The following is a 110,075-nucleotide window of genomic DNA, read 5'->3' on the forward strand; positions in this document are numbered from 1 at the left end:
TCCACGGCTGGTGGGTACTGACGAAAATGTTGCCGGGGTGCATGTCGGCGTGGAAGAAGCTGTCGCGAAACACCTGGGTGAAGAAAATCTCCACGCCGCGCTCGGCGAGCTGGCGCATGTCGGTGTTCTGCCGCGCCAGTGCAGCCATATCAGTCACCGGTATGCCGTAGATGCGCTCCATCACCAGCACCTGCGGGCGACAGTAATCCCAGTAGATCTGCGGTACGTAGAGCAGCGGCGAACCTTCGAAGTTGCGCCGCAACTGGCTGGCGTTGGCCGCCTCGCGCAGCAGATCGAGCTCGTCGTAGATGGTCTTGGCATAGTCCTCGACTACTTCCACCAGATGCAGGCGGCGAGCGTCGATGGACGCGCGTTCGGCAGTCTTGGCCAGAATGAACAGCCACGCCAGATCCTGACTGATCACCGGCCGCAGGTTCGGCCGTACCACCTTCACTACCACTTCCTCACCGCTGCGCAGTTTGGCGGCGTGCACCTGCGCCACCGAGGCGGAGGCCAGCGGCTTGCTGTCGAAACGGGCGAACAGGCTGGCGACGCTGGCGCCCAGCTGTTGCTCGATCAGCTCGATGGCGTGGTCGGAGTCGAATGGCGGGACGCGATCCTGCAGCATCGCCAGTTCGTCGGCGATATCCGGTGGCAGCAGATCGCGGCGGGTGGACAACAGCTGGCCGAACTTGATGAAGATCGGTCCGAGGCCTTCCAGCGCCAGACGCAGGCGGGCGCCGCGGGAAAGCTCGCTACGGCGCCGCGGAATCCAGCGCCATGGCAGCAGATAGCTGGTCGCACGCAGCCACCAGGGCATCGGCAGATCGAGGAGGATGTCATCCAGGCGGTAACGGATCACCACCAGCAGGATGCGGAACAGGCGGGCGGCGGCGGCGAACAGCTTCATTCGGCTTGGTCTGGTTTCAGGTGGAGAGCGAGGCGCTCGACGCGCGCCTCGAGTCGGTCAAGGGCCAGCTTCATCATGTCCAGTTCGGCGAAGCGCGCTTGCGCTTCGGCCTGACCGACCAGCGCGCGGCTTTCCTCGTTGAGGTAGTCGGCCAGGTCCTGGCGTAGCGTGTCGGCGCTGTCGTGGGCCCAGCGCAGCGGGCCGCGTACGCCGGAACTGAGCAGCTGGGCGCCGACCGGGCCGAGCCAGCGGGAGATCTCATATTCCCAGTCCAGCTCGAGATCCTGCAGCACTTCGGCCAGGCTCATCAGTACGCCGCTGTCGCCGTCGATCTCGACGTCCGGGCCATGCAAAACGGCCGTCTTGTTGCGGCTCATCGCGAGCCGGAGCAGGCTGGTCGCCGGGGCGCGCAGGCGGCAATCGGCGTCCGCGGCCCAGTTCGAAGCCAGGCGCAGGCCCTCGTCATCGGCCAGGATGAACAGGCGCCAGGCCGGCGCACTGCAATCGATCTCGATGATTCGACCGCTGAGCCGGGACAGGCGCCGCAGTGCGGTCGGGTCCAGGCGCAGGATGCCGTTGAGGCCGCGCTCGGCGCTGGCCAGCAGGGCTGCGCGCAGCATCAGGGCTTGATGCCCCGGTGCAGGGCGACGATGCCGCCGGTCATGTTGTGGTAGCTGACGCGCTCGAAACCGGCGGTCTCCATCATGCCTTTAAGCGTTTCCTGATCCGGATGCATGCGGATCGATTCGGCCAAATAGCGATAGCTGTCGGCGTCATTGGTGATCAGCTTGCCCATCAGCGGCAGCAGGCTGAACGAATAGGCATCGTAGGCCTTGGAAAACAGCGCGTTGGTTGGCTTGGAGAATTCCAGCACCAACAGGCGGCCGCCGGGCTTGAGCACGCGCAGCATCGAGCGGATGGCGTCGTCCTTGTGCGTGACGTTGCGCAGACCGAAGGCGATGGTCACCACGTCGAAGTGATTGTCCGGAAACGGCAGCTTCTCGGCATCGGCCTGGACGAACTTGACGTTGCCGGCCACGCCCTTGTCCAGCAACTTGTCGCGACCGACCTTGAGCATCGACGCGTTGATATCGGCCAGCACCACTTCGCCGGTGGGGCCGACGATACGCGAGAACTGCCGGGTCAGGTCACCTGTGCCGCCAGCGATGTCGAGGATGCGGTTGCCCTGGCGGGCGCCGGACAATTCGATGGTGAAGCGTTTCCACAGCCGGTGCACGCCACCGGACATGAGGTCGTTCATCAGGTCGTACTTGGCGGCCACGGAGTGGAAAACCTCGGCCACTTTCTCGGCCTTCTGGCTCTCCGGCACGCTCTTGTAGCCGAAGTGGGTCGTCGGTTCTGCGTCACGCTCTTTGCGGGGATCGGTCATGTCACTGTCACCGGAAAAATGTGCTGGGCATTCTAAACCTAAAAAGCCGGGCGATAGGCGTCGAGCTGCCGACCGCCGGCGAAACTCGGCGCGACGGCATGTCGCAGGGAGGGGAAGGGTGACAGTGCCTGCGGCGACGAGCGCATAGCGTCTGGAACTGGCGCCGCGTGCGTTTGCCGATCGGCGGTTTGCTATAGTGCGCGCCTTTTTCGGGCGCCGTCAGGAGTCGTCATGGCCCAGATCATCGTTGAACGTTCCCACAATCTCGGCCGCGCGGTGGCCCGCGAAAAGGCCGACGAGCTGGCGGCGCGCCTGGCCCGCGAGTTCGGCGTGAGCTGTCAGTGGCAGGGCGATGTGCTGGCGGTCAAACGCAGCGGCGCGGACGGCCGTATCGAGGTGCGCGAGGACAGCGTCAAGGTGCTGCTCAACCTCGGCCTGCTGCTCTCGGCCATGGGCGGCAGCATTCAGGGCCAGATCGAACGGGCGTTGGATAAGGCGCTGGCCTGAGCTGGCGGCCAGCCTAACGGGCGTGTCGATAAGGTTCCGGGGACGTAGGGTGGATGTCGTTTTTACATCCACCGCCGCGCCACCCGGTGGATCGGTGAAGCGTGATCCACCCTACGGGTTTCCTTTCAGAGCATCAGCTTGACGACCGATTCATCCGGATCGCGGGATTTGCCGGCGGCGGCCAGGGCTTGCAGGTAGTCATCCCACAGCGCCTGCTGATTCAGCGCCAGGCGCTCCAGATAGTCCCAGGTGAACAGGCCGCTGTCGTGGCCGTCGCTGAAGGTCAGCTTCAGCGCGTACTGGCCAGCCGGCTCGATCTGCTCCAGTCCGACATTCAGCTTGCCAGTCTGCAGTACCGGGTTGCCGTGGCCTTGCACTTCCGCCGAGGGTGAATGCACGCGCAGGAACTCGGCGCTGAGCACATAGCGCTCGTCGCTGCCGTACTCCAGCTCCAGCGTTTTCGAGGCCTTGTGCAGCTTGATTGCGGTGGGAATGCGCATGCAACGCTCCGGAAAAAACGGCCGAGGCAATCGCCTCGGCCGCGACGGTTAGAGGATGTAGCGCGACAGGTCTTCGTCCTGCGCCAGCTCGCCAAGGTGTTCGTTGACGTAGGCCGCATCGATGCGAATCGGCTCGCCGTGCTGCTTGACCGCGAGATCCGCGGCGCTGAAGGAAACCTCTTCCAGCAGGCGCTCGAGCAGCGTGTGCAGGCGACGCGCACCGATGTTCTCGGTCTTTTCGTTGACCTGCCAGGCGATCTCGGCGATGCGCTTGATGCCGTCCTCGAGGAATTCGACGTGCAGCCCCTCGGTCTTCAGCAGCTCGCGGTACTGCTCGGTGAGCGCCGCGTGCGGCTCGGTGAGGATGCGCTCGAAGTCTTCCGGCGACAGTGCCTTGAGCTCGACGCGAATCGGCAGACGGCCCTGCAGCTCCGGCACCAGATCGCTGGGCTTGGACAGGTGGAAGGCGCCGGAGGCGATGAACAGGATATGGTCGGTCTTGACCATGCCCAGCTTGGTGTTGACCGTGCTGCCTTCGATCAGTGGCAGCAGATCACGCTGCACGCCCTCGCGGGAAACGTCGGCGCCGCCGGTATTGCCGCGCTTGGCGACCTTGTCGATCTCGTCGATGAAGACGATGCCGTTCTGCTCCACCGCTTCCAGGGCGCGAGCCTTGAGGTCTTCTTCGTTGACCAGGCGCGCGGCTTCCTCGTCGCGGATCAACTTGAAAGCCTCCTTGATCTTCAGCTTGCGGCTCTTCTTCTTGCCCTTGCCCATGTTGGCGAAGAGGTTCTGCAGCTGGCTGGTCATCTCCTCCATGCCGGGCGGGGCCATGATCTCCACCCCGGCCGGGCTTTCGGCGACCTCGATGTCGATTTCCTTGTCGTCCAGCTGGCCTTCGCGCAGGCGCTTGCGGAACAGCTGGCGGGTGTTGGAATCACCGCTCTGCACCGGCTCCTCGGAGAAGCCCACCGGGCGTGCCGGCGGTAGCAGGGCGTCGAGGATGCGTTCCTCGGCGGCGTCCTCGGCGCGGTGGCGCATCTTGTGCACCTCCTGCTCGCGCAGCATCTTCAACGCGGCGTCGGCCAGGTCGCGGATGATCGACTCGACGTCACGGCCGACATAGCCGACCTCGGTGAACTTGGTCGCCTCGACCTTGAGGAACGGCGCATTGGCCAGCTTGGCCAGGCGACGGGCGATCTCGGTCTTGCCGACGCCGGTGGGGCCGATCATCAGGATGTTCTTCGGCGTGACTTCCTGGCGCAGCTCGGCCGGCAGCTGCATGCGCCGCCAGCGGTTGCGCAGGGCGATGGCCACGGCGCGCTTGGCGTCGTCCTGGCCGATGATGTGGCGGTTGAGTTCGTGGACGATCTCGCGGGGCGTCATGGACATGCGATTACTCCGGCGGGACGGCTCAGACAGCCGAGTCCAGCTCTTCGATGGTCAGGTTCTGGTTGGTGAACACGCAGATGCTGCCGGCGATGTTCAGCGCCGTCTCGGCGATTTCCTGGGCCGACATGTCGTCGCCGGCCTTGAGCAGCAGCGCCTTGGCCGCGGCCTGGGCAAAGCCGCCGCCGGAGCCCATGGCGATCAGGTCGTCTTCCGGCTGCACCACGTCGCCGTTGCCGGTGATGATCAGCGAGGCGTCCTTGTTGGCCACCGCAAGCATGGCTTCCAGGCGGCTCAGCGAGCGGTCGGTGCGCCAGTCCTTGGCCAGCTCGACGGCGGCGCGCACCAGATGCCCCTGGTGTTTCTCCAGCTGCCCTTCGAAGCGTTCGAAGAGGGTGAAGGCGTCGGCGGTGGCGCCGGCGAAGCCGGCCAGAACCTGGCCGTGATAGAGCCGGCGAACCTTCTTGGCATTGCCTTTCATGACGGTATTGCCGAGGGAAACCTGGCCGTCGCCGCCCATGACGACTTTGCCATTGCGGCGCACTGAAACGATGGTGGTCAAGGGGGAAATCTCCACGCAGCGGGGCTATGAATGCCCGAATGCGGTTGATATGGGGTACCCCTTGCGGCTTTTCAACGCCGCTCGACCATCGGCTTACGAGCAGCGCTGTCGCAGGCTGGTCAATCCATCGCGAAGCCGAGTTGGCGCCAGGCTTCGTAAACGGCCACCGCCACGGTATTGGACAGGTTCAGGCTACGACTGTCGGGCCGCATCGGCAGGCGCAGGCGCTGCTCGGCAGGTAGCGCATCGCGAATCTCGGCGGGCAGGCCGCGACTTTCCGGGCCGAAGAGAAAGGCGTCGCCGGGCCGGTAGCGCACTTCATGAAATGGTTGCGAGCCCTTGGTGGTGAAGGCGAACAGCCGCGGCCCCTGTGGATCGGCAGCCGAACCGAGCGGCGCGATGCCGATGCGCTGCAGGCAGCTGTCGAGGTCGGCGTGGCGTTCGAGCGTGGCGTACTCGTGATAATCCAGGCCGGCGCGGCGCAGGCGCTTGTCGTCCAGCTCGTAGCCCAGCGGTTCGATCAGGTGCAGATGGCAGCCGGTGTTGGCGCAGAGCCTGATAATGTTGCCGGTATTGGGTGGAATCTCCGGCTGGAAAAGGATCACATGGAACATGGGCGGTACCGAGGCGGAAAACGAGCGACATTCTACTGTGCCGGATGATCCCCGGCCGCGCCTGCGCCGGCGCTTTTTCGCCTCACTGGTGCTGATCGGCCTGCTGGTGGGAATGATGATCGGCCGCCTTGTCACGCCTGAGCCGGTCCGGCTGCTGCGGGTCGAGCCGCAGGCGCAAGGCCTGGACCTATGGTTCGATCGCCAGCCGGAGCTATACGAGGAGCACCTGGACGGCGCCTTTGCGTTGCTGCTGCAGGCAAAGGGCGAGGCGGCGGCCGGACAGTTGGCTACGGCCGATGGGAGGGTCGCCTGGCGCGTGCAGCGCAGCGAGCAGGGCCTGCTGGTGCATTTCGTGGCGACCCGGCCGTTGCGCGGCGAGTGGAGCGGCGAGGAGCGCGACGGAGCCTGGCGTCTCGCCGTGCGGCTGAGCGTGCGCTAGCCGCGATGCTTGCTCCTGCGCCAGGCGGCGTGGCGGACCGGTGCCGCTTAGCTGTCGTCTCCTTCGTCGTCGTCGTGAGCGTCGACACGCATGCCTAGCTCCTTGATCTTGCGCGTCAGGGTGTTGCGTCCCCAGCCGAGCAGCAGGGCCGCATCGCGCCGTCGGCCGGCGGTGTGCTTGAGGGCGGTCTCGATCATGATCCGCTCGAACGTCGGTACGGCCTCTTCGAGGAGATTCGACTGGCCGCGAGCCAGGGCCTGGTCGGCCCAGTTGCGCAACGCCTGTTCCCAGTTGTGCGCCGGCTGCGCTTCGGCCTGCTGGCAGAGCAGCTCGGGCGGCAGGTCGTCGATGTGCACTTCTCGGCCGGAGGCCATCACGGTGATCCAGCGACAGGTGTTCTCCAGCTGGCGCACGTTGCCGGGCCAGGGCAGGTGCTGCAGGTATTCCTCGGTTTCATTCTTGAGAATCTTGGTTTCGACGGCCAGTTCCTGGGCGGCCGAGGCGAGGAAGTGCCGCGCCAGCGCCGGAATGTCCTCGCGGCGGTCGGCCAGCCGTGGAATGTGGATGCGGATTACGTTCAGGCGGTGGAACAGGTCCTCGCGGAACTTGCCGGCGTGCACCAGCGCTTCGAGATCCTGGTGAGTGGCGGCGATGATGCGCACGTCCACCTTGACCGGGGTGTGCCCGCCGACCCGGTAGAACTCGCCGTCGGCCAGCACGCGCAGCAGGCGGGTCTGGGTGTCGGCCGGCATGTCGCCGATCTCGTCGAGGAACAGGGTGCCGCCGTCGGCCTGCTCGAAACGCCCGCGGCGCTGGTTGGCCGCGCCGGTGAAGGCGCCTTTCTCATGGCCGAACAGCTCGGACTCCATCAGGTCCTTTGGGATCGCGGCCATATTCAGTGCGATGAACGGCGAGGCGGCGCGAGGGCTGTGACGATGCAGTGCGTGGGCGACCAGCTCCTTGCCGGTGCCCGATTCGCCGTTGATCAGCACCGTGATGTTGGAGTGGCTGAGGCGGCCGATGGCGCGGAACACCTCCTGCATCGCCGGCGCCTCGCCGATGATTTCCGGCGTGTGATGCTGATTGACCGGAGCCTGCAGACTCTGCTGCTCCTGGGCGTGCTGGTTGGCGCGCTTGACCAGCGAAACCGCCTCGTCGACGTCGAACGGCTTGGGCAGGTATTCGAACGCGCCACCCTGGTAAGAGGCCACCGCGCTGTCCAGGTCGGAATGGGCGGTCATGATGATTACCGGCAGGCGCGGGTGCTGCTCGCGGATCTGCGCCAGCAGATCGAGGCCACTGACGCCGGGCATGCGGATGTCGGAGATGATCACGTCCGGCTGCTGCCGGGCCAGGCGGCTGAGCACGCTGTCGGCAGTGTCGAAGCTCTGCGTGGCGATGCCTTCCTGCTGCAGCGCTTTTTCCAGGACCCAGCGGATGGAGCGGTCGTCGTCGACGATCCAGACGGTTTCGCTTCGGCTCATGCTGATGGGGCTCCTTGTTCCAGCGGCAGGAAGATCGAGAAGGCGGTGTGCCCGGGATGGCTCTCGCACTCGATCAGACCCTGGTGCTGACTGATGATGTTCTGGGTGATGGCCAGGCCCAGTCCGGTTCCGTCCGGACGCCCGCTGACCATGGGGTAGAAAAGCGTGTTCTGCAGCTCGGCCGGAATGCCCGGACCGTTGTCGATGATCTCGATCCGCGCGACCAGCCGGTGACGGATGTGGCCGATGGTGAACTGGCGTACGGTGCGGGTACGCAGGGTCAGGCGGCCCAGGCCCAGCTCAGTCTGGCCCGCCATCGCCTGCATGGCGTTGCGCATGATATTGAGCACCGCCTGGATCATCTGCTCACGGTCCATGAGGATCTCGGGGATGCTCGGGTCATAATCGCGCACCAAAATGATGCTGCCCTGGCACTCGGCCTCGATCAGGCTGGCAACGTGCTCCAGTACCTCGTGGACGTTGGTCATCTCCAGCAGCGGAAGCTTGTTGGAACCGAGCATGCGGTCGACCAGATTACGCAGGCGGTCGGCCTCCTCGATGATCACCTCGGTGTAATCCTTCAGATGCTCTTCGGGCAGTTCGCGGGCCAGCAGCTGCGCGGCGCCACGGATGCCGCCCAGCGGATTCTTGATCTCGTGGGCCAGGCCGCGCACCAGCATCTTGGTGGTCTCCTGCTTGGACAGCTGCGCTTCTTCCTTGGTGATGCGCAGCAGCCGGTCGCGTGGCAATACCTCCAGCAGCAGCATGGTCTCCTGATTGTTGAGGATTGGCGTCACTGCGTAGTCGACGGTCAGCGTCTGTCCGGTCGCCGAAGTCAACGTGGCCTCCCGCTTGGTGAAGGGATGCGCTTCGGCCACCGCTTGCCGCAAGGCCGCCAGGGCTTCCGGGGACTCGGTAAAAAGCTCGCTGATGAACTGTCCGTGGCTGCGCTGGCCGCTCACCGCCAGCAGCATCTCGGCGGCCGGGTTCATGTATTCCAGGCGCAACCGCGCGTTGAGCAGCAGCGTCGCGGTGGTGAGGTTCTCGATCAGGAGGCGTTGCAGGGCTTCGGTGATCATGGCTGGTCTGCATCCGTTAGGTAGGCCAGGAAATGCAAGAAGCAAACCAAACGCGCCATTCGGGCGCGGATCGGCGTGCTGGCAGCGTTTCACGGCGTGGCTGCGTGAACCAAAATGGTGAGTGGCGGAATTGTTATCAAATTAGCGCACCAAATGGGTGCGCTTAATTGATCATAGGAAGGGCACGAAGGGGATGTCGCGCTTTTCTGCGGGTTTGTCTTTCAGTGGGCATTCCGGGCGCACGCCGTAATCGGCTTTCTGACATGGCTTGACCATGCGGCGCTGGGCCAAAGAGGTGCGTATCAGATGGAAAGTCTGCGTGGGGCTGCGGGCCAGCTCGCTGCCGCGGGCATCGACGACCAGCAGATGCAGTTGGTGCGTGCCGCGATCGATGTTGCGCAGTACGAACTGACGGTCCGGCCCAGCCTCACCGAGCGGTTCGCCGTCCAGCAGCAGCTGATAGGCATGGCCGGGTAGCAACAGCGGCGAGCTGTTGCCTACTACGGTGAGATCGCCGGCGTTGTTGCGAATCGTCTCGTCCGCAGCTGGGGCGAGGATCTGCAGTCGGTAGTGGGCCGCTGGGGCTTCGGCCTTGGCGGCGGCAGGTATCGTCGTGGGCGTTGGTGGAGCTGGCATGCCATTGGCTGGTCTGAGCTCGATCCGCTCGGCAGCTTGCCCCGCCGGACGGTCGGTGAACACCCGGTTGCCGTCGGCGTCGATGTAGCTGTAGATCTCGGCGCCAGCTGGCAGCGCCAGCGCCATCAGCAGCATGACCAGCCAGCGGCATGCTGCCGTCATGGTGCGGCTCGCTGGCGCAGGGCCGGGCTGGAGGTATGCACACGCTGCACGGTAAAGCGCTCAGGCTCGCTGCGCTGGATCACCCGGCCGTTGCTGAGTACCTCAATCTGCAGGCGATGCTCCCCGCGTTCGACGTTGTTCAGTTGCAACGAGGTGGCACTGCCGGCGGCCGCCTGGGGGATGCCGTCGAGAACGAAGCGCAGCAGGTGGCCGCGCTGCAGCGGCGGATCCAGCTCGGCGCTGACGACGAAGGTGCCGTTGTTGGCACGCAGCGCCGCTTCGTCAGGAATGCCGGTGATCGTCAAGCTCTGATAGGGCGCTTGCCCAGCTTGCTCACGCTCGGGTAGTGGCGGCGGTGCCGGCGGGGTCTGGATGTTGACGGTATTCGCCGGAGGCAGTTCGACGCGGTCGACGCTGATGCCTTCCGGTGGCTGGTTGGTGAAGACCGTGTTGCCCTGGGCGTCGGTGTACTTGTAAATCTCGGCGATGGCCGGGGCGCTGATAATCAGCAGCAGGCCGAACAGTGCGTGGCGCATGGGAAGCTCCGCGTGAGGGATTGCGAGAGCGTTGCACCGCCGGCGGCGGCAGGCAAGCCTGATCGCCTGGATTTGCGAGCCGCCACAAGCTGCGCAGGCCCGGCGGCGAGGCGGGAAGCGCTTGAGTAGAAATGAAAGAGGCCGCCCGAAGGCGGCCTCTTTGGCACCGGTGTACAGCTGTTTTAGACGCTGTAGTACAGGTCGTATTCCAGCGGATGCACGAAGGTGCGCACCTTGATTTCCTCGGCGGCTTTCAGTTCGGTGAAAGCTTCCAGGAAGTCCTTGGTGAACACGCCACCCTTGAGCAGGAAGTCGTGGTCGGCTTCGAGGGCCTCCAGCGCTTCCTTCAGGCTGCCGCACACCTGCGGGATCAACTTGGACTCTTCCGGCGGCAGGTCATAGAGGTTCTTGTCCGCGGCATCGCCAGGGTGGATCTTGTTCTGGATACCATCCAGACCAGCCATCAGCAGGGCGGCGAAGGCCAGGTACGGGTTGGCAGCCGGATCCGGGAAGCGTGCCTCGATGCGGCGGCCGCGAGCGCTGGCCACATACGGGATGCGGATCGACGCGGAACGGTTGCGGGCCGAGTAGGCCAGCATGACCGGAGCTTCGAACCCCGGGACCAGACGCTTGTAGGAGTTGGTCGACGGGTTGGTCAGGGCGTTCAGCGCCTTGCCGTGCTTGATGATGCCGCCGATGAAGTACAGGGCGGTATCGGACAGGCCGGCATAGCCTTCGCCAGCGAAAGTGTTCTTGCCGTCTTTGGCGATCGACATGTGCACGTGCATGCCCGAGCCGTTGTCGCCATACAGCGGCTTCGGCATGAAGGTTGCGGTCTTGCCGTACGCTTCGGCGACGTTATGCACGACGTACTTGAGGGTCTGCACCTCGTCGGCCTTGGCGACCAGGGTGTTGAACTTCACGCCGATCTCGTTCTGGCCGGCAGCCACTTCGTGGTGGTGCACCTCGACGACCTGGCCCATTTCTTCCAGGGCGTTGCACATGGCGGTACGGATTTCGTGATCCGGATCGCTCGGCGGGGTCGGCAGGTAGCCGCCTTTGACGGCGATGCGGTGGCCGTTGTTGCCCTGGCCGCCCGGTACGTCGGCGTCGCTGTTCCAGGATGCCTGTTCGGAGAAGATCTTGAACATCGCCCCGGACATGTCCGACTTGAACTTCACGGAGTCGAAGATGAAGAACTCCGGCTCCGGACCGACGAACACGGTGTCGCCGATCCCGGTCGACTTCAGGTATTCCTCGGCGCGTTTGGCGATGGCACGTGGGTCGCGCTCGTAGCCTTGCATGGTGGACGGCTCGATTACGTCGCAAACCAGGATCAGGGTCGGCTCTTCGGTGAACGGATCCAGCACGGCGCTGCTGTCGTCCGGCAGCAGGATCATGTCGGAGGCTTCGATGCCCTTCCAGCCGTCGATGGAGGAGCCGTCGAACATCTTGCCGACTTCGAAGAAGTCGTCATCGGCGTCGCGAGCCGGCATGCTGATGTGGTGTTGGCGACCCTTTGGGTCGGTGAAGCGCAGATCAATCCACTTCACATCGTAATCTTTGATCAGTTGAAGCGACTTCGACATGGTGTTCTCCAAGTGGTGGAAGCTGACTGTTCGCTTCCGAATCAAGGGTGAAGCCGGGCGGCGATGTTCCGCCAAGGCGACCTGCCTCACAAGAGAGCAAATTGCATGCCAGTGCTCCTTGTTGGGTCCGCGAACGCCAGATGGCGCGGCAGCGAGTTTCTGTATCGATCAAAGCGCGCGGCGGTCTGTTTTGGTGCGCCCCAATGGTGCGTATCACGAGGTTCCTGCATCGTTTTGGTGCGAAATCGTTGCGAGGCAGAAAATCGACTAAAAGTTAAGCAGTTTCCGCTATACTCCGCGCCCCTCTTTTCTGCCGTATCGGCGCACGCGCTGTTTCCCATGAAGCTGATCGTCAAGGTTTTCCCCGAAATCACCATCAAGAGCCCGCCGGTGCGCAAGGGCTTCATTCGCCAGTTGGCGAAGAACATCCGCACCGTGCTGCGCGAGTTCGACCCCGAGCTGCGGGTCGAGGGCGTGTGGGACAACATCGAGGTGGAAACGACCGTCAGCGAGCCGAAGCTGCTGCGCGAGATGATCGAGCGCCTGCGCTGCACCCCTGGCATTGCCCACTGCCTGGAAGTGCATGAGTACCCGCTGGGCGATCTCGACGACATCGTCGCCAAGTGCAAAGCGCACTACGCCGAGCGCCTGCCGGGCAAGATTTTCGCCGTACGCTGCAAGCGTGCCGGCAAGCATCCGTTCACCTCCATGGACGTCGAGCGCCATGTCGGCAGCCAGCTGCGCCAGCAGTGCGGCGCCGCCGGTATCTCGTTGAAGGCGCCGGAAGTTGAAGTGCGCATGGAAATCCGCGATCAGCGCCTGTTCGTCGTGCACGAGCAGCATGACGGCATCGGCGGCTACCCGCTGGGCGCGCTGGAGCAGACATTAGTGTTGATGTCCGGTGGGTTCGACTCCACCGTCGCCGCCTATCAGATGATGCGTCGCGGGCTGATGACGCATTTCTGCTTCTTCAATCTCGGCGGTCGCGCCCATGAGCTGGGGGTGATGGAAGTCGCCCATTACCTGTGGAAGAAGTACGGAAGCTCGCACCGTGTGCTGTTCATCAGCGTACCGTTCGAGGAAGTGGTCGGCGAAATCCTGCAGAAGGTCGACAACAGCCAGATGGGCGTGGTGTTGAAGCGCATGATGCTGCGCGCCTCGACGCAGATCGCCGAGCGCCTGCACATCGACGCGCTGGTCACCGGCGAGGCGATCTCGCAGGTCTCCAGCCAGACCCTGCCCAACCTCTCGGTGATCGACTCGGCCACCGACATGCTGGTGCTGCGCCCGCTGATCGCCAGCCACAAGCAGGACATCATCGACACCGCGTTCGAGATCGGCACCGCCGAGTTCGCCAAGAACATGCCCGAGTACTGCGGCGTGATCTCGAAGAACCCGACCACCAAGGCCAAGCGTTATCGCGTCGAGCACGAAGAGAAGCAGTTCGACATGGCCATTCTCGAACGCGCCCTGGCCAATGCGCGCCAGGTGCCGATCGACCGGGTGATCGACGAGCTGGGCGAGGACATCAAGGTCGAGGAAGTCAGCGAGGCGACGGCCGGCCAGGTCATCCTCGACATTCGTCACCCCGATGCCGCCGAGGACGAACCGCTCGAACTGGCGGGCATCGAAGTACAGACGCTGCCGTTCTATGCGCTGAACAACCGTTTCAAGGAACTGGATGAAAACCGCCAGTACCTGCTGTATTGCGACAAAGGTGTCATGAGCCGCCTGCATGCTCACCATCTGCTGAGCGAGGGGCATGTGAATGTTCGCGTCTATCGTCCGGCCTGACGCCTCGGTGAAGCAGCCGGGACTGCTGGGCGGCAGTATCCGCCACCGCCCTCCCGACCTGCACTGATCGCAATGCAGTGCCGTTACAACCTCGGACAGCCAGCCTTCGTCCGGACTACTTCAAGCTTCCAGCCTCAGCTCGAAGCTCTCTACAGAGAAACGAATCAGTGATCGAGAATCTACGCAACATCGCCATCATCGCCCACGTCGACCACGGCAAAACCACCCTCGTCGACAAGCTGCTGCGCCTGTCCGGCACCCTGGACCGCAAGGAAGCGGAAAACGAGCGCGTGATGGACTCCAACGACCAGGAAAAGGAACGCGGCATCACCATCCTGGCCAAGAACACCGCGCTGAAGTGGAACGGCTACAACATCAACATCGTCGATACCCCCGGCCACGCCGATTTCGGCGGTGAAGTCGAGCGCGTGATGAGCATGGTCGACTCCGTGCTGCTGGTGGTCGACGCCCAGGACGGCCCGATGCCGCAGACCCGCTTCGTGACCCAGAAGGCGTTCAAGGCCGGCCTGCGTCCGATCGTGGTGGTCAACAAGATCGACCGTCCGGGCGCGCGTCCGGACTGGGTTGTCGACCAGATCTTCGACCTGTTCGACAACCTCGGCGCCACCGACGAACAGCTCGACTTCCCGATCGTCTACGCTAGCGCCCTGAACGGCATCGCCGGTCTGGACCACGAGAATCTGGAAGACAACATGGACCCGCTGTTCCAGGCCATCATCGACCACGTCCCGGCGCCCAAGGTCGATGTCGACGGCCCGTTCCAGATGCAGATCTCGCAGCTGGACTACAACAGCTTCCTCGGCGTGATCGGCATCGGCCGCATCGCCCGCGGCACCATCAAGGCCAACAGCCCGGTCACCGCCATTGGCGCCGACGGCAAGAAGCGTAACGGCCGCATCCTGAAGATCATGGGTCACTCCGGCCTGCAGCGCGTCGAAGTGCCGGAAGCCACTGCCGGCGACATCGTCTGCGTTTCCGGCATGGAAGAGCTGTACATCTCCGACACCCTGTGCGACCAGAGCGCCGTCGAGGCGCTGCCGCCGCTGACCGTCGACCAGCCGACCGTGAGCATGACCTTCCAGGTCAACGACTCGCCGTTCGCCGGCAAGGAAGGCAAGTTCGTCACCAGCCGCAACATCAAGGATCGTCTGGAGAAGGAGCTGCTGCACAACGTCGCCCTGCGCGTCGAGCCGGGCGACAGCCCGGAGAAATTCAAGGTCTCCGGCCGTGGCGAGCTGCACCTGTCGGTGCTGATCGAAACCATGCGTCGTGAAGGCTTCGAGCTGGCCGTGGGCCGTCCGGAAGTGGTGATCATCGAGAACGAAGCCGGCGAGAAGCAGGAACCGTACGAGAACGTCACCATCGACATCGAGGAACAGCATCAGGGGCCGGTGATGGAGCAGATGGGCCTGCGCAAGGGCGATCTGACCAACATGATCCCCGACGGCAAGGGCCGCGTGCGCCTGGAATACACCATCCCGGCGCGCGGCCTGATCGGCTTCCGCAACAACTTCCTGACCCTGACTTCGGGTACCGGCATCCTGACCTCGACCTTCAGCCACTATGGTCCGATCAAGGCCGGTGAAGTGACCAACCGCCAGAACGGCGTGCTGGTGTCGATGGCCACCGGTACCGCGCTGACCTACTCGCTGGAAACCCTGCAGGCGCGCGGCAAGCTGTTCCTGGCGCCGGGCGACGAGATCTACGAAGGCCAGCTGTGCGGCATCAACAGCCGTGACAACGACCTGGTGCTCAACCCCACCAAGGGCAAGAAGCTCGACAACATGCGCGCTTCCGGCAAGGACGAAGTCATCGCCCTGGTGCCGCCGATCAAGTTCACCCTCGAGCAGGCGCTGGAATTCATCGCCGACGACGAGTTGGTGGAAGTGACGCCGAAGTCGATCCGTCTGCGCAAGAAGTACCTCAACGAGAACGACCGCAAGCGCTACGAGCGCAGCAAGGTGTAAATCTCCTTGTGGTAAGACAAAGGCGCCTGCGGGCGCCTTTGTCGTTTTCTGGGGGCGTGGAACGAAGCACCTCGCGTGGCATTCCAACTTCCAATGCCTCTCGGAAACTCCCTCAATGACCTTTTCGATCATCGCCCGTTGCCCGCGCACGGGCCAATTCGGGGTGGCGGCGGCCACGGCAATGCCGGCGGTGGGCAAGTTGCTCACCCACGCGGCGGCGCGCGTTGGCGCGTTGGCGACGCAGGCGCAGATCAATCCGTACCTGGGCATCGACGGCCTGCGGTTCCTGCGCGAGGGTTGCGGTGCCACAGAGGTGATCGAGCGGCTCAAGGAAACCGACCCGTGCATGGAGCTGCGCCAGTGCGCAGTGGTCGACGGGCGGGGCAATGTGGCCTGCTGGACTGGGTCGAAATGCCCGCCCTGGGCCGGCTCGATTGCCGGCGAGCAGTTCTGCGTGCAAGGCAATCGACTGGCCGGGGCGGCGGTGCTGGAAGCAGTGGCACAAGCCTATCGGCATGCCTGCGCGCGACCGCTGGTGGAGCGGCTGATCGAGGCCCTGGCCGCGGGCGATGTGAGCGGCGGCGATCGCTGCGGCGAGTCGTCGGCGACCGTCTACGTGGTGGACCAGGAGGAGTATCCGCTCTGGGATATCCGCGTCGATCATCACCGTGCTCCGCTGGCGGAGCTGAGGCGACTGCATCACGTGTTCGCTCGCGACGTGGTGCCGGAAATCCTTGCCATGCCGACGCGGGCGAACCCGGCGGGCAAGGCTGCCGAAGAACCAATCTGATTCGACCTCTCACCATCTGCGCCGCGGCGCTCGCCGGCGCGGACGCGACGGTGCACACTGCAGCGAATCATTGCCGCGGAAACCTTGCATGCTCAACAACGACGTCCTGCGCAGCCTGCGCTACATCCTCAACACCAGCGACGCGCAGATGGCCGAGATCGCTGCGCTCGGCGGTTGCGCGCTGGGTGAAGGCGAGATGCGCGCCTGGCTGATGCGCGAAGAGGAAACTGGCTATCGGGAGTGCCCAGACGAGGCGATGGCGGCCTTTCTCGATGGTCTGGTGTACCTCAAGCGCGGCAAGGACGACAGCCGCCCGACACCGCCACTGGAACTCCCGGTAAGCAACAACCTGATCTTGAAGAAGCTGCGCGTGGCCTTCGAGTTGCGCGACGACGATCTGCTGGCAATCCTGCGGACGGTGGATTTCCCATTGTCCAAGTCCGAGCTGAATGCGCTGTTCCGCAAGCCCGGCCATAGCAATTACCGCGTCTGCGGCGACCAGCTACTGCGCAATTTCCTCAAGGGTCTGGCACAGCGCCAGGCCTGATCCACGCCGCACGACGCGTTGCAATGACGGACCTGCCGCTACGCCGACGCTCGCTGCTAGTCGCAGTCCGGCATACGTGGATACGCTTTGGCGCATAGTGCTTGGGCGACGGGCACATCGCGGCATCCCCGCCCTGGCTTCGGTGTCAGGCAAAGCGTGGAATTTGTCGTTGTGGCGGGCTTGGATGAGGCGATCGACGCGTTCACCGTGCGGTTGGGTAGCCTATGCTGTGCGTTGACGATTTCTGAGGCATTGCCATGCAGACCATCGCGAGTATCTGCACCTTCTGCGGCGTTGGCTGCGGCATCGGCCTGCGCGTCGAGGACGGGCGGGTGGTCGGCGTCGAGCCGCAGCCTGGGCATCCAGTCAGCTCCGGGCAGCTCTGCGCCAAGGGCTGGGCCAGCGGTTTCGCCATCGACGTCGGCAATCGGCTGCGCACGCCGCTGATCAAGGAGCACGGGCGCTTCCGTGAGGCTGGCTGGGACGAGGCGCTGGCGCTGGTGGCCAGCGAGTTCCGTGCTGCGCTGGAGGCTTCCGGACCGCAGGGTGTCGGCGTGATCAGCTGCGCCCACGCGACCAATGAGGATAACTACGCCGCCCAGAAGTTCGCCCGCGCGGTGCTCGGCACGCCGAATATCGATCATTGCGCGCGCATCTGCCACAGCCCGTCGGTAGCCGGCCTCAGCCGTAGCTTGGGATCGGGGGCGATGACCAATTCCATCGCCGATATCGACGAGGCTGACTTGATCCTGGTGATCGGCGCCGACGTCAGCGAGAACCACGCGATGATCGGCGCGCGCATGTTGCGGGCCCAGGCGCGTGGCGCTCGGCTGATCGTCGTCGACCCGCGGCGCACCCGGCTGGCGCGCCTCGCCGATCAGCACGTGCAGCTGCGCGTGGGCAGCAACATCGCGTTGCTCAACGGGTTGCTGCACATCATCTTCGCCAACGGCTGGGAGGACCGCGACTTCCTCGCCTGCCGCTGCGACAACGAACAGGCCCTGCGCGCGCATGTGCGCGACCTGACACCGGAGATCACCAGCGCGCAGACCGAGGTACCGGTGCTGGCGCTGATCGAGTTGGCGCGCGCCTACAGTCAGGCGCAGCGCGCCTTCATTGCCTACGGCATGGGCATCACCCAGTTCCAGAGCGGTACCCACAACGTCATTGCGGTGGCCAACTTGGCGCTGGTCTGTGGCCAGATCGGTCGGCCGGGCACCGGCATCAATCCGCTACGGGGGCAGAACAATGTGCAGGGTGCCTGCGACATGGGCTGCCTACCGGATGTCTATCCCGGCTATCAAAAGGTTGCCGATGCTGCGGTGCGCGAGAAATTCGCCCGTGCCTGGGGCGTGGCACAGCCGCCGGCGCCGGGGCTGACCTCGCTGGGCATGAGCGAGGCGGCGCTGCGCGGCGAGTTCCGTGCACTGATGGTGCTCGGCGAAGAGTTGGTCGTCACCGATCCCGATCAGCACAAGCTGGCCCGCGCACTGCAGGCGCTGGACTTTCTCGTGGTGGTCGAGCTGACCCTGTCGGAAACCGCGCGCTACGCCGACGTGGTGCTGCCGGCGGCTTCTTTCGCCGAGAAGGACGGCACCTTCAGCAACTGCGAGCGGCGCATGCAGCTGTTGCGCAAGGCGGTCGAGCCGCCGGGGCAGGCCAAGGCTGACTGGCATATCCTCGCCGCGCTGGCCGAGCGAATGGGCTACGCCGGCATGCGCTGGGCGGATGCCGAGGCGGTGTTCGCCGAAATGGCAGCGTTGTCGCCGCCGTTCAGCGCCATCAGCCACGCGCGCCTGGCGCAATGCGGCGGGCTGCAGTGGCCGTGTAACGCCGAGCATCCCGAGGGCTCGGCGATCCTGCATGCGCACAGCTTCCCGCGGGGGCGTGCGCAGCTGTTGCCGGTGTCGCAGGTCGAGCCGGACGAGTGCCCGGATGCCGAGTATCCGTTCTGCTTCACCACCCAGCGCCTGCATTTCCACTACGGCGGCGGCGCGATGACGCGCAAGTCGCCGCTGCTGGAACGGGAGATCCCGGCTGGCCTGCTGTTCATCAACCCGGAGGATGCCGCCCGACTGGGGCTGCGCGAGTCCCAGGGTGTGCGTGTGGCGTCCCGGCGCGGCGCGCTGGAGACGCGCGCGCACCTGACCGACGACGTACCGGTAGGTACGGTCGCCATGCCCTATCACTTCCGTGAGGCGCCCTGTAACCGCCTGACCAACAGTGCGCAGGATCCCATCAGCCACATGCCGGAACTCAAGGCTTGCGCGGTGGCGCTGGAGCCTTTGCCACCCGGCCAGGTGCCCCTGATCGAACTCGAACGCCCCTCGGAGCACCGCCATGCAGGCGTATGAACTGGACAGTCCCGAGCACCTTCGCGCGCATCTGGCCGAGGGGCGGCTGCTCTATCAGCCGCTACCGGACGCCCAGGGCGCACTGCACTGGCAGGCTCTGGGACGTGACGAGGCGCCGCCGTTCGTGGCGCCGCGCGAACCACCTGCGTTCTCCGCCAAGGCGTTCTTCTTCGCCGAGCGCGAGGCACTGTTCCGCTACGAGCGCGGGCAGTTCATCCCGCTGCTGCCGGAGGTTCGTCCGCAGGTGCTGTTCGGCCTGCAGGCCTGCGACCTCACTGCGGTGGCCTATCAGGATCGCTTCTTCGCCGAGGATCCCCACTACCAGGCGCGCCGCGCGGCTACCCTGCTGGTGGGGATCGATTGTCAGCAGAGTTGCCTGCACGGTTTCTGCGCGACGATGGACAGCGGGCCGGACGTGCGCCCGCCGACTGCCGACCTGATCCTCTGCCCGCTGGAGCGCAACTGGCTGCTGCTGGTTACCTCGGTCCGCGGCGAGCAGGCGTTGCACGGGTTGCAGCTGCCGGCGGCAGCGCAGGGCTGGGAGCACCGGCGGGCGGCGACGGCGCTGCGGATCGCCGCGGCGCAGGGCGAGCAGGCCGAGATCGCCGCCGGCCGTGCTGTGCTGAATGCCGGCGCCTTGGCCGGCGAGACCTGGGAGGCGCTGGGGCTGCGCTGTCTGGGCTGCTCTGGCTGCACTTCGGTATGCCCGACCTGTTCTTGCTTCGCGCCGCTTGCGCAGACAGAGCCCAACGGCGTCGTGGTGCAGGAGCGTGTCTGGGATTCCTGCCTGTACCAGGGCTTCCAGAAGGAGGCCAGCGGTCACAACCCCAGCGCCACGCCGGGCCAGCGCGTGCAACGCTTCTGGTATCACAAGTTCGGCGAGGACTTCCGCCAGCGCTTCGGCCGCGACGGTTGCGTCGGCTGCGGGCGCTGCGATGCGGTGTGCCCTGGCGGCATCGGCGTGCACCAGGTGATGAAGAGGATTGCGCGGCCATGATCAGCCTGACACCGCGACCGTTGCGGTTGCTCGAGGTCTATGTCGATGGCGAGGCGGCCCGCCACTTCACCTTCGCCATCGACAATGTGACCGCCGCCGAGCCGGTGGCGCAGCCCGGTCAGTTCTTCATGCTGAGTCTGCCCGGGCTTGGTGAGGCGGCCTTCACTTATGTCAGTCCGCCGGATCGCACCGGCCAGTTCAGCGCGCTGATCCGCCAGACCGGCACACTCACCGCGGCGCTGTTCGACCTCGCGCCCGGCGCAGTGCTGGGCTATCGCGGACCGTTCGGTCGCGGCTGGCCGCAGCCGAATGCGGGCGAGCGGCTGCTGGCAGTCGCCGGTGGTTGCGGCCTGGCACCCCTGGCTGGGCTCATCGATGCGGCGCCGGACGGGTTGCAGGTGATCTATGCGGCGCGCAATCGTGCCTATCAGGTGCTCGCTCGCGAGCGGGCCCGCTGGCGCACCCGACTGCCGTTGATCGAGACGCTGGACCAAGGCGATGACGGCCAGCCTGCGGGAAGTCCGCTTGCTGCATTGCAACAGGTGCTGGGCGGCGGCGAGGTGCCGTCTGGCGTGCTCTGCTGCGGTCCGGAACCGCTGATGCTCGCCACCGCGCAGGCCTGTGTCGAGCATGGCCTGGCGGCGAGCCGGGTGTGGCTGTCGCTGGAGCGGCGTATGCATTGTGGTGTCGGCCTGTGCGGGCACTGTTACATCGGCAGTAGCTATGCGTGCATCGACGGGCCGACCTATCGCTATGACGAGTACCTGCGACTGCTGGTTGCCAGCGGCCAGGCCGCGGCAACCAGCATGCCACCGCAGCCATGTTGAAGGGATTCTGAAGAGGGGCGGGGCAAGTGCTGTCACGCCCGGGAGCGGCGCGGCTCAGTCGCGCTGCCAGTGCACGTCGACGTAATACTCCTCGTTGTTGTAGTGGATCTTCAGGTCGCCGTCGTAGGCCGCCTCCAGCGCGTGGCCGATGCGTTGGGCCAGGTGCAGGCCGGTGGTGGTGACGGTCAAGCCATCGGCATCGTCGCTGATGGCCATCAGGCGCTCGAGCGGGTGTTGGCTTTTTTCCATTTCCTCGGTGTTGCGGATCAGCCCGCAAAGCTCGTCGCTGTGCTGTTTGACGAAATCGCCGCGCAGACTGATGGTGCCGGCCGGAACATCTTCGGCGATGCGCTGGCAGGCCGGGCAGACCGCTTCTTCTGCGGTGGCGGCATTGATCAGCCCTTGCCAGGTCCAGCGTCCGGCCTGGTACGCCGCGCCGCATTGCGGGCAGAGTGTGTCGCTACGTTGATGCCACGCCTTGAGGTAGGGATCGTGGTGCTCGGGCTGAATGAGTTTGTCGCTGATGCTCTGACGATGCTTGTCCATTTCGGTGCCTCAAGGAGAAAAGGGTGGCTTCTCCAGCGTAGTTCACCGACACCATCTTGTATGGCGGTGCGGTGCGCTGACCGACGGCTGCGATGATTTGGCGCAGGAGGCCCTACGCCGGCGAATTATTGGGCCAGACTCAGAAGATCGATGGTCAGCGCGAGGAGGCCGCCATGTCCGTCACCATTCCCTTTCCCGACCGGGTCCAGGCTGGTCGGGCGCTGGCCGAGCGGCTGGCGCAGGAGGGTGCCTGGAACGATGCGCTGGTTCTGGCGCTGCCCCGTGGCGGCGTGCCGGTGGGCTATGAAGTGGCACAACGCTTGGGGCTTGAGCTGGACATTCTGGTGGTGCGAAAGCTTGGCACGCCGGGCAATCGCGAGCTGGCCATGGGTGCCATCGCCAGCGGTGGCGTGCGGGTCATGAACGAGGACATCGTCCGTTACATCCATGTAACCAGGGCCGAGATCGACGGCACCATCGCCCAGGAGACTCACGAGCTGCAGCGCCGCGAGCAGGCCTACCGTGGCGAGCGCCCGCGGCCGGTGGTCGAGGGGCGCGCGGTGATCCTGGTGGATGACGGCCTGGCCACCGGAGCGACGATGCGAGCCGCGGTGCAGGCGGTGCGCAAGCTGGGCGCCGGCAGCATCACGGTGGCCGTGCCGGTGGCGGCGCCGGAGAGCGTCGCGCAGCTGGAGCGCATGGCCGAGCGCGTCGTCTGCCTGCACATGCCCCACGACCTCTACGCAATCGGTCGCTGGTATGTGAATTTCGATCAGACATCCGATCAGCAAGTGGTCGAGCTGCTGCAGCGAGCGTGGACACGAAAAGGACAGCCGGTATGAACCAGATCGAGTCGACGCCGATGCGCTTCACCCTTGGCAAGGCGCGCCTGCATGGCGACCTGTGCGTGCCGCGGAGCGCCACCGGGCTGGTAGTGTTCGTGCATGGTAGCGGCAGCAGCCGCCACAGTCCGCGCAACCAGAGCGTGGCGCGCTATTTCAATGGCTTGGGCCTGGGAACCCTGCTGTTCGATCTGCTCACCGCGGACGAGCAGCCGATCGACGAGATCACCCGCCAGCTGCGCTTCGACATACCGCTGCTCAGCCAGCGTCTGAGTGGCGTGGTGGACCAGCTGCGTGCCGACGGCGATTTGCGCGAGCTGCGCATCGGCCTGTTCGGTGCCAGCACTGGTGCGGCAGCGGCGCTGATCACCGCGGCGTCGCGGCCCGCCGATGTCAGTGCGGTAGTGTCGCGCGGTGGTCGCGTCGACCTGGCTGAAGCCTCGCTGGAGCAGGTGCGCGCGCCCTCGCTGTTCATTGTCGGTGCCCGGGATGACGTCGTGCTGCAGCTCAACGAGCAGGCAGCGCTGCGCTTGCGTTGCCCGCACCAGCTGGCCGTGGTCGCGCGGGCGACGCATCTGTTCGAGGAAGTCGGCACGCTCGAGGAAGTCGCCAAGCTGGCGGGGGCTTGGTTCGTCAGGCATCTGACGGACGTGCCGCCGCCTGCCGATTGAGCCGACCGCGACGCTTCAGGCGACCACTTCGTTCGGGCCGGGAGGCGTGGCCGGGGGCTCCGGCGGATCCTTGGCGTCGCCAGCCGGCCAGACCCGCTGCAGCACCGGTTGCTCGACATCATCGACCCACCAGTGCAGCTCCGCATTGAGCTGGCTATCCGCGGTTACGCCGACGCGATTTACCAGCGGGCACTGCTGGGTCGTACCGGCAACCAGCGCGCCGCCCTGCCCACTCTGCGCGGTGCCCGCGCGGCCGCGTGATTGCACCTTCAGGCGATAACGTACGCGTTGGCCGCTGCCCTGAAAGCACAACCGCAGTTCCACGCGCTGGTTGTCTACGGGCTGCAGCACGAGGCTGGCATTCACTGGAGGCGGTGCTGCGGCTAATAGCCAGTTGGCGAGAATCATGTTGAGCATCCTGTCTGCCTCCCCTTGGGGGGCGGCGTGCCGCTGGCAAGAGCGCACGCTGCGTGTCCTTTGATGTACCTGGCCTTGTGCGCTGACTGCTGCTGGCCAGATGGCCGGTGCTGCTCTACCGGGTGGTGACGACATGGAGTGTAGCTGTCGGGCTGCCCGACCGAGGCGGCGGCCTATCGCTATACGGTTGGGCTGCGGAGCGGGGCGCCCGATCCGCTGTGCTAGCCAGCGGATGAGTCGAGATTCTTCATGGCCGGGCGTGTCTCGGGTATCCGTCGAAGGGTGTAAACGCGCACCGGCGTTGCCGAGCTTCGCGACATCCCTCAGGCGCGATACTCGCCCCAGTCGAGACGGCTTCGCAGCAGGTAGGCGGCTTCGGCACGGTTGGATGCACCGATCTTGCGCAGCAGGTTGTGGATATGGCTCTTGATGGTGTGCGGACTGAGGCCCAGCTGGTCGGCGATCTCCGCATTCGACAGACCCTTGCCGGCAAGCGTGAGAATCTCCCGCTCGCGCAGGGTCAATGTGGCTTTGCTTTCGGCCAGGTGGCGCATCCGCCGCAGCTGGCCGAGCAGGCGCTCCATCAGCATGCGCGGTAGCCAGTCGCCGCCGGCGAGTAGCGTGCAGATGCCCTTGAGCAGATGCTCGCGGGTGGCGTTGCTGTAGAACACGCCACGAATGCCGGGATGTTTTTCGAGCAGTTGTTCGGCCTGCTCCGGAACGATGTTCACCAGCGCCAGCGGCGTCTGCTCGTCGAACTGGTCGATCAGGTCGGAAAGCTCTTCGGTCTGCGCATGGCCGGCATCTACCAGGATCAGGTCCGAGTGGCTGATGCCGCGCTGGTGGAAGTTGGCAAGCGCAACCTCCAGGTGGGCCTGCTCGCCGAGGAAGTGACGAAAGAACAGTCCTAGCAGTTCGTTCCCGGTCAGCAGGGTGACAGTGGGCGAGGGGGCGTCCCGCGTGAGATCCGCATCCATGTTCGGTACCTGGTCAGTCGGGCGAGATTGATGAAAATGATTGGTGAAAAAGTTACTAAACGACCAGTACTTGGCGGTGAAGTTCATGCCTCGATAAGCGAAACGGCAAGAATTAGAAACTAATCGGTCGTTAGGTGGAGCTGGTTCGAGCGAGCGGTTTAAGCCGCTTCGACGGTCACGTAGCCAGCGCGGTGTCGCGCATCCGCACGTTTCCAGTCAGCAACTTGCGACGGACGGTGGGTCTGCCAGCCGCTCTAGTCCGGGTCACCGTTGCGCTGAGTCGTCGTGAGGGTGGGGTGGATGAAACCTTGTGCGTCGCCTGCTGCCCGATCTAGGGAATCCTTCGACAAAGGTGAACGGTCATGAAACTGATCCCTATGGCTTTGCTGACATTCGCGGCGTTACTTGCCTCGGGCGCGCATGCGGCTGGTGAAACTGCCAACAGCCGCTCGGAGAACGGCAAGGAGGCGATGGAGGAAAGCGCCCACGGTGGCGACTACAGCGGTAAGGGCTTCGGCAGTGCTGCGCAGGAATCGGCCACCGGCAAAGGCGGCAGTACCGATACCAGCGGCACGGGGAATGACGGCTCCCAGGCCGGTGAGGTCGACCAGGGCGCCGATGGCGAGGTGCACGGTGAGCAGGGTACTACCGGTACGGCTGGCGAGGGCGGCGCGCGCGGCGCCTATTGAGCGGCTGCCGAGTCGCCAGGGCAGTGGCCGGCGCGGAGGTCCGGGCGAGTCCGACGGCAATGTAAAAAGGGAGGCCGAAGCCTCCCTTTTTATTCACAACACTGTCGGATCAGAACAGTACGCGGCTGCGGATGGTGCCGTTGACGTGCTGCAGCTTCTCCAGCGCCAGGTCGGAGTACTCCTTGTCCACGTCGATGACGACGTAGCCGACCTTCTCGTTGGTCTGCAGGAACTGGCCGCAGATGTTGATGCCATTGTCGGCGAAGACCTTGTTGATCTCGCTCATCACACCCGGAATGTTCTGGTGGATGTGCAGCAGACGGTGCTTGCCCGGGTGCGACGGCAGCGCCACTTCCGGGAAGTTGACCGAGGACACCGAGGTGCCGTTGTCGCTGTACTTGACCAGCTTCTCGGCGACTTCCAGGCCGATGTTGGCCTGCGCTTCGGCGGTGGAACCACCGATGTGCGGGGTCAGGATCACGCGATCCAGGCCACGCAGCGGGCTTTCGAATTCCTCGTCGTTGGACTTGGGCTCGACCGGGAACACGTCGATGGCGGCGCCGATCAGGTGCTCGTCCTTGATCGCGGCGGCTAGGTGATCCAGCTCGACCACGGTGCCGCGGGCAGCGTTGATCAGGATGGCGCCTTTTTTCATCGCGCGGATTTCCTTCTCGCCAATCATCCACTGGGTGGACGGCAGCTCGGGAACGTGCAGGGAGACGATGTCGCACATGCCCAGCAGCTCGTACAGCGAGCCGATCTGGGTAGCGTTGCCCAGCGGCAGCTTGGTCACCACGTCGTAGAAGTAGACCTGCATGCCCAGCGCTTCGGCCAGTACGGAGAGCTGGGTGCCGATGGAGCCGTAGCCGATGATGCCGAGCTTCTTGCCGCGGATCTCGAAGGAGTTGGCCGCCGACTTGATCCAGCCGCCGCGATGGCAGGAGGCGTTCTTCTCCGGAATGCCGCGCAGCAACAGGATGGCTTCGGCGAGCACCAGCTCGGCCACCGAACGGGTGTTGGAATAAGGCGCGTTGAACACTGCGATGCCGCGCTCGCGGGCGGCATTCAGGTTGACCTGGTTGGTGCCGATGCAGAAGCAGCCGACGGCGATCAGCTTTTTCGCGGCGTCGAAGACTTCCTCGGTGAGCTGAGTACGCGAACGGATGCCGACGAAGTGGGCGTCGGCGATCTTGGCCTTCAGCTCGTCGCCGGACAGCGCGGTCTTGAGGTATTCGATATTCGAGTAACCGGCGGCCTTGAGGGTGTCGACGGCGTTCTGGTGCACGCCTTCGAGAAGAAGAAACTTGATCTTGCTCTTGTCGAGAGAGGTCTGGCTCATCTGCGTTTAAACCTTTAAGGCCGGAGGATATGACTGGGAGTGTCCAGCGAAGGCTGGCCGACCCGGTAATGCCGGTGTCGGGAGTCTGCCGAGGCACGTTTCAAAGGGGGGCGTATGCTAGCATACGAGCCCCCTGAAACACCCATCCCCGAGCTGAAGCGTGCTCAGGGTGACCATGAATCGTATGAGAGTTCCCGTGATGACCGACCCCGCCCTGATCGATGAGCTGAAAACCCTGGTCGAGCCCGGCAAAGTGCTGACCGACGCCGATTCGCTGAACGCCTACGGCAAGGACTGGACCAAGCATTTCGCCCCGGCGCCCTCGGCCATCGTGTTTCCCAAGAGCATCGAGCAGGTGCAGGCCATCGTGCGCTGGGCCAACGCCCACAAGGTCGCGCTGGTGCCCTCGGGCGGACGTACCGGACTCTCCGCAGCCGCTGTCGCCGCCAATGGCGAGGTGGTGGTGTCGTTCGATTACATGAACCAGATTCTCGATTTCAACGAGACGGATCGCACCGCCGTCTGCCAGCCCGGCGTGGTCACCGCGCAGCTGCAGCAGTTCGCCGAGGACAAGGGCCTGTACTACCCGGTGGACTTCGCCTCCGCCGGCTCCAGCCAGATCGGCGGCAACATCGGCACCAACGCCGGCGGCATCAAGGTGATCCGCTACGGCATGACGCGCAACTGGGTCGCCGGGATGAAGGTCGTGACCGGCAAGGGCGACGTGCTCGAGCTGAACAAGGACCTGATCAAGAACGCCACCGGCTATGACCTGCGCCAGCTGTTCATCGGCGCCGAAGGCACGCTGGGCTTCGTCGTCGAAGCGACCATGCGCCTGGAGCGCCAGCCGACCAACCTCACCGCGCTGGTGCTGGGCACCCCGGATTTCGATTCGATCATGCCGGTGCTGCACGCCTTCCAGGACAAGCTGGACCTGACCGCCTTCGAGTTCTTCTCCGACAAGGCGCTGGCCAAAGTGCTCGGCCGCGGTGACGTACCGGCGCCGTTCGAAACCGACTGCCCGTTCTATGCGCTGCTGGAATTCGAGGCGACCACCGACGAGCGTGCCGACCAGGCGCTGGCCACCTTCGAGCATTGCGTCGAGCAGGGCTGGGTGCTCGATGGCGTGATGAGCCAGAGCGAGCAGCAGCTGCAGAACCTGTGGAAGCTGCGCGAGTACATCTCCGAGACCATCAGTCACTGGACGCCGTACAAGAACGACATCTCGGTGACCATCGCCAAGGTGCCGGCCTTCCTCAAGGAGATCGACGCCATCGTCGGTGAGCACTACCCGGACTTCGAGATCGTCTGGTTCGGCCACATCGGCGACGGCAACCTGCACTTGAACATCCTCAAGCCCGATGCGATGGACAAGGACGAGTTCTTCGGCAAGTGCGCGACGGTGAACAAGTGGGTGTTCGAAACCGTGCAGAAGTACAACGGCTCGATCTCCGCCGAACATGGCGTGGGCATGACCAAGCGCGACTACCTCGAGTACAGCCGCTCACCGGTGGAAATCGAGTACATGAAGGCAGTCAAGGCAGTGTTCGACCCGAACGGCATCATGAACCCCGGCAAGATCTTCGCGGCCTGAGTGGCCCACCGACCCAAGGAGTCATCGATGAGCTACCAGCACCACTACACCGACGGCACGCCGATCCACTATCCGCTGGGCAAGGTCGTCTGCATCGGTCGCAACTACGCCGAGCACGCCAAGGAGCTGAACAACCCGGTGCCGACCGAGCCGCTGCTGTTCATCAAGGCCGGCAGCTGCACCGTGCCGCTGGACGATGGTTTCAGCATCCCCAGCGATCGCGGTGCGGTGCACTACGAGGCGGAAATTGCCGTGCTGATCGGCAAGCCGCTGTCGCGCAAGCCCAACGACGAAGAGGTGCGCGATGCCATTTCCGGCTTCGCCCCGGCACTGGACCTTACCTTGCGCGACGTGCAGGCCAAGCTCAAGGAGAAGGGGCATCCCTGGGAAATCGCCAAGAGCTTCGATGGAGCCTGCGTACTGGCGCCCTTCGTGCCGGCTAGCGCAGTAGAAGACCTGGGTGATATCGGCATTCGCTTGAGCATCAACGGCGAGGTGCGGCAGGACGGTAACAGCAGTCAGATGCTCAATGCCATCCTGCCGCTGCTGCAACACATCGCCGGGCACTTCAGCCTGCAACCGGGCGATGTGGTGCTGACCGGTACGCCGGCCGGCGTCGGCCCGCTCAAGCAGGGCGATCAGCTGGTGCTGGAGTTGGTCGGCCTGTCGCGCTTCGAAAGCCGCGTGCTGTGACCTCTACGCGGCGGGGCAAGCCCGCCGCGTATGCTGCTTCTTTGTCAACCGCTCTCGTGTTGTAATCCGGCATCCTTCGCCGGAATGCATCCCATGCCCGTTCGAATTTTCCGCTGGCGCTTGATCGTCGCTGCCGTTCTGCTGCTGTTGCTCACGGCATTGCTTGTGGCTGGCCGCCTGCTGCACTGGGACGATCAGCTGCGCTTGTACTGGAGCGAACGGTCGGTGAGTGCCGAGCAGCGCGCCGCCGGTATCTGGCTGCCGGACTATGAGCTGGTGCTGGAAACCACGCTCGCCGGGTTGGAAAAGGACGAGACCTCCGGGCTGACCTGGAATCCACTGACCGGCACGCTTTTTACCGTCACCGGCAAGCATCCCCAGTTAATCGAGTTCACCCCGGCCGGCGTCGTCCTGCGCCGCGTCACGCTGACTGGCTTCGCCGATCCCGAGGCGGTGGAAGCGCTGGGGGATGGCCGCCTGGCGATCGTCGACGAGCGTCGTCGGCTGGTGGCCGTATTTCGCCTCGAGCCTGACGTGGAAAGCCTCGACCTGGAGGACCTGGCCAGTTACGACTTGGGTTTCGCCGATGCCGGCAACAAGGGCTTTGAGGGCCTGGCCTGGAATCCGCGTACGCAGCGCCTGTTGCTGGCCAAGGAGCGTGATCCGCAGGGGTTGTTCGAACTGCCGTTTCCCGGCGAGGACGGCGCAGCCGGTACGCTGCACGCCGTGCCTGGGCAGAGGTTGCTGGTGCGCGACATTTCCTCCGTCGCCATCGACCCGCGCAGTGGCCACACGCTGATGCTCTCCGACGAGTCGCGACTGCTGGTGGAGCTGGATCTGCAAGGCCAGCCGCGCAGTTTCATCAGTCTGTTCGGAGGGGTGAACGGCCTGGTGCAGGGCATCGAGCAGGCCGAGGGCGTGGCGATGGACGGTGAAGGCAATATCTATGTGGTCGGTGAGCCCAATCGTTTCTACGTGTTCAGTCGCAAGCGCTGAGTCGCTGCGCCGGTTAAGTTTGGTGTAAGCCGGGCGCGACACAATCGCAACTCCCGAACTAGAACGAAGTGGGTGTCATGCGTGCGTCGAAATTCCTTCTGGCTGCGCTGCTCGGCGTCGTCGTGTTGCTGGCCATCGCGGCCGGCATTCATTACCGCCTGTTCGAACGTGGCTGGTTCCATCTCGGTCAGTGGCATCAGGCCGAGCAGCGCCAGGCGAGCTCATTGTGGCTACCCGATTATCGGGCAACGATCCAGGGGAAGGTCGTCCGTGGCATAGACGACGATCTCTCGGCGCTGACCTTCGATCCGGATCGCAACAGCCTGATCGCCGTTACCAACGGCAACCCGCACTGGCTGGAGCTCAGCCTGGAAGGCGACCTGCTGCGCGCCATTCCGCTGGTCGGCTTTGGCGACCCGGAAGCGATCGAATACATTTCCGAAGGCGTGTACGTGATCAGCGACGAGCGTCTGCAGCGGCTGCTACGGATCCAAGTTGACGAACAGACAACGGTCATTGATGCGGCGCACGCGTCACAGCTCTCGCTGGGCATCGACCGCAACGGCAACAAGGGCTTCGAGGGCCTGGCCTACGATACGGCCGGCAAGCGCCTGTTCGTCGCAAAGGAACGTAATCCGGTGCGAATCTACGAGATCTCCGGCTTCCCCTACGCCGAGCCGACGCTGTCGGTGCAGATCAGTGAGCACGAGGCCCGACTGTTTGTGCGCGACCTGTCCAGTCTGCAGTTCGATGAGCGGAGCGGGCACCTGCTGGCGCTGTCGGACGAGTCGCGGTTGGTGGTCGAGCTGGATACCAGCGGCCGACCGCTCAGCAGCCTATTGCTGAAGCGGGGCCAACATGGGCTCGAGGCCGACGTACCGCAGCCCGAAGGCCTCGCCATGGCGATGGACGGCACGTTGTACCTGGTCAGCGAGCCGAACCTGTTCTACGTGTTCCGCAAGTGAGTGGACCGGCTCAGCCGGTCGCCGCGGCGCTTTCGTCCTGCAACATCGCTTGCGGCGCGTGGTTCTGCACCGATTCGCAGCCGTGCTCGGCGCTGCTCAGGCTCGCATACATCTGGCTCTGGCCGATGATCTGACCGTTGCTTGCCTTGAGTACGAAGTAGTATTTGCCGTTGCTCGCTTCCTTGACCTCGAAGGCCCCTTCGCGTGTCGCGTTCTTGCGTACCGAATCGATGCCGTTCAACGCGGAAGCATGAGCTTTGTACTGTTCGCTGGACAGCACGACCTGCCCGTTGCTGGCCAACAGGTTGAAATGGAACTGGCCGTTGCTGGATTTCTTCAACTGGAACTTGCCAGACATGGCGACACCTCCTGTGATGGGCTGCGCCGTTTTCGACGCAGCGTCATCCAAGCGTAGTCGCTACCGGCACATCGTGCCGCTGCGCTTCAGCGTCCGCCCTTCAGCGCTTGAGCGTCTGCACGCCGCTGTCGGTGCCGAGCAACAGGAGATCGGCCGAGCGCATGGCGAACAGGCCGTTGGTGACCACGCCGACGATGTTGTTGATCTTGTCTTCCAGCTCGGGCGCGAAACCGATCATCAGGTTGTGTACGTCGAGAATGACGTTGCCGTTGTCGGTCACCACGCCGTCGCGGTAGACCGGATCGCCGCCGAGCTTCACCAGTTCGCGCGCCACATGGCTGCGTGCCATCGGGATGACTTCCACCGGCAGCGGATAAGCGCCCAGCCGCTCGACCAGCTTGCTGGCATCGGCAATGCAGATGAAGGTTTTGGCGACTGCCGCGACGATCTTCTCGCGGGTCAGGGCTGCGCCACCGCCCTTGATCAGCTCGAGGTGCTTGTTGGCCTCGTCGGCGCCGTCGACGTAGAACTCCAGTTCGCTCACCGAGTTCAGGTCGTAGACCGGGATGCCGTGCTGTTTCAGGCGCTCGGCGGTGGCCTCGGAGCTGGCCACCGCACCATCGAAGAAGCCCTTGTGCTTGGCCAGCAGGTCGATGAAGAAGTTGGCAGTGGAACCGGTACCGACGCCGACGATGCTGCGATCGTTGAGCTTGGGCACGATGTAGTCGACGGCGGCCTGGGCGACGGCCTGCTTGAGCTGATCCTGGGTCATGGATGAATCCGGGCGGGTAAGACAAGGCGCCGATTATAGCCCCCTGCCGGCGGCCGGTCTCGTTTGCCGCGCCGTCGAGGGTTGCGCGGATTGCCGGTGGTCGCCGGGGCGTTCGCGGGGGTAGACTCGGCGTTCCCCGCAAGCCCCGCCAAGATAGCCAGAATGCTCGAACATTACGTCAAGAAGATCCTCACCTCGCGCGTCTACGACGTCGCCATCGAAACCCCGCTGCAACCTGCCCGCCAGCTGTCCGAGCGTATCGGCAACCAGATTCTGCTCAAGCGTGAGGATCTGCAGCCAGTGTTCTCCTTCAAGGTACGCGGCGCCTACAACAAGCTGGCGCAGTTGTCGGCCGAGGAGTTGGCGCGTGGCGTGGTGACCGCTTCGGCGGGCAATCACGCGCAGGGCGTTGCACTGGCAGCCAAGCATCTGGGCATCAAGGCGACGATCGTCATGCCGCGCACCACGCCGGAGTTGAAGGTGCAGGGCGTGCGCGCCCGCGGCGGCAAGGTAGTGCTGCATGGAGATGCGTTTCCGGAAGCGCTGGCCTACTCGCTGAAACTGGTCGAGGAAAAGGGGCTCGTGTACATCCATCCCTACGACGATCCTGACGTGATTGCCGGCCAGGGCACCGTGGCGATGGAGATCCTGCGCCAGCATCAGGGACCGATCAATGCGATCTTCGTCCCGGTCGGCGGTGGCGGGCTGGTCGCCGGGATTGCGGCCTACGTGAAGTACCTGTACCCGCAGACGCGGGTGATCGGCGTCGAACCGGACGACTCCAACTGCCTGCAGGCGGCCATGGCCGCGGGCGAGCGCGTGGTGCTCGAGCAGGTTGGATTGTTCGCCGATGGCGTCGCGGTAGCGCAGATCGGCGAGCACACGTTCAATGTCTGCAAGCACTACGTCGATGAAGTCATCACGGTTAGCACCGACGAGATCTGCGCGGCGATCAAGGACATCTACGACGATACCCGCTCGATCACTGAACCCGCTGGTGCGCTGGGCGTGGCCGGGATCAAGAAGTATGTCGAGCGCGAAGGTGTAAGCGGTCAGGTGCTGGTGGCGATCGATTCGGGCGCCAACGTCAATTTCGACCGTCTGCGCCATGTCGCCGAACGCGCCGAACTGGGCGAGAAGCGCGAGGCGATCATCGCCGTGACCATTCCGGAACAGCCAGGCAGCTTCAAAGCGTTCTGCGAGGCGATCGGTAAGCGCCAGATCACCGAATTCAACTACCGCTACCACACCAATCGCGAGGCGCACATCTTTGTCGGCGTGCAGACCCATCCGGAAAACGATCCGCGCGCAGCGCTGGTGGAGGGGTTGCGCGACAAGGGCTTCCCGGTGCTCGATCTGACCGACAACGAGCTGGCCAAGCTGCACATCCGCCATATGGTTGGCGGCCACGCGGCCGCGGTCAGTGACGAGATGGTGCTGCGTTTCGAATTTCCCGAACGTCCCGGCGCGCTGTTCAACTTTCTCAACAAGCTCGGCGGGCGCTGGAACATCTCGATGTTCCACTACCGTAACCACGGCGCCGCCGACGGCCGCGTGGTCGCCGGACTGCAGGTGCCCGCTGACGAGCGGCATCTGGTCCCGGCGGCATTGGACAAGATCGGCTATCGCTACTGGGATGAAAGCGAGAACCCGGCCTACCGGCTGTTTCTCGGCTGAACGAACCGGCCGTCAGGAGAGCAAATGGACCATTATCTGCTGCTGCGAATCGTCCACGGCGGGTCGGCGATACTGCTGATGCTCGGGCTGGTTGCCCACTGGCTGATGCTATGGAAGGCTTCGCGTCGCGGCGACCCTGCGGTGCTGCAGCGCAAGCTGCGACGCACCCGGTTGATCTCGTTGCCGCTGCTCGCGCTACTGGGCTTGTCATTGCCGCTGAGCGGCTGGTGGCTGGTGCATCTGGCCGGTTGGCCGTTGGGCCAGATGTGGCTGCTCGGTAGCTCTGCGCTGTTCGTCGTGCTGTTGCCGCTGGGGCTGTTGCTCGCCGGTCGCCTGCGCGCCTGGGCGGCGCTGGGCGAGGTGCCGGCACCGGTGCGGTTACTGCGTTTCTGCGCAGCCTATGCCGGTCTGATCCTGCTGATATTGCTGGCCATCAGCGGCCTGATGGGCGCCAAGCCGGTCTGACGCCTCGATCGCTGTGTCCGGCTCGGTGAACGCTTTGCTGGCTCAGCGTAGCGAGATGATGCGCCAGCCCCGCTGTTCGGCGATCTGGCGCAGGGTTGGATCCGGGTCGACGGCGACCGGGTGCGTAACCCGTTCCAGCAACGGCAGGTCGTTGCGCGAATCGCTGTAAAAGTAGCTGTCTTCCAGCGTCTGCTCGGTTTCCGCCAGCCAGCGCTCGATGCGCGCAACCTTGCCTTCCTGGAAACAAGGGATGTCGGTGAGACGCCCGGTGTAACGGCCGTCGCGCATCTCGCATTCGGTGGCCAGCAGCGTGTCGACTCCGAGGCGCGCGGCGATCGGGCCAGTGATGAAGCGATTGGTGGCGGTGATGATCACCACACGGTCGCCTGCCTCGAGATGCTGGCGCAGCAACGCCTCGCCCTTGCTCAGCACGATCGGCTCGATGTGCTCGCGCATGAACTCCTCATGCCAGATCTGCAGCTGCGCCATGTCGCTGCGGCCGAGCAACTCCTGGCAGAAGTTCTGGTAAGCGTGCACGTCGAGGTTACCGTTGAGGTAGTCCTGATAGAAGGCGTCGTTGCGGGCCCGATAGCTGTCGGCGTCGACAATGCCGCGCTGGCAAAGGTATTCGCCCCAGGCATGGTCACTGTCACCGGCCAGCAGGGTGTTGTCGAGATCGAATAGAGCCAGGCGCACGGAAGAATTCCTCGGAAGTTTGATGGCCGCGCAAGCATAACGGAATGCATCCCCGGCGCCACGCGTCGCCCGCCTTTCCCATGGTCGGCCAGGCGCGAACTGGCCACTTTCCGCGCTTTCGGCTCGTTGTCATTTTGTGGAACAATGCGGCGACATGCGTTTGCGAGGTTGCTAGCCGTGATCGATTCCGATGGTTTTCGCCCGAATGTCGGCATCATCCTGACCAATGATGTCGGGCAGGTGCTGTGGGCGCGACGGATCAACCAGGATGCGTGGCAGTTTCCGCAGGGTGGCATCAATTCGCGCGAGACTCCCGAGGAAGCGCTGTATCGCGAGCTCAACGAAGAAGTCGGGCTGGAAGAGCAGGATGTGAACATCCTCGCCTGCACCCGGGGCTGGTTGCGTTATCGTCTACCGCAGCGTCTGGTACGCACCCATAGCCAGCCGCTGTGCATCGGTCAGAAGCAGAAGTGGTTCCTGCTGCGCCTGACCGCGTCCGAGGAACGGGTGCGCATGGACCTGACCGGCAAGCCGGAATTCGACGGCTGGCGCTGGGTCAGCTACTGGTATCCGCTGGGGCAGGTGGTCACCTTCAAGCGCGAGGTCTATCGTCGCGCACTTAAAGAACTCGCCCCGCGTCTGCCGGTGCGGGACTGAGACGGGGAGAAAGCCTCTGAGCATGCTCGGCACGCTGCGCAAGATTGTCCAGGAAGTGAACGCCGCCAAGGACCTCAAAGCGGCATTGGGCATCATCGTGCTGAGAGTCAAGGAGGCCATGGGCAGCCAGGTCTGCTCGGTCTATCTGCTCGATCCGGAAACCGAACGCTTCGTCCTGATGGCCACTGAAGGCCTGAACAAGCGCGCCATCGGCAAGGTCAGCATGGCACCCAACGAAGGTCTGGTCGGCCTCGTCGGCACCCGCGAGGAACCGCTCAATCTCGAGCACGCCTCCGAACACCCGCGTTACCGCTATTTCGCCGAGACCGGCGAGGAGCGTTATGCGTCCTTCCTCGGTGCACCGATCATTCACCACCGTCGGGTGATGGGCGTGCTGGTCATCCAGCAGAAGGAGCGCCGTCAATTCGACGAGGGTGAGGAGGCGTTTCTCGTCACCATGAGTGCGCAGCTCGCCGGCGTCATCGCCCACGCGGAGGCGACCGGCTCGATCCGTGGCCTCGGCCGGCAGGGCAAGGGCATTCAGGAGACCCGTTTCATTGGCATTCCCGGCGCGCCGGGGGCCGCCGTTGGTACTGCGCTGGTAGTGCTGCCGCCGGCCGATCTGGATGTGGTGCCGGACAAGACTGTCGATGACATCGGCGCCGAACTCGCGCTTTTCGAGACCGCTCTTGAGGCGGTTCGTGCCGACATGCGGGCGCTATCCGAGAAGCTCGCCACGCAGATGCGCAAGGAAGAACGCGCGCTGTTCGACGTCTACCTGATGATGCTGGATGACTCGGCGTTGGCCGGCGAGGTCAGCAAGGTGATCCGTACCGGCCAATGGGCGCAGGGTGCGCTGCGGCAAGTGGTCAACGAGCATGTACGGCGCTTCGAGATGATGGATGATGCCTACCTGCGCGAGCGGGCTTCGGACGTCAAGGATATCGGTCGACGCCTGTTGGGCTATCTCCAGGAAGCCCACCACCAGACCCTGACCTATCCGGACAAAACCATTCTGGTCAGCGAGGAACTGTCGCCGGCGATGCTCGGCGAGGTGCCGGAAGGCAAGCTGGTCGGCATGGTTTCGGTGCTCGGTTCGAGCAACTCGCACGTGGCGATCCTGGCCCGCGCGATGGGAATTCCCACGGTGATGGGTGCGGTCGACCTGCCTTATTCGAAGGTCGATGGTATCGAGCTGATCATCGATGGCTACCGCGGCGAGATCATCACCAACCCCGGCAAGATGTTGCGCGAGCAGTACGAGGTGCTCGCCGAGCAGGAGCGTCAGCTCTCCGAAGGGCTGGACGTGCTGCGCGAGCTGCCCTGCGAGACCACCGACGGTCATCGCATCCCGTTGTGGGTCAACACCGGGCTGCTCGCCGACGTGGTGCGTGCGCAGGAGCGTGGCGCCGAGGGCGTCGGCCTGTACCGGACCGAAGTGCCCTTCATGATCAAGGAACGCTTCCCCAGCGAAAAAGAGCAGATGGCGATCTATCGCGAACAGCTCGAAGCCTTCCATCCGCTGCCGGTGACCATGCGCAGTCTGGACATCGGTGGCGACAAGTCACTGCCCTATTTCCCGATCAAGGAAGAGAATCCCTTCCTCGGCTGGCGCGGCATCCGCGTCACGCTGGATCACCCGGAGATTTTCCTGCTACAGACTCGCGCCATGCTCAAGGCCAGCGTCGGGCTGAACAACCTGCGTATCTTGCTGCCTATGATCTCCGGGTTGCGCGAGCTGGAAGAGGCGCTGCACCTGATTCACCGTGCCTGGGGTGAGGTACGCGACGAGGGCCTGGATGTCCAGATGCCGCCGGTGGGCGTAATGATCGAGGTGCCGGCTGCGGTCTACCTGACCAGCGAGCTGGCACGCATGGTGGACTTCATCTCGGTTGGTTCCAACGACCTGACCCAGTATCTGCTGGCGGTGGACCGCAACAATCCGCGCGTCGCCGATCTCTATGATTACCTGCATCCCGCAGTACTAGAGGCGCTGCAACGAGTGGTCAACGAGGCTCACGACGAGGGCAAGCCCGTGAGTATCTGCGGCGAGATGGCCGGCGACCCGGCCGCCGCGATGCTGTTGCTGGCGATGGGTTTCGACAGCCTGTCGATGAACGCCACCAACCTGCCCAAGGTCAAGTGGCTACTGCGCCAGGTCAGCATGCAGACTGCCCGCGAGCTGCTGGCGCGGGTCATGGTGCTCGATAGCCCGCAGGTGATTCACGCCACCGTGCAGTTGACGCTGCGCAACCTTGGCTTGAATCGGCTGATCAATCCATCCGCAGCGGTGTGAGGTGCCCACGGCGCTCGCCAGCGAGCGCCGCCTCAGCGCGATGATGGATGGCGGTAAGCGCTCTCGCCCAGCATTCCCTCGGGGCCGAAACGGCGCTCCCGAATGTCCAGCGTCCCGTCTTGCCAACGCAGCAGGGCAGTGCTGGCGCGCGTGCCATATTCCGGACTGGCGATGAAGATGCTGGACAGCCGGCGCTCCCACTCCGGTGGTACACCGGTGCTCGGCAGCTCCGCATCCGCTGCTGGCTGATCATCGCTGAGCAGTTGCAGCAGAGACTCCGGCTGCGCGGCTCCTAGCTGCGCAACCAATGCCGCGCGGGCCCGGCGCAGCTTGGGCCAGGGTGTATCCAGATCGGCGTTGCTAAGACCGTAGACGCCGGCGTCGAGTCGCTGCGGCTTACCGAGCTGGGAATTGAAATGCCAGAGCTCTTCGGCGGTGCCGGCCAGTAGGTTGAAGCCGGCGTAGTCGTCGACGCATCCGGCCAGCTTGGCGAGGTATTCGGCGGGATGAAGATCGCTGCGCAGGTACTGCTCCGGCAGTTCGCCGCGACTGCGCCGGCCGGGTGGCTGGCCACCAGCGCGGATGTTGGTCAGCGCGGCGAAACGACCGTCGGGACGGATGCCCATCCAGGTGCCGCCTGCCTGCAGGTCGCGGCCGCCGATGATGTCGGGCGCATCATCCCAGGCGGCCAGAGCTAGGCTGGGACGCTCGTGAAACTCGTCACGGTTGGCGGCGACAACCAGCGGCAGTGCATGTGCAGGCCGCCAGGCGAAAACGATTAGGCACATGGGAAACCTTCAGCAGTACCGAGCTCTGCACAGAGTACAGGCGTGAACAGCGGGGCGGCTATCGGCATGGCGGTCGGACCTGCCGCGCCCCCTTGCTGCAGCGTGGCAGGCGGATTTTCCGCTACCATACCGCTTTGTTTCGCCGGGATAAGGCAAATGGAGTTTCTGCTGTATCTGCTGCTGGGAAGCTGTGCCGGCGTGCTGGCCGGGCTGTTCGGCGTGGGCGGTGGGCTGATCATCGTGCCGGTGCTGGTGCTGAGCTTCAGCGCCCAGGGTTTCTCGCCGGAGATTCTGACGCATCTTGCTGTCGGCACTTCGCTGGCGACTATCGTCTTTACCTCGGTCAACTCGATTCTCACGCACCATCGCAAAGGCGCGGTGCGCTGGCCGATGGTGCTGTGGATGACCGTCGGCATCCTGCTCGGCGCGGCACTCGGCAGCCTGACTGCGGCTGCGATTCAGGGGCCGATGCTGCAACGCATCATTGGTATCTTTGCCATCGTGATGGCGGTGCAGATGGCGTTCGATCTGCGTCCCAAGGCCAGCGCGCATCAGCCTGGCAAGCCGGAGCTGTCGCTGGTCGGAGTGGTGATCGGCTGGGCCTCGGCGATATTCGGCATCGGTGGCGGCTCGCTTTCGGTGCCCTATCTGACCTGGCGCAGCGTGCCGATGCAGCAGGCCGTGGCGACCTCGGCCGCCTGCGGTCTGCCGATCGCGCTGGCGGGAGCGCTGAGTTTCATGGTGGTCGGCTGGCAGACCCCGCAGCTTCCCGAGTGGAGTCTGGGTTTCGTCTATCTGCCGGCGTTGCTCGGGATTGCCGCGACGAGCATGTTCTTCGCCAGGCTGGGCGCGAAGCTGGCCCATCGGCTGTCGGCCAGGGTTCTCCGGCGCCTGTTTGCGCTGCTGCTGCTGGGCGTTGGTATCAATTTCTTGATTTGAGGAGCGCAGGATGCTGCCTTACCCGCAGATTGACCCCGTGGCGGTCGCCATCGGCCCGCTGCAGATTCACTGGTACGGCCTGATGTACCTGATCGGTATCGGCGGTGCCTGGTGGCTAGCCTCGCGCCGGCTGGCCGGGTTCGATGCCGGCTGGAGCAAGGAGAAGCTTTCCGATCTGGTGTTCTGGGTCGCCATGGGCGTGATCGTCGGTGGGCGCCTGGGCTACGTACTGTTCTACGATCTGGCGGCCTATATCGATCAGCCCAGCCTGATCCTGCAGGTGTGGAAAGGCGGCATGTCCTTCCACGGCGGTCTGATCGGCGTGCTGCTTTGCACCTGGATCTTCGCCCGGCGTAACGGCAAGAGTTTCTTCGAGCTGATGGACTTCATCGCGCCGTTGGTGCCGATCGGTCTGGGCGCCGGCCGCATCGGCAACTTCATCAATGCCGAGCTGTGGGGCAAAGCCACCGATGTGCCCTGGGCGATGGTCTTCCCGACCGATCCGCAGCAGCTGGCGCGACATCCGTCGCAGCTCTACCAGTTCGCTCTCGAAGGCGTGGCGCTATTCGTCATCCTCTGGTTCTACTCGTGCAAACCTCGGCCGACCATGGCGGTGTCCGGGTTGTTCGCCGTGTGCTACGGGATCTTCCGCTTCATCGTCGAGTTCGTCCGCGTGCCGGATGCGCAGCTCGGTTACCTCGCATTCGGCTGGCTGACGATGGGACAGGTGCTGTGCGTGCCGATGGTGCTGCTCGGCGCAGGCATGATCGCCTGGGCCTATCGTCGCGACACTGCAAAGGCCGCGGTCTGATCCGGCGTTACGCCCGGCTCGTCGCCTGAGCGCGACAAATCGGGCGCGGCTTCTTACCATTCGCGCAGCTTTTTTCAACGCGCTTCGGCGCCCGTTCCGAGTCAATCGATGAAACAGTATCTCGACCTGATGCGCCACGTGCGCGAGCACGGCACCTTCAAGAGCGACCGTACCGGTACCGGCACCTACAGCGTGTTCGGCCACCAGATGCGCTTCGACCTGGGCGAGGGTTTTCCGCTGGTCACCACCAAGAAGTGCCACCTCAAATCGATCATCCACGAGCTGCTGTGGTTCCTCAAAGGTGAGACCAACATCCGCTACCTGAAGGAAAACGGCGTATCCATCTGGGACGAGTGGGCCGACGAAAATGGCGAGCTGGGCCCGGTCTACGGCTATCAGTGGCGCAGCTGGCCGGCACCGAACGGTGAGTCCATCGACCAGATCGCCAAGCTGGTGGAGATGATCAGGAAGAACCCGGACTCGCGTCGGCTGATCGTCTCGGCCTGGAACCCGGCGCTGGTCGACCAGATGGCCCTGCCGCCCTGCCACGCGCTGTTCCAGTTCTACGTCGCCGACGGCAAGCTCAGCTGCCAGCTGTACCAGCGCTCGGCCGACATCTTCCTTGGTGTGCCCTTCAACATCGCCAGCTACGCCTTGCTGACGCTGATGGTCGCCCAGGTCTGCGACCTGCAGCCGGGCGAGTTCATCTGGAGCGGCGGCGACTGCCACCTCTACGCCAACCATCTGGAGCAGGCCGACCTGCAGCTGGCGCGCGAGCCGCTTCCGTTGCCGACCATGCAGATCAACCCGGAGGTGAAGGACCTGTTCGCCTTCCGTTTCGAGGATTTCGAGCTGGTCGGCTACCAGGCTCATCCGCATATCAAGGCGCCGGTCGCCGTTTGAGGCGTTGCGTCCGCACTTGCGCGACCCGGGCGGTGCGGCGCTCAGTCGTCCTCCGTCCGCTGTTCGAGCTTGCGTCCGAATCGTGAGGCGTAGAGTTCGCCGATCATGCCGCGGCGGAACACCAGCACGCAGACCATGAAGATGATCCCGGTGACCAGGGTCACCGGTAGTTCCGAGGTGGCGAAGTAGTTGCCCAGCGTGGTCACCAGGGCCGCGCCGAAGATCGGCCCGACCAGGGTGCCGATGCCGCCGAGCAGGGTCATCAGCACCACCTCGCCGGACATCTGCCAGCTCACATCGGTCAGCGTGGCGAACTGGAACACCAGCGCCTTCAGCCCGCCGGCCAGCCCCGCCAGCGCAGCGGACATCACGAACGCCCCGAGCTTGTAGCGCGCCACCGAATAGCCGAGGGAAATCGCGCGATTCTCGTTCTCGCGGATCGAGCGCAGGATCATGCCGTACGGTGAGTGGATCACCCGCCAGATCACGAACATCCCGGCGAGGAACACCGAGAGCACGAAGAAATACATGTACAGCGGCTCCTGCAGATCGATGAAGCCGAGCAACTGGCCGCGGGGAATGTTCTGGATGCCATCCTCACCGTGGGTGAAGGGGGCCTGCAGGCAGAAGAAGAAAAACATCTGCGACAGTGCCAGGGTGATCATCGTCGAGTAGATGCCCTGCCGGCGGATCGCCAGGAAGCCGATGATCAACCCGAGAAACGCCGCGCCGGCCACGCCGACGAGAATGCCCAGTTCCGGCGGCAGCCCCCATTCCTTGACCGCATGCGCGGTGAAGTACGCCGCGCCGCCGAAGAACGCTGCGTGGCCGAAGGAGAGAATGCCGGTGTAGCCGAGCAGCAGGTTGAAGGCGCAGGCGAAGAGGGCGAAGCACAGCACCTTCATCAGGAAGATAGGGTAGAAGTAGAACGGTGCGAATGCCAGCGCCAGTACGCCGATCAGGATCAGCACGGTCTCCAGGCGTAGCAGCGGGCGTTTGGTTGTTGCGGTGACGCTAACCTGGCTGTTCATCAGGCGTCCCTCCCCATCAGGCCGGCCGGGCGCACCAGCAGCACGATCGCCATGATCACGAAGATCACGATGTTGGAAGCCTCCGGATAGAACACCTTGGTCAGCCCCTCGAGAATGCCCAGCATGTAGCCGGTGATGATGGCGCCGAGAATCGAGCCCATGCCGCCGACCACCACCACGGCGAACACCACGATGATCAGGTTCGAGCCCATCAGCGGGCTGACCTGGTAGATCGGCGCGGCGAGCATGCCGGCCAGCCCGGCCAGCGCCGCGCCCATGCCGTAGGTGAAGGTCAGGAGCAGCGGCACGTTGATGCCGAAGGTGCGCACCAGCGTCGGGTTCTCGGTGGCGGCGCGCAGGTAGGCGCCGAGTTTGGTCTTCTCGATCAGCAGCCAGCTGGCGATGCAGATCACCAGCGAAGCCAGCACGACCCAGGCGCGGTACTTGGGCAGGAACATGAAGCCCAGGTTGTAGCCACCGGCCAGTTCTTTCGGCACGGCGTAGGGCTGCCCGGAGGAGCCGTAGAAGTAGCGGAACGCGCCCTCCAGGGCGAGCGCCAGACCGAAGGTGAAGAGCAGGCTGTAGAGATGGTCGAGGTTGTACAACCGCGATAGCGCGAGACGCTCGATCACCGCGCTGACCAGGCCGACGATGATCGGCGCGAGAATCAGTGCCGGCCAGTAGCCGATGCCCAGGGTGGCCAGCAGCAGGTAGCCGGCGAAGGCACCGATCATGTACTGCGCGCCGTGGGCGAAATTGATGATCTTCAGCATGCCGAAGATGATCGCCAGGCCGAGGCTGAGCATGGCGTAGAACGAGCCGTTGATCAGGCCGATCAACAGCTGGCCGAGAAAGGCCTGGATAGGTACATCGAAAATCGTCGTCATCAAACCCCCAGAGCTTCGTTGAGCATGCTCATGCGGCCGGGCAGTTCGTCGACGTTGAAGGTGTCGATGACCTTGCCGTGGTCGACCACGTAGAAACGGTCGGCGACCTTGCTGGCGAAGCGGAAGTTCTGCTCCACCAGCAGAATGGTCATGCCGCGCTGCTTGAGCGTCATCAGTACCTCGCCGATGCGTTGCACGATCACCGGTGCCAGGCCTTCGGTGGGCTCGTCGAGCAGTAGCAGTTTGGCGCCGGTGCGCAAGATGCGCGCCATGGCCAGCATCTGCTGCTCGCCCCCGGAAAGCTTGGTGCCCGGGCTCTTGCGGCGTTCCTCGAGGTTGGGGAACAGCTGGTAGATCTCAGCCAGGGTCATGCCACCCTTGGCGATCACCGGTGGCAGGGTGAGGTTCTCTTCCACCGACAGGGTGGAGAAGATGCCGCGCTCCTCCGGCACGTAGCCGATGCCGTGGCGGGCAGTGCGGTGCAGCGGTACGCGCAGCATGTCCTTGCCGTCGAAGCGGATGCTGCCGCTGCGCTTGCGGATGATGCCGACGATCGAGCGCAGCGCAGTGGTCTTGCCGACGCCGTTGCGCCCGAGCAGGGTTACTGTTTCGCCCTGATGGACGTCCAGGTCGATGCCATGCAGGGCGTGGCTTTCGCCATACCACGCGTTGAGGTCGCGCACGCTGAGTAGCGGCTCAGTCATCTTCGGTCCCCATGTAGGCCACCCGCACGCGCTCGTCCTGACTGACCGTACGGTAGTCGCCGGAAGTCAGGATTTCGCCGCGCTGCAGCACCGTCACCTGGTGGCAGAGATCGGCGACCACCTTGAGGTTGTGTTCGACCATCAGCACCGCACGCTGGCTGGCAACCTCGCGGATGATTTCCGCCACCACATGCACATCCTCATGCCCCATGCCGGCCATGGGCTCGTCGAGCAACAGCACCTTGGGTTCCAGCGCCAGGGTAGTGGCGATCTCCAGCACGCGCTTGCGCCCGTAGGAAAGGTCGGCGGCCGGTTCGTTGCGCTTGTCCTGCAGGCCGACTGATTCGAGCAACTGCATGGCGCGCTCGTTGAGGCGGTTGAGCGAGCGCATCGGCAGCCAGCACTGAGTCGCCAGCCCGTTCGGTCGCTGCAGGGCGACCCTTACGTTGTCCAGCACCGACAGATGCGGGAACACCGCGGAGATCTGGAACGAACGCACCAGGCCCATGCGTGCCACCTTGGCCGGATCGGTGCGGGTGATGTCGTGATCGAGCAGGCGAATGCTGCCGCTGGTGGGCTGCAGGAACTTGGTCAGCAGGTTGAACACCGTGGTCTTGCCCGCGCCATTGGGGCCGATCATGGCGTGCACCTGGGCATGGCGCACGTCCAGATCGACATTGTTCACCGCGACGAATCCGCCGAACTCCTTGCGCAGACCACGCGCCGAGAGCATCACCGGCGAGTCCGTGTCTGCGCCGGCGGATGGCCCGCCGGCGCTCAGGCTTTGCGCTGCCGCCATGCTCATTGCCCGGCCAGTTCGCAGCCGCTGTCGGCCGGTTTGATGTAAGCCTCGTCACCCGGCACAGTGGCCAGCACCTTGTAGTAGTCCCAGTCGCGCTTGCTGTCCTCTGGCTTCTTCACCTCCATCAGGTAGACGTCGCTGATCAGCCGGCCATTGGCGCCGACCTTGGCGTTGCGCGCGAAAACGTCGTCAACCGGCATCTCGTGCATCGCTTTGGCCACCGGCTCGGTGGCGTCGCTGCCGACCTTGTCGATCGCCTTCAGGTACTGCATCACGCCGGAGTAGGTGCCGGCGTGGACCATGTTCGGCATGCGTCCGGTGCGCTTGAAGAAGCGCTCGCCGAACTCGCGGGATTTGTCGTCGCGATCCCAGTAGAAGCTCTCGGTCAGGGTCAGGCCCTGCGCAGCATCGAGGCCCAGGCCGTGCACCTCAGCGAGGGTGAACAGCAGTGCGGCGAGGCGCTGCCCGCTGGCGACGATGCCGAACTCGGCGGCCTGCTTGATGCTGTTGGCCGTATCCAGGCCGGCGTTGGCCAGGCCAATGACCTTGGCACCGGACGACTGCGCCTGCAGCAGGAAGGACGAATAGTCAGTGGTCGCCAGCGGATGGCGCACCGCGCCCTTGACCTCGCCGCCCTTGGATTTGACGAACTTGGCCGTCTGCTCCTCCAGGGAATAGCCGAAGGCGTAGTCGGCAGTGAGGAAATACCAGCTGTCGCCGCCCTGGGAAACCAGCGCGCCGCCGGTGCCGACTGCCAGTGCGTGAGTGTCGTAGGCCCAGTGGAAGCCATATGGCGAGCACTGCTTGCCGGTCAGTTCGGTGGTGGCGGCGCCGGTGACCAGATTGATCTTCTTCTTGCTCTTGGAAATGCCTTGCACCGCCAGCGCCACCGAGGAGGTGGTCAGCTCCATGATCGCGTCGACCTGCTCGCGGTCGTACCACTGGCGAGCGATGTTGGAGGCGATGTCCGGCTTGTTCTGATGGTCGGCGGTGACGATCTCGATCGGCACGCCTTGCACCTTGCCGCCGAAATCCTCGGCTGCCATCTTCGCTGCCTCGAACGACCATTTGCCGCCGAAGTCGGCGTATACGCCCGACTGATCGTTGAGGATGCCGATCTTCACCTTGCCGTCGGAAATCTCCGCCGCCGACGCTGGCACGGCGACTGCTGCCGTCAGGGTTGCCGCTGCAATTGCTGAAAGCTTCATGCGTATCTCCTTGCGCTATGGGGCCGCGTGCAGGACGCCCCGGTCGCTGGGTGCGCCGGACAAGCGGCTGAATGGGAACTCGACATGGCCGATCGGGCGCAGGCGGTCGCAGATCCGTAACGTCGCGGAGCGGGTCTGAGAACGGCGGCTACTGCGTTGGTCGCAGGTGGGTATCGGGCGGTTGAATGGATGAGCACGATCCGCGCAGTGGATTCGTGCCGGAACGGGGCGCCGGGATGCATGGCGCGGCGCAGGGTGAGGCTGGAGTCGGCCCTGACGGTGGGGCATCTGCTGTCCCTTTTATTGTTATTAGTAGAACTAACCGTAGCAGGGCTTTTGGCGTTGGCAACCGCGCCGACGGCTTGGCGCGGCGCAGCTGCGGCGCTTGAAGGCGCGTGGCGAAAAGGTCGATCCGCGCGCCATCCGGCCTGGCGCTCAGTTGCGTGTCGGCATCGGTTGCGGTTTTTTTTCGAGGATCATGTGGCTGTCACCTTTGCCGTATAGACTCGACCGATCAGGTACGGGAGGTGTGGCATGCGCAGGGTCGTGTTCAATCAGAAAGGTGGCGTCGGTAAGTCCAGCATTGCCTGCAATCTGGCCGCGGTGAGTGCCGCGCAGGGCTATCGCACACTGCTGGTGGATCTCGATGCGCAGGGCAATTCGACCCACTACCTGAGCGGTCTGACCGGCGACGATGTACCCACCGGCATTGCCGATTTCTTCAAGCAGGTGCTGGCCAGCGGCTCAAGCGGCAAGAAGGCGCGCCCGCCGATCCTTGAGACGCCGTTCGATAATCTGCACCTGATCACCGCTACCGCCGAGCTGGCCGACTTGCAGCCCAAGCTGGAGGCCAAGCACAAGATCAACAAGCTGCGCAAACTGCTCGACGCTTTGGCCGATGACTACGAGCGGATCTACCTGGATACGCCGCCGGCGCTCAACTTCTACACGGTTTCGGCACTGATCGCCGCGCAACGCTGCCTGATTCCCTTCGACTGCGACAGCTTCTCGCGGCAGGCGCTATACGGCCTGCTGGCGGAGATCGAGGATCTGCGCGAGGACCACAACGAGGCGCTGGAGGTGGAGGGCATCGTGGTCAACCAGTTCCAGCCTCGGGCGGCGCTGCCACAACAGATGATTGCCGAGTTGCTGGAGGAAGGGCTGCCGGTGTTGCCAGTCAACCTGATGAGCTCGGTGCGAATGCGCGAGTCGCACCAGGCCTGCATGCCGCTGATCCATCTCGATCCGCGGCACAAGCTGACCCTGCAATTCGTCGAGCTGCACGACCTGCTGGAAAGCGAACGCTAGCGCGCTACCAGCACATCGCACGGCGGCTCGTCGAGGAACTGCCGTGTCAGACTGCCGAGCAGTGCACTGCTGATCTCGCCGCGACTATGCCCGCCGAGTGCCAGCAGTTGCGGATGCAGCTCGCCGATGGCGGCTTCCAGGCAGTTGCTGCGCTCGCCCTGATGCAGGCTATAGCTCAGGGTCGCACCGCTGACGGGCAGGGTGCTTTCGATGTCCTCGATCAGCTGCTCGAACAGTTCGTGCTGCAGACTCAGCGCTTCGGCGTCCGGCCCGTGAACCTCGGCGACCTCGTGGATATGCAGGGCATGCAGCTCGCTGTCAGCGGGCATCAGTTGCCAGGCCGCCTGCAGCGCGCGGTTGGCACTCGGGGAGAAGTCCAGCGCGGCGAGCGCGCAGGTATAGGGCTCGATCGCCGGGTGAATGGCCAGCAGCAGCGGCGCCGGGCTGCTCAGCAGGATGCGTTCGAGCGTCGTACCGGCGAATCCCAGGCTCGATTGCCGATGATGGCGACCGAGGACCAGCAGGTCGGCTTCCAGGCCCTGCGCCTGGGTCAGCACTTCTTCGGCGGGGTGGCCCTGGCGAATCCACAGCTGTGCCGTTGCGGCCGCAGTCGCCGGCAGCCGCGTCTGCAGCTCGCTGCGTACCGCTGCCTCGTCCCGCGGCTCTTCACGGTTGTCGATCACATGCAGCACGCTCAGCCGCGCACCGCTCTGCTGCGCCAGCTGAGCGGCGCGCCGCAAGGCCAGGTCGGCTTCGGGACTGAGGTCGTGGGCGACGAGTATGTGCTGAACCATGATGGCCTCGGGTAGCAAAAAAACCGAGTATGCCGTGCGTTGTCGGTGCTGTCCTGTGGCGCTCTGCCTCAATGCCCCCACGCTGGCGCTCTGATCTGGCGCAACGGTTGCAGTAACTGGCCTATCGTCGCGCTTTTGCTGGTAGGCACCGTGCGGCTATGCTTGCCGGCATTCGCAGGAGGGGGCTGGATGAGCAAGGTCAATGTATTGGTAGTGGATGATGCGCCGTTCATTCGCGACCTGGTGAAGAAGGGGCTGCGCAGTCAGTTTCCCGGAATTCAGATCGAGGAAGCGGTCAACGGGCGTAAGGCCCAGCAGATGCTCGGTCGCGAGCGCTTTGATCTGGTTCTTTGCGATTGGGAAATGCCGGAGATGTCCGGACTCGAGCTGCTGACCTGGTGTCGCGCGCAGGATGCGCTGAAAACCACGCCGTTCATCATGGTGACCAGCCGTGGGGACAAGGAGAACGTCGTACAGGCGATCCAGGCCGGTGTGTCGGACTTCATCGGCAAACCTTTCTCCAACGAGCAGCTGACCAGCAAGGTGCGCAAGGCGCTCGGGCGTGCCGGCAAGCTCGATGCGCTGGCAGCCAGTGCGCCGGTTAGAACCCTGGCGTCCGGGATGGCCAACGATTCGCTGGCGGCGCTGACCGGCGGCAAGGCTGAAGTGGTGCGGCCTGCGGCCGCTGCAGTGGCGCCGGTTTCCCCGCTGTTGCAGCCGGCCGCGGCAAAAGCGCCGGCGACCAAGCCCGCGGCCGCGCCGGCTGGTCGCGGACAGGGCCAGCTGCGCCTGGCCGCCGGTACGCTGGCCTGCGTGATCAAGGCGCTGAGCCTCAAGGAGGCGCTGCTGGTGATCAAGCGCGGCGAGGTGCTGCCACAGGTGCTGGAGAGCGCGGTGCTGGATCTGGAACAGGGTGAGGGTGGTGAGATCGCCCGCCTGAACGGCTATCTGCATGCGGTGGCGGCGCTGGAACCCAAGCCCGATAGCGAGTGGCTGCAGCTGTCGTTCCGTTTCGTCGATCGCGATCCGCAGAAGCTCGATTACCTGTCGCGCTTGATTGCCCGGGGTACGGCTCAGAAGCACTTCGTGCCCGGCGCCTGAGCGCGTTGGGCGCCTTGCGGCGGTTGCCGGTGCGAACAAACTGACCGGCTTCACACCCCGACGGTTGGTGGCTCGCACCGCACTGGCGGCGCTGCTAGGCTTGCCGCTCCAATACACTTCACGACTAGAACTGCCGTTATGCTGGGGCGCCTTCTTTCTCTGCTCGGGCTGTCGCTGCTGGCCACGCCTGCGCTGGCTCTGACCATCTACAAATACACCGATGCCAATGGCGTGGTGACCTACAGCGACCAGGCATCCGCTGGTGCGCAGGTCTTCGTTTTTCGCGACCGCATGGTGGAGAAACTCGACACCCAGGTGAAGCTGGAAACCCGCAAACACGCCGCAGGCGAGACGCTGCTGGTGCGCAACGATTTGTTCGCGCCGGTGGATATCGAACTCAAGCTGGAAAACGTCGAAAACGCCGTCGGCGCACCGGCCAAGCCGATCCGCTGGGTGCTGCCGCCGCGCAGTCAGATCCGCCTCGCCACCCTGGCGCCGCGCGATTCCAGCAAGCCGCTCAGATACACGCCGAAGCTGCGACATGCCCTGGGCGATCCACGCCTGCTGCCCAAGCCCTACAAGTACCCGCTGCCGTGGCGTGGCGGACCTTTCCGGCAGACTCAGGGGGCTAACGGTCAGTACAGCCATTTCACGCCCAAGGGGCGCCATGCGGTGGATATCGCCATGCCCGAGGGCACGCCAATCATCGCTGCACGCGGCGGCGTGGTGGTGAAGGTGGAGAACGAGCAGACGGGGCGCGGCACCAATCCGGCGGGCAACTTCGTGCGTATCATGCACGACGACGCCACCATGGGTGTCTACCTGCACCTGATGAAAGGCTCGGTGACCGTGCGCGAAGGCCAGCGGGTGGAAACCGGCACGCGCCTGGCACGCTCCGGCAACACCGGCAATAGCACCGGGCCGCACCTGCATTTCGTGGTGCAGCGCAACGTCGGTCTCGCGATCGAGTCCATTCCCTTCAACTTCTCTCAGCCGGTCAACAGCCTGCCGAACTTCGCCGTCGGCGGAGAATGAACGCCAGGCATCGAGCGGCGCGCCGGAAGCAGGGCGCACCGCCGCGTCGTTGCAGCCGATGAAGGGCCAGTGTCCGGAGCGCTGGCCGTACGGGGCAGTCGCTACCCCTGTTTGAGCACCTTCGCCAGTACGATTTTCGGCCCGCGCATCTTCTTGATGACGATCTGCAGGCCCTCGACCTGCAGTACCTCGTCCTCTTCGGGGACGCGCTTGAGGCTTTCGTAAACCAGTCCGGCCAGGGTCTCCGCCTCGACATGGTCGAGATCGACGTGAAGCAGACGCTCGACCTTGAACAGCGGGGTGTCGCCGCGCACCAGCAGCTTGCCGGGCTGGTAGGCGAGGATGCCGCGCTCGGTCTTGCGATGCTCATCCTGAATATCGCCGACCAATACTTCCAGCACGTCTTCCATGGTCAAGAAGCCGATCACCTTGTGGTCGGCTTCCTCCACCAGCACGAAATGCGCGCCACCCTGGCGGAACTGCTCCAGCAGGGCGTTGAGTGGCATGTGCTTGGAAACCCGTTCCAGCGGCCGCAGCAACGCGTGCAGATCGAAATGCTCGGCCAGACTGCCGTCCTCGGCCAGGGCCAGCAGCAGGTCCTTGATATGCAGCAGACCGACGTAGTCGCCCTGCGCGCTGTCGTACACCGGGTAGCGGCTGTATTTGTGGCGGCGAATCGTGTCAAGAATCTCGCCCAGCGGCGCGTCAAGCTCCAGCTGCAGCAGGTCCTCGCGGGAGTTGGCCCAGTCGAGCACCTCCAGCTCGCTCATTTCCACGGCTGATGCGAGCACCTGAATCTGCTGGTCGCTCGGGTTCATGGCCCGGTTGGAATGCAGGATCAGCTTCAGCTCCTCGCGGCTGTAGTGATGTTCGTGGTGGGCGCCCGGCTCGCCCTGGCCGGCGAAGCGCAGGATCGCGTTGGCACTGGCGTTGAGCAGGTAGATCGCCGGGTACATCAGCCAGTAGAACAGATACAGCGGCGCGGCCGTCCACAACGACAGCAGCTCGGGTTTGCGGATCGCCCAAGACTTGGGTGCCAGCTCGCCAACCACGATGTGCAGATAGGAAATGATGAAGAATGCGGTGAAGAAGGCGATGCCATGCAGCAGTGCCGGCGAATCGATGCCGATCGCTGTCAGCAGAGGTTCGAGCAGGTGGGCGAAGGCTGGTTCGCCGACCCAGCCGAGGCCCAGCGACGCCAGGGTGATACCCAGCTGGCATGCCGACAGGTAGGCGTCCAGCTGGTTATGCACGGTGCGCAGGATATGCCCGCGCCAACCGTGCTGGCTGGCGATCGCCTCCACTTTGGTGGCGCGCAGCTTGACCATGGCGAACTCGGCGGCCACAAAGAAACCGTTGAGCAGGACGAGGAACAGGGCGAAGAGAATCAGGCCGAGATCGGCGAAATAGGAGGGTGCAACGTAACTGGGGGAAGGGTCCATGAGTGCTTGTATAGGCCAATAGAGCCGACAGGATGGGGCTGTCAGTCCCGCTTTTCAAGTTGCGGCCCAGCGATTCGGCCGTGCACTGCAGGCACAAGGGTATCCAGCTGTGATCGCCGCGGCATCAGCGCGGCGCTACCTGCCCCGACGGGAAGTGGCAGGTGAAGACGCTGCCCTTGCCCGGTGTACTGTTAATGTCCAGGCGCCCCTGATGGCGCAGCAGGACGTGCTTGACGATCGCCAGTCCCAGGCCGGTGCCGCCGGTGTTGCTGGCACGGCTGGAGTCCACCCGGTAGAAGCGTTCGGTCAGGCGCGGCAGGTGCTTGGGTTCGATGCCGATACCGGAGTCCTCCACGCTGAGGTGCGCGCCGGCTTCATTACCCCACCAGCGGATGTGGATGTCGCCGCCGTCGGGGGTGTACTTCACCGCGTTGAACACCAGGTTGGAGAAGGCGCTGCGCAGTTCGGCCTCGCTGCCCTTGAGCTGCAGCGCGGCGTCGGCATCGAGGCTGATGCGGTGCCCACGCCCGGCGGAAAGCGCGCGCGCATCGCTGGCGATCGCCTGCAGCAGTGGCGCGACGGCGACCGGCTGGTTGTCGGCCGGTCGGTTGCTCGCCTCGAGTTTTGCCAGCAACAGCAGGTCGTTGATCAGATGTTGCATGCGCCCCGCCTGCTGATTCATCTGCTGTAGCGCACGCAGCAGGCGCGGATTGAGCTGCTCGGGATTGTCCAGCAGGGTTTCCAGGTAGCCGGCGATCACCGTCAGCGGCGTACGCAGCTCGTGGGAGACGTTGGCGACGAAGTCCTTGCGCATCTGTTCGAGCTGGTGGACCCGCGTGACGTCGCGGACCACCAGCAGGTGTTCGCTGTTGCCGTAGCGGGTGATGGTGATCTGCAGGCGGATGCGATCGTTCACCGGTGCCGGCAATTCCAGCGGCTCCTCGTAGTGGCCGCTCTCGAAGTACTCCTTGAAGCGCGGATGGCGTACCAGGTTGGTGATCGGATGGCCACTGTCCTGGGGCTTCTTCAGGCCGAGTAGGCGGTCGGCGGCGATGTTCCACCACTCCAGATTGCCGTCGCTGTCGAGCATGATCACCGCGTCCTTCAGGGCAGCGGTCGAGCCCTGCACGCGGTCGATTACCGCCTGCAGCTGGCCGCGCGAGCGCAGGTCGCGGCGCTGCAGCTGATAAAGATTGTCGAACACCTCGCCCCAGACCCCGGCAGCATCGGGTGGCGGCTCGTCGGCGTCTTTGCGTTGCAGCCAGCGCTGCAGGCGGCGCAGCTGATAGAACGTCCAGCCCAGGTAGCCGCCCAGGCCGAGTACCAGCATCCAGGCGTATTGACCGGTGATCAGCCCGAGCAGCAGGCAGGCGCCAAGCAGCAGCAGGAGTCGGCGGACGAGAGTGCCTTGCCAGTCTTGGTTCAACCGAATAGCTCCATGCGGGCGGTGAGGGTGGCAGAGCGGGGTAGGGCGTCAGACCTTGCTGGAGAAACGGTAGCCGGTGCCGCGCACCGTCTGCACCAGGTTCTCGTAGGCTTCCCCAAGGGCCTTGCGCAGGCGGCGGATGTGTACGTCAACGGTACGCTCCTCGACATACACATTGCCGCCCCAGACCTGATCCAGCAGCTGGCCGCGAGTATAGGCGCGCTCCTGGTGGGTCATGAAGAACTGCAGCAGACGGTACTCGGTCGGGCCCATCTCGGCCGGCTTGCCGTCGATGGTGACGCGATGACTGATGGGGTCGAGCAGCAGGCCGCCGACTTCGATGGGCGCTTCGCCGTCGCTCGGCGCGGCGCGGCGCAGCACGGCCTTCAGGCGCGCGACCAGCTCGCGCGGGGAGAATGGCTTGGTGATGTAGTCATCGGCGCCGACTTCCAGGCCCTGGATCTTGTTGTCCTCTTCGCCCTTGGCGGTGAGCATGATGATCGGCGTGTCCGCAGTCAGCTCGTCACGCTTCAGCCGTCGCGCCAGCTCGATGCCCGAGGTTCCCGGCAGCATCCAGTCGAGCAGGATCAGATCGGGCTGGCGGTCGATGATCAGGGCGTGGGCCTGTTGGCTATTTTCCGCTTCCAGGCACTCGTAGCCGGCCATCTCCAGGGCGACGACGATCATCTCGCGGATCGGCGCCTCGTCGTCGACGATCAATATGCTCTTGCCGTTCATGGTCCAGCCTCGGTCGTTTCTTGTCGTCGGGCATTAGATAACGGAATTATTGCAGCGATGTGACAGGCAGGCGTCGGTCTGCACGAGGGCGGATCGGCTTCAGCTTTTGAGCGCGTAATCCAGCACGATGCCCACCAGAACGGCGAGGCCGGCCCAGTGGTTGTGCAGAAATGCGGCGAAGCAGCGCTGCCGATCGCGCGAGCGGGTGTAGTGGAACTCCCAGGCATAGCAGGCTGCCGCGCCCAGCAGTCCGAGGTGGAACCACTGGCCAAGTTCGAAGCGGGCGCCGGCCAGCAGCAGGCAGAACAGCGCCAGTCCCTGCAGGCCGAGGATGATCACCCGGTCTGCCTCGCCGAAGAGGATCGCGGTAGAGCGAATGCCGATCTTCAGATCATCCTCGCGATCGGCCATGGCGTAGTAGGTGTCGTAGGCCACCGTCCACACCACGTTGGCGATGAACAGCAGCCAGGCTTCCGCTGGCAGCGTGCCGCGGGTGGCGGTGAAGCACATAAGGATGCCCCAGGAGTAGGCGGCACCGAGTACTACCTGCGGATAATAGGTGTAGCGTTTCATGAACGGATACAGCGAGGCGACCGCCAGGGCGCCGAACGACATCCAGATCGTGGTGGTGTTGGTCAGCAGCACCAGGCCGAAGGCCAGTGCCACCAGCACGGCGAACAACACCCAGGCTTCGCGCACCTGGATGCGCCCGGTGGCCAGTGGCCGATTACTGGTGCGCTGCACGTGGCCGTCGAAATTGCGATCGGCGAAGTCGTTGATCACGCAGCCTGCCGCACGCATCAGGATCACCCCGGCGATGAAGATGAACAGGTGCTTGGCGCTCGGCACGCCTTCGGCCGCGATCCACAGCGCCGACAGGGTCGGCCAGAGCAGCAGGTAGATGCCGATTGGCTTGTCCATGCGCGTCAGCTGGATGAAGTCCCAGGCGCGCGGGTGCAGGCGATTGCACGATTGCAGGAGTTTCAAGTACATCAGCGGTCTCCGTGCGGCAGATGCGATGAGGGAAAAGGGGCCGTGCGACTCATGGCTCGATGCTGGCCGCTCGCCAGAGTGCGGGCAGAAACACCTCGGCGACCAGCACGCCGAGCTGGTCCTGACTGAAGCGCGAACGCCTGGCCCACAGTCCGCTTTGGCGGCACTCGCGTGGCAGCCAGGCAGCCGGATAATGACAAGCCTGCAGCGGGCCGCGAGCGAATGCCGGATCGCTGAACAGCAGCTCGCCGAGCGAACGGTTACCCAAGCTTTGCAGGTCCATCCCCGCCCGTTCCAGCGCCGGGCGGGCGGCGACGCTGCGAGCGAACACCCAGGGCTGGCCGTCGCCGCACAGATAGACCTCGCGCACCCAGCCTTCGCAACCCGGTGCCACGCCGAGTTCGGCGCATTCGTCATTGCGCAGCGGCTCCCAGGCCTCATGCAGCGGGGTGACGCTGAAGGCACCGGCGGCCAGATCGGTGAGACGGCGCGTCAAAGAACCCTTATCGAGGTACAGCCAGTCATGCAGGGCGGGATCGAGCGGGCAAGGCAGGCGGTCGGCGCTCAGCCAGGAGTGGAGAAGATCGGACACGAGCGTAATCGAGCATAACAAAAGAAGCGGCGAGTCTAGCATGCGGGCCGGGACGGCTGCGGTGAGCCGCCGCTGTAGCCAGGTCGCGCGTTGGCTACACGAACTTCAGGTCCAGCCTTCCAGGCGCATGGTGGCGCGCACCAGGCGCTGCTCTTCCTGCTCGATTTCCTTGAGGTTGTCGCGAATGCCGTGGATATGGTCGCGTGCCGCGCGCTGGGCCTGTTCCGGAAGGCGTTCGATCACCGCGTGATAGAGCCGCGAGTGCTGACGGTCGATCTGCCGCTTCTGCGCCGGGCGGTGATAAAGGTTGTTCACCGAGGCGAACACGGTGCTGAGCATCAGGTCGGTCAGTGACTGCAGCGTGTGCACCAGCACCGGGTTGTGCGAAGCCTCGCAGATAGCCAGGTGGAAGGCGTGATCGAGGCGCGCATGCTCGCGCGGATCGGCGCCGTCCTCGCTGGCATGGGCGGCGAGCATCTCCTCATAGCGCCGGCGCAGCAGCACGAAGTCCGCCTCGGTACCGCGCAGCGCCGCCAGCCGTGCCGATTCGCCCTCGAGCAGCGCGCGCACTTCCAGCAGGTCATACAGCGTACGGGGTTGCGAGTTGAATAGATGCATCAGCGGGCTGGCATCGTGGTTGTCCGACAGCTCGGCGACGAAGGAGCCGCGGCCCTGTGCGGTTTCGATGATGCCGCGTCCGCGCAGCACGCGCAGCCCCTCGCGCAGCGCCGAACGCGAGATGCCGAGCTTCTCGCACAGACGGCGCTCCGACGGCAGCGCCTGGCCGACCTTGAGCACGCCATCGACGATCAGGCGCTCGATGCGCTCGGCCACCACGTCTGCGACTTGACGACGATCATTGCGGTTTTCGCTCAGCATGCAGGGCTTCCTTCAGCTGGTAGGACCAGTTGCCAACCAGTCTACCCTGAAGCACGGCGCTTTTGTACGGGCTGGCCCTGGCGCGGTCGCTGAGTAGTGCCTGCGGGAATATCACTACAAAAACTGGTAGGACCAGTTCAAGTTGCCATGGACGGCGAGAGCGATCGGCGCTAATGATGCGGCATTGCACCGCAGCGGGCCGTGCTGACGGTGAACCACAAGAGCGCCTGAAACTGCCATGAACATTCTCTACGACGAACGCGTCGACGGTGCGTTGCCCAAGGTTGACAAGGCCGCACTGCTGGCGGAGCTGCACAAGCAGCTGCCTGACCTGGAGGTCCTCCATCGCAGCGAGGACCTCAAGCCCTACGAGTGCGACGGGCTTTCCGCCTACCGCACCGCGCCGCTGATGGTGGTACTACCCGAGCGTGTCGAACAGGTCGAGACGCTGCTCAAGCTGTGCCATCAGATTGGCGTGCCGGTGGTCGCCCGCGGTGCCGGTACCGGCTTGTCCGGCGGCGCGCTGCCGCTGGAGCAGGGCATCCTGCTGGTGATGGCGCGCTTCAACAAGATTCTCGAAGTCGATCCGGCCGGGCGTTTCGCTCGCGTGCAGCCCGGCGTGCGCAACCTGGCGATCTCCCAGGCCGCCGCCCCCTACGAGCTGTACTACGCGCCGGACCCTTCCTCGCAGATCGCGTGCTCCATCGGCGGCAACGTCGCCGAGAACGCCGGCGGCGTGCATTGCCTGAAGTACGGCCTGACCGTGCACAACCTGCTCAAGGTGGAAATCCTCACCGTCGAGGGCGAGCGCATGACGCTTGGCTCCGATGCGCTGGATTCGCCAGGCTTCGACCTGCTGGCGCTGTTCACCGGCTCGGAGGGCATGCTCGGCATCGTCACCGAAGTCACCGTCAAACTGCTGCCCAAACCGCAGGTGGCCAAGGTGCTGCTGGCCGCGTTCGACTCGGTGGAGAAGGCCGGGCGTGCGGTGGGCGACATCATCGCCGCCGGCATCATCCCCGGTGGCCTGGAAATGATGGACAACCTGTCGATCCGCGCCGCCGAGGATTTCATCCATGCCGGTTACCCGGTGGATGCCGAGGCGATCCTGCTCTGCGAGCTGGATGGCGTCGAGGCCGACGTGCACGACGATTGCACCCGCGTCAGCGAGGTGCTGAAGCTGGCCGGCGCCACCGAGGTGCGTCTGGCCAAGGACGAAGCCGAGCGCGTGCGTTTCTGGGCCGGGCGCAAGAACGCCTTCCCGGCGGTCGGGCGCATCTCCCCCGACTACTACTGCATGGACGGCACCATTCCGCGGCGCGAGCTGCCGGGCGTGCTCAAGGGCATCGCCGATCTGTCCGAGCAGTTCGGCCTGCGCGTGGCCAACGTGTTCCACGCCGGCGACGGCAACATGCACCCGCTGATCCTCTTCGATGCCAACCAGCCCGGTGAGCTGGAGCGCGCCGAGGAGCTGGGCGGCAAGATTCTCGAACTCTGCGTCGAGGTGGGCGGCAGCATCACCGGCGAGCACGGCGTCGGCCGCGAGAAGATCAACCAGATGTGCTCGCAGTTCAATGCCGACGAGCTGACCCTGTTCCACGCGGTCAAGGCGGCCTTCGACCCGAGCGGCCTGCTCAACCCCGGCAAGAACATCCCGACCCTGCATCGCTGCGCCGAATTCGGCCGCATGCACATCCACAACGGTCAGCTGCCCTTCCCCGAACTGGAGCGTTTCTGATGTCCGTAATCGCCAACGACGCCAGCGCGCTGTTGCTGGATCAGGTCAACCAGGCGCTTGCCGCCAAGACCCCGCTGCGCATCCAGGGTGGCGGCACCAAGGCCTTCCTCGGCCATCCAGTCGAGGGTGTGCTGCTCGATACCCGTGAGCATCGCGGCATCGTCAGCTACGACCCCACCGAACTGGTGGTGACCGTGCGTGCCGGTACGCCGCTGGTCGAGCTGGAAGCTGCGCTGGACGCCGCCGGGCAGATGCTGCCCTGCGAGCCGCCGCACTACGGCACCGGCGCCACCGTCGGCGGCATGATCGCCGCCGGGCTGTCCGGCCCGCGCCGGCCGTGGAGCGGTTCGGTGCGTGATTTCGTGCTCGGCTCGCGGGTCATCACCGGTCAGGGCAAGCATCTGCGCTTCGGTGGCGAGGTGATGAAGAACGTCGCCGGCTACGACCTGTCGCGCCTGATGGCCGGCAGCTTCGGTTGCCTCGGCGTACTCACCGAAGTCTCGCTCAAGGTGCTGCCCAAGCCGCGCCTATGCACCAGCCTGCGCCTGGAGATCGATCTCGAACGCGCGCTGCTCAAGCTCGCCGAGTGGGGCCAGCAGCCGATCCCGATCAGCGCCGCCAGCCACGACGGCCAGGCGCTGTATCTGCGTCTGGAAGGTGGCGAAGGCTCGGTCAACGCGGCACGCGAGCGTATCGGTGGTGAGGATCTGGATGCCGGCTACTGGAACGAGCTGCGCGAGCAGCGCCTGGCGTTCTTTGCCGACCCGCGCCCGCTCTGGCGGCTGTCGCTGCCGAACAACACGCCGGTGCTGCCGCTGCCGGGCGAGCAACTGGTGGACTGGGCCGGTGCCCAGCGCTGGCTGAAGTCCGACGCCGATGCGGTGACCATCCGCGGCATCGCCATCGAGGCGGGCGGCCATGCCACCTGCTTTACCGCAGGCGCTACGACCAATCCGTTCCAGCCGCTGTCGGCTCCGCTGCTGCGCTATCACCGCCAGCTCAAGGCCGCGCTCGACCCGCAGGGGATCTTCAACCCCGGCCGCATGTATTCCGAGGTCTGACGACGTATGCAAACGAATCTGAGCGAAGCCGCCAAGCAACTGCCGCGCGCCGAGGAAGCCGAAAGCATCCTGCGCTCCTGCGTGCATTGCGGCTTCTGCAACGCCACCTGCCCGACCTACCAGCTGCTCGGTGACGAGCTGGACGGCCCGCGCGGGCGCATCTACCTGATGAAGCAGATGTTCGAGGGCGGCGAGGTGACCGAGAGCACCCAGCTGCACCTGGATCGCTGCCTGACCTGCCGCAACTGCGAAACCACCTGTCCGTCCGGGGTGAAGTACCACAACCTGCTGGACATCGGCCGCGACTTCATCGAACGCCAGGTGCAGCGCCCGCTGGGCGAGCGCCTGGTGCGCGGCGGTCTGCGCACGGTGATCCCGCGTCCGGGCCTGTTCAAGGCGCTGCTGGGCACCGGCCAGGCGCTGAAGCCGCTGATGCCGGCCTCGCTGAAGGACCACCTGCCGCGTGAGATCCGTCCGGCCAAGCCGCGCCCGCAGGTGATGCACAGCCGTCGCGTGCTGATGCTCGAAGGCTGCGTGCAGCCGAGCCTGTCGCCGAACACCAACGCCGCTGCGGCGCGCGTGCTCGACCGTCTGGGCATCAGCGTCAGCCCGGCACGCGAAGCCGGCTGCTGCGGCGCGGTGGATTACCACCTCAACGCGCAGGATGCCGGCCTCGAGCGCGCACGGCGCAACATCGACGCCTGGTGGCCGGCCATCGAAGCCGGTGCCGAAGCCATCGTGCAGACCGCCAGCGGCTGTGGCGCCTTCGTCAAGGAGTACGGCCACCTGCTCAAGGACGACCCGGCCTACGCGGCCAAGGCCGCGCGCGTCAGCGAGCTGGCCAAGGATCTGGTCGAGGTGCTGCGCAGCGCCGAGCTGGAAAAGCTCGACGTGCGCGCCGACAAGCGCATGGCCTTCCATTGCCCGTGCACCCTGCAGCACGCACAGAAGCTCGGCGGCGCGGTCGAAGACGTGCTCACCCGCCTCGGCTTCCAGCTCACCGCGGTGCCCGATGCGCACCTGTGTTGCGGCTCGGCGGGCAGCTATTCGATCACCCAGCCGGAAATCTCCATGCAGCTGCGTGACAACAAGCTCAACGCGCTGGAGAGCGGCAAGCCGGAGGTGATCGTCACCGCCAATATCGGCTGCCAGACCCACCTGGATGGCGCCGGCCGCACGCCGGTCAAGCACTGGATCGAAGTGGTCGAGGAATCGATGGGGTGACGGTGGACAAGGCTGCGCCGTTTTCCACCCTACGGCGCCGTAGGGTGGAAATCTCGCACAGCGAATTTCCACCAGCCGGACCCGCCCGTCGTGCCGCCAACCGAACAACCGAAATATGAAGACAGGAGAATCGAGATGAAAAGCAAAGCCGTACTGAGCCAGACCGAAGTCGCCACCATCCTCGCCGCCGCCCGTGCCGAAGCGCAGGCCAACGGCTGGGCCGTGACCATCGTGGTCGCCGACGACGGCGGCCATCCGCTGGCGCTGGAGCGTCTGGACGGCTGCGCGCCGATCGCCTCCTACATCGCCACCGAGAAGGCCCGCAGTTCGGCCCTCGGCCGTCGCGAAACCAAGGGTTACGAGGACATGGTCAACGGCGGCCGCAGCGCCTTCCTCTCCGCGCCGGTGGTCTGCTCGCTGGAAGGCGGCGTGCCGGTGGTGGTCGACGGCCAGGTGATCGGCTCGGTCGGCGTGTCCGGCGTGACCGCCGCGCAGGACGCGCAGATCGCCAAGGCTGGCGTCGCCGCCCTGACCAACTGACAACAAGGAGCACCCGAAGATGACCGAGCGTGTAACCCTGGGCCGCCTGCAAGTCGCGGCCACCCTCAAGCGTTTCGTCGAAGACGAAGTCCTGCCGGGCACTGGTATCGAAGCCGCCGCCTTCTGGCAGGGCCTGGACACCCTGGTCCACGACCTGGCGCCGAAGAACCGTGAGCTGCTCGCCGAGCGCGACCGTATGCAGCTCGAACTGGACACCTGGCACAAGGCCAACCCGGGCCCGATCAAGGACATGGCCGCCTACCGCGCCTTCCTCGAATCCATCGGCTACCTGCTGCCGGTGCCGGATCAGGTGAAGATCGAGACCGCCAACGTCGATAGCGAGATCGCCACTCAGGCCGGCCCGCAGCTGGTGGTGCCGATCATGAACGCCCGCTACGCGCTGAACGCCGCCAACGCCCGCTGGGGCTCGCTGTATGACGCGCTGTACGGCACCGACGCCATCTCCGAAGAGGGTGGCGCGCAGAAGGGCCCGGGCTACAACGAAGTCCGCGGCGCCAAGGTCATCGCCTACGCGCGCAATGTGCTCGACCAGGCCGCGCCGCTGGCTGAAGGCAGCCACGCCGACGCCACCGCCTACCGCGTGCAGGACGGTCAGCTCAAGGTCACCCTGGAGAACGGCACCGTCACCGGTCTCCAGCAGCCGGAGAAGTTCGTCGGCTTCCAGGGTGAAGCGGTCGAGCCCAAGGCCGTGCTGCTGAAGAACAACGGCCTGCACATCGAGATCCAGATCGACCCGAACAGCCCGATCGGCCAGACCGATGCCGCCGGCGTGAAGGACCTGCTGGTCGAGGCCGCGGTTTCCACCATCCTCGACTGCGAAGATTCGGTCGCCGCGGTGGATGCCGACGACAAGGTGCTGGCCTACCGCAACTGGCTGGGCATCGTGCAGGGCACCCTCAGCGAGGAAGTGGCCAAGGGCAGCTCCAGCTTCGTCCGCCGCCTCAACCCAGACCGCGAATACAGCGCGCCCAACGGCGGCGCGCTGAAGCTGCACGGCCGCTCGCTGCTGTTCATCCGCAACGTCGGTCACCTGATGACCAATTCGGCGATCCTGCTGGAAGGCGGCCGCGAGATTCCAGAAGGCATCATGGATGGCGTGTTCACCAGCCTGATCGCCAAGCATGACTTGGCGCGCAAGGGCAACTCGCGCACCGGCAGCGTCTACATCGTCAAGCCGAAGATGCACGGGCCGAAGGAGGTCGCCTTCGCCGACGAGCTGTTCGGTCGCGTCGAGGACCTGATTGGCGTGCCGCGCTACACCCTGAAGATGGGCATCATGGACGAGGAGCGCCGCACCAGCGCCAACCTCAAGGCCTGCATCGCTGCGGCCAAGCACCGCGTGGCCTTCATCAACACCGGCTTCCTCGACCGCACCGGCGACGAGATGCACACCTGCATGGAAGCCGGCCCGGTGCTTCGCAAGGGCGACATGAAGTCCACGCCGTGGATCCAGTCCTACGAGCGCAACAACGTGCTGGTCGGTCTGGCCTGCGGCCTGCGCGGCAAGGCGCAGATCGGCAAGGGCATGTGGGCCATGCCGGACCTGATGGCGGCCATGCTCGAGCAGAAGATCGGTCATCCGAAATCCGGCGCCAATACCGCCTGGGTTCCCTCGCCGACCGGCGCCACCCTGCATGCCTTGCACTACCATCAGGTAAACGTGCAGGCGGTGCAGAGCGAGCTGGAGAAAATCGATCTGGCCGCCGAGCGCGAGCAGCTGCTCAACGATCTGCTGACCATCCCGGTGGTCGCCGAAGACAAGTGGAGCGCGGAGGAGAAGCAGCAGGAGCTGGACAACAACTGCCAGGGCATCCTCGGCTACGTGGTGCGCTGGGTCGAACAGGGCGTCGGTTGCTCCAAGGTGCCGGACATCCACAACGTCGGCCTGATGGAAGACCGCGCGACCCTGCGTATCTCCAGCCAGCATGTGGCCAACTGGCTGCACCATGGCGTGGTGAGCCGCGAGCAGGTGCAGGAGACTCTGGAGCGCATGGCCAAGGTGGTCGACCAGCAGAACGCCGGCGATCCGCTGTACCGTCCGATGGCACCCGACTACGCCAAGTCGATTGCCTTCCAGGCGGCCAGCGATCTGGTGTTCAAGGGACGCGCGCAGCCGGCAGGCTACACCGAGCCGCTGCTGCACGCCTGGCGCCAGCGCTTCAAGCAGGCCAATCCGGCCTGAGGCGGTCATGAGCAGTGCCGTCGGGGCTTCGGCTCCTGACGGCGGAAGACAGCAAGCCCCAGGCGCCCCACGCGCCCGGGGCTTTCGAGCATGGGGACCTGCCTGATTGTGCAGGCAGGCGCCCGGGGGCCCGTGTGATAGCGGGGTTCAATGCAAGGCTCCGGGCTCGCCCGGACAATGAGCGGTTCACAACAAAAAACAGGAACCAACAATGAGTCAAACACTACTGTCCATACTGGCCTTCGTGCCGCTGGTGCTGGCGGGTGTGCTGCTGATCGGCTTTCGTTGGCCGGCCAAATATGCCATGCCGCTGGTTTTCGTCCTTACTGCGTTGATCGGGCTGCTGGCCTGGGACATGAGCTTCAATCGCGTCCTGGCTTCGACCCTGCAAGGCCTGATTCTCACCGCGGCGATCCTCTGGATCATCTTCGGTGCGATCCTGCTGCTGAACACGCTGAAGCACTCCGGGGGGATCAGTGCGATCCGGCGCGGCTTCTCCAACGTCAGCCCTGACCGTCGCGTCCAGGCGCTGATCGTCGCCTGGCTGTTTGGCTGCTTCATCGAGGGTGCTTCGGGCTTCGGTACGCCGGCTGCGGTGGCGGCGCCCTTGCTGGTAGCGCTGGGCTTCCCGGCGCTGGCGGCAGTAGTACTGGGGATGATGGTGCAGTCCACGCCGGTGTCTTTCGGCGCGGTGGGCACGCCGATCCTGGTGGGTGTGGGTGCAGGCCTGGACAAGACCGGCATCAGTGCGCAGCTGGCGACCGTCGGCAGCAACTGGGACGTGTTCTTCCACCTGATCTTCTCGCGGGTGGCGATCATCCATGCGCTGTGCGGGATCCTCATGCCGCTGATCATGATCAGCATCATGACCCGCTTCTTCGGTCGCAATAAGTCCTGGTCCGAAGGCCTGGCGGTGGCGCCATTCGCCGTCTTCACCGGCCTGGCGTTCGTCATTCCGTACGCCGCGGCTGGCGTGTTCCTCGGTCCGGAATTCCCATCGATGATTGGCGCGCTGGTCGGTCTGGCCATCGTGGTTCCGGCCGCCAAGGCGGGCTTCCTGCTGCCGAAGAACACCTGGGAGTTCGCACCTGCCAGCGAGTGGCCGGCAGAGTGGATGGGCAAGATCGAGATGAAGATCGAGGACGTGGCAGGCAAGACGCCGATCTCCGTGCCGATGGCCTGGGCGCCGTACCTGCTGCTCGCGGGACTGCTGGTTGCCTCGCGGGTGATCCCGGAGTTCAAGGCGGCGCTGATGTCGCTGTCCTTCGGCTGGAAGGACATCCTCGGTGAAACCGGTGTGTCCGGGACGCTGGAGCCGCTGTACCTGCCGGGTGGCATCCTCTGCATCGTGGTGGCGATCACCTTCTTCCTGCACCGCATGAGCGCGCGGGAACTGGGTGCGGCGATCAACGAGTCGAGCCGGACGCTGCTCGGTGCCGGTTTCGTGCTGATCTTTACCATCCCGATGGTGCGGATCCTGATCAACTCCGGCGTCAATGCTTCGGATCTGGTGTCGATGCCGGTGGCCATGGCGCAACTGGTGGCCAACAGCGTCGGTTCCGTCTATCCGTTCTTCGCTCCGGCGGTCGGTGCGTTGGGGGCCTTCATCGCCGGCTCCAATACCGTGTCCAACCTGATGCTGTCGCAGTTCCAGTTCAACACCGCGGGTCTGCTGGGCCTGTCCGGTGCACTGATGGTGGCGCTGCAATCGGTGGGTGCGGCGGCCGGTAACATGATTGCCATCCACAACGTGGTAGCGGCTTCGGCCACCGTCGGCCTGCTGGGTCGCGAGGGGATCACCCTGCGCAAGACCATGCTGCCGACGCTGTACTACCTCGTCCTGGCCGGCAGCATCGGCCTGATTGGGTTCTATGTGCTGGGCATCAGCGATCCGCTGGTGGGCATCGCCCGCTGAGTTCGCGGCTGCGTTGAACGACGGGCGGCCTTGGCCGCCCGTTGTCTTTTCTGGCTTGGTGCGGCGCCGCATTCTGGTATAGCGTGCCTCGCACCGGAACAACGTCGAGGTTGAAACATGAAGAAGTGGCAATGCGTGGTCTGTGGGTTCATCTATGACGAAGCTGCGGGCTTGCCCGAGGAAGGCATCGCCCCGGGCACTCGCTGGGAAGATGTGCCGCAAGACTGGGTCTGCCCGGATTGCGGCGTCGGCAAGGCCGACTTCGAGATGATCGCCATCTCCTGATCCGTGGTTTTCCAGCTTTCTGCAACGAGGTAACGACGTGACAGCACCTATCGTGATCATCGGCACCGGCCTGGCTGGCTACAACCTGGCCCGCGAACTGCGCAAGCTCGACGGCCAGACACCGTTGCTGCTGATCACCAGCGATGACGGACGCTCCTATTCCAAGCCGCTACTGTCCACCGGTTTTGCCATGGGTAAGGATGCCGACAGTCTGGGCCAGGCCACTGCCGGGGCAATGGCCGAGCAGTTGAATGCGGAAATTCGCACTCATACTCGCGTTACCCGCCTCGATCCGGCCAATCGTCGGGTATGGATCGGTAACGAGCCGGTGCCTTACCGCGATCTGGTGCTGGCCTGGGGCGCGCAGCCCATCCGCGTGCCAGTCGAGGGCGATGCGCAGGAGGCGATCTTTCCGATCAACGATCTGCTCGACTACGCTCGCTTCCGGGCGGCCGCGCAGGGTCGCAGGCGTGTGCTGATCCTCGGTGCGGGGCTGATCGGCTGTGAGTTCGCCAACGACCTGCTCACCGGCGGCTACCAGGTCGACGTGGTGGCGCCCAGCACGCAGATCATGCCCGGGCTGTTGCCGGTCGAGGCCGCCACCGCGGTGCAGAGCGGGCTGCAGCAGCTGGGTGCACGCTTTCACCTCGGGCCGGTGCTGCAGCGCCTGGATCACGCGGCCGATGGCTTGCGCGCGCAGCTTTCGGACGGGCAGACACTGCTCTGCGATCTCGTGGTCAGTGCTGTCGGCCTGCGCCCGCGCACCGAACTGGCGGCCGAGGCCGGGCTGCAGGTCGCGCGTGGCATCGTGGTCGATCGCAGGTTGCAGACCTCGCAGCCGCACATCTACGCGCTGGGCGACTGCGCTGAGGTGGACGGACTCAGTCTGCTCTACGTGATGCCGTTGATGAGCGGCGTGCGCGCTTTGGCCAAGACGCTCTGTGGCAATCCGACTTTCGTCAGCTACGGTCCCATGCCGGTCACGGTGAAGACGCCGATATGCCCGTTGGTGGTATCGCCGCCGCCTGCCGGCGCATCGGGAAGTTGGACCGTCGAGGCGCAGGGACAGGACGTCAGGGCGCTCTACTTGGGCTCCTCCGGCCAGTTGCTCGGTTATGCGCTGACGGGCGCTGCGACTCAGGAGCGGATGGCGCTGAACAAACAGTTGCCGCCGGTGTTGGCGGAACTGCCGCAAATTCTGTCGCTAAAGTCTTCGGACCGACTCAGCCATGAGTCGTAGAGGACTGGCGCAGGTGCTAGCAGCGTGCCATTCTCGGGAAGTCTGCCAGCCTAGAGCTGTCGCAGCGGCTTTCAGGGCTGTTCCCAGGAACAGCAAGACACAACAACAACAAAGTCTCAGAGGCTACCAATGCGTAAACCGGAACTCGCCGCCGCCATTGCCGAGAAGGCCGATCTTTCCAAGGATCAGGCCAATCGCGTACTCAATGCCGTACTCGATGAAATCACCAATGCGCTGAACCGCAAGGACAGCGTCACCCTGGTTGGTTTCGGTACTTTCGTGCAACGCCATCGTGGTGCCCGCACCGGGAAAAACCCGCAAACTGGGCAACCGGTGACCATCAAGGCCAGCAACACCGTCGCCTTCAAGCCGGGCAAGCTGCTCAAGGACGCGGTCAACTGAGTCGCGCTAACCCGGAGCCGCATGGCTCCGGGTCAATCTGACCGGTCGGTCCGCCCTGGACCCATTCGTGCCCGTCCTTCCCCCTGCCGGCCAAGCCACTACAATGCGGCCTTTTCTCGTACCGGTCGGGACATCACCATGAAATTCCGCTTTCTGCTTTGGATGCTGGGCCGCCTGATGGCCAAGGCCAGCCGCACCAATCCCGAGTTCCAGCAGCAGCTGGGCGACAAGGACCTGACTTTCCAGCTGCATACGCTCGACGGCAAGGTCGCGCGGCATTTCGTCGTGCGCGACCAGCGCGTCACCAGCAAAAGCGGGCCGGCGAGTGAGCCGGCGTTCTCCCTTGGTTTCAAGGATGCCGCCTATGGTTTCGCCACCATGACGGCGAAGAACAAGCAGCTGGCGTTCATGCAGGGGATTCAGGACAAGAATATTCAGATTCAGGGGAATCCGGCGTTGGTGATGTGGTTTCAGGGGCTGACCAAATATCTGAAGCCTCGCAAGAAGAAGTGACCCTGCCGCGTCACCTTCTCGTGTCTGGCCAAGAACCGTAGGGTGGATAACCGCGCAGCGTTTTCCACCCTACGGGTCTTTCGAGGCTGAAAGAAGTGACGCACCTGTAACTCGCGCCAAAGGAAAGCGCCACGCCCCCACTCATGCCTGGGTGCCACCCCTAACCCGAGCAAGCGCCAACCCTACACCCCCTCCCGCCAAACCCTCGCCTCATCCTTCAACCAGTCCCGAAACGCCACCAGCCCCGCCGACTCCACCTTGCGCTCCGGAATCATCAGGTAATACGCCCGCGTCTCGCTGCGATAGGCGTGCGGATGCGCCAGTACCAACCGCCCCTCGGCCAGTTCCCGCTGGATCAGAAACGGCGGGATCAGCGCCACCCCCATGCCATGCTCGGCCGCCTGCGCCAGCATGGAGAACAGCTCCAGCCGCGGGCCGGTCATGTCGCGGGCGACTTTCAGCCCCAGCGAATCGAACCACTGGCGCCAGGCATAGGGTCGGGTGGTCTGCTGCAGCAATGGCATCTCGGCCAGCGCCTGGGCAGTGAACGGCTGGCCGTCGCGCAGCAGGGTAGGACTGCAGACCGGTTGCAGGTCCTCGGCCATCAGGTAGTGCGCCTCGGTGCCCGACCAGTCGGCGTCGCCGAAGTAGATGGCGGCATCGAACTCGGTGTCGGCGAAGAGGAAGGGCCGGGTACGGTTGGTCAGGTTCACCGTGATTTCCGGATGCAGCGCCTGAAAGTGCCTGAGTCGAGGCACCAGCCATTGGGTGCCGAAGGTCGGCACCACCGCCAGTTCCAGGCTCATCGCGCCCTGCTGACCCATCACCGACAGCGTGTCGCGCTCCACCGCGTCTAGCTGCGCGGCGATGCGACGTGCGTAGGACTGGCCGGCGGCGGTGAGCTTTACGCCGCGACGCGAGCGGCGGAACAGCGCCAGGCCGAGAAACTCCTCCAGCCCGCCGATCTGCCGGCAGATGGCGCTCTGGGTCAGCGCCAGCTCGTCGGCCGCGCGGGTGAAGCTTTCGTGGCGGGCGGCGGCCTCGAAGGCGATCAGCGCGGCGGTGCTGGGAATCTTGCGGCGCATTATGCGAAGACCTCACGGAATAAGCCTGCTAGTGGACGCAGAGCTTATCTCGGAGTGAGCAAAGCGCACAGCTCGGTGCGAAATCCTCGTTTGCGGCGCACTGGCGCGGCGCCTAGCATCAGTCCATCCCGCCCGCGCAGCCGCGCTGCAGAACAAGACAAGAGGAGCCTCCGATGGCCGGCAAAGCAAGCTTCAACTGGATCGACCCGCTGCTGCTCGATCAGCAGCTGACCGAAGAAGAGCGCATGGTGCGTGACAGCGCCGCGCAGTTCGCCGCCGATAAGCTGGCGCCACGGGTGCTGGAAGCCTTCCGCCATGAGCGCACCGATCCGGCGATCTTCCGCGAGATGGGCGAGACCGGCCTGCTCGGCGCGACCATTCCCGAAGCCTACGGCGGCAGCGGGCTGAACTACGTGTGCTACGGCCTGATTGCCCGCGAGGTCGAGCGCATCGACTCGGGCTACCGCTCGATGATGAGTGTGCAGTCGTCGCTGGTGATGGTGCCGATCTACGAATTCGGCAACGAGGCGACCAAACAGAAGTACCTGCCCAAGCTGGCCAGCGGCGAATACATCGGCTGCTTCGGCTTGACCGAGCCGAACCACGGCTCCGACCCGGGCTCCATGGTCACCCGCGCGAAGAAGGTCGACGGCGGCTATCGCCTGACCGGCAGCAAGATGTGGATCACCAACAGCCCGATCGCCGATGTGTTCGTGGTCTGGGCCAAGGACGATGCCGGCGAGATCCGCGGCTTCGTGCTGGAGAAGGGCTGGGAAGAGCTGTCCGCCCCGGCGATTCACGGCAAGGTCGGCCTGCGCGCCTCGATCACCGGCGAGATCGTCATGGACAACGTGTTCTGTCCGGAAGAGAACGCCTTCCCCGACGTGCGCGGGCTGAAAGGGCCGTTCACCTGCCTCAACAGTGCCCGCTACGGCATCAGCTGGGGCGCGCTGGGCGCGGCCGAGTTCTGCTGGCACACCGCGCGCCAGTACGTGCTCGACCGCCAGCAGTTCGGCCGGCCGCTGGCTGCCAACCAGTTGATCCAGAAGAAGCTGGCCGACATGCAGACCGAGATCACCCTGGCCCTGCAGGGCTGCCTGCGCCTCGGCCGGATGAAGGACGAGGGCAGCGCCGCGGTGGAAATCACCTCGATCATGAAGCGCAACAGCTGCGGCAAGGCGCTGGATATCGCCCGCATGGCGCGCGACATGATGGGCGGCAATGGCATCAGCGACGAGTTCGGTGTGGCGCGGCACCTGGTCAACCTGGAGGTGGTGAACACCTACGAGGGCACCCATGATGTGCACGCGCTGATCCTCGGCCGCGCGCAGACCGGCATCCAGGCGTTCTTCTGAGGCGCCGTAGGGTGGAAAACCGCGACAGCGTTTTCCACCTTTGCGGCCCCGCCGTAACGGTCCCGTACCAACCGGTGGAAAGACCTGCGGTCGTTTTCCACCCTACGCATGAAGGAAATCCGCAATGCCCGGCGCCCTGTCCCATATCCGCGTTCTCGATCTGTCCCGCGTGCTCGCCGGGCCCTGGTGCGGGCAGATCCTCGGTGATCTCGGCGCCGAGGTGATCAAGGTCGAGCGCCCTGGCACGGGGGACGATACCCGCCATTGGGGCCCGCCCTATCTCAAGGACCAGCACGGCGAGAACACCTCGGAGGCGGCCTATTACCTGACCGCCAACCGCAACAAGCAGTCGCTGACCGTCGACTTCACCCGGCCCGAAGGTCAGCGCATCATCCGTGAGCTGGTGGCGCAGTGCGATGTGCTGCTGGAGAACTTCAAGGTCGGTGGGCTGGCCGCCTACGGGCTGGATTACGAAAGTCTTAAGGCGATCAATCCGCGGCTGATCTACTGCTCGATCACCGGTTTCGGCCAGGACGGGCCTTACGCCACACGTGCCGGCTACGACTTCATGATCCAGGGCCTCGGCGGGCTGATGAGCCTGACCGGGCGCAGCGATGCGGAAGAGGGCGCCGGCCCGGTGAAGGTCGGCGTGGCGTTGACCGATATCCTCACCGGCCTGTACGCCACCGTCGGCGTGCTCGCCGCGTTGGCACATCGCGAACGCAGCGGCGAGGGCCAGCATATCGATACGGCGCTGCTCGACGTGCAGGTCGCCTGCCTCGGCAACCAGGCGCTCAACTATCTCACCACCGGCGTGGCGCCCAAGCGCATGGGCAATGCCCATCCGAACATCGTGCCCTATCAGGATTTCCCCACCGCCGATGGCGACATCATCCTCACCGTTGGCAACGACGGGCAGTTCCGCAAGTTCTGCGAGGTGGCCGGGCGTCCCGAGTGGGCGGCTGATGCCCGCTTCGCCACCAATCGCGCGCGCGTTGCCCATCGCGCCGAACTGATTCCGCTGATCCGCCAGGTCACGGTGTTCCGCACCACGGCCGAATGGGTCAGTGCGCTGGAGCAGGCCGGCGTGCCCTGCGGGCCGATCAACGACCTGGCGCAGGTATTCGCAGACCCACAGGTGCAGCACCGCGGGCTGAACGTCGATATGCCGCATCCGCTGGCCGGCCGTGTGCCGCAGGTGGCCAGCCCGCTGCGGCTGTCCGCTTCGCCAGTGGCGTACCGCAACCCGCCGCCACTGCTCGGCGAGCACAGCGAGGCGCTGTTGCAGCGCCTGCTGGGCATGAACGATGAGCAGATCGCCAGGTTGCGCGGAGCGGGCGTCATCTAACGGCCGACAGACGCCCCTTCCAGCACGATCTTGGCCTTCCTGCTTTCCAGCAGTACAAGGCGCGACGCCGATTGACTGCTTTGATGGGGCGGCAGTGCTCGCCGAGGGCGGTGCGGCTCAGCCCGCTCTGCGTTCATCGGGTACAGCTGAGCAAGCCGGTTCGTTGGCTGCACGAGTATCTGCAGACGCGCTGTTGCACGCTGCTGTCGCAGGCGCGCTGCTAGGCCGGCGCGACGGTCTGACGAGCGTCTAGGCGCTGCGGCAAGCGGTCAGTCTGAACTCTGCCGGCGCTTGGCTATCCTTATTCAGGTACCCCGAAAACTGAATGGACGAGCGGATCATGCAGACGCAGCGCTTCAGATTTACCGGGCAACTGATGGTTGTCCTCCTCATGTCCTGGCTGCTCAGCGGCTGCGGCATCAACAACATTCCCACCTACGACGAGCAGGTGAAGGCCGCCTGGTCGCAGGTAGAGAACCAGTACCAGCGCCGCGCCGACCTGATTCCCAACCTGGTGGAAACGGTCAAGGGCTTCGCCCGCCAGGAGCAGGAGACGCTGACCGCGGTGATCGAGGCGCGAGCCAAGGCCACCTCGATTCAGGTCGATGCCAGCACCCTCGACGACCCGCAGCAACTGCAGCGCTTCCAGGAGGCACAGAACCAGCTGACCGGCGCCCTGAGCCGACTGATGGCGGTGTCCGAGCGCTATCCGGATCTGAAGTCCAACCAGAACTTCCTCGCCCTGCAGTCGCAGCTCGAAGGCACCGAAAACCGTATCGCCGTGGCGCGGCGCGATTTCATCGCTGCGGTGGAGCGCTACAACACCGAGATCCGCACCTTCCCCGGGCGCATCTGGCACACCCTGATGTACAGCGACATGCCGATCCGTGAGAACTTCGAGGCTACGGCCGAGAATGCCGAGCAGGCGCCGCAAGTGAAGTTCCAATGAGGCGAGCGCTGGCGCTCGTCTGCGGCCTGCTGCTGTGCGTTGGCAGCGCCACCGCACAGGATGTGGAGCTGCCGGCGCTGAGCGGCCGGGTGGTCGACCGCGCCGAGCTGCTCGATACGTCAGCCGAGGCCCGCCTGACCAGCATGCTCGCCGCTCACGAGCAGGCCACCGGCGAGCAGGTGGTGGTGGTCACGGTGCCGGAGCTGCAGGGACGCAGCATCGAGGAGTTCGGCGTGGCGCTGGGTCGTGCCTGGGGTATCGGCCAGCGCGGCGAGGACAATGGCGCATTGCTGATCGTCGCTCGTGACGATCGCAAGATCCGCATTGAGGTCGGCTACGGCCTGGAAGGCCGGCTGACCGACGCGCAGTCCTCGGTGATCATTAACCGCATCATCGCGCCGGCCTTTCGCGAGGGCGATTTCGCCCGCGGCATCAGCGAGGGTGCGGCGGCCATGATTCAGGTACTCGGCGGTGAGCCGTTGCGTGCCGCCGAGCTGCAGCCGGTAATGCCGCTCAACGCGCAGGAGCCGGGCGGCTTCGGCGTACTGTTCTTCTTTCTCATGCTGGTGGCGATTTTCCTCATTGGCGGAGGCCGCGGTGGGCGTGGTGGTGGACGACGTGCGCTGCTGCTTGGTGCACTGCTGGGCGGGATGGGCCGCGGCGGTGGCTTCGGCGGCGGTGGTGGTTTCGGTGGTGGCGGCTTCGGCGGTGGGGGCGGCGGCTTTGGTGGTGGCGGAGCTTCCGGCGGCTGGTAAATCGACGATGGATGAACAATGACCTTACTCAGTGAAAGCGAGCTGCAACAGGTGGCCGCGGCCATCGAACGTATCGAGCGCGACACCGATGCCGAGCTGGTGACGGTGCTCGCCGCCCAAGCCGACGATTACCGCTATATCCCGCTGCTCTGGGCCAGCCTGATCGCCCTGCTGGTACCGGGTGCCGCACTGTTCTTCACCGGCTGGCTGGGCGCCTGGCAGCTGCTGCTGGTGCAGTGGGCGACCTTCATCGTACTGGCGCTGGCGTTCCGGACGCCGGCATTGACCAGTCGGCTGATCCCGCGTTCGGTGCGCTGTTGGCGCGCCTGCAACCTGGCGCGACGACAGTTCATCGAGCTGAACCTGCACCACACCGAAGGCGGCACCGGCATGCTCATCTTCGTCAGCGAGGCCGAGCGTTACGTGGAGATTCTGGTGGATCGGGGTATCTCCAGCCGCATCGACAACAGTGCCTGGGAGTCCATCGTCGCCAAGTTCAGTGAGGATGTGCGCGGCGGGCAGATGCTCCACGGTTTCCTGGGTTGTATCGAGGCCTGCGGTGCGCTGCTCAAGCAGCACGTACCGGCCACGCATGCACGCAATCAGCTACCGAACCATCTGGTGATACTGCCCTGAGCGATGGCGCCGCGGGGCGCCATCGCTTCCTCTCACTGCATGCGGCGCTGCTCGCTCAGCAACGTGCGTTCGCGCTGCAAGGCGCGCGCGAGGCTGTGCTGGCCGCTCTGCCTGGCGGCGGCGATCAGCGTCTGGTCGAGCAGGTCACGTTGCGCATGGCTGCCACCGAACAGCTGCGCCTGATTGCGGATGGAGCGCAGCAGGTCCACGCAGTGCGCGGCCTTGCCTTCGACGAACGCCACGACCGCTTCGACGCCCGGCGCGCCGACTTCGCGGGTGAAGCGCGCGTTGTCGTCGTCCCGATGACAGGCGCGTTGCTGCGCTTCGCGCAGCTGGCCGAGCAGGTCGCCACGGCCGCTGCTGGCGAAGGCCATCGCCGCGTGGAAGTCGTTGAAGGCATAGTTGCCGTCCGCCGCCATCGCCGCCCAGCGCTCGGCCACGCCGGCCCAGCGCTCGCCGACATCCACGCCGCCGAGCTGCAGGCGCCACAGCAGCGAGCTGGCGTCGATCAACTCCAGCGCCAGTGTGCTGTGATGCCCGTTCACGGGACCGTCGAACAGGGCCAGGACGGTGTCGGCGTCGCCCTGTTCCAGATAGTGCAGCGCCAGGTGCCACCAGTTGTGCACGGCGAGCATGTTGTCCTGCTGCCAGGCCGGATTGCCGCGCATCCAGGCGATGCCTTCCTCGCGCCGACCTTGCATTTCCAGCACGTGGGCGACGGCATGCTGAGCCCAGGCGTCGTCGGGTTGCAGCGCGATCGCTTCGCGGCCGAAGCGTTCGGCAAGGCGATAGTCGCCGGTTTCCTCCAGGCCGAAGGCGTAGAGACCGAGCAACGCGTGATAGCCGGGCAGCTCCGGTGACCAGTCCGGCAGAACCCGCGCGATGCGGTCGCGCAGCATGCGTGCATCGCCAGTGAAGAAATCCAGCTGATGCCCGGCCTGCAAGGCGAGCAGATCATGCGGGTACTCGATGCTGAGGTCTTCCAGCGTGCGCCCCGCCGCGTGCCAGTGGCCATCGATGAGCAGTGCCAGCGCCTGCAGATGCCGGCCCTCGCGATCGTTGTGCGGCAAGGCCCGGGCGCGTTCCAGCGCGCCTTGCGCCACCGGCACGGCGGCGGCCTCGGTGCCGAGCAGGTAGAGCCAGGCGTGCAGGATGTGCCCCATCACCAGTTCGGGTGAGGCGTGCAGCGCGGCTTCGGTGGTGGCCAGGGAAGCGGTGTGCAGGCAGCGGAACTGCGCGAGGCTCTGATCGAGCAAGGCCTGAGCCTCGTTGTTGCAGCCGGTCAGTTGGTACCCGTGTGCGTCTTTCATTGTTCTATGCTCCAGGAGTCCGGTTCGTTGGCTTGCGCCAACGGAGCCATACTCGGGGTAACCGGGGCGTCGGGCCCCAGCCATCCTGGAAACAAATCGGCCATTTCCGCCATGACTCGCTCTGCGATCGCCGAACGCCTGCCGCTGACCGTCGCCCTGCTGGCGACGCCGGACAGTTCGGCCTCCACGCTATTCGGACTTTACGATCTGCTGCTGGGTACCCGCCGCGACTGGCAGCAGTTGCTGCACCGCCGCGATGTAGCGTCGCCCTTCATCCCCCTGATTGTCAGCCGCGACGGCCGGCCGCTGCGGGTCTACAACGATATCCCGGTCCAGCCCCACGCCGGTCTCGACGATGTACCGCCGGTGGATGTAGTGGTGGTGAGCAATCTGGCGATCAGTCCGTGGGAGCCGCCGGACGATCGCTATGCGGCCGAGGCGCAATGGCTGTGCGAGCGTTACGCGGCCGGTGCGACGCTGGCTTCCGCCTGCTCCGGCGCCATGCTGCTGGCGCAGACCGGGCTGCTCGCCGGCTGCGAGGGTACCTCGCACTGGGGCTATTGCGATTGGCTGCGCCGCGAGTACCCGGAGGTGCGCTGGCATCCGGACAAGGCGTTGGTGAGCACTGGCGTCGGCCAGCGGCTGGTGATGTCCGGCAGTGGCAGCAGCTGGCATGCGCTGGGGCTATTTCTCATCGCCCGCTTCGTCGGTGCGCGGGAGGCGATGGAGATGGCGCGGCTTAACCTGTTCGACTGGGACGCGACGAGTCCGCTGGCTTATGCCGCGATGATGCGCACCGGACAGCTGGCCGATCCGGTTATCGCGCGCTGCCAGGAATGGGCCGCGCAGCACTACGAGGTGGAAGCGCCGGTGAGCGCCATGGCGCGCATCAGCGGTCTGCCGGAGCGGACCTTCCAGCGTCGCTTCGTCCTGGCCACCGGGCTGACGCCGCTGAATTACATTCACACCTTGCGCCTGGAAGAGGCCAAGCAGCTGCTGGAGAGCGGTGAGCTGTCGGTGGAGGCGATCGCCTGGGAGGTCGGCTATCAGGACGCCGGCTTCTTCGGACGGCTGTTCCGGCGCAAGGTCGGTCTGACGCCGGCCCAGTATCGGCGGCGCTTCGGCGTGCTGTCGCGGCAGCTGGCCGGCATCGCGACGCTGCAGGATGTCGCGCCGGCCTTGCACTGAGCGGCCGTCCGTTGCCGAGGTGACGCCCGGCGCTGCCGCCGGCGCACGGCTCAGAGCATTCTCGGGCCGTCGTCTTCCGGTTCGACCGCTACCACGGGTGCCAGCTCGAAGCTGTCGGGCGCGTCCAGGGCGCTGGCAGCCACCCGTTCGACGCTGCTCAGGGCGTGACCGAGGATCGAACTGACACTGGCATCGTGTGGCGCGGGCAGTCTTGCGATGGCCGCCAGCACCTCCTCGCCGGGGACGGTTTCTTCCGCCAGCAGCCGCTCGGCGATTTCGTCGAGCGCGGGCCTGAGGCGCTGCAGCAGTGCCAGGCAATCGCGGTCGAGCTGCTGCAGCAACTGGTCAGCAGCGCGGATGGAGTCGCCGGAATCGAATTCAATGTGGGCGTCGCGCACCGCCTGCAGGCTCAGCAGCGAGCCCTTGGGGCCCATGCCCAGGGCGCCGACCATCGACAGGGCGATCTTCGAGGCTTCCTGCAGGTCCTGCCCGGCGCCGGAGGAAACTTCGCGGAAGTACAGCTGCTCGGCGCAGCGCCCGGCGAGCAGCATCTGGATGCGGCTGCGCAGTTCGGATTCCATGTGCAGGCGTTTGTCCTCCACCGGCGTCACCAGGGTCACGCCGAGCGCCTGGCCGCGTGGCAGGATGGTGACCTTTTCCACGCGGCCGACCTTGAGCTCGGCGGCGACCAGCGCGTGACCGGCCTCATGCACGGCGATGCGCTTGCGGTCAGCCGGCGACATCGGCGTTACCCCGGACGGTTGCTCGCCGATGCGGCAGGTCTCCACGGCATCGACGAAGTGGTGCATGTCAACCTGCCGCGCGCCGGCGCGTGCGGCCAGCAGGGCAGCGTGGTTGACGATGTAGGCGATGGCCGCCGGCGTCAGCCCCACGGTGTTGCGTGCGAGCTGGGCAAAGTCCAGGTCCGTCGCGGCGCTGATCTTGCCGGCATACAGACGGAATAGCGCTTCGCGATCATCCAGGCCCGGCAGACCAACGGCGATGGAGCGATCGAAGCGACCTTCGCGCACCAGCGCCGGGTCGAGGGAATTGGGGAAGTTGGTCGCGCCCAGCACCAGCACGCCGCTGGCACCGTCGAAGCCGTCCATCTCGGCGAGGAACTGGTTGATGATGCGGTTGCTCTCGGCGTCGCTGGAGCGCTGCTGTTCGGCGCGCTTGCCGATGCCGTCGATCTCGTCGATGAAGATGATGCACGGTGCCTGCTTGCGCGCGGTGCGGAACAGCGCCTTGACCTTCTGGATGCCGACGCCGAAGTACATCGAGGAAAAATCGCTGCCGGTGACCTGGATGAAGCTGGCGTTCGACTCGCTGGCCAGGGCCTTGGCCAGCTGGGTCTTGCCGGTGCCGGGCTCGCCGGTCAGCAGCACGCCCTTGGGCGGGCGAGCGCCGAGGCGCGCGTAGGCGGCCGGATCGCGCAGGTAGGCGGTCACGTCGCTGAGTGCCTGCTTGGCCTCGCTGGCGCCAATGACGTCGGCGAAGGTGATGCCGCTGCCTTTGCGCTGCACTGCGAAGCTGCGGGTCTTCATGGCGAAGAAGAGCGCCGCGCCGATCAGCAGCAGCGCGATCGGCGAGTACGGCAGCAGGCGCTGGTAGAGCGGCTTGTCTGCATCGGTCTGGAACATTGCCAGCGGGAACAGTGCCTTACCGCCAGCGTACTGTTCGAGCAACAGCGTGGCGACGCGTCCGGACTGATCCGGCACCCAGTAGCGCTGCGCGTCGGTGGTGCTGATGTAGATCGCGTCGGCACCCAACGCTGCGCTGGCGATGGCATCGCTGCGCAGGTCGCTCATCAGGCGGGACAGATCGCCGCGATTGGCTTCCCACGGCTCACGCGAGTCCTGCAGTTCGGCCAGCATGGCGGCGGCGCCGGCAGTCGGCGTTTGCTCGGGCGAAGCGGCCCGCGCCAGCCAGAAGGCCAGGGCTGCGAGTATGAGCAGGGCGAGAATGGATAGCGCAAGGCCGCGGCGGCCTTGGAGCAGGCGTGGTTTCTTCATTTCACATCCAATCGGGGCAGCCCCGACGCTTCGATAAAAAAACACTGCCCGACGGGCAGACCACAGTTTTTCTGGCGCGGGGAATACCCGCCGGGCACGGTTGTGCGTGCGGTCGCTAGCTGTTGGATGAAGGTTTTGTGCCAGACCGCTGGTCGGAAATTGATCAAACCGACAGCGGCGAGGATACGGCAAGCCACGCCGGGTGAATGGCCACGCGACGAATGGCCGGCAGGTTTGCGACGAATGACCGGCCGCGGACGGAACTCGCGGCCGTGGCCGGAGGGATTTTTTCCCGAATTAAGCTGCCTTAGTGCAGCGGGCTCGGCTTAAGCACGGGCCGCCCCCTCCCGGAACATGTGATTCGAGAAGCCGATGAACGACCTGATGAAAAACCTGTGGCGTGGCATGTGCCTCGTGCCGGTACTGGGCCTGGCACACGCCGTGGCCGACGTCCTGCCGGCACCCAGCGGGCACGTGGCGCGTGTGACGGGGGCCGCCTATGTCAGCAGCCGTGGCTATACCAATGCAGCGAAGGTTGGCCAGGCAATCGTCCCTGGCGTCTCGCTAAGCACTGGCGAGGGTGGCGAGTTGGGGGTGATCTTCAGCGACGGCAGCGTGTTGTCCTTTGGTCCGCACAGCGAATTGACCTTGGACGATTACCGGTTCGCTCCGGCCGCGGATGAGCTGCGGCTCAATGCTCGCCTGCGGCGTGGCACGCTGAGCCTGCTGACGGGCGATATCGCTCGCCTTGCCCCCGGCGCCGTCGCGCTGGATACACCGGAAGGGCGCGTGCGGGTGCATGGCGGACATATCCTGATGAGGGTCGCCGAGTGATGGGTGGCATGCGGAGACTGACAATCGCACTGCTGTTGCCGTTGGCGCTCGCCGGCTGTAGCGGGCGCTCCTATGTGATGCTGGCGGAGGGTGGCGGCGCTGGCGTGGCGCTAGGCGACGACGAGCCACCTGTGATGCTGACGACGCCGGGGCAGGGAATGGTGATCGGTGGTGCGCGGACATTCACGGTCAGCGAGCTACGCCGTCAGCTGGATTTCGATAAGGCCCTCGCGGCAAGACCGGCCTTGCCGGAGCGGCATCTGATCTATCTGGGCGCCGATGGCACGCTTGCCGCACATTCCGAAGCGGCGGTGCAGCGAGTTCTGGAAGCGGTGCATCGACGTGATTACCCAGTCGTCACGGTGATTGGTCACACCGATACCCTCGGTCAGGAGGCAGCCAATGTTCGGGTGGGGTTGCGTCGCGCACAGGCCATCGCCGACCTGCTGAGTGCGCGCGGCCTGGAAACCATGGAGTTGCGGGTGGAGAGCCACGGCGAGCGCAACCTGCTGGTCGCGACGCCGGACGCCACCGCCGAGCCGCGCAATCGGCGGGTCGAGGTGCTGATCCGTTGAGCGCAGGGTGCGCTGGCGGGGGAGGCGCACCGTGGAGGTGCGCCTGGGCATGTCCTCAGTCGAGAACCATGACCGCGTCCATTTCCACCTGCGCGCCCTTGGGCAGGGCGGCGATGCCGATGGCCGCCCGGGCCGGGAACGGCAGCTGGAAGTAGCGGCTCATCACCTCGTTGACGGTGGCGAAGTTGCCAAGGTCGGTGAGGAAGATGTTGAGCTTGACGATGTCCTTCAGCGAGCCACCGGCCGCTTCGGCGACCGCCTTGAGGTTTTCGAATACCTGTACGGCCTGGGCCTCGAAGCCTTCCACCAGCTCCATGCTCTTGGGATCCAGCGGGATCTGTCCAGACATGTAGACGGTGTTGCCGGCCTTGATCGCCTGGGAGTAGGTGCCGATGGCGGCCGGGGCCTTGTCGGTGTTGATCACGGTCTTGCTCATAGGAACTCCTCGGTGAATGGGCTGCGGGCGAAAAGCATAAAGGCTGGCCCGCACGCGGGCCACCGCTGAGCGACGGATTTGTCACCAGCGATAGCGACGTAGGGGGCAGCGGGATGCAGGTCAGGCCTTGACGCGGGTGATGCGGGTCACGCCCTTGATTGCGCGGAGCTTCTTGATCACCCGCGCCAGGTGCACGCGATCATGCACGCTGACCACCAGCTGGACCACGCTGATGCGTCCGTCGCGCTCGTCCATGCCGATCTTCTCGATGTTGCCGTCGGCAGCATTGACACTGCCGGCGAGCAGGGCGATCAGGCCGCGCTGGTGCTCCAGCTCGACGCGCAGTTCGACGTTGAACTCGCCGGTGACGTCCTTGGCCCAGGACAGCTGAATGCACTTGTCCGGGTTGTGACGGATCTCGGCGATGTTCCGGCAACTCTCAAGGTGCACCACCATGCCTTTGCCGGCGGACAGGTGGCCGACGATGGGATCGCCGGGGATCGGCGTGCAGCACTTGGCGTAATTGAGCACCAAGCCTTCAGTGCCGCGGATCGCCAGTGGCCCTTCGGCGCTGGGCGCCTGCTCGCCGTCGCTGGCTAGCAGGCGGCGGGCGATCACGTAGGCCATGCGGTTGCCCAGGCCGATGTCTTCGAGCAGGTCCTCGATGTACTCCATGTGGTACTCGGCGAGGACCTGGCGAATGCGTTCCGCGCTGATCTTGTCCAGGCTGGTCTCGAATCCGGTAAGCGCCTTGTTCAACAGGCGCTCGCCGAGACTGATGGATTCCGAACGTCGCTGCAGTTTGAGCGCGTGGCGGATGTGCGTGCGTGCCTTGCCGGTTACGACGAAGTTGAGCCAGGCCGGATTTGGTCGAGCACCCGGCGCGGTGACGATTTCCACCGTCGAGCCGCTTTCCAGAGCCTGCGACAGCGGCGCGAGACGGCGATTTACGCGGCAGGCGATGCAGGTGTTGCCCACGTCGGTATGCACGGCATAGGCGAAGTCCACCGCCGTCGAGCCCTTCGGCAGCTCCATGATGCTGCCCTTGGGCGTGAAGACGTAGACCTCGTCGGGAAAGAGGTCGATCTTCACGCTCTCGATGAATTCCAGCGAGTTGCCGGCGCGCTGCTGCAGCTCGAGCACGCCCTTGACCCACTGTCGCGCGCGGGCATGGGTGCCCTTGCTCTGCTCACCTTCGCTGGACTTGTACAGCCAGTGCGCGGCGATGCCATTGTTGGCCATCTCTTCCATCTCGCGGGTGCGGATCTGGATCTCGATGGGCACACCGTGCATGCCGAACAGGGTCGTGTGCAGCGACTGGTAGCCGTTCGCCTTGGGAATTGCGATGTAATCCTTGAAGCGGCCGGGCAGTGGCTTGTACAGACTGTGCACGGCGCCAAGCACGCGGTAGCAGGTGTCGGCCTTGTCCACCACGATGCGGAAGGCATAGACGTCCATGATCTCGTTGAACGCTTTGCGCTTGCCGCGCATCTTCTTGTAGATGCTGTAGAGGTGTTTCTCGCGGCCCACCACTTCGCCTTCCAGGCCTTCACGCTCGAGACAGTGGATCAGTGACTGCTCGATCTTCTCGACGATCTCGTTGCGGTTGCCGCGCGCGCGCCGTACGGCGGCACGAATGCGCTCGGAGCGCATCGGGTGCATGGCCTTGAAACCAAGATCCTCGAATTCCACGCGCATCGAGTGCATGCCCAGGCGGTTGGCGATGGGGGCGTAGATTTCAAGGGTTTCCTTGGCGATGCGTCGGCGTTTCTCGCCGGCCAGCACTTCCAGCGTGCGCATGTTGTGCAGGCGGTCGGCGAGTTTGACCAGGATGACGCGGATGTCGCGCGCCATCGCCATGGCCATCTTCTGGAAGTTCTCGGCCTGCGCCTCGGCCTTGGTCTCGAAGTTCATCTGGGTCAGCTTGCTGACCCCATCGACCAGTTCGGCGACAGTTTCGCCGAACTGTGCAACCAGCGCTTCCTTGGGAATGCCGGTGTCCTCGATGACGTCATGCAGCATCGCGGCCATCAGGCTCTGATGGTCCATATGCATGTCAGCGAGAATATTGGCTACTGCGAGGGGATGGGTGACGTAGGCTTCACCGCTGCGCCGACGCTGGCCGTCGTGGGCCTGCTCGGCATAGAAGTAGGCACGGCGAACCAGGTTGACCTGGTCCGGGCCAAGATAGGTCGACAGGCGATCCGCAAGGGCGTCTATGGCTGGCAAGGCGATACCCCTTGCCGGCTGGCTGCAATGTTCGCGGTTCGACTTCGACCTGGCATTTAATCAGATGGCCTCGTTGGGCTCTTCCTCATATTGGACGAAGAGCGGCTCGTCATCGACGATTTCGTCCTGGGCAATGACATCGTAGTCGACCAGGCCGGACGCGATCTCGCGCAGGGCGACAACGGTCGGCTTGTCGTTTTCCCAGCCTACCTTCGGCTCCTTGCCGCCGGTAGCCAGCTGGCGCGCACGCTTGGTGGCCAGCATGACCAGCTCGAAGCGGTTATCGACGTTGTCCAGGCAATCTTCAACGGTAACGCGGGCCATGGTGTTCCTCGTGATCAATAGCAATAAAGCGGGCCCGGATGGGCAAGCGGACGAAATAGTTTAAAAAATCACCAGTCTGAATGGAAGCGCTGTTTCTCGCGACCCGAAATGGTCGAGCGGCTTCGCTCGACCATTTCGGGTCGCGACGCTTGCTTACGCCAGTAGATCGCTGAGCAGGCGGGCGTGACGCTGCTGCTGGGTTCGTTGCTGGAGCTGGTTGGCGCGGAAGATAGCCTGCAGGTCGATCAGGGCGTGGGCGAAATCATCATTGATCACCAGGTAGTCGTATTCGACATAGTGACTCATCTCGCTGACCGCTTCGCGCATGCGCCGCTCGATGATCTCATCGCTATCCTGGCCGCGGTTGTTGAGGCGCTGGCGCAGGGCCTCCTGGGTAGGCGGCAGGATGAAGATCGATTTCGCTTGGGGCATCAGCCGGCGTACCTGCTGAGCGCCCTGCCAGTCGATTTCCAGGATCAGGTCGTAACCTTCGGCGAGGGTTTCCTCCAGCCAGCGCTGGGAGGTGCCATAGAGGTTGCCGAACACTTCTGCATGCTCGAGGAATTCGTCCCGTTCGAGGCGATGGATGAACTCTTCGCGACTGATGAAATGGTAGTTGACCCCATCGACCTCGCCCGGACGCATGGCTCGGGTGGTGTGCGAGACCGATACTCGGACCAGCGGCTGCGTATCGATTAGCGCCTTGACCAGGCTGGTCTTGCCGGCCCCGGAAGGCGCGGAAACGATATAGAGCGTGCCGGTTGTGGCGGACATGAAGGTTTCCTGGAAACTCGGTGAGTATCTGACTGTGAAAATAGCCCAGCTGTTTGCACGACTGGCGGTTATTCGATGTTCTGGACCTGTTCGCGCATCTGCTCGATGAGAACTTTGAGATTGACCGCGGCCTGGGTACTGCGCGGGTCGAAGGCCTTGGAGCCTAGGGTATTGGCTTCGCGGTTGAGTTCCTGCATGAGGAAGTCAAGCCGTCGCCCGGCGGCACCGCCGCTCTTGAGAACCCGGCGCACTTCGCTGACGTGGGTGCTGAGTCGATCGAGTTCCTCGGCGACGTCGCTCTTCTGCGCCAGCAGGACCATCTCCTGCTCCAGACGCTGCGGATCGAACTCGATCTGCATCTCGGCGCAGCGATCAAGCACCTTCTGGCGCTGCGCAGCGAGCATCTGCGGAACCTGTTCGCGCAGGGTGGCAACTTCCTGCAGGATGCTGTCCAGGCGCTCGTTGAGCAGCTTGGCGAGCTCTTCGCCTTCGCGTTGGCGGCCATCCTTGAGCTGCTCAAGCGCGCTGTGGAACAGTGCCAAGGCGCTCTGGTTGAGTGCTTGCGGATCGACCGCATCGCCCACCAGTACGCCGGGCCAGCCGAGTACCTGCAGCGGGTCGATGGGCGCCGGTTGGCTGATCAGTGCGGCCACGCTTTCGGCGGCCGCGATCAGCTGGCTGGCGCGCTCGCGGTCGAGTTGCAGCTCGCTGCGGCTGCTGTCTTCGGCGAAGCGCAGGGTGCATTCAACCTTGCCGCGTGACAGCCCTTTGCGCAAAGCCTCTCGCACTGAGCCCTCGAGGTCACGGAACGCTTCCGGTAGGCGCAGGTGTGGTTCCAGGTAGCGGTGATTGACCGAGCGAATTTCCCAGCTGAGGGTGCCATGGGGGCCGGCCAGCTCGCTGCGGGCGAAGGCCGTCATGCTGTGGACCATCAGGGGATACCTCTCGATACGGGCTGCGAAAGGCGGAGGATTGTAAAGGAAAAACCACCAGCCGGGTTGCGATGGGCAATCGACCCTTTTCCAGACAAGGCTTCTATAATGCCGCCAATCTCTCCCAGAAGCAGGATGTACCTACATGAAGCGTCCCAGTGGCCGTGCGGCCGATCAGCTGCGCTCGATCCGAATCACTCGCAATTACACCAAGCATGCCGAGGGTTCGGTGCTGGTCGAGTTCGGTGATACCCGGGTCATCTGCACCGCGAGCATCGAGACCGGCGTTCCGCGCTTCCTCAAGGGGCAGGGGCAGGGCTGGCTGACCGCTGAATACGGCATGTTGCCGCGCGCTACCGGCGAGCGGAATCAGCGTGAGGCGGCGCGCGGCAAGCAGGGCGGTCGGACCCTGGAAATCCAGCGTCTGATCGGCCGTTCGCTGCGCGCGGCTCTGGATATGAGCAAGCTGGGCGAGAACACCCTGTTCATAGATTGCGATGTGATCCAGGCCGATGGCGGCACGCGTACGGCTTCGATCACTGGCGCGATGGTGGCGCTGGTCGATGCGTTGAAACTGCTGAAGAAGCGTGGCGGTCTCAAAGGTGGCGACCCGGTCAAGCAGATGGTGGCGGCGGTCTCCGTTGGCATGTACCAAGGGCAGCCAGTGTTGGATCTCGATTACCTCGAGGACTCCGCGGCCGAGACCGATCTCAACGTGGTAATGACCGACGCCGGCGGCTTCATCGAAGTGCAGGGCACAGCCGAAGGTGCGCCCTTCCAGCCTCATGAGCTCAACGCGATGCTGGAGCTTGCGCAGGGCGGCATGCGCGACTTGTTCGAGCTGCAGCGTGCGGCGCTGGCTGACTGAGTAGGTGAACAATGACTGATCAGAAGCTCGTCCCGCTGCCCGACCGCGAGGCGCGCCAGTGGGCGATGTTCTGCCACTACTCGGCGTTCTTCTGGTTTCTCGCGCCGATGATAGGCAACGTCATCGGCCCACTGATCGTCTGGCAGTTGAAGAAGGACATGGATCCGTTCGTCGATCAGCAGGGCAAGGAGGCGCTGAATTTTCAGATCACCTTCAGCATCCTGATGATGATCTGCGGACTGCTTGCCTGGATCGTCATCGGCTTTCCGCTGATGGCGCTGGTCAGCGTGGTCGCGCTGGTGCTGGTGATCATCGCCGGCATTCGGGCTAACGAAGGCAGACCCTATCGGTATCCATTCTGCTGGCGGCTGATCAAGTAGCGGGCGGTTGTTGAGTGCTCGACGGATCCGGCCGCGGGCTAGATCCGTCGGGGCTAGAGGCTGAGGGTCCAGTCGTAATCGACGATCAGCGGCGCATGCTGGGAGAAGCGAGGCTGGCGCGGCAGGCGCGCGCTGCGAACGAAGCGGCGCAGGCCGGACGTCAGAATCTGATAGTCGAAACGCCAGCCGAGGTTAAGCATCTCGGCTTGCTCGGTATCCGGCCACCAGCTGAACAGGTCGCCCTCGCGGTTGACCTCGCGCAGCGCATCTACGTAACCCATGTTGCCGAAGATCTCATCCAGCCATGCCCGTTCCGGTGCGAGAAAACCCGGACTTTGCTGGCAATCGCGCCAGTTCTTCACGTCCAGCTTCTGATGCGCGACGTACAGAGAACCGCAATACAGATATTCGCGGCGCTTGCGACGCTGTTTGTCCATGTAATGAGCGAAGTCATCCATGAACTTGAATTTCTGGTTCAGGCTGGCGTCGCCGTCCTGGCCCGTCGGCAGCAGCAGGCTGGCGATGCTGACCTTGTCGAAATCCGCTTGCAGGTAGCGTCCGTAACGGTCTGCCGTTTCGAAGCCGAGTCCCATGATCACGGCCTTGGGTTGCAGTCTCGAGTACAGCGCAACGCCGCCCTGCTCGGGAATTTCGGCATCGCAGGCATAAAGGAAATAACCGTCCAGCTGGTAAGCCGGATCATCGAGTTCCAAGGCAGAGGCGCGGGTATCCTGCAGGCAGATGACATCGGCATTCTGGGCTTGCAGCCAGCTGAGCAAACCTCGCTGTGCCGCCGCTTGAATGCCATTCACGTTGACACTGATGATCCGCATAAATGGCCCCTAAAAACACGTGCGTGTATGATAACCCAAGCTCTCCGTAATTAGCTAAATCCGTGGCTTCCGGGAATTTTCTTCATGCAGGCGTACCAGCGCGAATTCATTCGTTTTGCCATCGAGCGCGGGGTTCTGCGCTTCGGTGAGTTCACCCTGAAATCCGGCCGTACCAGTCCGTACTTCTTCAATGCCGGTCTGTTCAACAGTGGTAGTGCGCTGGCGCAGTTGGGGCGCTTCTACGCCGCCGCGGTTGCAGACAGCGGCATCGACTTCGATGTGATTTTCGGTCCAGCGTATAAGGGCATTCCGTTGGCGGCAGCCACCGCGATCGCTCTGGCCGAGCAGCATCAGCGCGATCTGCCGTGGTGCTTCAATCGCAAGGAAGCCAAGGATCACGGCGAGGGCGGCACTCTGGTCGGCGCCCCGCTGACCGGGCGTGTGCTGATCGTCGATGATGTGATCACCGCGGGCACGGCGATTCGCGAAGTCATGCAGATTATTCAGGCACAGAACGCCCAACCGGCTGGCGTGTTGATCGCGCTCAACCGTCAGGAGCGCGGTCAGGGCGAATTGTCGGCAATCCAGGAGGTGGAGCGCGACTACGCAATACCGGTGGTCAGTATTGTGTCGCTGTCGCAAGTGCTGGAGTACCTGGAAGAAGATAATCGGCTCAAACAGCATTTGCCCGCGGTGCAGGCGTATCGCGCGCAATACGGGATCTGACTAGGGATAGGTGCCTCGCCATGCTTCAGCCGGTAATCATTCGCTCCTTCGTTGCGTTGGGATTGTTGGCTTCGACATGGGCCGGCGCCGGCGAGCTTTATCGCTACACCGATGAACGGGGCGTCATGGTGCTCGATCGCCAGGGCGTGCCACCGCAGCACATCGGTCGCGGCTATCAGGTGCTCAATGAGCAGGGGCGGGTGATCCGGGTCGTTCCGCCTGCGCCTTCTGCCGAGGAGTTGCAGCGTTTGCGGCAGGAGAAGGCCCGCGCCGCGGCAGATGCCCAGCTGCTGAGGCTGTACGCCAGCACCGAGGATGTCGAGCGCGCCAGGAAGCGCAAGCTGGCGGAGCTCGAGAGTGTGATCGGCATTACCCAAGGCAACCTGCAGTCGCTCAGGTCGCAGCAGGGCAGCCTGCGGGCGCAGGCTGCCAAGCATGAGCGTGCCGGACGGGGTGTGCCAGACAACCTGCTGACACAGATTGCCAATCTCGAGAAGGAACAAGCGAGCCTGCTTCGCGATCTCGAGCGCTACCAGCGAGCCAAGACCGAGGCGGATACCAGCTTCAGGCGTGATCGCGAGCGCGTCGCCGAACTGCTCGGCCACTCTCGATAGCTCGTCCTTGCTTCGTCTGATCCGGCCGACGATCTGGATGCCGGATCGTTTGGTGTGCTGCCCGCTAGTTCACAAAGCCTGATCAACTGCCCAGCCGGTGCGCTTACTGGCGGGCGCGTTATTGTCGTCGGATAACAGACAAACCGCTCTAGATCAATAGGTTTAAGGTCGTGGTGAGATGCTGCAGGCCAGCCTGTACCTTTCGCCCCGAAAATTTTCGGGTGTGATATTTATCATGAAAGATAGGAACCTAAGCAGTTACACGGAGCTCCATAAACCAAAGGAAGAGTTTGCGACGCGTGCCGAATACCTCGAGCACGAACTGGAAATCATGGCGCCGCGTCGTTGGGGCGTGAACCTGCCGTTTCGCGATTACCGCTTCGAATTCGAAGACTGGGTGCCGGCGATGGCGGCAACGATCGGCAAGATTGTTATGGTGGCGGCGGTAGTGGCGGCGTTTGCTGGCCCGCTGGGCTTGTCCGACGAGTTCGTCATCGAGAACGTTCGCTTCGAAATGCTGATTGCTGCGATTCTGTTCGTGGTGCTGTTCTCGGGATTCCTGAATCCCACGGCCAACCTGGCAGGTACGCACGGTCCGCTGATTCCGCTGATTCCGCTCATCGTGGCGTCGGGCGGCCATCCCATGGCGCTAGGGCTCATGGTCGGCGTGCTGGGGTTTGCGCTGGGGATCTCCAAGGGCGGCAGCCTGCTGGCGAAGCTGACCAGTGATGGCGTGTGCGGCGGCCTGCTGCTCTACCTCGGTTTCATCGGCGTGACCTCGCAGATTCAGAAACTGTTCGCCTGGGCCAATGGCTTCGATATCGGTTACGTCGCCTTCGTCGTGGTATTCGTCACCATCGTGATGTACGCCTACCTCGAGCACATTCGCATGCGCTGGCTGGCAATTCCTCTGGGTTCAGGGCTGGCGGCGTTGACCGCGTTCCTGCTCGGCGCACCTTTCGAGTTCAGCACCGAACCGGGCATTCCAAATCTGAATCCTGCGTACTGGTGGGGCGAAAGCACCGGCTGGCAACTGGGCCTGCCGGAGCTGCATCACTTCATCGCGGTGGCTCCGTTTGCGGTGCTCGCGGTAGCCATGTGGTCGCCAGATTTCCTTGGTCATCGGGTGTTCCAGGAGCTGAACTATCCACGCAAGGCGCGCAAGGTGCTGATGAATATCGACGACACCATGTGCGTGGCGGCCGCGCGGCAGGCGGTCGGTACCGCCCTCGGCGGCGGAAACCTGGCGTCGTCCTGGGGTACCTACATGGTCCCGGCGGCTATCGCCAAGCGGCCGATCCCTGCGGGCGCACTTCTTACCGGGCTGCTCTGCGTGGTCGCTGCGCTGTGGGGCTACCCGATGGATCTGGCGATCTGGCCGCCGGTGCTGAGCGTGGCACTGCTGGTGGGTGTTTATCTGCCGCTGTTGGAAGCTGGCATGCAGATGACCCGCGAGGGCAAGACTTCGCAATCGGCAGCGATCGTGGTGTTCTCCTCGGCGCTGGTCAATCCGGTGTTCGGCTGGTCGCTGACCGTGCTGTTGGACAACCTCGGACTGATCGGTGACAAGGAGCGCGGGCAGAGCCTGAGCCATCTGCACCGCTGGGTGATTCCTACGATCGTGTTCGTTGTGCTGTGTGGCGTGATGCTGGGCATCGGCATGTTCCCCGGCATTCCGGCGATGTTCGAGTCGTTCCGCATCGACTTGTAATGCAACGGGCATGAAAAAGGGGAGCCTCGGCTCCCCTTTTTCATTGGCGTGAATTTCAGCGCTGGTTGTTGGTGATCAGCGTGCCCACACCGACATCGGTGAAGATCTCCAGCAGTACCGCATTGGGAACTCGTCCGTCGATGATGTGCGCGCTGGTCACGCCTCCCTGAACGGCTTCCAGGGCGCAGCGGATTTTCGGCAGCATGCCGCCGTAGATGGTGCCGTCGGCGATGAGCGCATCGACCTGAGCGGTGGACAGGCCGGTGAGCACATTACCCTGCTTGTCCATCAGGCCGGCGATGTTGGTTAGCAGCATCAGTTTTTCGGCCTTCAGCGCTTCGGCCACCTTGCCGGCGACCAGATCGGCGTTGATGTTGTAGGACTCGCCGTTCTCACCGACACCGATCGGCGCGATCACTGGAATGAAGTTGCCCTTGACCAGCATTTCCAGTAGCTCGGCGTTGACGCCGGTGACCTCGCCAACGTGGCCGATGTCGATGATCTCCGGCTTGGTCATCTCCGGCGTCTGGCGTGTAGCCTTGAGCTTCTTCGCCCGGATCAGCCCGGCATCCTTGCCGGTTAGGCCGATGGCGCTGCCCCCGTGCTGGTTGATCAGGCTGACGATGCTTTTATTGACCTGACCGCCGAGCACCATTTCCACCACGTCCATGGTCTGGCTGTCGGTTACGCGCATGCCATCAATGAAGTGGCTCTCGATGTTGAGACGCTTGAGCAGATCGCCGATCTGCGGGCCGCCGCCATGCACCACCACCGGATTGATGCCTACCGCCTTCATCAGCACGATGTCGCGGGCGAAGCCGGTCTTCAGCTCCTCGCTTTCCATCGCGTTGCCGCCGTACTTGATCACCAGGGTCTTGCCAACGAATCGGCGGATGTACGGCAGCGCTTCGGAAAGGACCTTGGCGAATTGGGTGGCAGCTTCACGGCTGAGGGTCATGCAGAACTCCGCAAAATCAGAACGGCAGTTTGAGGTCGGGTGCAACGTTATGCAGCTGGGTGCGGAAGACATCCTGGATGCGGCGGAGCTCTTCTGTGCTGTCGGCTTCAAAGCGCAGCACCAGCACCGGCGTGGTGTTGGAGGCGCGGATCAGGCCCCAGCCCTTCGGATAGTCGACCCGCATGCCATCAAGGGTGATCAGGTTCGCCTCGCCCCATTGCGCGTCGCGTTGCAGGGCGTCAATGATGGTGAATTTGCTTTCTTCTGTCACCGTGATGTTGATTTCCGGTGTGGAAATATCGCTCGGGAAGGCTGCGAATACCTGCTCGGCATCGCGTTTGTCCTGACTGAGGATTTCCAGCAGCCGCGCCGCACTGTAGATGCCGTCGTCGAAGCCGAACCAGCGTTCCTTGAAGAAGATGTGGCCGCTCATCTCGCCGGCCAGCAGCGCGCCAGATTCCTTCATCTTCTTCTTGATCAGCGAATGGCCGGTTTTCCACATTACCGGGCGACCGCCATAGCCGCTGATCAGCGGCGTCAGGCGGCGGGTGCACTTGACGTCGAAGATGATGTCGGCCCCGGGGTTGCGCGCCACCACATCCTTGGCGAACAGCATCAGCAGGCGGTCGGGATAGATCATGGTGCCGGCGTTGGTCACCACGCCGACGCGATCGCCGTCGCCGTCGAAGGCCAGACCAAGGTCGGCTTTTTCCGCTTTCACCTTGGCGATCAGGTCAACCAGATTCTCCGGCTTGCCGGGGTCCGGGTGGTGGTTGGGGAAGTTGCCGTCGACCTCGCAGTACAGTGGGATGACCTTGCAGCCGAGCGCCTCGATCAGCTGCGGAGCAATCACGCCGGCCACGCCGTTACCACAGTCGACGACGACCTTCATCGGCTTGGCCATGGCGATGTCACCGCGGATCTGCTGGAAATAGCGCTCCAGCACGTCCACGGGTTCGACTTTGCCGATGCCTTTGCTGAGGTCGCCGGTTTCGATGCGCCGGCGCAGTGCCTGGATCTGTTCGTTGGCCAGGGTGTCGCCGGCAATGACGATCTTGAAACCGTTGTAGTCGGGCGGATTGTGGCTGCCGGTGAGCATCACCCCGGATTTGCCGGCGAGAATATTGGCCGCGTAGTAGAGCACCGGAGTCGGCACCATGCCGATGTCGCTGACGGTGCAGCCGCTGTCTACCAGGCCCTGGATCAAGTGCTGAACCAGCTCCGGACCGGACAGGCGACCGTCACGACCGACCGAGACATTGGCTTCGCCCTTGGCAAGGCTTTCCGAGCCGACCGCACGACCGACCCAGTAGGCGGTCTCGTTGGTCAGGCTGTCGCCGACCACGCCACGGATGTCGTAGGCGCGGAAGATGCTGGCGGGCAGGTTCGGGGCTTTGGCACTGCTCATTGCGGTTTCTCGCTCCTTGGTGTCGAGGCCGAAGAGATCCAGGTCCTCGTCGAGAATGTCGATGTCGAGAATATCGGTGTCCGGTACGCGCGGATCGACGTACTCGTTGGATTTGGCTTGCTGGACGGTAGGCGCCGTCGCAGCGGATGTGTGAACGGGTGCCGATCCAGCAGGGCGGATAGGCAAGCGGACCATGTTCCGGGCCAGCGCTTCGAGCGCGGGCAGGCTCAGGGACGGTACTTGGATGGTCCTGCCGGAGGAGAGTTCCTGCAGGATCCGGTTGAGCTGCAGCACGTCGTCACGCAGGCGCCGCTGCTGGGTGCTCACCAGCAGTTGCAAGCCGATCAGGATGCCGGCCAGTGAGAGCAGTGCCGCGGCCAGCAGCATGAGCGGCGAGTAACCGCTGGCTGCTGCTGCGGCGGCTGGCTGGAAGCTGAGTTTCCAGTGCGGGTTGCCGCTCGAAAGTTGCAGGACCGGGCCGCTGCCACTGCCGCGCTGGAGCAGTACCTTCTCGGGCGAATTGTCGAACTGCTGAACGAGGCGCAGCTGACCAGCATCCGCGGGCAGGCGCGGCAGTGTGGCGAGTAGCCGATCGAGCTCGATCACCCGCAGCAATGTTCCCTGGGCCGGCTGCTGGTCGGACGTGCGCAGCGGGGCGGCGCTGTAGATCATCCAGGTCTTGCCGACCTGATAGGCCTCGGCCGCTGGTGCGTCGCCGCTCTCGGCCTTTTGCAACATATCCAGCGCCGCGAAGTTCACCGGTCCCGCCCGGTCGGGTTCCGGCCGGGCGCGTCCGCGGGCATTGATATGCGCATCGATGACCCCTGGCTGCTGCCGCAGCGCCTGCTCGGCAACATCGATCTGCTCCGGCTGCCCGCTGCGCAACGCCTCAAGCAGTCTTGGGTCGGCAGCGGCGGCCTGGGTGTCGGCCTGCAGCTGCGCGAGCGCCTGCTCCAGCGCGCTGGCATGGCTCTGTCCCCAAGCGTGGGCAAGCGCGGCCTGCTGTTCTTGCTGGCTGTTCTGCAAGTTGAACCAGAGCAGTGCCGATGCTGCGCTCAGGCCGACCAGTGCGGGAAGCAGTCCGCTCAGCAGCAGGGTGGGCGATTGGTGGTTGCGTTGCTTGGCGGTGGTGTCGGCCGGGTTCAGTACGCCTGAATCCTTGGCGGTGCGCTTGAAGAGTGCCATGAAGCTCCTCGAATCATCCTGAAGGGTAAGCGGGGGCGTATTTACTCAGTGACTGCCGGAATGGCCGAACCCGCCGGCGCCGCGATCGCTGCTGTCGAAGCTGTCGACCAGCTCGAAACGGGCCTGCACCACCGGCACCAGCACTAACTGGGCGATGCGCTCGCCGACGGCGATGGTGAAAGCGCTCTGGCCGCGGTTCCAGCAGGAGACCATCAGCTCGCCCTGATAATCGGAATCGATCAGTCCAACCAGATTGCCGAGCACGATGCCGTGCTTATGGCCCAGGCCCGAACGCGGCAGGATCAGCGCGGCCAGCCCAGGATCGGCGATGTGGATCGACAGGCCGGTGGGGATCAGCAGCGTCTGTCCCGGTTCGAGGATGGTGTCGCTCTGCAGCATGGCGCGCAGGTCGAGGCCGGCGGAGCCCGGTGTGGCGTATTCGGGAAGGGGAAAGTCCTGGCCGAGGCGAGGGTCGAGGATCTTGGCTTGGAGTGCGTGCATGGTTAGGCCTGTTTGTAGCGGTCGGCGATGAAGGCAATTAGCGCGCGGGCAATGTGGCCCTTGCTGGCCTGGCCGAAACGGGTGACGTGCTGCTGGCGATCGATCACGCTGACGGCGTTTTCTTCGCTGTTGAAGCCGATACTGGGATTGGCCACGTCGTTGGCGACGATCAGGTCAAGATTCTTGTCGCGCAGCTTGCGCATGGCGTAGTCCAGCAGATTCTCGGTCTCGGCGGCGAAACCGACGCAGAACGGGCGATCCGGACGGCTGGCCAGGGTGGCGAGAATGTCCGGATTACGGACCATCTGCAGCAGCAGGCCGTCGCCGCTGTTGGGGTCTTTCTTGAGTTTCTGCGGCGCCACCACTTCCGGGCGGTAGTCGGCCACCGCCGCCGCCGCGATCAGCAGATCGCAGGGCATGGCGGTTTCGCAGGCGGCGAGCATGTCGCGGGCGCTGACGACGTCGATACGCTGTACGCGATCCGGCGTCGGCAGGAACACGGGGCCGGTTACCAGCGTGACTCGCGCGCCGGCTTCGGCGGCCGCCTCCGCGAGAGCGAAGCCCATCTTCCCCGAGCTGTGATTGGTGATGTAACGCACCGGGTCGATGTTTTCCTGGGTGGGCCCGGCGGTGATCAGCAGATGCAGGCCGGTCAGCAGGCCGGTTTCGAAGCAGTCGGCAGCTGCCTGCGCCAGTTCCTCGGCCTCGAGCATGCGGCCCATGCCGACATCGCCGCAGGCCTGGCTGCCGGAACCGGGGCCGAACAGGCGGATTCCGCGCTCGAGCAACAGTTCACGATTGGCCTGGGTGGCCGGATCGGCCCACATCGCCTGGTTCATCGCTGGTGCCAGGGCAACCGGGGCGTTGGTCGCCAGTACCAAGGTGGTCAGCAGATCGTTGGCGATGCCCTGGGCCAGGCGCGCCATGAGGTCGGCGGTGGCCGGGGCTATCAGGACCAGATCGGCCCAACGGGCCAGTTCGATGTGCCCCATGGCCGCTTCCGCAGCGGGGTCGAGCAGGTCCAGATGGACCGGGTGGCCAGAGAGCGCCTGCAGGGTAAGAGGTGTGATGAATTCACGCCCGCCCTGAGTCATCACCACCCGGACTTCGGCGCCGTGGTCGCGCAGGCGGCGGACCAGTTCGGCGCTCTTGTAGGCGGCGATGCCGCCGCCGACGCCCAGGACGATGCGTTTACGATACAGCCGCTGCATAGGCCTGCCTTGTTATCTGCTAGGGACTGTCCGGAGTGAGAACCAGGTCGGAAGTTGCCTGATGCCCCGGAAAAATGACGGGCTAAGATAGCACAGCGCCCGCAGCGGAAAAGCGGGCTTGCTCGACAGGGAGAGGACATGAGCATACGCGACTGGCCGGCGGCGGAGCGGCCGCGGGAAAAGCTACTCGAACAGGGCGCTGCTGCGCTTTCCGACGCCGAATTGCTGGCGATATTCCTGCGCACCGGGGTTGCCGGCAAAAGCGCGGTGGATCTGGCCCGGCACCTGCTCGCCGAGTTCGGCAGCCTGCGCGCGCTGCTGGAGGCGGAGCTTGATCAGTTCAGCACCCATCTGGGCCTCGGGCCCGCCAAGTTCGCCCAGCTGCAGGCTGTGCTGGAGATGGCGCGCCGCCATCTGGCCGAGCGGCTGCGTCGCGACTCGGCGCTGGAGTCGCCGCAGGCGGTGCGTGACTACCTCAAAGCGCGGCTGCGCCACGAGCCGCATGAGCTGTTCGGCTGCCTGTTTCTCGATTCCAAGCATCGCGTGCTGGCCTTCGAAGTGCTTTTTCAAGGCGCCATCGACGGCGCCAGCGTCTACCCACGCCAAGTGGTCAAGCGCGCCCTGGCGCAGAACGCGGCGGCGGTCATCCTCACGCACAATCACCCCTCCGGTGTGTCCGAACCCAGCCAGGCCGATCGCCAGCTGACTCAGCGCCTGAAGGAGGCGCTGGCGCTGATCGACGTGCGGGTGCTCGATCATTTCATCGTCGGCGACGGTGAGCCGCTGTCGATGGCCGAATCCGGGTGGATGTGATCGCCTACGCGAGCAGTGGCACCAGCAGTAGCGGGCCGAGCACCAGCAGCACGAAGAGGCCGTTCCAGCCGAAGGCGATGCGCCAGGGCGACAGCTGGGCGTGGCGCGCCAGCATCAGCGCCGAAGGTCCGTAGGGCGACAAGAGCATCGCCAGGGAGAAACCGCTCAGCAGTGCCACTGCCGGCTGCATGACCGCCACACCATGCCCGGCTAGCTGCGCCAGCAGCGCAACACAGACGCTCAGCGAAATGATTGGCGCGACCCCCAGCAGGGCCAGCGCGATGATGGTGAGCATGCTGGCGCTGCCGAGACCGAACAGCGCCAGCGGCGTGGTGCTGAACTGTTCAGCCAGCGCGCCTACCGGCACCAAGGTGGCGGTGAGTCCGCCGAGCACAGCCGAACAGGCGAAGATGAAAATCTCGTTGCGCATGCCGGCGAGGGTTTCGCGCACCTCAGTATGGATTGCGCGTGGTTTCTCGCCTTGCGTGCGCAGGGTGCCGAGCACGGCCAACGGCACCAGCAGCATTGCGGCCTGGGTCGCCGAAAGCGGGGTGAGTGCAGCCAGCAGGGCAATCAGCAGAATGCCCAGCAGGCTGCCGAGCAACAGGCCCCTGAAACGCACCGGGTCGCCCCTGCTCGGGCCGGCGTCGCTGGTGCGTAGCTGCCGAAGGCGGTGGTTCTCCAGCGGCCAGCCAGCCAGTAGCAGGAACAGTGCCGCAAGCAGGCCAAACGGCAGCAAGGTGCCCCAGCTCAGGCCTGGCAGCTCGCGGGTCAGGATCGCGACCGCGACACTGGTCGGCGCAAGCAGTGGCACCAGGGCGAAGCCGCGCAGGGCGGCGACCATTACGCCGCGGCGGCCTTCACGGCGTTGCGTTTCGCTGTAGCGACGACTCTGCAGGTATCGCTCCAGCGAGCCGCAAACCAAGTTGAGCATGCCGAAACTGAGGATCGAGCTGATCGCGAAGGTGCTCAGCAGGTAGCGCGGGTACAGCGTGGCGGGCGCTCCGGCGAGCAGCAGGCGGTGCAGTTCGCCGAGCTGCCGCTGGCGCTTGACCAGACAATGCATCAACCCCAGCGCGCCGACGAAGGCGCCATAGTACGCGGCGGACGCGAGCAGTCGCTGACCTTGCTCCCAGCTGGCACTGCCGCTCAGCGCCCAGTAGCCGAGCAGGCTCAGCGTGACCAGACCGAGGCGACGTGGGTAGGGCATCAACGAGCGCCAGTGCCAGGCGAAGAACGTGGTCAGCAGCGCGCCGCTGGCCACGCTGAGGGGCTGCACCCGGGTCACTAGGGCCAGCAGTTCGCAGAGCAGCGCCAGCGGCAACAGAGCGGTCATGGTCTCAGAGCAAATCGCTGCGCAGCGGGTCGCGCGTGAAGACGCTCTGACCAAGATCGATCAGGCGCGGCTGCTCATCGAGGACGCCATGGTAGGCCATGAGCACTTTGTGCCAGCTGGAGCACCCACGCGCGATGGTGCAAACCCGGCTGCCAGCGCGTGCCGGGCTGCTGAAGTTGGCGTTCAGTGACGGCGTGGTAGCGACGCGGCGCACTTCCGGCTGCTGCGCCTTTGCTGCGCAGGGCCGCAGAGGGATGTCCAGCGACGTGGCAGCAGCCCCGCCGAGCAGGTTGACTGCGCTGTTCAGATGCTTCGGTTGCACGAACACCGTGCCGTCAGGGTCGTATTCGCCCAGGCGGCAGCCGAGGTGCTGCGGGCGCCCAGTCAGACTGGCTGCGAGCTGTCGAAGGCTGGCGCTGGCGTGGGGCTGGTTGGACATGGTGGCGTGCGGATGATGGCTTGCGCAGCAGACTCGCAGTCTTTAGGCTTTCGGTCAATAAGATGGAATCATGTTTCGCTGTGCGAAATTATAAAAGAGCCAGTCCGGAGGTTCGCATGTTTACCCGTATCGGCATCATCGGCGCCGGCGCCATGGGGCGCGGCATCGCTCAGCTGTTCGCCTGTGCCGGCCAACAGGTCCAGCTGTACGACGCACGCCCCGACGCGGTCGCTCAGGCACTCGATTTCAACCGCGAGCTGCTTGAGCGCAACGTCGCCAAGGGGCGCATGGCTGCCGAACAGCTCACCGCGGCGCTCGCGCGGATGCGGCCGGCGCACGCGCTGGCGGAGCTGGCCGGCTGCGACCTGCTGATCGAGGCCATCGTCGAGAACCTGGAGGCCAAGCAGGCACTGTTCGTCGAACTGGAGGCGCTGATCGCCGACGATGTGGTGCTCGCGACCAATACCTCGTCACTCTCGGTCACGCGCATTGCCGCCGCCTGCCGCCGTCCGCAGCGGGTAGCCGGCTTTCATTTCTTCAACCCGGTGCCGTTGATGAAGCTGGTGGAAGTGGTGCGCGGCGAACGTACCGATCCCCAGGTGACTGCACGACTGACAGCGCTGGCCGAGCAGGCCGGGCACTTTGTCGCGAACACGCCTGATACGCCGGGCTTTCTGGTCAATCACGCCGGTCGTGCCTATGGCACCGAGGCCCAGCGCATTCTCAGTGAAGGGATCGCCAGTGCCGAGCAGATTGACCGTATCCTGCGTGACGGACCGGGATTCCGCATGGGGCCGTTCGAGTTGTTCGACCTCACCGGGCTGGACATCTCCCATGCCGTCATGGAGTCGGTCTACGAGCAGTTCTACCAGGACCCCCGTTACACGCCATCCTATCAGGCGGCCCAGCGTGTCGCGGCCGGGTTGCTCGGACGCAAGAGCGGCCAGGGCTTCTACCGCTACGAGAACGGACAGCAGATCCGCACGCCGGAACCGCAATTCCCGCCAGTGCAGATTGATCGTTCGTTCTGGCTGGACAGCGCGGATGCCGAGCTGCGTGCGCGGCTGGCGGCACTGCTGCGCCAGAGCGGTGCGCAGCTGGAGCAGGGCGAGACGCCTTCGGCACGTGCCATCTGCCTGATCACCCCGCTGGGCGAGGATGCCAGCAACATGATCGAACGCCTGGCACTGCCGGCGGCGCGCTGCATCGCTTTCGATGTGTTTGCCGATTTCGACCGGCGTCGTGTGCTGATGCGCCAGCCGGCGCTTGAGCCGGCGCTGGAGGCGCAGGCACGTCAGGCGTTGGGGGCTGACGCTGTGCCGGTGGAGGTGATCAACGACTCGCCGGGATTCATCAACCAGCGCGTGATCGCGAGCATCGTCAATCTCGGCTGTGAAATTGCGCAGAAGGGTATCGCCGAACCGCATACGCTGGATCGCGCGGTACAGCTTGCCCTCGGCTATCCCCGCGGGCCGCTGGGGTTCGCCGAGCGCTATGGGGCGGCACGTATTCTCGCCGTCCTGCAGGGGCTGCAGCACTGCTACGGAGGCGAGCCGCGCTATCGCCCGAGTGCCTGGCTGCGCCGGCGCGTGCAGTTGGGACTGCCGCTGGCCGCGCCCGATAGCCGCGACGACTGACCAGCCGGGGTGGTGTGTAACGACCTCGTAAGCACTGGCCCTTCAGTTTGCGTCGGGACGGCCGTTAGCCTGATGCCTGCCCGCTTAAAGGCACTTTGCTACTAAGGCACTACTGTCTTTCTCGCCGGGGTATGGGTAAAACGCTGTGTCCACGACAAGAACAAGAGGCTGCATATGCGCGCCCCCCTTCGCCTTAGCTTCCGCGCCTGCCTGCTGCACGGCCTGGCAATCGGCTGTCTGCTACTGATCCATTACTGGATCGCGCTGCCGTTCTATCTGCTTGCGCCACTGTTGCTGGTGTTGGCGCTGGCACCCTGGTTCGGCCCGTGGGCCACGCCGGATGCAACGGCCACTGCGCCCGGCGATGAACTGCAGGCATTCACTGAACTGAGCAAGAGCCTGTCCCAGCATACCTGTCACAACGCGCTTTCCGCCGCACAGGTGGCGTTCAGTGCGGAGCAGCTCGCCAGCCGCCTACAATCGCAGCTGCAGGCCGTCAGCGAGATCGCCAACGGTGCCGAGGCCATGGCCGCAACCGGACAGGACAGCGCCGAGCGCGCCCGTCACACGCTGGAGGCGGCCGAAGCCGTGCGCCGCAGCAGTGATGCGGGACAGACCGAGCTGCTGCACGCGATCGAGCGGATGCAGCAGCTGAGCGCACAAACCCAGTCGAGTCGCGAGCTGATCGACGGGCTCTCCGCACGCACCGAGGAGATCCGCCAGATCACCGATGTCATCCAGTCCATTGCCAGCCAGACCAACCTGCTCGCGCTCAATGCCGCCATCGAGGCGGCGCGTGCCGGCGAGGCGGGGCGCGGCTTCGCGGTGGTCGCCGATGAAGTGCGCAACCTGGCCGCGCGGACATCGAGCGCAACCGAGGAAGTTGGACGGATGGTCGCCGATATCCGTCAGCAGAGCGGGGCGGTGGTCAGCCATATCCAGCAGCAGGCCAGCGAGCTGGATGAAGCCGCCGCGCAGATTGCCAGCACCGGTCAGCAGCTGACCGGCATCGCCGAACTGGCCAGCGGCGTGGAAACCCAGGTGGCGGAGATCACCTCCGGCACGGCCAGCAACCACGAGCGTCTGACCGCGTTGTTCGTCGCCCTCGATCAGTTGCGCGCCGATGCACTCGATAGCGAGAAGCAGACCCGTCAGCTGGAGCAGGCCGCCGAGCGGCTGGTCGCACAAGCCGAAAGCGCCAGCGAGCAGCTCGCCGAAGTGCAGCTGGACGACTACCACCAGACGATCTACGACCTCGCCCGCCAGGGTGCGGCGGATATTGCGGCGCGCTTCGAGGCGGATATCGATGCCGGGCGCATCACTATCGACGACCTGTTCGATCGCAATTATCAGGCACAGCCTGGAACCGATCCGGTGAAGTACCACACCCGGTTCGATCGCTATGCCGACGGCGTGCTGCCGGCGATTCAGGAGCCGCTGCTGGCGCGGCACGACGCGATCGTCTACGCGATCGCCACCACGCCGGAAGGTTACGTGCCGACTCACAACAGTGCGTTCAATCATCCGCCGGTGGGCAATCCGGAAATCGACCGCAGTCGCAGCCGCAGCAAGCGGCTGTTCAACGACCGTACCGGCGGGCGCTGTGGTAGCCACCAGCGCAATGTGCTGTTGCAGACCTACAGTCGTGACACCGGCGAACTGATGCACGACCTTTCGGTGCCGGTCGTGGTCAAGGGGCGGCATTGGGGCGGCTTGCGTCTGGGCTATCGCCCGGAGGCTTGAGCCGACGGCGCGGGCAGCCGCGGTTCAGGGCGCCAGTGCCATCCACTGGTCGCTCAGGCTGCGGGTGTGGCGGTCGACCATGATCGGCGCGAACGGTCGGCCCGATGCGGTGGTGAAGTTGTTGCTGCCACTGTTCATGTCTTCCAGCGCCACCTTGAGGAAGCTCCAGCGGGTCTTTACCTGGGCGAGCGCCGGATTGCTGCGCTCATCGAGCTGCGCTAACTGGGCGTCGATGGCAGGCACCAGCTGGCGCTCGTCCTGCCCCAGATAGGTGTCAGGCTGCTCGCGGGCCGTCTCGAAGCTACCGATATAGGCGCGGCTGAGGTACTGCACGGCGAGGTATTCAACCTTCGCCGGCAGCTCGGCCCGCACGTCGGCACCCTGCTGGCCGCGTACCGCGGTGAGGAATTCGCGCAGTGCCTTGCTCATTTCCAGCGGCCAGCCCCAGGGCATGTCGTCCTCGGCACGGCCAAAACTGGCGCCTTCGCGCAGCTTCGCCTGCAGCTCGCGGTAACTGTCGCGTAGGGCGGTGGTGGGATTAGGCAGGGCCTGCATGGCGTTGCTCAGCGCCAGTATGTCGGCGTCCATGCGTGCCAGATGGGCTTTCTGGAAACCTTCGCCACGGTATAGCAGCAGGCTGCTGGTGGCGCGGTTGGCGTGTATCTGCAAGCTCTCGAGGGGGGCGAAGGGTTGGCTGTGAGCGACCGGGCCTGGTAGCCAGGCGGCGACAAGGACCAGCAGCCAGATCCATATCCGATGGCGCATTGTTGTGCTCCTTTTTTGTTTTTATCGAAGCGGATGCCTGCTTAGTGCAGTTGGCATTTCAGAGCCTAACGGACCACTGGCGAAGTGGTATCACCCCAAAGTGTGATTCGCAGCGCGGTGCAGTGTCGGCACAACGCCCGATTGCCCGCCGCAACAAGAGGCCACGCGCGCCTAGAGCATGCGCTCGAGCCCGATGACATCCGCCAGCCAGGCATTCAGGCGTCGCCAGAGCCCACCGGGCTCCTTCTCAAGAATGACGCGCCGCCCCTGCTCCTCGGCGACCCATACCAGCTGCCGGGTGTTGCCACGCTTGGCCAGCCGCACCTCGTAGCTGATCGCCGGCGTCATACCTTCCAGTGTCAGCCGCTGGACCTCGCGGGCGAGCGCCGGGCTGTCCACCAGGATGCCGACCTCGCTGTTCCACAGCACCGAGCGCGGGTCGAAGTTGAGCGAGCCGATGAAGACGCGCTGCTGGTCGAAGACCGCAGCCTTGCTATGCAGGCTGGACTCGGATTCGCCGAAGAAGCTGTAGGAGGTCGTCTGCTCCGGTTGTCGGCGCAGTTCGAACAGACGCATGCCGAGTTCCAGCATCCGCCGCCGGTAAGGCGCGTAGCCGCCATGCACGGCCGGTACGTCGGTGGCTTCGAGCGAGTTGGTAAGGATGCGAATGGTCACACCGGCGCGAGAGCGCTCGGCGAGGTAGTCGACGCCGCTGGCGGTGGGGACGAAATACGCCGAAACCAGCGTGAGCTCGTTTTGCACCGAGTTCAGTGCCGGTGCCAGCTGGGTAGTCAACAGCTCTGCGGGCGGGCCGTCGGCCAGAAGCTTGTCCGGCTCGTCCCATAGCGCTTGCGCAGGCGCCCAGGTCAGCTCGGCTAGCCATCGTTGAAGTTGCGGCTGGCGCCGATAACGGATCAGCCGTCGGTACAGCGTGCCGTCTTCCCGGCGTGCCTGTTCAAGATGCTGACGGAGCTGCACCCGGGCCTGGTGCAGCTTCCGCTCGCGCGGCGGTCGCCAGAGGAAATGCTGGATCGGCACACTCAGTTGATGGTTCCAGTACTGGTCGAAGCTGGTCGCCAGCTGCCGCGCCACCCGGCCGGCCGCCAGCAGGTCGATGTCGGTAAAGTTGAGGCTGCGGTCGGCGTCGAAATACTCATCACCCAGGTTGCGCCCGCCGACGATTGCCAGACTGCTGTCGACCAGCAGCAGCTTGTTGTGCATGCGGCGGTGCTGCTGCGACAGATGCAGCAGGCGTCCGAGCGTGCGGCTGATCTTGTTGCTACGACCGCCGCGCAACGGGTTGAACACGCGGATCTGCACGTTCGGATGGGCCGCCAGCGTGGCGATGTTGTAATCATGCCCGTCGCTGGTGGTGTCGTCCAACAGCAGTCGGACCCGCACGCCGCGGTCGGCGGCGCGCAGCAATTCATCGATCAGCAGGCGCGTGGAGAGGCCGTCATGAACGATGTAGTACTGCACATCCAGGCTGACCTGCGCGGCGCGAAACAGCTCGGCGCGGGCGGCGAACGCTTCGCTGCTCTCAGGCAGCAGACGAAAGCCGGAGTGCTCGTCCGACTGCGCCGCTTCCAGCCGTTGCAGCTGCCGGCCAAGCGCCGAACCGGCCGCATCGATAGCGTAAGAAGGCGTCGGGGTCGGCTGGCTGGCACAGCCGGCAAGCGACAGCACGATCGACAGCAGCAGGAGCGCTCGCACGGTTATCCCTGTCCGATCCGGTAACGTTCAGCTTAGACGTCGTAGCGCGCGCCGAATTCAGAAACGGTCCTTCAGACGGTACCAGAGCATGCCCAACGCCAGCAGCGGCGAGCGCAGTGCCGGGCCGCCTGGGAAGGTCGGGTGCGGCACCTTGGCGAACAGGTCGAAGCCGCGGCTTTCACGGCCGGCGATGGCTTCGGCGAGCAGACGCCCGGCTAGGTGGGTGGCATTCAATCCGTGACCGGCGTAGGCCTGGGCGAAATAAACGTTGGGCTGGTCCGGCAGGCGGCCGATCTGCGGCAGGCGATTGGCGCCGATGCCGAGCATCCCGCCCCACTGATACTCGATGCCGATGCCCTGCAGTTGCGGGAAGACCGCAAGCATTTTCGGCTGCATATAGCCGGCGATGTCCCCTGGATCGCGCCCCGAATAGTGGCAGGCGCCGCCGAAGAGCAGGCGGCGGTCGGCGGACAGGCGGAAGTAGTCGAGCGCCACGCGCTGGTCGCAGACGGCCATGTTCGACGGCAGCAGCTCGTGACAGAGCGCTTCGGGCAGGCGTTCGGTGGCGATGATGTAACTGCCGGCCGGCAACACCTTGCCCGCCAGCTGCGGTTGCAGGCGGCCGAGATAGGCGTTGCAGGCCAGTACCAGCGTGGTGGCGCGTACCGTGCCGCGAGCGGTATGCACACGGGTCGGAGAGCCGTAGTCGATGCGCTCCACCGGCGATTGTTCGTACAGACGTACACCCAGGCTCTGCGCGGCGGCGGCTTCGCCGAGCGCGAGATTGAGCGGATGCAGGTGCCCGGATCCCATGTCGACCAGGCCGCCAAGGTAGCGCGGCGAACCGACTACCTCGCCAAGGTTGGCTCGCGACACCCGACGCAGCGGATGCGGATAGCCAAGGCGCAGCAGGTCCGAGTACTCCGCCTCGAAGCCCTTCAGATGGCGCGGCTTGGTTGCCAGGTCGCAGTATCCCCAGCGCAGGTCGCAATCGATGGCATGGCGGGCGATGCGCTGACGAACGATGTCGACGGCCTCGAAACCCATGCGCTTGAGCTCGTCGACACCGTCTTCGCCAAGCAGCGCAGCGAACTGCTCGACGTCATGGCCGACGCCGCGAATCAGCTGGCCGCCATTACGGCCGCTGGCGCCCCAGCCAACCTGCCGCGCCTCCAGCAGAATGACCGAAAGACCGCGCTCGGCCAGCTCGATGGCGGTGTTGAGACCAGTGAAGCCCGCACCGATCACGCAGACATCGGCCTGCTGTTCGCCCTCCAGAGCCGCGAAACGCAGCTCGCGGTTGACGCTGGCGGCATAGTAGGACGGTGCATGGCGCGCCTCGCTGGCGGCACTGCTCGGACTGGATTCAGGAGTATCGTGAATGACTTGCATCGCCCAAGGGTAGCCCGGTTGAGCGACACGGGGCAAAGCGGCAGTCAGGCGAAAGGGAAGGGTAGACGCTGCGTACGGCCGGCTTCGGCGGTCTGGCCCGCGCTCAGGAGGGTGGCGCGAATGCGTCTGGCGCGGTCATTCCGGGACGGGCAGGTCGAGTGACTCCTTGATCTCCTCCATCACGATGTAGCTTTTCGATTCCCTGACGTGCGGCAGCTTGAGCAGGATGTCGCCGAGCAGCTTCCGGTACGAGGCCATCTCGGAGATCCGCGCCTTGACCAGGTAATCGAAGTCGCCGGACACCAGATGGCATTCCAGCACGTGGGGCAGCTTGAGCACCGCGCGGCGAAATTCCTCAAAGATGTCGCCGGACTTGTACGCCAGGCTGATCTCGACGAATACCAGCAGGCCGGCCTTGAGGTGCTGCGGATTCAGCCGTGCCGAATAACCCATGATGATGCCCTCGCGTTCCAGCCGGCGTACGCGTTCGGTGCATGGGGTGGTCGAGAGTCCGACGCGCTCGCCCAGTTCGGTGAAGGGCAGACGCCCTTCGGCCTGCAGGATGCGCAGGATCTGGCGATCGATCTTGTCCAGTTCTCGGCGGCTCTGATGGCGAGTTCGCACGGTGAAATACCCTCCACGAAAAGCGCATTTGGCGTTAAGAAAGGCCAAAGATAGCTATTTATATAGGGAATATCACTGGCTGCTGCTTTTTATACTCCGCTTCAATAGTGATCCGGAAAAGCCCGGTCGAAGCGGGCGGGAGGCAGCAATGCGTGTACTGGTATTGGGAAGCGGCGTCGTCGGTACTGCCAGCGCCTACTATCTGGCGCGGGCCGGTTTCGAGGTGGTGGTGGTCGACCGCCAGCCGGCGGTGGCCATGGAGACCAGTTTCGCCAATGCCGGGCAAGTGTCGCCCGGTTATGCCTCACCGTGGGCCGCGCCGGGAGTGCCGCTGAAGGCGATGAAGTGGCTGTTGCAGCGCCACGCGCCGCTGGCGATCAAGCTGACCGGCGATGTTGACCAGTATTTGTGGATGGCGCAGATGCTGCGCAATTGCACCGCCGCACGTTACGCGGTGAACAAGGAGCGCATGGTTCGGCTGTCCGAGTACAGTCGCGACTGCCTCGATGAATTGCGCGGGGAAACCGGCATCGCCTATGAAGGCCGCCAGCTCGGCACCACCCAGCTGTTTCGCAGCCAGGCGCAGTTGGATGCGGCCGCCAAGGACATCGCCGTGCTGGAGCGTTCCGGCGTGCCCTACGAGCTGCTCGACCGCGCCGGCATCGCGCGTGTCGAGCCAGCGCTGGCGAACGTGGCAGACAAGCTCAGCGGCGCCCTGCGCCTGCCGAATGATCAGACCGGCGACTGTCAGTTGTTCACCACTCGCCTGGCCGAGATGGCACGCGAGCTAGGTGTCGAGTTTCGCTTCGAGCAGAATATTCAACGCCTCGACTACGCTGGCGACCGGCTTGCCGGAGTGTGGATCGACGGTAAGCTGGAGGCGGCCGATCGCTACGTACTGGCGCTGGGCAGCTACAGCCCGCAAATGCTCAAACCGCTGGGCATCCGCGCTCCGGTATATCCGCTCAAGGGCTATTCGCTGACGGTACCGATCAGCGATCCGGCAATGGCGCCGGTGTCCACCGTGCTCGATGAAACCTACAAGGTAGCCATCACCCGCTTCGACCAACGGATTCGCGTTGGCGGCATGGCGGAGATCGCCGGTCACGACCTGTCGCTCAACCCGCGGCGGCGAGAAACGCTGGAAATGGTCGTCGGCGATCTGTTCCCGCTGGGCGGCGACACGAGCGAGGCGCTATTCTGGACCGGACTGCGGCCGGCGACGCCAGACGGTACGCCGATCATCGGCGCCACGCCGTACCGCAACCTGTTCCTCAATACCGGCCACGGCACCCTCGGCTGGACCATGGCCTGCGGCTCCGGACGTGTGCTGGCTGATCTGCTGGCGTCCAAACGTCCGCAGATCAGTACCGAGGGCCTGGACATCTTCCGCTATGGCACGCACAAGGAGATCCGCAAGCATGCCCATCCAGCGCCTGCACACTAAGCCCCGCTACAGCGAGGCGGTCATCCACCGGGGCACGGTCTATCTGTCCGGCCAACTGGCCGATGATCTGTCTGGCGACATCCGCCAGCAGACTCGCGAAACCCTGGCGAGCATCGAGCGGATGCTCGCCGAGGCCGGCACCGACAAGTCGCGTCTGCTGTCGGCGCTGATCCACCTGCGCGATGTCGCCGACTACGCGGGGATGAACGAGGTCTGGGACGATTGGGTGCCGCTGGGTAGCGCGCCGGCGCGTACCACAGTGCAGGCGCTGCTGTATGCGCCGGAGGTGCGCGTGGAGATCACCATCGTCGCCGCGTTGCCGGACTTGTCCGGGCCGAATCTCTGACCGCGTGAGCCGCCTGTTCGGAGCGCCCCGGATAGCGCTCCAGCGTGTTGTAAATACTGAACGCCGTTGCCATCATAGCGCCCAATCGCATCGCTCTTGGTAGGGGATCCCCGTATTGGACGTAGGCGTTCGACTGCAAACCATCCGCAAGCTAAAAGGGCTGTCCCAGCGTGAACTCGCCAAGCGCGCGGGCGTCACCAACAGCACCATTTCCATGATCGAGAAGAACAGCGTCAGCCCCTCGATCAGCTCGCTGAAGAAGGTCCTGAGCGGGATTCCCATGTCGCTGGTGGAGTTCTTTTCGCCGGACTTCGAGCAGGACAGCGACACCCAGGTGGTCTACAAGGCGAGCGAGCTGATCGACATCTCCGATGGCGCGGTGAGCATGAAGCTGGTGGGCAAGGCGCATCCGAGCCGGGCCATCGCCTTCCTCGACGAAACCTACCCGCCCGGGGCGGATACAGGCATGGACATGCTTGCCCATCAGGGGGAAGAGGCCGGCATGCTGGTCGAGGGACGCCTGGAGCTCACGGTCAACGGCCAGACCTATGTGCTCGAGACGGGTGACAGCTACTACTTTGAAAGCAGCAAACCGCACCGCTTCCGCAATCCATTCGATGAGCCGGCCCGCCTGATCAGCGCGACCACGCCGGCGAACTTCTGAGCAGGCGGGCTGCAATGCGACAAAGGGTCGCTGGCGCGACCGGTGCCGACAGCAGTTGTTTCGGCTGACGGGGCTTGCCGTTATACTACCGCCCGCTCGCGTAACCGTGGCCGCGGGCGTGTCTAGCCACAATGAGGGTGAAAGGTGAACCTGATTAAGAAGATCCTGGTAGCACAGACTGCCGTAGTGGCCCTGTGGGCAATGAGCGCTCAGGCTACGACCAACGAAGCCATCGCCGAGCGTTTGAAGCCGGTGGGCGAAGTATGTATTCAGGGCGAAGAGTGCGCAGCGGCCGGTGCCGGTGCTGCGGCTGCCGCCGGTGGCGCTGCCCGCAGCGGTGAAGAAATCGTCGGCAAGTTCTGCACCGCCTGTCATGGCAGCGGTCTGCTGAACTCGCCGAAGGTTGGCGATGCCGCCGCCTGGAAGGCGCGTGCCGATGCCAAGGGTGGCCTCGACGGCATCCTGAAGACTGCGATCAGTGGCATCAACGCCATGCCGCCGAAAGGTACCTGTGGCGACTGCTCGGATGACGAGCTGAAGGCCGCCATCCAGCACATGTCCGGTCTCTGATCGACACAGGCTGACAGCGTCACCTACAAAGCCGCCTTCGGGCGGCTTTGTCGTTCTGGCTGAGTGGAACCGGTACCGGGCCGGCTCAAACGCCGAATCCCCGGTCGTTCGGCAAGCAGTCGCGCGATGGCCGGGCTTTGTGAGGCCGGTATACCGGGTAACGCACCCCAACAGCGACGGGCTTGCATCAAACAACCCGCAGCCGGTGCTTGTCTGCCGATAACTGCCTTTGGCCGGCGGCGACTATGTAGGCGTTCGAGCGCCGATTCGCCAGTCATCCGTGATCCGCAGGGTGGCGGGCCGGGTGTTCGATGCTCTGGGGCGCGGGCTTGAGCGCTGTTTACTCGATGAAGTGGACCTGACCGTCGCGCAGCGATTCGATGCGTGCCAGCGATTCGATACGCAGGCCGGTTTCCTCGAGCTCCCTACGCCCGCTCTGAAATGACTTTTCGATGACGATGCCGAGCCCGGCAATGCTGGCGCCGGCCTGCTGGATGATCGAGATCAGACCCTTGGCGGCTTTGCCGTTGGCCAGAAAGTCATCGATGATCAGCACCCGGTCATTGGCCGATAAATGGTTGGCCGCAATCGCGATGGTGCTCTCCACCTGCTTGGTGAAGGAGTACACCGAGGCGGTCAGCAGGTTGTCGGTCATGGTCAGCGACTGGTGCTTGCGGGCGAAGATTACTGGTACGCCCAGTTCGAGACCGGCCATCACCGCCGGCGCGATGCCCGAAGCCTCGATGGTGACGATCTTGGTAACGCCGGCATCGCGAAAGCGGCGGGCGAACTCCTGGCCGATCAACTGCATCAGCTTGGGGTCGATCTGATGGTTGAGGAAGGCATCGACCTTGAGCACGCGGTCGGACAGTACGACGCCTTCACTGCGAATTTTCTGTTTCAGTTGTTCCACGAACGTGCCACCTCGAGCGAACCCCGCGGAAGCCAGGCCGAGCAGCGGCGGGCATCCGGTACTTAGGAGAGGCAACGCCGGCAATGGCGCCGCCTGGAAAGCCGCGCATTCTCGCTTAATTTGGCCACTCAGTCCAAAACGTGCCGTTTGGCTGACTCGTTCGCTCGACGGGCGGCGCCAGCGCTGAGTTCATGCGCCAAAATGACTGAACACTCGACGCGTTACTCCGCCTAAGCTAGGGGCACATTCATCAAGCGGGGGATCACCATGTTGCGTATTGCCATCAATGGGTATGGACGTATCGGCCGCGCCGTCGTACGCGCGCTGTTCGAGCGTGGATTGCAAGATCGGGTGCAGGTGGTCGCGATCAATGATCTCAGCGACCACAAGACGCTGGTGCATCTGACCCGTTTCGATTCGACCTTCGGTCGTTTTCCCGAGCCGGTAGAACTGCAGGGCGAGTCGATGCTGGTGCGCGGCCAGGCGATCCGCCTGCTGGCCGAACGCGATGCGACCCAGCTGCCGTGGAAGGAGCTGAATGTCGATGTGGTGCTCGAGTGCACCGGCAAGTTCAAGAAGCGCGCGATGATCGAGCAGCACCTGCAGGCCGGGGCCGGCCGCGTGTTCGCCTCGCACCCGCTGGATGGCGGCGACCTGACCGTGGTCTACGGCGTGAATCACCAGCTGCTGGGCGATCAGCGCGTCGTCTCCAACGCCTCCTGCACCACCAATTGCCTGGCGCCGCTGGCCAAGGTGTTGCACGAGGCGGTCGGCATTCGTCAGGGCCTGCTCAACACCGTGCATTCCTACACCAACGACCAGAACCTGCTGGACAAGGCGCACAGCGACCTCTACCGCGCCCGTGCCGCCGCGTTGTCGATGATTCCGTCCACCACCGGTGCCGCCAAGGCCATCGGCCTGGTGCTGCCGGAGCTGGCCGGGCGTCTGGACGGCCTCTCGGTGCGGGTGCCGACGCCGAACGTCTCGCTGGTCGACCTGACCTTCATCGCCGAGAACGCGCCGGACAGCGTCGAGGCGATCAACGACATCCTGCGTGCCGGGGCGCAGAAGCTGCCAACCGGCGTCATGGAGTGCAACGAGGAAGCGCTGGTCTCCTGCGACTTCAACGGCTATCCCGCCTCCTGCGTCGCCGACCTCAGCCAGACCCGCGTGCAGGGTGAGCTGGTCAAGGTGATGGCCTGGTACGACAACGAGTGGGGCTTCTCCAACCGCATGCTCGATGTGCTGCTGCACTGGGACGGAGCCAAGTCGGCCTGATGGGCGAAG

At 64.7% G+C, this 110,075-nt stretch carries 110 protein-coding genes and 1 pseudogene (2 of these 111 only partly in view); 59 read left to right on the forward strand and 52 right to left on the reverse strand.

Annotated elements, in window-relative coordinates:
- The 3 genes in view from ubiB to ubiE are tightly spaced (each overlapping or abutting the next) and all read right to left on the reverse strand, a layout consistent with a single transcriptional unit that may run on beyond the window.
- A protein-coding gene (ubiB, locus tag N8H22_RS12205; RefSeq protein WP_264590783.1) for a ubiquinone biosynthesis regulatory protein kinase UbiB crosses the window boundary here: on the reverse strand, window positions 1-910 show its 5' portion. 701 nt of this gene lie to the left of the window's left edge; the window shows 910 of its 1,611 coding nt (coding positions 1-910); the start codon lies at window positions 908-910; its stop codon lies off the left edge, out of view.
- The gene (locus N8H22_RS12210) at window positions 907-1,530 is read right to left on the reverse strand and encodes an SCP2 sterol-binding domain-containing protein (RefSeq protein WP_264590784.1); all 624 of its coding nucleotides are present in this window, start codon (window positions 1,528-1,530) and stop codon (window positions 907-909) included. The genes ubiB and N8H22_RS12210 overlap by 4 nt, the downstream gene beginning before the upstream one ends.
- Window positions 1,530-2,300 (reverse strand): bifunctional demethylmenaquinone methyltransferase/2-methoxy-6-polyprenyl-1,4-benzoquinol methylase UbiE, encoded by a 771-nt coding sequence (ubiE, locus tag N8H22_RS12215; RefSeq protein WP_264590785.1) that lies wholly within the window; start codon window positions 2,298-2,300, stop codon window positions 1,530-1,532. Before ubiE ends, N8H22_RS12210 begins: the two co-directional genes overlap by 1 nt.
- A gap of 231 nt (window positions 2,301-2,531) precedes the next feature.
- Between ubiE and N8H22_RS12220 the strand changes: the two genes are divergently transcribed.
- Window positions 2,532-2,807, forward strand: coding sequence for a polyhydroxyalkanoic acid system family protein (locus N8H22_RS12220; RefSeq protein ID WP_264590786.1), 276 nt, complete (start codon window positions 2,532-2,534; stop codon window positions 2,805-2,807).
- 125 nt (window positions 2,808-2,932) lie between these two features.
- Here N8H22_RS12220 and N8H22_RS12225 read toward each other — a convergent pair whose 3' ends face one another.
- From N8H22_RS12225 to N8H22_RS12240, 4 genes are all read right to left on the reverse strand, one after another.
- A complete protein-coding gene (locus tag N8H22_RS12225; RefSeq protein ID WP_264590787.1) occupies window positions 2,933-3,307 on the reverse strand; it encodes a DUF971 domain-containing protein in 375 nt (124 codons plus the stop codon).
- A gap of 48 nt (window positions 3,308-3,355) precedes the next feature.
- A complete protein-coding gene (hslU, locus tag N8H22_RS12230; RefSeq protein ID WP_264590788.1) occupies window positions 3,356-4,699 on the reverse strand; it encodes an ATP-dependent protease ATPase subunit HslU in 1,344 nt (447 codons plus the stop codon).
- A 22-nt stretch (window positions 4,700-4,721) separates the two neighbouring features.
- Window positions 4,722-5,258, reverse strand: coding sequence for an ATP-dependent protease subunit HslV (gene hslV, locus N8H22_RS12235; RefSeq protein ID WP_003280963.1), 537 nt, complete (start codon window positions 5,256-5,258; stop codon window positions 4,722-4,724).
- Between the two features lie 119 nt (window positions 5,259-5,377).
- Window positions 5,378-5,872, reverse strand: a complete 495-nt coding sequence (locus N8H22_RS12240; protein ID WP_264590789.1) for a tRNA (cytidine(34)-2'-O)-methyltransferase — start codon at window positions 5,870-5,872, stop codon at window positions 5,378-5,380.
- Between N8H22_RS12240 and N8H22_RS12245 the strand changes: the two genes are divergently transcribed.
- Entirely contained in the window at window positions 5,871-6,311 is a 441-nt protein-coding gene (locus N8H22_RS12245) for a hypothetical protein (protein WP_264590790.1), read from the forward strand. The two genes, N8H22_RS12240 and N8H22_RS12245, sit on opposite strands and share 2 nt — an antisense overlap.
- 47 nt (window positions 6,312-6,358) lie before the next feature.
- Here N8H22_RS12245 and ntrC read toward each other — a convergent pair whose 3' ends face one another.
- From ntrC to glnA, 5 genes are all read right to left on the reverse strand, one after another.
- Entirely contained in the window at window positions 6,359-7,795 is a 1,437-nt protein-coding gene (ntrC, locus tag N8H22_RS12250; RefSeq protein WP_264590791.1) for a nitrogen regulation protein NR(I), read from the reverse strand.
- A complete protein-coding gene (glnL, locus tag N8H22_RS12255) occupies window positions 7,792-8,874 on the reverse strand; it encodes a nitrogen regulation protein NR(II) (RefSeq protein ID WP_264590792.1) in 1,083 nt (360 codons plus the stop codon). The genes ntrC and glnL overlap by 4 nt, the downstream gene beginning before the upstream one ends.
- Before the next feature lie 171 nt (window positions 8,875-9,045).
- Window positions 9,046-9,672 (reverse strand): DUF4124 domain-containing protein, encoded by a 627-nt coding sequence (locus tag N8H22_RS12260; RefSeq protein WP_264590793.1) that lies wholly within the window; start codon window positions 9,670-9,672, stop codon window positions 9,046-9,048.
- The gene (locus N8H22_RS12265; RefSeq protein WP_264590794.1) at window positions 9,669-10,208 is read right to left on the reverse strand and encodes a DUF4124 domain-containing protein; all 540 of its coding nucleotides are present in this window, start codon (window positions 10,206-10,208) and stop codon (window positions 9,669-9,671) included. The genes N8H22_RS12260 and N8H22_RS12265 overlap by 4 nt, the downstream gene beginning before the upstream one ends.
- Before the next feature lie 182 nt (window positions 10,209-10,390).
- The gene (glnA, locus tag N8H22_RS12270; RefSeq protein ID WP_264590795.1) at window positions 10,391-11,797 is read right to left on the reverse strand and encodes a type I glutamate--ammonia ligase; all 1,407 of its coding nucleotides are present in this window, start codon (window positions 11,795-11,797) and stop codon (window positions 10,391-10,393) included.
- Window positions 11,798-12,136: 339 nt separating this feature from the next.
- Between glnA and thiI the strand changes: the two genes are divergently transcribed.
- The 7 genes from thiI (at window position 12,137) to N8H22_RS12305 (ending at window position 21,094) form a co-directional block, all read left to right on the forward strand.
- Entirely contained in the window at window positions 12,137-13,591 is a 1,455-nt protein-coding gene (gene thiI, locus N8H22_RS12275; protein WP_264590796.1) for a tRNA uracil 4-sulfurtransferase ThiI, read from the forward strand.
- Between the two features lie 167 nt (window positions 13,592-13,758).
- The gene (gene typA, locus N8H22_RS12280) at window positions 13,759-15,579 is read left to right on the forward strand and encodes a translational GTPase TypA (protein ID WP_264590797.1); all 1,821 of its coding nucleotides are present in this window, start codon (window positions 13,759-13,761) and stop codon (window positions 15,577-15,579) included.
- Window positions 15,580-15,694: 115 nt separating this feature from the next.
- Window positions 15,695-16,369: a DUF1028 domain-containing protein gene (locus tag N8H22_RS12285; protein WP_264590798.1), complete on the forward strand. Its 675-nt coding sequence runs from the start codon at window positions 15,695-15,697 to the stop codon at window positions 16,367-16,369.
- Between the two features lie 88 nt (window positions 16,370-16,457).
- The gene (locus N8H22_RS12290; protein ID WP_264590799.1) at window positions 16,458-16,916 is read left to right on the forward strand and encodes a DUF1456 family protein; all 459 of its coding nucleotides are present in this window, start codon (window positions 16,458-16,460) and stop codon (window positions 16,914-16,916) included.
- Window positions 16,917-17,173: 257 nt separating this feature from the next.
- On the forward strand, window positions 17,174-19,270 hold the full coding sequence (gene fdhF / locus N8H22_RS12295) for a formate dehydrogenase subunit alpha (RefSeq protein ID WP_264590800.1): 2,097 nt from the start codon (window positions 17,174-17,176) through the stop codon (window positions 19,268-19,270).
- Window positions 19,257-20,267 (forward strand): 4Fe-4S dicluster domain-containing protein, encoded by a 1,011-nt coding sequence (locus N8H22_RS12300; RefSeq protein WP_264590801.1) that lies wholly within the window; start codon window positions 19,257-19,259, stop codon window positions 20,265-20,267. Before fdhF ends, N8H22_RS12300 begins: the two co-directional genes overlap by 14 nt.
- Window positions 20,264-21,094, forward strand: a complete 831-nt coding sequence (locus N8H22_RS12305) for an FAD/NAD(P)-binding protein (RefSeq protein ID WP_264590802.1) — start codon at window positions 20,264-20,266, stop codon at window positions 21,092-21,094. Before N8H22_RS12300 ends, N8H22_RS12305 begins: the two co-directional genes overlap by 4 nt.
- A 54-nt stretch (window positions 21,095-21,148) precedes the next feature.
- Here the strand turns inward: N8H22_RS12305 and N8H22_RS12310 are convergent, their stop codons facing one another.
- Window positions 21,149-21,640 carry a BCAM0308 family protein gene (locus N8H22_RS12310; protein WP_264590803.1) on the reverse strand — a complete coding sequence of 164 codons (492 nt, stop codon included), beginning with the start codon at window positions 21,638-21,640 and terminating at the stop codon, window positions 21,149-21,151.
- A gap of 173 nt (window positions 21,641-21,813) precedes the next feature.
- On the opposite strand from N8H22_RS12310, the gene N8H22_RS12315 reads away from it, so the two are divergent.
- Window positions 21,814-22,482, forward strand: a complete 669-nt coding sequence (locus N8H22_RS12315; RefSeq protein ID WP_264590804.1) for a phosphoribosyltransferase — start codon at window positions 21,814-21,816, stop codon at window positions 22,480-22,482.
- Window positions 22,479-23,153, forward strand: a complete 675-nt coding sequence (locus N8H22_RS12320) for a dienelactone hydrolase family protein (RefSeq protein WP_264590805.1) — start codon at window positions 22,479-22,481, stop codon at window positions 23,151-23,153. The genes N8H22_RS12315 and N8H22_RS12320 overlap by 4 nt, the downstream gene beginning before the upstream one ends.
- Before the next feature lie 15 nt (window positions 23,154-23,168).
- Here N8H22_RS12320 and N8H22_RS12325 read toward each other — a convergent pair whose 3' ends face one another.
- Together N8H22_RS12325 and N8H22_RS12330 are read right to left on the reverse strand one after the other, a co-directional pair.
- Complete coding sequence (locus tag N8H22_RS12325) at window positions 23,169-23,570, reverse strand: hypothetical protein (protein WP_264590806.1); 402 nt, start codon at window positions 23,568-23,570, stop codon at window positions 23,169-23,171.
- Between the two features lie 323 nt (window positions 23,571-23,893).
- Window positions 23,894-24,475: a response regulator transcription factor gene (locus N8H22_RS12330; RefSeq protein WP_264591029.1), complete on the reverse strand. Its 582-nt coding sequence runs from the start codon at window positions 24,473-24,475 to the stop codon at window positions 23,894-23,896.
- Window positions 24,476-24,909: 434 nt separating this feature from the next.
- On the opposite strand from N8H22_RS12330, the gene N8H22_RS12335 reads away from it, so the two are divergent.
- Window positions 24,910-25,236: a hypothetical protein gene (locus N8H22_RS12335; RefSeq protein ID WP_264590807.1), complete on the forward strand. Its 327-nt coding sequence runs from the start codon at window positions 24,910-24,912 to the stop codon at window positions 25,234-25,236.
- Window positions 25,237-25,345: 109 nt separating this feature from the next.
- Here the strand turns inward: N8H22_RS12335 and serA are convergent, their stop codons facing one another.
- On the reverse strand, window positions 25,346-26,575 hold the full coding sequence (gene serA, locus N8H22_RS12340) for a phosphoglycerate dehydrogenase (protein ID WP_264590808.1): 1,230 nt from the start codon (window positions 26,573-26,575) through the stop codon (window positions 25,346-25,348).
- A 199-nt stretch (window positions 26,576-26,774) separates the two neighbouring features.
- Between serA and N8H22_RS12345 the strand changes: the two genes are divergently transcribed.
- The 4 genes from N8H22_RS12345 (at window position 26,775) to N8H22_RS12360 (ending at window position 30,823) form a co-directional block, all read left to right on the forward strand.
- On the forward strand, window positions 26,775-28,169 hold the full coding sequence (locus N8H22_RS12345; RefSeq protein ID WP_264590809.1) for an FAD-binding oxidoreductase: 1,395 nt from the start codon (window positions 26,775-26,777) through the stop codon (window positions 28,167-28,169).
- A gap of 27 nt (window positions 28,170-28,196) precedes the next feature.
- Window positions 28,197-28,862, forward strand: a complete 666-nt coding sequence (locus N8H22_RS12350) for a fumarylacetoacetate hydrolase family protein (RefSeq protein ID WP_264590810.1) — start codon at window positions 28,197-28,199, stop codon at window positions 28,860-28,862.
- 93 nt (window positions 28,863-28,955) lie between these two features.
- Window positions 28,956-29,858: an SdiA-regulated domain-containing protein gene (locus N8H22_RS12355; protein ID WP_264590811.1), complete on the forward strand. Its 903-nt coding sequence runs from the start codon at window positions 28,956-28,958 to the stop codon at window positions 29,856-29,858.
- Between the two features lie 77 nt (window positions 29,859-29,935).
- Window positions 29,936-30,823, forward strand: a complete 888-nt coding sequence (locus N8H22_RS12360) for an SdiA-regulated domain-containing protein (protein ID WP_264590812.1) — start codon at window positions 29,936-29,938, stop codon at window positions 30,821-30,823.
- A 10-nt stretch (window positions 30,824-30,833) separates the two neighbouring features.
- On the opposite strand, the gene N8H22_RS12365 is transcribed toward N8H22_RS12360, so the two are convergent.
- Window positions 30,834-31,181, reverse strand: a complete 348-nt coding sequence (locus N8H22_RS12365; protein ID WP_264590813.1) for a YegP family protein — start codon at window positions 31,179-31,181, stop codon at window positions 30,834-30,836.
- A 100-nt stretch (window positions 31,182-31,281) separates the two neighbouring features.
- On the reverse strand, window positions 31,282-31,953 hold the full coding sequence (rpiA, locus tag N8H22_RS12370; protein ID WP_264590814.1) for a ribose-5-phosphate isomerase RpiA: 672 nt from the start codon (window positions 31,951-31,953) through the stop codon (window positions 31,282-31,284).
- Between the two features lie 153 nt (window positions 31,954-32,106).
- Here rpiA and ilvA point away from each other — a divergent pair, with 153 nt between their 5' ends.
- Entirely contained in the window at window positions 32,107-33,630 is a 1,524-nt protein-coding gene (gene ilvA, locus N8H22_RS12375) for a threonine ammonia-lyase, biosynthetic (protein WP_264591030.1), read from the forward strand.
- A gap of 24 nt (window positions 33,631-33,654) precedes the next feature.
- Entirely contained in the window at window positions 33,655-34,095 is a 441-nt protein-coding gene (locus tag N8H22_RS12380; RefSeq protein ID WP_264590815.1) for a DUF2269 domain-containing protein, read from the forward strand.
- Window positions 34,096-34,137: 42 nt separating this feature from the next.
- Here the strand turns inward: N8H22_RS12380 and N8H22_RS12385 are convergent, their stop codons facing one another.
- Window positions 34,138-34,791: an HAD family hydrolase gene (locus tag N8H22_RS12385; RefSeq protein ID WP_264590816.1), complete on the reverse strand. Its 654-nt coding sequence runs from the start codon at window positions 34,789-34,791 to the stop codon at window positions 34,138-34,140.
- A 177-nt stretch (window positions 34,792-34,968) separates the two neighbouring features.
- Here N8H22_RS12385 and N8H22_RS12390 point away from each other — a divergent pair, with 177 nt between their 5' ends.
- Window positions 34,969-35,448 (forward strand): RNA pyrophosphohydrolase, encoded by a 480-nt coding sequence (locus N8H22_RS12390; RefSeq protein WP_264590817.1) that lies wholly within the window; start codon window positions 34,969-34,971, stop codon window positions 35,446-35,448.
- A gap of 22 nt (window positions 35,449-35,470) precedes the next feature.
- Window positions 35,471-37,744: a phosphoenolpyruvate--protein phosphotransferase gene (ptsP, locus tag N8H22_RS12395; RefSeq protein ID WP_264590818.1), complete on the forward strand. Its 2,274-nt coding sequence runs from the start codon at window positions 35,471-35,473 to the stop codon at window positions 37,742-37,744.
- Window positions 37,745-37,776: 32 nt separating this feature from the next.
- Here the strand turns inward: ptsP and N8H22_RS12400 are convergent, their stop codons facing one another.
- Entirely contained in the window at window positions 37,777-38,532 is a 756-nt protein-coding gene (locus tag N8H22_RS12400) for an NRDE family protein (protein WP_264590819.1), read from the reverse strand.
- A gap of 156 nt (window positions 38,533-38,688) precedes the next feature.
- Between N8H22_RS12400 and N8H22_RS12405 the strand changes: the two genes are divergently transcribed.
- From N8H22_RS12405 to N8H22_RS12415, 3 genes are all read left to right on the forward strand, one after another.
- Window positions 38,689-39,471 (forward strand): sulfite exporter TauE/SafE family protein, encoded by a 783-nt coding sequence (locus N8H22_RS12405; RefSeq protein WP_264590820.1) that lies wholly within the window; start codon window positions 38,689-38,691, stop codon window positions 39,469-39,471.
- A 10-nt stretch (window positions 39,472-39,481) separates the two neighbouring features.
- Window positions 39,482-40,282, forward strand: coding sequence for a prolipoprotein diacylglyceryl transferase (lgt, locus tag N8H22_RS12410; RefSeq protein WP_264590821.1), 801 nt, complete (start codon window positions 39,482-39,484; stop codon window positions 40,280-40,282).
- Window positions 40,283-40,390: 108 nt separating this feature from the next.
- Entirely contained in the window at window positions 40,391-41,185 is a 795-nt protein-coding gene (locus N8H22_RS12415; protein ID WP_264590822.1) for a thymidylate synthase, read from the forward strand.
- Between the two features lie 41 nt (window positions 41,186-41,226).
- Here N8H22_RS12415 and N8H22_RS12420 read toward each other — a convergent pair whose 3' ends face one another.
- The 5 genes from N8H22_RS12420 to N8H22_RS12440 are packed head-to-tail and all read right to left on the reverse strand — an operon-like array spanning window position 41,227 to window position 45,817.
- Window positions 41,227-42,216 (reverse strand): branched-chain amino acid ABC transporter permease, encoded by a 990-nt coding sequence (locus N8H22_RS12420; protein ID WP_264590823.1) that lies wholly within the window; start codon window positions 42,214-42,216, stop codon window positions 41,227-41,229.
- Complete coding sequence (locus N8H22_RS12425; RefSeq protein WP_264590824.1) at window positions 42,216-43,103, reverse strand: branched-chain amino acid ABC transporter permease; 888 nt, start codon at window positions 43,101-43,103, stop codon at window positions 42,216-42,218. The genes N8H22_RS12420 and N8H22_RS12425 overlap by 1 nt, the downstream gene beginning before the upstream one ends.
- Window positions 43,103-43,807 (reverse strand): ABC transporter ATP-binding protein, encoded by a 705-nt coding sequence (locus tag N8H22_RS12430; RefSeq protein WP_264590825.1) that lies wholly within the window; start codon window positions 43,805-43,807, stop codon window positions 43,103-43,105. Before N8H22_RS12430 ends, N8H22_RS12425 begins: the two co-directional genes overlap by 1 nt.
- Window positions 43,800-44,612 carry an ABC transporter ATP-binding protein gene (locus tag N8H22_RS12435; protein ID WP_264590826.1) on the reverse strand — a complete coding sequence of 271 codons (813 nt, stop codon included), beginning with the start codon at window positions 44,610-44,612 and terminating at the stop codon, window positions 43,800-43,802. The genes N8H22_RS12430 and N8H22_RS12435 overlap by 8 nt, the downstream gene beginning before the upstream one ends.
- Window positions 44,609-45,817, reverse strand: coding sequence for an ABC transporter substrate-binding protein (locus tag N8H22_RS12440; RefSeq protein WP_264590827.1), 1,209 nt, complete (start codon window positions 45,815-45,817; stop codon window positions 44,609-44,611). Before N8H22_RS12440 ends, N8H22_RS12435 begins: the two co-directional genes overlap by 4 nt.
- 534 nt (window positions 45,818-46,351) lie before the next feature.
- On the opposite strand from N8H22_RS12440, the gene N8H22_RS12445 reads away from it, so the two are divergent.
- Window positions 46,352-47,125 (forward strand): ParA family protein, encoded by a 774-nt coding sequence (locus N8H22_RS12445; RefSeq protein ID WP_264590828.1) that lies wholly within the window; start codon window positions 46,352-46,354, stop codon window positions 47,123-47,125.
- On the opposite strand, the gene N8H22_RS12450 is transcribed toward N8H22_RS12445, so the two are convergent.
- The gene (locus tag N8H22_RS12450) at window positions 47,122-47,919 is read right to left on the reverse strand and encodes a universal stress protein (protein WP_264590829.1); all 798 of its coding nucleotides are present in this window, start codon (window positions 47,917-47,919) and stop codon (window positions 47,122-47,124) included. The two genes, N8H22_RS12445 and N8H22_RS12450, sit on opposite strands and share 4 nt — an antisense overlap.
- Before the next feature lie 189 nt (window positions 47,920-48,108).
- Here N8H22_RS12450 and N8H22_RS12455 point away from each other — a divergent pair, with 189 nt between their 5' ends.
- Both N8H22_RS12455 and N8H22_RS12460 read left to right on the forward strand, forming a co-directional pair.
- Window positions 48,109-49,020 carry a response regulator gene (locus N8H22_RS12455; protein ID WP_264590830.1) on the forward strand — a complete coding sequence of 304 codons (912 nt, stop codon included), beginning with the start codon at window positions 48,109-48,111 and terminating at the stop codon, window positions 49,018-49,020.
- 138 nt (window positions 49,021-49,158) lie between these two features.
- A complete protein-coding gene (locus N8H22_RS12460; RefSeq protein ID WP_264590831.1) occupies window positions 49,159-50,055 on the forward strand; it encodes a peptidoglycan DD-metalloendopeptidase family protein in 897 nt (298 codons plus the stop codon).
- Window positions 50,056-50,156: 101 nt separating this feature from the next.
- Here the strand turns inward: N8H22_RS12460 and N8H22_RS12465 are convergent, their stop codons facing one another.
- The 6 genes from N8H22_RS12465 to glcC all read right to left on the reverse strand — a co-directional run bounded on the left by N8H22_RS12465 (window position 50,157) and on the right by glcC (window position 56,125).
- Window positions 50,157-51,497: a hemolysin family protein gene (locus N8H22_RS12465; RefSeq protein ID WP_264590832.1), complete on the reverse strand. Its 1,341-nt coding sequence runs from the start codon at window positions 51,495-51,497 to the stop codon at window positions 50,157-50,159.
- Window positions 51,498-51,621: 124 nt separating this feature from the next.
- The gene (phoR, locus tag N8H22_RS12470) at window positions 51,622-52,923 is read right to left on the reverse strand and encodes a phosphate regulon sensor histidine kinase PhoR (protein ID WP_264590833.1); all 1,302 of its coding nucleotides are present in this window, start codon (window positions 52,921-52,923) and stop codon (window positions 51,622-51,624) included.
- Window positions 52,924-52,971: 48 nt separating this feature from the next.
- Window positions 52,972-53,661: a phosphate regulon transcriptional regulator PhoB gene (gene phoB, locus N8H22_RS12475; RefSeq protein ID WP_264590834.1), complete on the reverse strand. Its 690-nt coding sequence runs from the start codon at window positions 53,659-53,661 to the stop codon at window positions 52,972-52,974.
- A gap of 99 nt (window positions 53,662-53,760) precedes the next feature.
- Window positions 53,761-54,654: a 4-hydroxybenzoate octaprenyltransferase gene (gene ubiA, locus N8H22_RS12480; protein WP_264590835.1), complete on the reverse strand. Its 894-nt coding sequence runs from the start codon at window positions 54,652-54,654 to the stop codon at window positions 53,761-53,763.
- A gap of 49 nt (window positions 54,655-54,703) precedes the next feature.
- The gene (locus N8H22_RS12485; protein WP_264590836.1) at window positions 54,704-55,246 is read right to left on the reverse strand and encodes a chorismate lyase; all 543 of its coding nucleotides are present in this window, start codon (window positions 55,244-55,246) and stop codon (window positions 54,704-54,706) included.
- A gap of 105 nt (window positions 55,247-55,351) precedes the next feature.
- Window positions 55,352-56,125, reverse strand: a complete 774-nt coding sequence (gene glcC, locus N8H22_RS12490) for a transcriptional regulator GlcC (protein WP_264590837.1) — start codon at window positions 56,123-56,125, stop codon at window positions 55,352-55,354.
- A 238-nt stretch (window positions 56,126-56,363) separates the two neighbouring features.
- On the opposite strand from glcC, the gene glcD reads away from it, so the two are divergent.
- The 10 genes from glcD to N8H22_RS12540 all read left to right on the forward strand — a co-directional run bounded on the left by glcD (window position 56,364) and on the right by N8H22_RS12540 (window position 67,246).
- Window positions 56,364-57,863 (forward strand): glycolate oxidase subunit GlcD, encoded by a 1,500-nt coding sequence (glcD, locus tag N8H22_RS12495; RefSeq protein ID WP_264590838.1) that lies wholly within the window; start codon window positions 56,364-56,366, stop codon window positions 57,861-57,863.
- The gene (gene glcE, locus N8H22_RS12500) at window positions 57,863-58,924 is read left to right on the forward strand and encodes a glycolate oxidase subunit GlcE (RefSeq protein ID WP_264590839.1); all 1,062 of its coding nucleotides are present in this window, start codon (window positions 57,863-57,865) and stop codon (window positions 58,922-58,924) included. The genes glcD and glcE overlap by 1 nt, the downstream gene beginning before the upstream one ends.
- Window positions 58,925-58,930: 6 nt before the next feature.
- Window positions 58,931-60,148, forward strand: a complete 1,218-nt coding sequence (gene glcF, locus N8H22_RS12505) for a glycolate oxidase subunit GlcF (RefSeq protein WP_264590840.1) — start codon at window positions 58,931-58,933, stop codon at window positions 60,146-60,148.
- 135 nt (window positions 60,149-60,283) lie between these two features.
- On the forward strand, window positions 60,284-60,688 hold the full coding sequence (locus tag N8H22_RS12510) for a heme-binding protein (protein WP_264590841.1): 405 nt from the start codon (window positions 60,284-60,286) through the stop codon (window positions 60,686-60,688).
- A gap of 19 nt (window positions 60,689-60,707) precedes the next feature.
- Window positions 60,708-62,891: a malate synthase G gene (locus N8H22_RS12515; protein ID WP_264590842.1), complete on the forward strand. Its 2,184-nt coding sequence runs from the start codon at window positions 60,708-60,710 to the stop codon at window positions 62,889-62,891.
- Between the two features lie 211 nt (window positions 62,892-63,102).
- Entirely contained in the window at window positions 63,103-64,806 is a 1,704-nt protein-coding gene (locus tag N8H22_RS12520) for an L-lactate permease (protein ID WP_264590843.1), read from the forward strand.
- A gap of 117 nt (window positions 64,807-64,923) precedes the next feature.
- Window positions 64,924-65,091, forward strand: a complete 168-nt coding sequence (locus N8H22_RS12525; RefSeq protein ID WP_264590844.1) for a rubredoxin — start codon at window positions 64,924-64,926, stop codon at window positions 65,089-65,091.
- 37 nt (window positions 65,092-65,128) lie between these two features.
- Window positions 65,129-66,331 carry an FAD-dependent oxidoreductase gene (locus N8H22_RS12530; protein ID WP_264590845.1) on the forward strand — a complete coding sequence of 401 codons (1,203 nt, stop codon included), beginning with the start codon at window positions 65,129-65,131 and terminating at the stop codon, window positions 66,329-66,331.
- Between the two features lie 129 nt (window positions 66,332-66,460).
- Window positions 66,461-66,733, forward strand: a complete 273-nt coding sequence (locus N8H22_RS12535; RefSeq protein WP_264590846.1) for an HU family DNA-binding protein — start codon at window positions 66,461-66,463, stop codon at window positions 66,731-66,733.
- 138 nt (window positions 66,734-66,871) lie between these two features.
- The gene (locus tag N8H22_RS12540; RefSeq protein ID WP_264590847.1) at window positions 66,872-67,246 is read left to right on the forward strand and encodes a helicase; all 375 of its coding nucleotides are present in this window, start codon (window positions 66,872-66,874) and stop codon (window positions 67,244-67,246) included.
- Window positions 67,247-67,428: 182 nt separating this feature from the next.
- Here the strand turns inward: N8H22_RS12540 and N8H22_RS12545 are convergent, their stop codons facing one another.
- Window positions 67,429-68,331 (reverse strand): LysR family transcriptional regulator, encoded by a 903-nt coding sequence (locus tag N8H22_RS12545; RefSeq protein WP_264590848.1) that lies wholly within the window; start codon window positions 68,329-68,331, stop codon window positions 67,429-67,431.
- Between the two features lie 173 nt (window positions 68,332-68,504).
- Here N8H22_RS12545 and N8H22_RS12550 point away from each other — a divergent pair, with 173 nt between their 5' ends.
- From N8H22_RS12550 to N8H22_RS12575, 6 genes and pseudogenes are all read left to right on the forward strand, one after another.
- Complete coding sequence (locus tag N8H22_RS12550; RefSeq protein WP_264590849.1) at window positions 68,505-69,686, forward strand: acyl-CoA dehydrogenase; 1,182 nt, start codon at window positions 68,505-68,507, stop codon at window positions 69,684-69,686.
- A gap of 124 nt (window positions 69,687-69,810) precedes the next feature.
- Window positions 69,811-71,034 carry a CaiB/BaiF CoA-transferase family protein gene (locus tag N8H22_RS12555; RefSeq protein ID WP_264590850.1) on the forward strand — a complete coding sequence of 408 codons (1,224 nt, stop codon included), beginning with the start codon at window positions 69,811-69,813 and terminating at the stop codon, window positions 71,032-71,034.
- Window positions 71,035-71,150: 116 nt separating this feature from the next.
- Window positions 71,151-71,258: pseudogene (locus N8H22_RS12560) on the forward strand (LysR family transcriptional regulator); the annotation flags it as partial.
- Between the two features lie 101 nt (window positions 71,259-71,359).
- Window positions 71,360-71,983, forward strand: a complete 624-nt coding sequence (locus N8H22_RS12565; protein WP_264590851.1) for a LemA family protein — start codon at window positions 71,360-71,362, stop codon at window positions 71,981-71,983.
- Window positions 71,980-72,738 carry a TPM domain-containing protein gene (locus tag N8H22_RS12570; protein ID WP_264590852.1) on the forward strand — a complete coding sequence of 253 codons (759 nt, stop codon included), beginning with the start codon at window positions 71,980-71,982 and terminating at the stop codon, window positions 72,736-72,738. The genes N8H22_RS12565 and N8H22_RS12570 overlap by 4 nt, the downstream gene beginning before the upstream one ends.
- Window positions 72,739-72,756: 18 nt before the next feature.
- Entirely contained in the window at window positions 72,757-73,374 is a 618-nt protein-coding gene (locus tag N8H22_RS12575) for a hypothetical protein (protein WP_264590853.1), read from the forward strand.
- A gap of 32 nt (window positions 73,375-73,406) precedes the next feature.
- On the opposite strand, the gene N8H22_RS12580 is transcribed toward N8H22_RS12575, so the two are convergent.
- Complete coding sequence (locus N8H22_RS12580; RefSeq protein WP_264590854.1) at window positions 73,407-74,684, reverse strand: tetratricopeptide repeat protein; 1,278 nt, start codon at window positions 74,682-74,684, stop codon at window positions 73,407-73,409.
- 111 nt (window positions 74,685-74,795) lie between these two features.
- Between N8H22_RS12580 and N8H22_RS12585 the strand changes: the two genes are divergently transcribed.
- Window positions 74,796-75,872, forward strand: a complete 1,077-nt coding sequence (locus N8H22_RS12585) for a helix-turn-helix domain-containing protein (protein WP_264590855.1) — start codon at window positions 74,796-74,798, stop codon at window positions 75,870-75,872.
- A gap of 50 nt (window positions 75,873-75,922) precedes the next feature.
- Here the strand turns inward: N8H22_RS12585 and N8H22_RS12590 are convergent, their stop codons facing one another.
- Window positions 75,923-77,887 (reverse strand): AAA family ATPase, encoded by a 1,965-nt coding sequence (locus N8H22_RS12590; RefSeq protein ID WP_264590856.1) that lies wholly within the window; start codon window positions 77,885-77,887, stop codon window positions 75,923-75,925.
- Window positions 77,888-78,292: 405 nt separating this feature from the next.
- On the opposite strand from N8H22_RS12590, the gene N8H22_RS12595 reads away from it, so the two are divergent.
- Window positions 78,293-78,721 (forward strand): FecR family protein, encoded by a 429-nt coding sequence (locus N8H22_RS12595; RefSeq protein ID WP_264591031.1) that lies wholly within the window; start codon window positions 78,293-78,295, stop codon window positions 78,719-78,721.
- 8 nt (window positions 78,722-78,729) lie between these two features.
- The gene (locus N8H22_RS12600; protein WP_264590857.1) at window positions 78,730-79,296 is read left to right on the forward strand and encodes an OmpA family protein; all 567 of its coding nucleotides are present in this window, start codon (window positions 78,730-78,732) and stop codon (window positions 79,294-79,296) included.
- A gap of 55 nt (window positions 79,297-79,351) precedes the next feature.
- On the opposite strand, the gene N8H22_RS12605 is transcribed toward N8H22_RS12600, so the two are convergent.
- The 5 genes from N8H22_RS12605 to N8H22_RS12625 all read right to left on the reverse strand — a co-directional run bounded on the left by N8H22_RS12605 (window position 79,352) and on the right by N8H22_RS12625 (window position 83,991).
- Window positions 79,352-79,732 (reverse strand): RidA family protein, encoded by a 381-nt coding sequence (locus tag N8H22_RS12605; protein WP_264590858.1) that lies wholly within the window; start codon window positions 79,730-79,732, stop codon window positions 79,352-79,354.
- A 120-nt stretch (window positions 79,733-79,852) separates the two neighbouring features.
- A complete protein-coding gene (gene spoT, locus N8H22_RS12610) occupies window positions 79,853-81,961 on the reverse strand; it encodes a bifunctional GTP diphosphokinase/guanosine-3',5'-bis pyrophosphate 3'-pyrophosphohydrolase (RefSeq protein WP_264590859.1) in 2,109 nt (702 codons plus the stop codon).
- Window positions 81,962-82,021: 60 nt separating this feature from the next.
- Window positions 82,022-82,285: a DNA-directed RNA polymerase subunit omega gene (gene rpoZ, locus N8H22_RS12615; RefSeq protein ID WP_264590860.1), complete on the reverse strand. Its 264-nt coding sequence runs from the start codon at window positions 82,283-82,285 to the stop codon at window positions 82,022-82,024.
- Between the two features lie 153 nt (window positions 82,286-82,438).
- Complete coding sequence (gene gmk / locus N8H22_RS12620) at window positions 82,439-83,059, reverse strand: guanylate kinase (RefSeq protein ID WP_264590861.1); 621 nt, start codon at window positions 83,057-83,059, stop codon at window positions 82,439-82,441.
- A 68-nt stretch (window positions 83,060-83,127) separates the two neighbouring features.
- Window positions 83,128-83,991 carry a YicC/YloC family endoribonuclease gene (locus N8H22_RS12625; protein ID WP_264590862.1) on the reverse strand — a complete coding sequence of 288 codons (864 nt, stop codon included), beginning with the start codon at window positions 83,989-83,991 and terminating at the stop codon, window positions 83,128-83,130.
- Window positions 83,992-84,136: 145 nt separating this feature from the next.
- On the opposite strand from N8H22_RS12625, the gene rph reads away from it, so the two are divergent.
- Together rph and N8H22_RS12635 are read left to right on the forward strand one after the other, a co-directional pair.
- Window positions 84,137-84,859 carry a ribonuclease PH gene (gene rph, locus N8H22_RS12630; RefSeq protein WP_264590863.1) on the forward strand — a complete coding sequence of 241 codons (723 nt, stop codon included), beginning with the start codon at window positions 84,137-84,139 and terminating at the stop codon, window positions 84,857-84,859.
- Window positions 84,860-84,870: 11 nt separating this feature from the next.
- Window positions 84,871-85,239 (forward strand): DUF4870 domain-containing protein, encoded by a 369-nt coding sequence (locus N8H22_RS12635; protein WP_264590864.1) that lies wholly within the window; start codon window positions 84,871-84,873, stop codon window positions 85,237-85,239.
- Window positions 85,240-85,292: 53 nt separating this feature from the next.
- On the opposite strand, the gene N8H22_RS12640 is transcribed toward N8H22_RS12635, so the two are convergent.
- On the reverse strand, window positions 85,293-86,072 hold the full coding sequence (locus N8H22_RS12640; RefSeq protein ID WP_264590865.1) for an exodeoxyribonuclease III: 780 nt from the start codon (window positions 86,070-86,072) through the stop codon (window positions 85,293-85,295).
- Window positions 86,073-86,156: 84 nt separating this feature from the next.
- Between N8H22_RS12640 and pyrE the strand changes: the two genes are divergently transcribed.
- The 3 genes from pyrE (at window position 86,157) to N8H22_RS12655 (ending at window position 89,123) form a co-directional block, all read left to right on the forward strand.
- Window positions 86,157-86,798 carry an orotate phosphoribosyltransferase gene (gene pyrE, locus N8H22_RS12645; RefSeq protein WP_264590866.1) on the forward strand — a complete coding sequence of 214 codons (642 nt, stop codon included), beginning with the start codon at window positions 86,157-86,159 and terminating at the stop codon, window positions 86,796-86,798.
- A 20-nt stretch (window positions 86,799-86,818) separates the two neighbouring features.
- A complete protein-coding gene (locus N8H22_RS12650) occupies window positions 86,819-87,412 on the forward strand; it encodes a DUF4124 domain-containing protein (RefSeq protein ID WP_264590867.1) in 594 nt (197 codons plus the stop codon).
- A gap of 235 nt (window positions 87,413-87,647) precedes the next feature.
- Window positions 87,648-89,123, forward strand: a complete 1,476-nt coding sequence (locus N8H22_RS12655; protein ID WP_264590868.1) for a DUF3360 domain-containing protein — start codon at window positions 87,648-87,650, stop codon at window positions 89,121-89,123.
- A gap of 55 nt (window positions 89,124-89,178) precedes the next feature.
- Here the strand turns inward: N8H22_RS12655 and argB are convergent, their stop codons facing one another.
- The 4 genes from argB to coaBC form a co-directional block, all read right to left on the reverse strand.
- Entirely contained in the window at window positions 89,179-90,081 is a 903-nt protein-coding gene (argB, locus tag N8H22_RS12660) for an acetylglutamate kinase (protein WP_264590869.1), read from the reverse strand.
- Between the two features lie 16 nt (window positions 90,082-90,097).
- Window positions 90,098-91,489, reverse strand: a complete 1,392-nt coding sequence (gene algC / locus N8H22_RS12665; RefSeq protein WP_264591032.1) for a phosphomannomutase/phosphoglucomutase — start codon at window positions 91,487-91,489, stop codon at window positions 90,098-90,100.
- A gap of 1,230 nt (window positions 91,490-92,719) precedes the next feature.
- Window positions 92,720-93,175: a dUTP diphosphatase gene (gene dut / locus N8H22_RS12670; protein ID WP_264590870.1), complete on the reverse strand. Its 456-nt coding sequence runs from the start codon at window positions 93,173-93,175 to the stop codon at window positions 92,720-92,722.
- Between the two features lie 2 nt (window positions 93,176-93,177).
- Window positions 93,178-94,386, reverse strand: coding sequence for a bifunctional phosphopantothenoylcysteine decarboxylase/phosphopantothenate--cysteine ligase CoaBC (gene coaBC / locus N8H22_RS12675; RefSeq protein ID WP_264590871.1), 1,209 nt, complete (start codon window positions 94,384-94,386; stop codon window positions 93,178-93,180).
- Window positions 94,387-94,524: 138 nt separating this feature from the next.
- On the opposite strand from coaBC, the gene radC reads away from it, so the two are divergent.
- Complete coding sequence (gene radC, locus N8H22_RS12680; protein ID WP_264590872.1) at window positions 94,525-95,199, forward strand: DNA repair protein RadC; 675 nt, start codon at window positions 94,525-94,527, stop codon at window positions 95,197-95,199.
- A 4-nt stretch (window positions 95,200-95,203) separates the two neighbouring features.
- On the opposite strand, the gene N8H22_RS12685 is transcribed toward radC, so the two are convergent.
- On the reverse strand, window positions 95,204-96,535 hold the full coding sequence (locus tag N8H22_RS12685) for a hypothetical protein (protein ID WP_264590873.1): 1,332 nt from the start codon (window positions 96,533-96,535) through the stop codon (window positions 95,204-95,206).
- 4 nt (window positions 96,536-96,539) lie between these two features.
- A complete protein-coding gene (locus tag N8H22_RS12690; protein WP_264590874.1) occupies window positions 96,540-96,974 on the reverse strand; it encodes a PaaI family thioesterase in 435 nt (144 codons plus the stop codon).
- Window positions 96,975-97,090: 116 nt separating this feature from the next.
- On the opposite strand from N8H22_RS12690, the gene N8H22_RS12695 reads away from it, so the two are divergent.
- Window positions 97,091-98,611: a 3-hydroxyacyl-CoA dehydrogenase gene (locus N8H22_RS12695; protein WP_264590875.1), complete on the forward strand. Its 1,521-nt coding sequence runs from the start codon at window positions 97,091-97,093 to the stop codon at window positions 98,609-98,611.
- A gap of 174 nt (window positions 98,612-98,785) precedes the next feature.
- Window positions 98,786-100,354: a methyl-accepting chemotaxis protein gene (locus tag N8H22_RS12700; RefSeq protein ID WP_272890786.1), complete on the forward strand. Its 1,569-nt coding sequence runs from the start codon at window positions 98,786-98,788 to the stop codon at window positions 100,352-100,354.
- Between the two features lie 24 nt (window positions 100,355-100,378).
- Here the strand turns inward: N8H22_RS12700 and N8H22_RS12705 are convergent, their stop codons facing one another.
- From N8H22_RS12705 to N8H22_RS12720, 4 genes are all read right to left on the reverse strand, one after another.
- A complete protein-coding gene (locus N8H22_RS12705; protein ID WP_264590876.1) occupies window positions 100,379-101,119 on the reverse strand; it encodes a hypothetical protein in 741 nt (246 codons plus the stop codon).
- A gap of 171 nt (window positions 101,120-101,290) precedes the next feature.
- Window positions 101,291-102,832 carry a phospholipase D family protein gene (locus N8H22_RS12710; protein ID WP_264590877.1) on the reverse strand — a complete coding sequence of 514 codons (1,542 nt, stop codon included), beginning with the start codon at window positions 102,830-102,832 and terminating at the stop codon, window positions 101,291-101,293.
- A 57-nt stretch (window positions 102,833-102,889) separates the two neighbouring features.
- A complete protein-coding gene (locus tag N8H22_RS12715) occupies window positions 102,890-104,224 on the reverse strand; it encodes an FAD-binding oxidoreductase (protein WP_264590878.1) in 1,335 nt (444 codons plus the stop codon).
- A gap of 135 nt (window positions 104,225-104,359) precedes the next feature.
- A complete protein-coding gene (locus N8H22_RS12720) occupies window positions 104,360-104,848 on the reverse strand; it encodes an Lrp/AsnC ligand binding domain-containing protein (RefSeq protein ID WP_264590879.1) in 489 nt (162 codons plus the stop codon).
- Window positions 104,849-104,996: 148 nt separating this feature from the next.
- Here N8H22_RS12720 and dadA point away from each other — a divergent pair, with 148 nt between their 5' ends.
- From dadA to N8H22_RS12740, 4 genes are all read left to right on the forward strand, one after another.
- Complete coding sequence (dadA, locus tag N8H22_RS12725) at window positions 104,997-106,295, forward strand: D-amino acid dehydrogenase (protein ID WP_264590880.1); 1,299 nt, start codon at window positions 104,997-104,999, stop codon at window positions 106,293-106,295.
- Complete coding sequence (locus N8H22_RS12730; protein WP_264590881.1) at window positions 106,270-106,641, forward strand: RidA family protein; 372 nt, start codon at window positions 106,270-106,272, stop codon at window positions 106,639-106,641. The genes dadA and N8H22_RS12730 overlap by 26 nt, the downstream gene beginning before the upstream one ends.
- Before the next feature lie 115 nt (window positions 106,642-106,756).
- Window positions 106,757-107,305 (forward strand): cupin domain-containing protein, encoded by a 549-nt coding sequence (locus N8H22_RS12735; RefSeq protein ID WP_264590882.1) that lies wholly within the window; start codon window positions 106,757-106,759, stop codon window positions 107,303-107,305.
- Between the two features lie 144 nt (window positions 107,306-107,449).
- Window positions 107,450-107,875: a c-type cytochrome gene (locus N8H22_RS12740; protein ID WP_264590883.1), complete on the forward strand. Its 426-nt coding sequence runs from the start codon at window positions 107,450-107,452 to the stop codon at window positions 107,873-107,875.
- A 340-nt stretch (window positions 107,876-108,215) separates the two neighbouring features.
- Here the strand turns inward: N8H22_RS12740 and N8H22_RS12745 are convergent, their stop codons facing one another.
- Window positions 108,216-108,788: a xanthine phosphoribosyltransferase gene (locus N8H22_RS12745; protein WP_264590884.1), complete on the reverse strand. Its 573-nt coding sequence runs from the start codon at window positions 108,786-108,788 to the stop codon at window positions 108,216-108,218.
- A gap of 267 nt (window positions 108,789-109,055) precedes the next feature.
- Here N8H22_RS12745 and gap point away from each other — a divergent pair, with 267 nt between their 5' ends.
- A complete protein-coding gene (gap, locus tag N8H22_RS12750) occupies window positions 109,056-110,066 on the forward strand; it encodes a type I glyceraldehyde-3-phosphate dehydrogenase (protein WP_264590885.1) in 1,011 nt (336 codons plus the stop codon).
- Window positions 110,066-110,075 carry the start of a cyclodeaminase/cyclohydrolase family protein gene (locus tag N8H22_RS12755; RefSeq protein ID WP_264590886.1) on the forward strand. 572 nt of this gene lie beyond the right edge of the window, so only the first 10 of its 582 coding nucleotides appear in the window; the start codon lies at window positions 110,066-110,068; the stop codon falls past the right edge of the window. The genes gap and N8H22_RS12755 overlap by 1 nt, the downstream gene beginning before the upstream one ends.

The organism is Stutzerimonas sp. S1 (genome assembly GCF_025966695.1).
Lineage (GTDB): Bacteria > Pseudomonadota > Gammaproteobacteria > Pseudomonadales > Pseudomonadaceae > Stutzerimonas.

Bases quoted from the DNA above. Each gene is read 5' to 3' on its own strand.
- N8H22_RS12425 (WP_264590824.1), bottom strand. From the start codon at position 43,103: ATGACGACGATTTTCGATGTACCTATCCAGGCCTTTCTCGGCCAGCTG.
- glcC (WP_264590837.1), bottom strand. From the start codon at position 56,125: ATGCTGAGCGAAAACCGCAATGATCGTCGTCAAGTCGCAGACGTGGTG.
- N8H22_RS12315 (WP_264590804.1), top strand. From the start codon at position 21,814: ATGTCCGTCACCATTCCCTTTCCCGACCGGGTCCAGGCTGGTCGGGCG.
- N8H22_RS12650 (WP_264590867.1), top strand. From the start codon at position 86,819: ATGCTTCAGCCGGTAATCATTCGCTCCTTCGTTGCGTTGGGATTGTTG.
- N8H22_RS12450 (WP_264590829.1), bottom strand. From the start codon at position 47,919: ATGGTTCAGCACATACTCGTCGCCCACGACCTCAGTCCCGAAGCCGAC.
- N8H22_RS12575 (WP_264590853.1), top strand. From the start codon at position 72,757: ATGACCTTACTCAGTGAAAGCGAGCTGCAACAGGTGGCCGCGGCCATC.
- lgt (WP_264590821.1), top strand. From the start codon at position 39,482: ATGCTGCCTTACCCGCAGATTGACCCCGTGGCGGTCGCCATCGGCCCG.
- N8H22_RS12455 (WP_264590830.1), top strand. From the start codon at position 48,109: ATGAGCAAGGTCAATGTATTGGTAGTGGATGATGCGCCGTTCATTCGC.
- N8H22_RS12430 (WP_264590825.1), bottom strand. From the start codon at position 43,807: ATGACTGAGCCGCTACTCAGCGTGCGCGACCTCAACGCGTGGTATGGC.
- N8H22_RS12595 (WP_264591031.1), top strand. From the start codon at position 78,293: ATGTGCCTCGTGCCGGTACTGGGCCTGGCACACGCCGTGGCCGACGTC.
- pyrE (WP_264590866.1), top strand. From the start codon at position 86,157: ATGCAGGCGTACCAGCGCGAATTCATTCGTTTTGCCATCGAGCGCGGG.
- N8H22_RS12415 (WP_264590822.1), top strand. From the start codon at position 40,391: ATGAAACAGTATCTCGACCTGATGCGCCACGTGCGCGAGCACGGCACC.
- N8H22_RS12365 (WP_264590813.1), bottom strand. From the start codon at position 31,181: ATGTCTGGCAAGTTCCAGTTGAAGAAATCCAGCAACGGCCAGTTCCAT.
- N8H22_RS12405 (WP_264590820.1), top strand. From the start codon at position 38,689: ATGGAGTTTCTGCTGTATCTGCTGCTGGGAAGCTGTGCCGGCGTGCTG.
- N8H22_RS12570 (WP_264590852.1), top strand. From the start codon at position 71,980: ATGAGGCGAGCGCTGGCGCTCGTCTGCGGCCTGCTGCTGTGCGTTGGC.
- N8H22_RS12545 (WP_264590848.1), bottom strand. From the start codon at position 68,331: ATGCGCCGCAAGATTCCCAGCACCGCCGCGCTGATCGCCTTCGAGGCC.
- N8H22_RS12265 (WP_264590794.1), bottom strand. From the start codon at position 10,208: ATGCGCCACGCACTGTTCGGCCTGCTGCTGATTATCAGCGCCCCGGCC.
- algC (WP_264591032.1), bottom strand. From the start codon at position 91,489: ATGAGCAGTGCCAAAGCCCCGAACCTGCCCGCCAGCATCTTCCGCGCC.
- hslU (WP_264590788.1), bottom strand. From the start codon at position 4,699: ATGTCCATGACGCCCCGCGAGATCGTCCACGAACTCAACCGCCACATC.
- N8H22_RS12290 (WP_264590799.1), top strand. From the start codon at position 16,458: ATGCTCAACAACGACGTCCTGCGCAGCCTGCGCTACATCCTCAACACC.
- N8H22_RS12240 (WP_264590789.1), bottom strand. From the start codon at position 5,872: ATGTTCCATGTGATCCTTTTCCAGCCGGAGATTCCACCCAATACCGGC.
- N8H22_RS12440 (WP_264590827.1), bottom strand. From the start codon at position 45,817: ATGAAGCTTTCAGCAATTGCAGCGGCAACCCTGACGGCAGCAGTCGCC.
- N8H22_RS12540 (WP_264590847.1), top strand. From the start codon at position 66,872: ATGAAATTCCGCTTTCTGCTTTGGATGCTGGGCCGCCTGATGGCCAAG.
- N8H22_RS12520 (WP_264590843.1), top strand. From the start codon at position 63,103: ATGAGTCAAACACTACTGTCCATACTGGCCTTCGTGCCGCTGGTGCTG.
- N8H22_RS12420 (WP_264590823.1), bottom strand. From the start codon at position 42,216: ATGAACAGCCAGGTTAGCGTCACCGCAACAACCAAACGCCCGCTGCTA.
- N8H22_RS12225 (WP_264590787.1), bottom strand. From the start codon at position 3,307: ATGCGCATTCCCACCGCAATCAAGCTGCACAAGGCCTCGAAAACGCTG.
- N8H22_RS12510 (WP_264590841.1), top strand. From the start codon at position 60,284: ATGAAAAGCAAAGCCGTACTGAGCCAGACCGAAGTCGCCACCATCCTC.
- N8H22_RS12690 (WP_264590874.1), bottom strand. From the start codon at position 96,974: ATGTCCAACCAGCCCCACGCCAGCGCCAGCCTTCGACAGCTCGCAGCC.
- N8H22_RS12640 (WP_264590865.1), bottom strand. From the start codon at position 86,072: ATGCGGATCATCAGTGTCAACGTGAATGGCATTCAAGCGGCGGCACAG.
- N8H22_RS12730 (WP_264590881.1), top strand. From the start codon at position 106,270: ATGCCCATCCAGCGCCTGCACACTAAGCCCCGCTACAGCGAGGCGGTC.
- N8H22_RS12285 (WP_264590798.1), top strand. From the start codon at position 15,695: ATGACCTTTTCGATCATCGCCCGTTGCCCGCGCACGGGCCAATTCGGG.
- N8H22_RS12300 (WP_264590801.1), top strand. From the start codon at position 19,257: ATGCAGGCGTATGAACTGGACAGTCCCGAGCACCTTCGCGCGCATCTG.
- N8H22_RS12535 (WP_264590846.1), top strand. From the start codon at position 66,461: ATGCGTAAACCGGAACTCGCCGCCGCCATTGCCGAGAAGGCCGATCTT.
- glnA (WP_264590795.1), bottom strand. From the start codon at position 11,797: ATGTCGAAGTCGCTTCAACTGATCAAAGATTACGATGTGAAGTGGATT.
- N8H22_RS12220 (WP_264590786.1), top strand. From the start codon at position 2,532: ATGGCCCAGATCATCGTTGAACGTTCCCACAATCTCGGCCGCGCGGTG.
- glcE (WP_264590839.1), top strand. From the start codon at position 57,863: ATGTCCGTAATCGCCAACGACGCCAGCGCGCTGTTGCTGGATCAGGTC.
- N8H22_RS12655 (WP_264590868.1), top strand. From the start codon at position 87,648: ATGAAAGATAGGAACCTAAGCAGTTACACGGAGCTCCATAAACCAAAG.
- argB (WP_264590869.1), bottom strand. From the start codon at position 90,081: ATGACCCTCAGCCGTGAAGCTGCCACCCAATTCGCCAAGGTCCTTTCC.
- ubiE (WP_264590785.1), bottom strand. From the start codon at position 2,300: ATGACCGATCCCCGCAAAGAGCGTGACGCAGAACCGACGACCCACTTC.
- ubiA (WP_264590835.1), bottom strand. From the start codon at position 54,654: ATGTACTTGAAACTCCTGCAATCGTGCAATCGCCTGCACCCGCGCGCC.
- N8H22_RS12685 (WP_264590873.1), bottom strand. From the start codon at position 96,535: ATGACCGCTCTGTTGCCGCTGGCGCTGCTCTGCGAACTGCTGGCCCTA.
- N8H22_RS12435 (WP_264590826.1), bottom strand. From the start codon at position 44,612: ATGAGCATGGCGGCAGCGCAAAGCCTGAGCGCCGGCGGGCCATCCGCC.
- N8H22_RS12625 (WP_264590862.1), bottom strand. From the start codon at position 83,991: ATGGTCCACAGCATGACGGCCTTCGCCCGCAGCGAGCTGGCCGGCCCC.
- N8H22_RS12445 (WP_264590828.1), top strand. From the start codon at position 46,352: ATGCGCAGGGTCGTGTTCAATCAGAAAGGTGGCGTCGGTAAGTCCAGC.
- N8H22_RS12360 (WP_264590812.1), top strand. From the start codon at position 29,936: ATGCGTGCGTCGAAATTCCTTCTGGCTGCGCTGCTCGGCGTCGTCGTG.
- N8H22_RS12605 (WP_264590858.1), bottom strand. From the start codon at position 79,732: ATGAGCAAGACCGTGATCAACACCGACAAGGCCCCGGCCGCCATCGGC.
- N8H22_RS12355 (WP_264590811.1), top strand. From the start codon at position 28,956: ATGCCCGTTCGAATTTTCCGCTGGCGCTTGATCGTCGCTGCCGTTCTG.
- N8H22_RS12565 (WP_264590851.1), top strand. From the start codon at position 71,360: ATGGACGAGCGGATCATGCAGACGCAGCGCTTCAGATTTACCGGGCAA.
- ntrC (WP_264590791.1), bottom strand. From the start codon at position 7,795: ATGAGCCGAAGCGAAACCGTCTGGATCGTCGACGACGACCGCTCCATC.
- N8H22_RS12590 (WP_264590856.1), bottom strand. From the start codon at position 77,887: ATGAAGAAACCACGCCTGCTCCAAGGCCGCCGCGGCCTTGCGCTATCC.
- N8H22_RS12380 (WP_264590815.1), top strand. From the start codon at position 33,655: ATGGACCATTATCTGCTGCTGCGAATCGTCCACGGCGGGTCGGCGATA.
- dut (WP_264590870.1), bottom strand. From the start codon at position 93,175: ATGCACGCACTCCAAGCCAAGATCCTCGACCCTCGCCTCGGCCAGGAC.
- rpiA (WP_264590814.1), bottom strand. From the start codon at position 31,953: ATGACCCAGGATCAGCTCAAGCAGGCCGTCGCCCAGGCCGCCGTCGAC.
- phoB (WP_264590834.1), bottom strand. From the start codon at position 53,661: ATGAACGGCAAGAGCATATTGATCGTCGACGACGAGGCGCCGATCCGC.
- N8H22_RS12345 (WP_264590809.1), top strand. From the start codon at position 26,775: ATGACCGACCCCGCCCTGATCGATGAGCTGAAAACCCTGGTCGAGCCC.
- radC (WP_264590872.1), top strand. From the start codon at position 94,525: ATGAGCATACGCGACTGGCCGGCGGCGGAGCGGCCGCGGGAAAAGCTA.
- N8H22_RS12305 (WP_264590802.1), top strand. From the start codon at position 20,264: ATGATCAGCCTGACACCGCGACCGTTGCGGTTGCTCGAGGTCTATGTC.
- N8H22_RS12320 (WP_264590805.1), top strand. From the start codon at position 22,479: ATGAACCAGATCGAGTCGACGCCGATGCGCTTCACCCTTGGCAAGGCG.
- rph (WP_264590863.1), top strand. From the start codon at position 84,137: ATGAAGCGTCCCAGTGGCCGTGCGGCCGATCAGCTGCGCTCGATCCGA.
- N8H22_RS12260 (WP_264590793.1), bottom strand. From the start codon at position 9,672: ATGACGGCAGCATGCCGCTGGCTGGTCATGCTGCTGATGGCGCTGGCG.
- N8H22_RS12515 (WP_264590842.1), top strand. From the start codon at position 60,708: ATGACCGAGCGTGTAACCCTGGGCCGCCTGCAAGTCGCGGCCACCCTC.
- N8H22_RS12715 (WP_264590878.1), bottom strand. From the start codon at position 104,224: ATGCAAGTCATTCACGATACTCCTGAATCCAGTCCGAGCAGTGCCGCC.
- N8H22_RS12245 (WP_264590790.1), top strand. From the start codon at position 5,871: ATGGGCGGTACCGAGGCGGAAAACGAGCGACATTCTACTGTGCCGGAT.
- rpoZ (WP_264590860.1), bottom strand. From the start codon at position 82,285: ATGGCCCGCGTTACCGTTGAAGATTGCCTGGACAACGTCGATAACCGC.
- N8H22_RS12460 (WP_264590831.1), top strand. From the start codon at position 49,159: ATGCTGGGGCGCCTTCTTTCTCTGCTCGGGCTGTCGCTGCTGGCCACG.
- N8H22_RS12700 (WP_272890786.1), top strand. From the start codon at position 98,786: ATGCGCGCCCCCCTTCGCCTTAGCTTCCGCGCCTGCCTGCTGCACGGC.
- N8H22_RS12705 (WP_264590876.1), bottom strand. From the start codon at position 101,119: ATGCGCCATCGGATATGGATCTGGCTGCTGGTCCTTGTCGCCGCCTGG.
- N8H22_RS12600 (WP_264590857.1), top strand. From the start codon at position 78,730: ATGCGGAGACTGACAATCGCACTGCTGTTGCCGTTGGCGCTCGCCGGC.
- dadA (WP_264590880.1), top strand. From the start codon at position 104,997: ATGCGTGTACTGGTATTGGGAAGCGGCGTCGTCGGTACTGCCAGCGCC.
- N8H22_RS12550 (WP_264590849.1), top strand. From the start codon at position 68,505: ATGGCCGGCAAAGCAAGCTTCAACTGGATCGACCCGCTGCTGCTCGAT.
- gmk (WP_264590861.1), bottom strand. From the start codon at position 83,059: ATGTCCGCCACAACCGGCACGCTCTATATCGTTTCCGCGCCTTCCGGG.
- N8H22_RS12580 (WP_264590854.1), bottom strand. From the start codon at position 74,684: ATGAAAGACGCACACGGGTACCAACTGACCGGCTGCAACAACGAGGCT.
- serA (WP_264590808.1), bottom strand. From the start codon at position 26,575: ATGAGCCAGACCTCTCTCGACAAGAGCAAGATCAAGTTTCTTCTTCTC.
- glnL (WP_264590792.1), bottom strand. From the start codon at position 8,874: ATGATCACCGAAGCCCTGCAACGCCTCCTGATCGAGAACCTCACCACC.
- N8H22_RS12585 (WP_264590855.1), top strand. From the start codon at position 74,796: ATGACTCGCTCTGCGATCGCCGAACGCCTGCCGCTGACCGTCGCCCTG.
- N8H22_RS12350 (WP_264590810.1), top strand. From the start codon at position 28,197: ATGAGCTACCAGCACCACTACACCGACGGCACGCCGATCCACTATCCG.
- N8H22_RS12210 (WP_264590784.1), bottom strand. From the start codon at position 1,530: ATGCTGCGCGCAGCCCTGCTGGCCAGCGCCGAGCGCGGCCTCAACGGC.
- N8H22_RS12695 (WP_264590875.1), top strand. From the start codon at position 97,091: ATGTTTACCCGTATCGGCATCATCGGCGCCGGCGCCATGGGGCGCGGC.
- N8H22_RS12525 (WP_264590844.1), top strand. From the start codon at position 64,924: ATGAAGAAGTGGCAATGCGTGGTCTGTGGGTTCATCTATGACGAAGCT.
- N8H22_RS12635 (WP_264590864.1), top strand. From the start codon at position 84,871: ATGACTGATCAGAAGCTCGTCCCGCTGCCCGACCGCGAGGCGCGCCAG.
- coaBC (WP_264590871.1), bottom strand. From the start codon at position 94,386: ATGCAGCGGCTGTATCGTAAACGCATCGTCCTGGGCGTCGGCGGCGGC.
- glcF (WP_264590840.1), top strand. From the start codon at position 58,931: ATGCAAACGAATCTGAGCGAAGCCGCCAAGCAACTGCCGCGCGCCGAG.
- thiI (WP_264590796.1), top strand. From the start codon at position 12,137: ATGAAGCTGATCGTCAAGGTTTTCCCCGAAATCACCATCAAGAGCCCG.
- N8H22_RS12400 (WP_264590819.1), bottom strand. From the start codon at position 38,532: ATGTGCCTAATCGTTTTCGCCTGGCGGCCTGCACATGCACTGCCGCTG.
- N8H22_RS12310 (WP_264590803.1), bottom strand. From the start codon at position 21,640: ATGGACAAGCATCGTCAGAGCATCAGCGACAAACTCATTCAGCCCGAG.
- ptsP (WP_264590818.1), top strand. From the start codon at position 35,471: ATGCTCGGCACGCTGCGCAAGATTGTCCAGGAAGTGAACGCCGCCAAG.
- N8H22_RS12335 (WP_264590807.1), top strand. From the start codon at position 24,910: ATGAAACTGATCCCTATGGCTTTGCTGACATTCGCGGCGTTACTTGCC.
- glcD (WP_264590838.1), top strand. From the start codon at position 56,364: ATGAACATTCTCTACGACGAACGCGTCGACGGTGCGTTGCCCAAGGTT.
- N8H22_RS12465 (WP_264590832.1), bottom strand. From the start codon at position 51,497: ATGGACCCTTCCCCCAGTTACGTTGCACCCTCCTATTTCGCCGATCTC.
- fdhF (WP_264590800.1), top strand. From the start codon at position 17,174: ATGCAGACCATCGCGAGTATCTGCACCTTCTGCGGCGTTGGCTGCGGC.
- N8H22_RS12555 (WP_264590850.1), top strand. From the start codon at position 69,811: ATGCCCGGCGCCCTGTCCCATATCCGCGTTCTCGATCTGTCCCGCGTG.
- gap (WP_264590885.1), top strand. From the start codon at position 109,056: ATGTTGCGTATTGCCATCAATGGGTATGGACGTATCGGCCGCGCCGTC.
- N8H22_RS12325 (WP_264590806.1), bottom strand. From the start codon at position 23,570: ATGCTCAACATGATTCTCGCCAACTGGCTATTAGCCGCAGCACCGCCT.